This window comes from Streptococcus timonensis, from assembly GCF_047460355.1.
Classification (GTDB): Bacteria; Bacillota; Bacilli; order Lactobacillales; family Streptococcaceae; genus Streptococcus; species Streptococcus timonensis_A.
On record NZ_JASHGL010000001.1, the window covers coordinates 1 to 115,343 of the forward strand.

At 40.3% G+C, this 115,343-nt stretch carries 116 protein-coding genes, 1 pseudogene and 1 riboswitch (1 of these 118 running past the window's edge); of the genes and pseudogenes, 89 read left to right on the forward strand and 28 right to left on the reverse strand.

The annotated features are described in order from the left end of the window. From QM941_RS00005 to folK, 6 genes are all read left to right on the forward strand, one after another. A partial coding sequence (locus QM941_RS00005; RefSeq protein WP_414337431.1) for a G5 domain-containing protein occupies positions 1-702 on the forward strand: 702 nt, incomplete at its 5' end. A gap of 259 nt (positions 703-961) precedes the next feature. Next, positions 962-2,161: a phosphoglycerate kinase gene (locus tag QM941_RS00010; protein WP_414337434.1), complete on the forward strand. Its 1,200-nt coding sequence runs from the start codon at positions 962-964 to the stop codon at positions 2,159-2,161. 296 nt (positions 2,162-2,457) lie between these two features. After that, positions 2,458-3,402, forward strand: a complete 945-nt coding sequence (folP, locus tag QM941_RS00015; protein ID WP_414337437.1) for a dihydropteroate synthase — start codon at positions 2,458-2,460, stop codon at positions 3,400-3,402. Between the two features lies 1 nt (position 3,403). Next, entirely contained in the window at positions 3,404-4,702 is a 1,299-nt protein-coding gene (locus QM941_RS00020) for a bifunctional folylpolyglutamate synthase/dihydrofolate synthase (protein ID WP_414337439.1), read from the forward strand. Positions 4,703-4,705: 3 nt separating this feature from the next. Further along, on the forward strand, positions 4,706-5,260 hold the full coding sequence (folE, locus tag QM941_RS00025; protein WP_414337441.1) for a GTP cyclohydrolase I FolE: 555 nt from the start codon (positions 4,706-4,708) through the stop codon (positions 5,258-5,260). A 38-nt stretch (positions 5,261-5,298) separates the two neighbouring features. Continuing rightward, complete coding sequence (gene folK, locus QM941_RS00030; protein WP_414337442.1) at positions 5,299-6,111, forward strand: 2-amino-4-hydroxy-6-hydroxymethyldihydropteridine diphosphokinase; 813 nt, start codon at positions 5,299-5,301, stop codon at positions 6,109-6,111. A gap of 43 nt (positions 6,112-6,154) precedes the next feature. Here the strand turns inward: folK and QM941_RS00035 are convergent, their stop codons facing one another. Further along, entirely contained in the window at positions 6,155-6,472 is a 318-nt protein-coding gene (locus tag QM941_RS00035; protein ID WP_414337445.1) for a DUF960 domain-containing protein, read from the reverse strand. A gap of 196 nt (positions 6,473-6,668) precedes the next feature. On the opposite strand from QM941_RS00035, the gene ccpA reads away from it, so the two are divergent. Further along, positions 6,669-7,676, forward strand: coding sequence for a catabolite control protein A (gene ccpA, locus QM941_RS00040; protein WP_414338844.1), 1,008 nt, complete (start codon positions 6,669-6,671; stop codon positions 7,674-7,676). Between the two features lie 40 nt (positions 7,677-7,716). Here ccpA and QM941_RS00045 read toward each other — a convergent pair whose 3' ends face one another. After that, positions 7,717-8,679 carry an asparaginase gene (locus QM941_RS00045; protein ID WP_414337447.1) on the reverse strand — a complete coding sequence of 321 codons (963 nt, stop codon included), beginning with the start codon at positions 8,677-8,679 and terminating at the stop codon, positions 7,717-7,719. A 66-nt stretch (positions 8,680-8,745) separates the two neighbouring features. Here QM941_RS00045 and QM941_RS00050 point away from each other — a divergent pair, with 66 nt between their 5' ends. After that, positions 8,746-10,137, forward strand: a complete 1,392-nt coding sequence (locus tag QM941_RS00050; protein ID WP_414337449.1) for a Cof-type HAD-IIB family hydrolase — start codon at positions 8,746-8,748, stop codon at positions 10,135-10,137. 32 nt (positions 10,138-10,169) lie between these two features. On the opposite strand, the gene QM941_RS00055 is transcribed toward QM941_RS00050, so the two are convergent. Beyond that, entirely contained in the window at positions 10,170-10,622 is a 453-nt protein-coding gene (locus tag QM941_RS00055; RefSeq protein WP_414337451.1) for a universal stress protein, read from the reverse strand. Positions 10,623-10,767: 145 nt separating this feature from the next. On the opposite strand from QM941_RS00055, the gene QM941_RS00060 reads away from it, so the two are divergent. The 3 genes from QM941_RS00060 to QM941_RS00070 all read left to right on the forward strand — a co-directional run bounded on the left by QM941_RS00060 (position 10,768) and on the right by QM941_RS00070 (position 13,204). Further along, a complete protein-coding gene (locus QM941_RS00060) occupies positions 10,768-11,607 on the forward strand; it encodes a metallophosphoesterase family protein (protein WP_414338847.1) in 840 nt (279 codons plus the stop codon). Between the two features lie 73 nt (positions 11,608-11,680). Continuing rightward, the gene (locus QM941_RS00065; RefSeq protein ID WP_414337453.1) at positions 11,681-12,118 is read left to right on the forward strand and encodes an Rrf2 family transcriptional regulator; all 438 of its coding nucleotides are present in this window, start codon (positions 11,681-11,683) and stop codon (positions 12,116-12,118) included. A 66-nt stretch (positions 12,119-12,184) separates the two neighbouring features. Then, entirely contained in the window at positions 12,185-13,204 is a 1,020-nt protein-coding gene (locus tag QM941_RS00070; RefSeq protein WP_414337455.1) for a YdcF family protein, read from the forward strand. Positions 13,205-13,351: 147 nt separating this feature from the next. Here QM941_RS00070 and QM941_RS00075 read toward each other — a convergent pair whose 3' ends face one another. Beyond that, positions 13,352-17,206 carry a pullulanase gene (locus tag QM941_RS00075; RefSeq protein ID WP_414337458.1) on the reverse strand — a complete coding sequence of 1,285 codons (3,855 nt, stop codon included), beginning with the start codon at positions 17,204-17,206 and terminating at the stop codon, positions 13,352-13,354. 89 nt (positions 17,207-17,295) lie between these two features. Further along, complete coding sequence (locus QM941_RS00080) at positions 17,296-17,874, reverse strand: class I SAM-dependent methyltransferase (protein ID WP_414337461.1); 579 nt, start codon at positions 17,872-17,874, stop codon at positions 17,296-17,298. A 138-nt stretch (positions 17,875-18,012) separates the two neighbouring features. Between QM941_RS00080 and recJ the strand changes: the two genes are divergently transcribed. The 20 genes from recJ to dnaJ all read left to right on the forward strand — a co-directional run bounded on the left by recJ (position 18,013) and on the right by dnaJ (position 40,483). Beyond that, positions 18,013-20,232, forward strand: coding sequence for a single-stranded-DNA-specific exonuclease RecJ (gene recJ / locus QM941_RS00085; RefSeq protein ID WP_414337464.1), 2,220 nt, complete (start codon positions 18,013-18,015; stop codon positions 20,230-20,232). 141 nt (positions 20,233-20,373) lie between these two features. Beyond that, positions 20,374-20,658, forward strand: a complete 285-nt coding sequence (locus QM941_RS00090) for a DUF2695 domain-containing protein (protein WP_414337467.1) — start codon at positions 20,374-20,376, stop codon at positions 20,656-20,658. A gap of 227 nt (positions 20,659-20,885) precedes the next feature. Further along, entirely contained in the window at positions 20,886-22,547 is a 1,662-nt protein-coding gene (locus QM941_RS00095) for a ribonuclease J (protein ID WP_414337469.1), read from the forward strand. A 68-nt stretch (positions 22,548-22,615) separates the two neighbouring features. After that, on the forward strand, positions 22,616-23,395 hold the full coding sequence (locus tag QM941_RS00100; RefSeq protein ID WP_414337472.1) for an alpha/beta hydrolase: 780 nt from the start codon (positions 22,616-22,618) through the stop codon (positions 23,393-23,395). Between the two features lie 106 nt (positions 23,396-23,501). Continuing rightward, positions 23,502-24,215 carry a M57 family metalloprotease gene (locus QM941_RS00105; protein ID WP_414337474.1) on the forward strand — a complete coding sequence of 238 codons (714 nt, stop codon included), beginning with the start codon at positions 23,502-23,504 and terminating at the stop codon, positions 24,213-24,215. 73 nt (positions 24,216-24,288) lie between these two features. Next, positions 24,289-26,115 carry an excinuclease ABC subunit UvrC gene (uvrC, locus tag QM941_RS00110; RefSeq protein ID WP_414337477.1) on the forward strand — a complete coding sequence of 609 codons (1,827 nt, stop codon included), beginning with the start codon at positions 24,289-24,291 and terminating at the stop codon, positions 26,113-26,115. A gap of 68 nt (positions 26,116-26,183) precedes the next feature. After that, positions 26,184-27,134, forward strand: coding sequence for a 16S rRNA (cytosine(1402)-N(4))-methyltransferase RsmH (gene rsmH / locus QM941_RS00115; RefSeq protein WP_414337480.1), 951 nt, complete (start codon positions 26,184-26,186; stop codon positions 27,132-27,134). Between the two features lie 9 nt (positions 27,135-27,143). After that, the gene (gene ftsL, locus QM941_RS00120) at positions 27,144-27,461 is read left to right on the forward strand and encodes a cell division protein FtsL (RefSeq protein ID WP_414337483.1); all 318 of its coding nucleotides are present in this window, start codon (positions 27,144-27,146) and stop codon (positions 27,459-27,461) included. A 3-nt stretch (positions 27,462-27,464) separates the two neighbouring features. Then, on the forward strand, positions 27,465-29,720 hold the full coding sequence (pbp2X, locus tag QM941_RS00125; protein WP_414337486.1) for a penicillin-binding protein PBP2X: 2,256 nt from the start codon (positions 27,465-27,467) through the stop codon (positions 29,718-29,720). Between the two features lies 1 nt (position 29,721). After that, on the forward strand, positions 29,722-30,702 hold the full coding sequence (mraY, locus tag QM941_RS00130; RefSeq protein ID WP_414337489.1) for a phospho-N-acetylmuramoyl-pentapeptide-transferase: 981 nt from the start codon (positions 29,722-29,724) through the stop codon (positions 30,700-30,702). A 134-nt stretch (positions 30,703-30,836) separates the two neighbouring features. Further along, positions 30,837-31,364 (forward strand): FUSC family protein, encoded by a 528-nt coding sequence (locus tag QM941_RS00135; RefSeq protein ID WP_414337492.1) that lies wholly within the window; start codon positions 30,837-30,839, stop codon positions 31,362-31,364. A gap of 77 nt (positions 31,365-31,441) precedes the next feature. Next, positions 31,442-31,798: a MerR family transcriptional regulator gene (locus QM941_RS00140; RefSeq protein ID WP_414338850.1), complete on the forward strand. Its 357-nt coding sequence runs from the start codon at positions 31,442-31,444 to the stop codon at positions 31,796-31,798. A 35-nt stretch (positions 31,799-31,833) separates the two neighbouring features. Next, positions 31,834-33,180, forward strand: a complete 1,347-nt coding sequence (gene glnA, locus QM941_RS00145) for a type I glutamate--ammonia ligase (RefSeq protein ID WP_075230045.1) — start codon at positions 31,834-31,836, stop codon at positions 33,178-33,180. Between the two features lie 274 nt (positions 33,181-33,454). After that, the gene (locus QM941_RS00150; RefSeq protein ID WP_414320060.1) at positions 33,455-33,775 is read left to right on the forward strand and encodes a PadR family transcriptional regulator; all 321 of its coding nucleotides are present in this window, start codon (positions 33,455-33,457) and stop codon (positions 33,773-33,775) included. Continuing rightward, positions 33,775-34,350 (forward strand): DUF2812 domain-containing protein, encoded by a 576-nt coding sequence (locus QM941_RS00155; protein WP_414337496.1) that lies wholly within the window; start codon positions 33,775-33,777, stop codon positions 34,348-34,350. Before QM941_RS00150 ends, QM941_RS00155 begins: the two co-directional genes overlap by 1 nt. A 21-nt stretch (positions 34,351-34,371) precedes the next feature. Beyond that, positions 34,372-34,884: a DUF2812 domain-containing protein gene (locus tag QM941_RS00160; RefSeq protein WP_414337499.1), complete on the forward strand. Its 513-nt coding sequence runs from the start codon at positions 34,372-34,374 to the stop codon at positions 34,882-34,884. Between the two features lie 162 nt (positions 34,885-35,046). Continuing rightward, positions 35,047-36,081 carry a heat-inducible transcriptional repressor HrcA gene (gene hrcA, locus QM941_RS00165; protein WP_414337501.1) on the forward strand — a complete coding sequence of 345 codons (1,035 nt, stop codon included), beginning with the start codon at positions 35,047-35,049 and terminating at the stop codon, positions 36,079-36,081. 26 nt (positions 36,082-36,107) lie between these two features. Continuing rightward, entirely contained in the window at positions 36,108-36,623 is a 516-nt protein-coding gene (gene grpE, locus QM941_RS00170; RefSeq protein WP_414337504.1) for a nucleotide exchange factor GrpE, read from the forward strand. A gap of 255 nt (positions 36,624-36,878) precedes the next feature. Beyond that, positions 36,879-38,702, forward strand: a complete 1,824-nt coding sequence (gene dnaK, locus QM941_RS00175; protein WP_414337507.1) for a molecular chaperone DnaK — start codon at positions 36,879-36,881, stop codon at positions 38,700-38,702. 644 nt (positions 38,703-39,346) lie between these two features. After that, positions 39,347-40,483, forward strand: a complete 1,137-nt coding sequence (gene dnaJ, locus QM941_RS00180) for a molecular chaperone DnaJ (RefSeq protein WP_414337510.1) — start codon at positions 39,347-39,349, stop codon at positions 40,481-40,483. Between the two features lie 65 nt (positions 40,484-40,548). On the opposite strand, the gene QM941_RS00185 is transcribed toward dnaJ, so the two are convergent. From QM941_RS00185 to QM941_RS00195, 3 genes are all read right to left on the reverse strand, one after another. Next, positions 40,549-41,202, reverse strand: coding sequence for a hypothetical protein (locus tag QM941_RS00185; RefSeq protein WP_414337513.1), 654 nt, complete (start codon positions 41,200-41,202; stop codon positions 40,549-40,551). Between the two features lie 85 nt (positions 41,203-41,287). Beyond that, positions 41,288-41,572, reverse strand: a complete 285-nt coding sequence (locus QM941_RS00190; protein ID WP_414337515.1) for a hypothetical protein — start codon at positions 41,570-41,572, stop codon at positions 41,288-41,290. A 9-nt stretch (positions 41,573-41,581) separates the two neighbouring features. Then, positions 41,582-41,992: an HIT family protein gene (locus tag QM941_RS00195; RefSeq protein WP_414337518.1), complete on the reverse strand. Its 411-nt coding sequence runs from the start codon at positions 41,990-41,992 to the stop codon at positions 41,582-41,584. Between the two features lie 67 nt (positions 41,993-42,059). On the opposite strand from QM941_RS00195, the gene QM941_RS00200 reads away from it, so the two are divergent. From QM941_RS00200 to groL, 22 genes and pseudogenes are all read left to right on the forward strand, one after another. Continuing rightward, a complete protein-coding gene (locus QM941_RS00200; RefSeq protein ID WP_414337520.1) occupies positions 42,060-42,791 on the forward strand; it encodes an ABC transporter ATP-binding protein in 732 nt (243 codons plus the stop codon). Continuing rightward, positions 42,788-43,837 carry an ABC transporter permease gene (locus tag QM941_RS00205; RefSeq protein WP_414337522.1) on the forward strand — a complete coding sequence of 350 codons (1,050 nt, stop codon included), beginning with the start codon at positions 42,788-42,790 and terminating at the stop codon, positions 43,835-43,837. The genes QM941_RS00200 and QM941_RS00205 overlap by 4 nt, the downstream gene beginning before the upstream one ends. Positions 43,838-43,884: 47 nt before the next feature. Continuing rightward, complete coding sequence (gene ccrZ / locus QM941_RS00210) at positions 43,885-44,679, forward strand: cell cycle regulator CcrZ (protein WP_414337523.1); 795 nt, start codon at positions 43,885-43,887, stop codon at positions 44,677-44,679. Continuing rightward, complete coding sequence (gene trmB / locus QM941_RS00215; RefSeq protein WP_414337525.1) at positions 44,676-45,311, forward strand: tRNA (guanosine(46)-N7)-methyltransferase TrmB; 636 nt, start codon at positions 44,676-44,678, stop codon at positions 45,309-45,311. Before ccrZ ends, trmB begins: the two co-directional genes overlap by 4 nt. A gap of 131 nt (positions 45,312-45,442) precedes the next feature. Beyond that, a pseudogene (locus QM941_RS00220) lies at positions 45,443-45,805 on the forward strand (glycoside hydrolase family 3 N-terminal domain-containing protein); the annotation flags it as partial. 151 nt (positions 45,806-45,956) lie between these two features. Next, positions 45,957-46,445 (forward strand): ribosome maturation factor RimP, encoded by a 489-nt coding sequence (gene rimP / locus QM941_RS00225; RefSeq protein WP_414338853.1) that lies wholly within the window; start codon positions 45,957-45,959, stop codon positions 46,443-46,445. Positions 46,446-46,487: 42 nt separating this feature from the next. Further along, positions 46,488-47,624 carry a transcription termination factor NusA gene (nusA, locus tag QM941_RS00230; protein WP_414337527.1) on the forward strand — a complete coding sequence of 379 codons (1,137 nt, stop codon included), beginning with the start codon at positions 46,488-46,490 and terminating at the stop codon, positions 47,622-47,624. 21 nt (positions 47,625-47,645) lie between these two features. Then, positions 47,646-47,939: an RNase P modulator RnpM gene (rnpM, locus tag QM941_RS00235; protein WP_414337529.1), complete on the forward strand. Its 294-nt coding sequence runs from the start codon at positions 47,646-47,648 to the stop codon at positions 47,937-47,939. Next, positions 47,932-48,231, forward strand: coding sequence for a YlxQ-related RNA-binding protein (locus QM941_RS00240; protein WP_049549656.1), 300 nt, complete (start codon positions 47,932-47,934; stop codon positions 48,229-48,231). The genes rnpM and QM941_RS00240 overlap by 8 nt, the downstream gene beginning before the upstream one ends. 16 nt (positions 48,232-48,247) lie before the next feature. Next, positions 48,248-51,025: a translation initiation factor IF-2 gene (gene infB, locus QM941_RS00245; RefSeq protein ID WP_414337532.1), complete on the forward strand. Its 2,778-nt coding sequence runs from the start codon at positions 48,248-48,250 to the stop codon at positions 51,023-51,025. 253 nt (positions 51,026-51,278) lie between these two features. Next, positions 51,279-51,629 (forward strand): 30S ribosome-binding factor RbfA, encoded by a 351-nt coding sequence (gene rbfA / locus QM941_RS00250; protein WP_414337534.1) that lies wholly within the window; start codon positions 51,279-51,281, stop codon positions 51,627-51,629. A 148-nt stretch (positions 51,630-51,777) separates the two neighbouring features. Beyond that, a complete protein-coding gene (locus QM941_RS00255; protein WP_414254333.1) occupies positions 51,778-52,557 on the forward strand; it encodes a hypothetical protein in 780 nt (259 codons plus the stop codon). Positions 52,558-52,661: 104 nt separating this feature from the next. Then, positions 52,662-52,895: a DUF1858 domain-containing protein gene (locus tag QM941_RS00260; RefSeq protein ID WP_000368732.1), complete on the forward strand. Its 234-nt coding sequence runs from the start codon at positions 52,662-52,664 to the stop codon at positions 52,893-52,895. Beyond that, positions 52,895-54,235, forward strand: a complete 1,341-nt coding sequence (locus tag QM941_RS00265) for a DUF438 domain-containing protein (protein ID WP_414337538.1) — start codon at positions 52,895-52,897, stop codon at positions 54,233-54,235. Before QM941_RS00260 ends, QM941_RS00265 begins: the two co-directional genes overlap by 1 nt. A gap of 9 nt (positions 54,236-54,244) precedes the next feature. Next, on the forward strand, positions 54,245-54,499 hold the full coding sequence (locus QM941_RS00270; protein ID WP_414337540.1) for a DUF1912 family protein: 255 nt from the start codon (positions 54,245-54,247) through the stop codon (positions 54,497-54,499). Between the two features lie 235 nt (positions 54,500-54,734). After that, positions 54,735-55,025: a DUF4651 domain-containing protein gene (locus QM941_RS00275; protein ID WP_024053819.1), complete on the forward strand. Its 291-nt coding sequence runs from the start codon at positions 54,735-54,737 to the stop codon at positions 55,023-55,025. After that, positions 55,022-55,339: a thioredoxin family protein gene (locus tag QM941_RS00280; RefSeq protein ID WP_414266503.1), complete on the forward strand. Its 318-nt coding sequence runs from the start codon at positions 55,022-55,024 to the stop codon at positions 55,337-55,339. Before QM941_RS00275 ends, QM941_RS00280 begins: the two co-directional genes overlap by 4 nt. A 9-nt stretch (positions 55,340-55,348) precedes the next feature. Next, entirely contained in the window at positions 55,349-55,975 is a 627-nt protein-coding gene (ytpR, locus tag QM941_RS00285; protein WP_414266502.1) for a YtpR family tRNA-binding protein, read from the forward strand. A gap of 41 nt (positions 55,976-56,016) precedes the next feature. Continuing rightward, positions 56,017-56,778 (forward strand): SDR family NAD(P)-dependent oxidoreductase, encoded by a 762-nt coding sequence (locus QM941_RS00290; protein WP_414337545.1) that lies wholly within the window; start codon positions 56,017-56,019, stop codon positions 56,776-56,778. Positions 56,779-56,853: 75 nt separating this feature from the next. After that, positions 56,854-57,249 (forward strand): single-stranded DNA-binding protein, encoded by a 396-nt coding sequence (locus QM941_RS00295; RefSeq protein WP_006144984.1) that lies wholly within the window; start codon positions 56,854-56,856, stop codon positions 57,247-57,249. A 307-nt stretch (positions 57,250-57,556) separates the two neighbouring features. Then, entirely contained in the window at positions 57,557-57,841 is a 285-nt protein-coding gene (groES, locus tag QM941_RS00300) for a co-chaperone GroES (protein WP_414337548.1), read from the forward strand. A gap of 15 nt (positions 57,842-57,856) precedes the next feature. Further along, on the forward strand, positions 57,857-59,476 hold the full coding sequence (gene groL, locus QM941_RS00305) for a chaperonin GroEL (RefSeq protein WP_414337550.1): 1,620 nt from the start codon (positions 57,857-57,859) through the stop codon (positions 59,474-59,476). A gap of 95 nt (positions 59,477-59,571) precedes the next feature. On the opposite strand, the gene serS is transcribed toward groL, so the two are convergent. The 3 genes from serS to QM941_RS00320 all read right to left on the reverse strand — a co-directional run bounded on the left by serS (position 59,572) and on the right by QM941_RS00320 (position 62,797). Further along, on the reverse strand, positions 59,572-60,846 hold the full coding sequence (serS, locus tag QM941_RS00310; protein WP_036756896.1) for a serine--tRNA ligase: 1,275 nt from the start codon (positions 60,844-60,846) through the stop codon (positions 59,572-59,574). Positions 60,847-61,058: 212 nt separating this feature from the next. Continuing rightward, the gene (locus QM941_RS00315; RefSeq protein ID WP_414337553.1) at positions 61,059-61,430 is read right to left on the reverse strand and encodes a DUF956 family protein; all 372 of its coding nucleotides are present in this window, start codon (positions 61,428-61,430) and stop codon (positions 61,059-61,061) included. 2 nt (positions 61,431-61,432) lie between these two features. After that, the gene (locus QM941_RS00320) at positions 61,433-62,797 is read right to left on the reverse strand and encodes an aspartate kinase (protein ID WP_414337555.1); all 1,365 of its coding nucleotides are present in this window, start codon (positions 62,795-62,797) and stop codon (positions 61,433-61,435) included. A 212-nt stretch (positions 62,798-63,009) separates the two neighbouring features. On the opposite strand from QM941_RS00320, the gene QM941_RS00325 reads away from it, so the two are divergent. The 15 genes from QM941_RS00325 to QM941_RS00395 all read left to right on the forward strand — a co-directional run bounded on the left by QM941_RS00325 (position 63,010) and on the right by QM941_RS00395 (position 75,564). Then, positions 63,010-63,795 carry an enoyl-CoA hydratase gene (locus QM941_RS00325; protein ID WP_414337558.1) on the forward strand — a complete coding sequence of 262 codons (786 nt, stop codon included), beginning with the start codon at positions 63,010-63,012 and terminating at the stop codon, positions 63,793-63,795. Between the two features lie 86 nt (positions 63,796-63,881). Beyond that, entirely contained in the window at positions 63,882-64,316 is a 435-nt protein-coding gene (locus QM941_RS00330; protein WP_414337560.1) for a MarR family winged helix-turn-helix transcriptional regulator, read from the forward strand. Next, positions 64,316-65,290 (forward strand): beta-ketoacyl-ACP synthase III, encoded by a 975-nt coding sequence (locus tag QM941_RS00335; protein ID WP_414337562.1) that lies wholly within the window; start codon positions 64,316-64,318, stop codon positions 65,288-65,290. Before QM941_RS00330 ends, QM941_RS00335 begins: the two co-directional genes overlap by 1 nt. Before the next feature lie 56 nt (positions 65,291-65,346). After that, positions 65,347-65,571 (forward strand): acyl carrier protein, encoded by a 225-nt coding sequence (locus QM941_RS00340; protein WP_414337565.1) that lies wholly within the window; start codon positions 65,347-65,349, stop codon positions 65,569-65,571. Positions 65,572-65,687: 116 nt separating this feature from the next. Beyond that, complete coding sequence (gene fabK / locus QM941_RS00345) at positions 65,688-66,662, forward strand: enoyl-[acyl-carrier-protein] reductase FabK (RefSeq protein ID WP_414337567.1); 975 nt, start codon at positions 65,688-65,690, stop codon at positions 66,660-66,662. After that, on the forward strand, positions 66,655-67,575 hold the full coding sequence (gene fabD, locus QM941_RS00350; RefSeq protein WP_414337570.1) for an ACP S-malonyltransferase: 921 nt from the start codon (positions 66,655-66,657) through the stop codon (positions 67,573-67,575). The genes fabK and fabD overlap by 8 nt, the downstream gene beginning before the upstream one ends. 31 nt (positions 67,576-67,606) lie before the next feature. Further along, complete coding sequence (gene fabG, locus QM941_RS00355; protein ID WP_414337572.1) at positions 67,607-68,341, forward strand: 3-oxoacyl-[acyl-carrier-protein] reductase; 735 nt, start codon at positions 67,607-67,609, stop codon at positions 68,339-68,341. 22 nt (positions 68,342-68,363) lie between these two features. Further along, positions 68,364-69,599: a beta-ketoacyl-ACP synthase II gene (gene fabF / locus QM941_RS00360; RefSeq protein WP_414337574.1), complete on the forward strand. Its 1,236-nt coding sequence runs from the start codon at positions 68,364-68,366 to the stop codon at positions 69,597-69,599. Between the two features lie 29 nt (positions 69,600-69,628). Beyond that, positions 69,629-70,108 carry an acetyl-CoA carboxylase biotin carboxyl carrier protein gene (locus QM941_RS00365; RefSeq protein ID WP_414338855.1) on the forward strand — a complete coding sequence of 160 codons (480 nt, stop codon included), beginning with the start codon at positions 69,629-69,631 and terminating at the stop codon, positions 70,106-70,108. Then, positions 70,105-70,527: a 3-hydroxyacyl-ACP dehydratase FabZ gene (gene fabZ, locus QM941_RS00370; RefSeq protein WP_075566399.1), complete on the forward strand. Its 423-nt coding sequence runs from the start codon at positions 70,105-70,107 to the stop codon at positions 70,525-70,527. Before QM941_RS00365 ends, fabZ begins: the two co-directional genes overlap by 4 nt. 10 nt (positions 70,528-70,537) lie before the next feature. Further along, entirely contained in the window at positions 70,538-71,905 is a 1,368-nt protein-coding gene (gene accC, locus QM941_RS00375) for an acetyl-CoA carboxylase biotin carboxylase subunit (protein WP_414337577.1), read from the forward strand. Positions 71,906-71,940: 35 nt separating this feature from the next. Further along, positions 71,941-72,801 carry an acetyl-CoA carboxylase, carboxyltransferase subunit beta gene (accD, locus tag QM941_RS00380; protein WP_414337579.1) on the forward strand — a complete coding sequence of 287 codons (861 nt, stop codon included), beginning with the start codon at positions 71,941-71,943 and terminating at the stop codon, positions 72,799-72,801. Next, complete coding sequence (locus QM941_RS00385; RefSeq protein ID WP_414337581.1) at positions 72,798-73,565, forward strand: acetyl-CoA carboxylase carboxyl transferase subunit alpha; 768 nt, start codon at positions 72,798-72,800, stop codon at positions 73,563-73,565. The genes accD and QM941_RS00385 overlap by 4 nt, the downstream gene beginning before the upstream one ends. Positions 73,566-73,915: 350 nt before the next feature. Next, the gene (locus tag QM941_RS00390; protein ID WP_414337584.1) at positions 73,916-74,641 is read left to right on the forward strand and encodes a lysostaphin resistance A-like protein; all 726 of its coding nucleotides are present in this window, start codon (positions 73,916-73,918) and stop codon (positions 74,639-74,641) included. Between the two features lie 197 nt (positions 74,642-74,838). Then, complete coding sequence (locus QM941_RS00395) at positions 74,839-75,564, forward strand: lysostaphin resistance A-like protein (protein ID WP_414337587.1); 726 nt, start codon at positions 74,839-74,841, stop codon at positions 75,562-75,564. A gap of 51 nt (positions 75,565-75,615) precedes the next feature. Here QM941_RS00395 and nusB read toward each other — a convergent pair whose 3' ends face one another. From nusB to gatC, 9 genes are all read right to left on the reverse strand, one after another. After that, positions 75,616-76,038, reverse strand: a complete 423-nt coding sequence (gene nusB, locus QM941_RS00400) for a transcription antitermination factor NusB (protein WP_414337589.1) — start codon at positions 76,036-76,038, stop codon at positions 75,616-75,618. Next, complete coding sequence (locus QM941_RS00405) at positions 76,031-76,420, reverse strand: Asp23/Gls24 family envelope stress response protein (protein ID WP_414337591.1); 390 nt, start codon at positions 76,418-76,420, stop codon at positions 76,031-76,033. The genes nusB and QM941_RS00405 overlap by 8 nt, the downstream gene beginning before the upstream one ends. A 21-nt stretch (positions 76,421-76,441) precedes the next feature. Next, positions 76,442-77,002, reverse strand: coding sequence for an elongation factor P (efp, locus tag QM941_RS00410; RefSeq protein WP_075566413.1), 561 nt, complete (start codon positions 77,000-77,002; stop codon positions 76,442-76,444). Between the two features lie 79 nt (positions 77,003-77,081). Continuing rightward, positions 77,082-78,413, reverse strand: a complete 1,332-nt coding sequence (locus QM941_RS00415) for an SPFH domain-containing protein (protein ID WP_414337594.1) — start codon at positions 78,411-78,413, stop codon at positions 77,082-77,084. Between the two features lie 9 nt (positions 78,414-78,422). Continuing rightward, positions 78,423-79,391 carry a zinc-ribbon domain-containing transport protein gene (locus QM941_RS00420; protein ID WP_414277177.1) on the reverse strand — a complete coding sequence of 323 codons (969 nt, stop codon included), beginning with the start codon at positions 79,389-79,391 and terminating at the stop codon, positions 78,423-78,425. Positions 79,392-79,441: 50 nt separating this feature from the next. Then, positions 79,442-79,834 carry a hypothetical protein gene (locus QM941_RS00425; protein WP_006151606.1) on the reverse strand — a complete coding sequence of 131 codons (393 nt, stop codon included), beginning with the start codon at positions 79,832-79,834 and terminating at the stop codon, positions 79,442-79,444. A 53-nt stretch (positions 79,835-79,887) separates the two neighbouring features. Further along, positions 79,888-81,333, reverse strand: coding sequence for an Asp-tRNA(Asn)/Glu-tRNA(Gln) amidotransferase subunit GatB (gene gatB, locus QM941_RS00430; RefSeq protein WP_414337597.1), 1,446 nt, complete (start codon positions 81,331-81,333; stop codon positions 79,888-79,890). Further along, positions 81,333-82,799 carry an Asp-tRNA(Asn)/Glu-tRNA(Gln) amidotransferase subunit GatA gene (gatA, locus tag QM941_RS00435; protein ID WP_414337600.1) on the reverse strand — a complete coding sequence of 489 codons (1,467 nt, stop codon included), beginning with the start codon at positions 82,797-82,799 and terminating at the stop codon, positions 81,333-81,335. Before gatA ends, gatB begins: the two co-directional genes overlap by 1 nt. Continuing rightward, complete coding sequence (gene gatC / locus QM941_RS00440) at positions 82,799-83,101, reverse strand: Asp-tRNA(Asn)/Glu-tRNA(Gln) amidotransferase subunit GatC (RefSeq protein ID WP_414337603.1); 303 nt, start codon at positions 83,099-83,101, stop codon at positions 82,799-82,801. The genes gatA and gatC overlap by 1 nt, the downstream gene beginning before the upstream one ends. 212 nt (positions 83,102-83,313) lie before the next feature. On the opposite strand from gatC, the gene QM941_RS00445 reads away from it, so the two are divergent. The 3 genes from QM941_RS00445 to QM941_RS00455 all read left to right on the forward strand — a co-directional run bounded on the left by QM941_RS00445 (position 83,314) and on the right by QM941_RS00455 (position 86,467). Continuing rightward, positions 83,314-83,988, forward strand: coding sequence for a TIGR02206 family membrane protein (locus QM941_RS00445; protein ID WP_414337606.1), 675 nt, complete (start codon positions 83,314-83,316; stop codon positions 83,986-83,988). Positions 83,989-84,022: 34 nt separating this feature from the next. Beyond that, positions 84,023-84,715 carry a TIGR02206 family membrane protein gene (locus tag QM941_RS00450; RefSeq protein ID WP_414337609.1) on the forward strand — a complete coding sequence of 231 codons (693 nt, stop codon included), beginning with the start codon at positions 84,023-84,025 and terminating at the stop codon, positions 84,713-84,715. A 207-nt stretch (positions 84,716-84,922) separates the two neighbouring features. Continuing rightward, positions 84,923-86,467, forward strand: coding sequence for a peptide chain release factor 3 (locus tag QM941_RS00455; RefSeq protein ID WP_414337611.1), 1,545 nt, complete (start codon positions 84,923-84,925; stop codon positions 86,465-86,467). A gap of 534 nt (positions 86,468-87,001) precedes the next feature. Here the strand turns inward: QM941_RS00455 and QM941_RS00460 are convergent. The 4 genes from QM941_RS00460 to trkA all read right to left on the reverse strand — a co-directional run bounded on the left by QM941_RS00460 (position 87,002) and on the right by trkA (position 91,320). After that, the gene (locus QM941_RS00460) at positions 87,002-87,694 is read right to left on the reverse strand and encodes a lysostaphin resistance A-like protein (protein ID WP_414337612.1); all 693 of its coding nucleotides are present in this window, start codon (positions 87,692-87,694) and stop codon (positions 87,002-87,004) included. 59 nt (positions 87,695-87,753) lie between these two features. Beyond that, positions 87,754-88,377: a hypothetical protein gene (locus QM941_RS00465; RefSeq protein WP_414337615.1), complete on the reverse strand. Its 624-nt coding sequence runs from the start codon at positions 88,375-88,377 to the stop codon at positions 87,754-87,756. 150 nt (positions 88,378-88,527) lie between these two features. After that, positions 88,528-89,967, reverse strand: coding sequence for a TrkH family potassium uptake protein (locus QM941_RS00470; protein WP_414337618.1), 1,440 nt, complete (start codon positions 89,965-89,967; stop codon positions 88,528-88,530). A 3-nt stretch (positions 89,968-89,970) separates the two neighbouring features. Continuing rightward, positions 89,971-91,320 carry a Trk system potassium transporter TrkA gene (gene trkA / locus QM941_RS00475; protein WP_414337621.1) on the reverse strand — a complete coding sequence of 450 codons (1,350 nt, stop codon included), beginning with the start codon at positions 91,318-91,320 and terminating at the stop codon, positions 89,971-89,973. A 412-nt stretch (positions 91,321-91,732) separates the two neighbouring features. Between trkA and QM941_RS00480 the strand changes: the two genes are divergently transcribed. The 13 genes from QM941_RS00480 to QM941_RS00540 all read left to right on the forward strand — a co-directional run bounded on the left by QM941_RS00480 (position 91,733) and on the right by QM941_RS00540 (position 102,275). Continuing rightward, on the forward strand, positions 91,733-92,236 hold the full coding sequence (locus QM941_RS00480; RefSeq protein WP_414337624.1) for a tRNA (cytidine(34)-2'-O)-methyltransferase: 504 nt from the start codon (positions 91,733-91,735) through the stop codon (positions 92,234-92,236). 54 nt (positions 92,237-92,290) lie between these two features. After that, positions 92,291-92,508, forward strand: a riboswitch (FMN riboswitch). 146 nt (positions 92,509-92,654) lie between these two features. Continuing rightward, complete coding sequence (locus QM941_RS00485) at positions 92,655-93,218, forward strand: ECF transporter S component (RefSeq protein WP_414337627.1); 564 nt, start codon at positions 92,655-92,657, stop codon at positions 93,216-93,218. Beyond that, positions 93,208-93,858 (forward strand): phosphatase PAP2 family protein, encoded by a 651-nt coding sequence (locus QM941_RS00490; RefSeq protein WP_414337629.1) that lies wholly within the window; start codon positions 93,208-93,210, stop codon positions 93,856-93,858. Before QM941_RS00485 ends, QM941_RS00490 begins: the two co-directional genes overlap by 11 nt. 26 nt (positions 93,859-93,884) lie before the next feature. Further along, a complete protein-coding gene (locus QM941_RS00495) occupies positions 93,885-94,283 on the forward strand; it encodes a ParB N-terminal domain-containing protein (protein ID WP_414337631.1) in 399 nt (132 codons plus the stop codon). Further along, the gene (locus QM941_RS00500; RefSeq protein ID WP_414337633.1) at positions 94,280-94,771 is read left to right on the forward strand and encodes a GNAT family N-acetyltransferase; all 492 of its coding nucleotides are present in this window, start codon (positions 94,280-94,282) and stop codon (positions 94,769-94,771) included. The genes QM941_RS00495 and QM941_RS00500 overlap by 4 nt, the downstream gene beginning before the upstream one ends. A 224-nt stretch (positions 94,772-94,995) precedes the next feature. Next, positions 94,996-95,421 (forward strand): 50S ribosomal protein L11, encoded by a 426-nt coding sequence (rplK, locus tag QM941_RS00505; protein ID WP_001085804.1) that lies wholly within the window; start codon positions 94,996-94,998, stop codon positions 95,419-95,421. A gap of 96 nt (positions 95,422-95,517) precedes the next feature. Further along, entirely contained in the window at positions 95,518-96,207 is a 690-nt protein-coding gene (gene rplA, locus QM941_RS00510) for a 50S ribosomal protein L1 (protein WP_001085672.1), read from the forward strand. A 202-nt stretch (positions 96,208-96,409) separates the two neighbouring features. Then, on the forward strand, positions 96,410-98,110 hold the full coding sequence (locus QM941_RS00515) for an acetolactate synthase large subunit (protein WP_414337636.1): 1,701 nt from the start codon (positions 96,410-96,412) through the stop codon (positions 98,108-98,110). Continuing rightward, a complete protein-coding gene (ilvN, locus tag QM941_RS00520) occupies positions 98,103-98,579 on the forward strand; it encodes an acetolactate synthase small subunit (RefSeq protein WP_414337639.1) in 477 nt (158 codons plus the stop codon). The genes QM941_RS00515 and ilvN overlap by 8 nt, the downstream gene beginning before the upstream one ends. A gap of 66 nt (positions 98,580-98,645) precedes the next feature. Continuing rightward, on the forward strand, positions 98,646-99,668 hold the full coding sequence (gene ilvC, locus QM941_RS00525) for a ketol-acid reductoisomerase (protein WP_414337641.1): 1,023 nt from the start codon (positions 98,646-98,648) through the stop codon (positions 99,666-99,668). 75 nt (positions 99,669-99,743) lie between these two features. Next, positions 99,744-100,994 (forward strand): threonine ammonia-lyase IlvA, encoded by a 1,251-nt coding sequence (ilvA, locus tag QM941_RS00530; protein ID WP_414337643.1) that lies wholly within the window; start codon positions 99,744-99,746, stop codon positions 100,992-100,994. Between the two features lie 82 nt (positions 100,995-101,076). Continuing rightward, the gene (locus QM941_RS00535) at positions 101,077-101,973 is read left to right on the forward strand and encodes an SPFH domain-containing protein (RefSeq protein WP_414337645.1); all 897 of its coding nucleotides are present in this window, start codon (positions 101,077-101,079) and stop codon (positions 101,971-101,973) included. A gap of 86 nt (positions 101,974-102,059) precedes the next feature. Then, a complete protein-coding gene (locus tag QM941_RS00540; RefSeq protein WP_001130035.1) occupies positions 102,060-102,275 on the forward strand; it encodes a hypothetical protein in 216 nt (71 codons plus the stop codon). An 86-nt stretch (positions 102,276-102,361) separates the two neighbouring features. Here the strand turns inward: QM941_RS00540 and QM941_RS00545 are convergent, their stop codons facing one another. Both QM941_RS00545 and QM941_RS00550 read right to left on the reverse strand, forming a co-directional pair. Beyond that, the gene (locus tag QM941_RS00545; protein ID WP_414337648.1) at positions 102,362-103,102 is read right to left on the reverse strand and encodes an amino acid ABC transporter ATP-binding protein; all 741 of its coding nucleotides are present in this window, start codon (positions 103,100-103,102) and stop codon (positions 102,362-102,364) included. Then, positions 103,102-104,667 (reverse strand): ABC transporter substrate-binding protein/permease, encoded by a 1,566-nt coding sequence (locus QM941_RS00550; protein WP_414337651.1) that lies wholly within the window; start codon positions 104,665-104,667, stop codon positions 103,102-103,104. Before QM941_RS00550 ends, QM941_RS00545 begins: the two co-directional genes overlap by 1 nt. 131 nt (positions 104,668-104,798) lie before the next feature. Between QM941_RS00550 and QM941_RS00555 the strand changes: the two genes are divergently transcribed. Then, positions 104,799-106,688, forward strand: a complete 1,890-nt coding sequence (locus QM941_RS00555; RefSeq protein ID WP_414338858.1) for a DUF2207 family protein — start codon at positions 104,799-104,801, stop codon at positions 106,686-106,688. A 62-nt stretch (positions 106,689-106,750) separates the two neighbouring features. After that, complete coding sequence (locus tag QM941_RS00560) at positions 106,751-107,596, forward strand: undecaprenyl-diphosphate phosphatase (RefSeq protein ID WP_414337654.1); 846 nt, start codon at positions 106,751-106,753, stop codon at positions 107,594-107,596. A 33-nt stretch (positions 107,597-107,629) separates the two neighbouring features. On the opposite strand, the gene dinB is transcribed toward QM941_RS00560, so the two are convergent. Continuing rightward, on the reverse strand, positions 107,630-108,691 hold the full coding sequence (gene dinB, locus QM941_RS00565; protein WP_414337656.1) for a DNA polymerase IV: 1,062 nt from the start codon (positions 108,689-108,691) through the stop codon (positions 107,630-107,632). Positions 108,692-108,929: 238 nt separating this feature from the next. On the opposite strand from dinB, the gene pflB reads away from it, so the two are divergent. Next, the gene (gene pflB, locus QM941_RS00570; RefSeq protein WP_414337658.1) at positions 108,930-111,245 is read left to right on the forward strand and encodes a formate C-acetyltransferase; all 2,316 of its coding nucleotides are present in this window, start codon (positions 108,930-108,932) and stop codon (positions 111,243-111,245) included. A 405-nt stretch (positions 111,246-111,650) separates the two neighbouring features. After that, a complete protein-coding gene (locus tag QM941_RS00575) occupies positions 111,651-113,753 on the forward strand; it encodes an ATP-dependent Clp protease ATP-binding subunit (protein WP_414337660.1) in 2,103 nt (700 codons plus the stop codon). A gap of 59 nt (positions 113,754-113,812) precedes the next feature. Here the strand turns inward: QM941_RS00575 and QM941_RS00580 are convergent, their stop codons facing one another. Further along, positions 113,813-114,295: an S-ribosylhomocysteine lyase gene (locus QM941_RS00580; protein ID WP_414337662.1), complete on the reverse strand. Its 483-nt coding sequence runs from the start codon at positions 114,293-114,295 to the stop codon at positions 113,813-113,815. Between the two features lie 220 nt (positions 114,296-114,515). Between QM941_RS00580 and QM941_RS00585 the strand changes: the two genes are divergently transcribed. Continuing rightward, a protein-coding gene (locus QM941_RS00585) for a peptide ABC transporter substrate-binding protein (RefSeq protein WP_414337665.1) crosses the window boundary here: on the forward strand, positions 114,516-115,343 show its 5' end (the start). It continues 1,155 nt past the right edge of the window; the window shows 828 of its 1,983 coding nt (coding positions 1-828); the start codon lies at positions 114,516-114,518; the stop codon falls past the right edge of the window.

Below are 115,343 nucleotides of genomic sequence, written 5' to 3' on the forward strand. Positions count from 1 at the left end.
GACCGCCAAGAACGTCCAACCTCAGACCTCTTGTTAGGTGAACGTCGTCTAGTTCAAGCAGGTCAAGCAGGCCAGGTTCGTCGCTTCTTCGAAGTTGATGGTAAGGGTAACCGCATGCCTCTTCAAACAGAAGTAGTTAAGGAATCTGTGAATGAGATTGTTGAGGTTGGTACTAAGGTAGAAAGCCGTGTAGAGCCACTAGAAGGACCAAAAGTCTTGGAAGTTAAGGAACCAAGCCTGATAATTGAAGAAGAAACTATTGCCTTTGGACGCGAAGAACGTAAGAATCCGGACCTCTTAGCAGGAGAGCGTCACCTTGTTCAAGAGGGAGTAGCAGGACTCCGCAGAAATCTAGTTGAAGTGGATTCTGAAGGTAAACGTAGCCTTAAGGGAACAGAGGTTCTCAAGGAAGTCGTAACTGAGATTGTTGAAGTCGGTACAAAAGTAGTTCCAGTTGCACCAGAGAAACCAGAGTTACCTAATAAGGTAGTTCCAGTTGAAACTGAAAAACCAGAAGTACCTTATCAAGTGGTTCAACCAAACAAACAGGGACAAGCAAAAGCTGAGCCTAAACTTGAACAAGCAAGCAAACAAGAGTTGCCTAATACAGGTACAGTAGTAGATGAGAATCTAGTAGCTCTTGGACTAGCTGGAGTTTTAAGTGGTTTTGGCTTGCTAGCTCAAAAGAAAAAAGAAGAGTAAGTAGTCTCGTCTAACTTAATTTGAGAATAGTCAAAAAGAAAGCTTTGATTCTATTTAGAATCAAAGCTTTCTTTGTCTGGAACTTTGGGAAAATATTGGAGGGAAAAATTCTACCTAAATCAAAGATTAAGGATAAGTAGTAGTAAAATTTTTATTTGATAAACTACTGAATCTACGAAAGAAAGTATAAGGTTTTGCTATCACTTTTAATGAATTTGTGATATAATTAACACATAAAAAAATTAAGGAGTCTTTCCAAATGGCAAAATTGACTGTTAAAGACGTTGAATTGAAAGGGAAAAAAGTTCTCGTTCGTGTTGACTTCAACGTTCCTGTAAAAGATGGCGTGATTACTAACGACAACCGTATCACTGCTGCTCTTCCAACTATCAAGTATATCCTTGAGCAAGGTGGACGTGCAATCCTCTTCTCTCACCTTGGACGTGTAAAAGAAGAAGCGGACAAAGCTGGTAAATCACTTGCTCCTGTAGCTGCTGACTTGGCTGCTAAATTGGGTCAAGAAATTACGTTCCTTCCAGGTGTAACTCGTGGTGCTGAATTGGAAGCTGCAATTAACGCTCTTGAAGATGGACAAGTTCTTTTGGTTGAAAACACTCGTTTTGAAGATGTTGACGGTAAGAAAGAATCTAAAAACGATCCTGAACTTGGTAAATACTGGGCATCACTTGGAGATGGTATCTTCGTAAACGATGCATTCGGTACAGCTCACCGTGCACACGCATCTAACGTTGGTATCTCAGCAAACGTTGAAAAAGCTGTTGCTGGCTTCCTTCTTGAAAACGAAATTGCCTACATCCAAGAAGCAGTTGAAGCTCCAGAACGTCCATTCGTGGCTATCCTTGGTGGTTCAAAAGTTTCAGACAAGATCGGTGTTATCGAAAACTTGCTTGAAAAAGCTGATAAAGTCCTTATCGGTGGTGGGATGACTTACACATTCTACAAAGCGCAAGGGATCGAAATCGGTAACTCACTTGTAGAAGAAGACAAATTGGATGTGGCTAAAGCTCTTCTTGAAAAAGCAAACGGCAAATTGATCTTGCCAGTTGACTCAAAAGAAGCAAACGCATTTGCTGACTACACTGAAGTGAAAGACACTGAAGGTGAAGCAGTAGACCCAGGATTCCTTGGTTTGGATATCGGTCCAAAATCTATCGCTAAATTTGATGAAGCATTGACTGGTGCGAAAACCGTTGTATGGAACGGACCTATGGGAGTATTTGAAAACCCTGACTTCCAAGCTGGTACAATCGGTGTAATGGACGCTATCGTGAAACAACCAGGCGTTAAATCAATCATCGGTGGTGGTGACTCAGCTGCCGCAGCAATCAACCTTGGACGTGCAGACAAGTTCTCATGGATTAGTACGGGCGGAGGCGCTTCAATGGAGCTTCTCGAAGGTAAAGTTCTTCCAGGACTTGCAGCCTTGACTGAAAAATAAGAATATAGAAAAAGAGGCTGGTACAAAAGTTCTAGCCTCTCAATTGTCTTTGGTTTGTCGAGAAGGACGCAGTGGTTGAGTGGGCTCTACTACGCTGATTTCATCAGCTTTTACAACCCTACTCAACTGTGCGGAGGTGGGACGACGAAATCGAATTCTAACGAATTACCGATTTCTGTCCCACTCTTTTTTTGCGTTCTTTTAAAGTATGGGAGTACCGAGGGATAATTGGACAGAATCCAAAAAAAACAGTAAAATAGAGAAATACCAATCTAAATGAAATTTGAGTGATAATCGTGGAAAAAAGAGACAATCTTACAAAGACAGCTATTTGTGGTATTATCAATGTCACCCCAGATTCTTTTTCTGATGGGGGCCAGTTTTTTGCTGTTGAGGAAGCTTTGAAGCAGGCTAGAAAATTGATAGCTGAAGGAGCCACTATCTTAGATATCGGTGGAGAGTCTACTCGACCTGGAAGTAGCTATGTTGAGATTGAAGAGGAAATCCAACGTGTTGTTCCAGTCATTAAGGCTATTCGTCAAGAAAGTGATGTTCGGATTTCGGTAGACACTTGGAAAAGTCAAGTTGCAGAAGCAGCTCTAAAGGCTGGGGCCCATATAGTCAATGACATTACAGGTCTTATGGGGGATGAGAAGATGGCGGAAGTGGTTGCCAAAGCTGGAGCTCAGGTAGTCATCATGTTTAATCCAGTAATGGCACGCCCTCAGCACCCTAGTTCACTTATCTTCCCTCATTTTGGCTTTGGAGAGCCTTTTACACAGGAATACCTAGATGAGTTTGAGAAACTACCAGTAGAAGAATTGATGACAGCTTTCTTTGACCGTGCTCTAGTAAGAGCGGAAAAAGCAGGAATTTCGAAAGAAAAGATCATGCTAGATCCTGGGATTGGCTTTGGCTTGACCAAAAAGGAAAATCTCATACTTCTACGTGACCTTGATAAATTACACGAGATGGGCTATCCTATCTTTTTAGGAGTCTCTCGCAAGCGCTTTGTCATCAATATTCTGGAAGAAAATGGTTTTGAAGTAAACCCAGAAACTGAAGCTGGTTTCCGCAATCGTGATACGGCTTCAGCTCATGTGACCAGTATCGCCGCTAGACAGGGTGTAGAAGTTGTGCGTGTACACGATGTAGCCAGCCACAAGATGGCAGTTGAAATCGCATCAGCCATCCGTCTGGCAGATGATGCGGAAAATTTAAACTTGAAACAGTATAAATAAGATGAATAAAAACGAAACGAATCAGTGGATAGCTAACTATCGGACAGACCAACCGCATTTTGGTTTGGAGAGAATGGTGAAGCTATTAGCCCTACGTGGCAATCCTCATCTTAAGCTCAAGGTTATCCATATCGGAGGCACCAATGGTAAGGGTTCTACTATAGCTTTCTTGAAAAACCTGTTAGAAAAGATGAGTCTTAGAGTTGGTGTCTTTAGCTCACCCTATCTGATTCATTATACGGATCAGATTAGTATCAACGAGCAGTCCATCCCTGAAGCAAGATTGGAAGCACTGATAGCAGACTATCGTAGTTTGCTTGAGGATGAAGATAGAGCGAGTCTAGAGGGGACAACAGAGTTTGAGATTATCACTGCCATAGCTTATGACTATTTTGCTTCTGAGCAAGTCGACGTGGCTATCATGGAAGTTGGTATGGGTGGACTCCTGGACAGCACCAATGTTTGTCAGCCAATCTTGACTGGAATTACAACTATTGGACTAGATCATGTAGCCTTATTAGGTCATAGCTTGGAAGCCATAGCAGAGCAGAAGGCTGGGATTATCAAACAAGAAGTTCCTCTAGTGACTGGGAACATTGTCCCGGAAGCTTTGGCTGTGATTGACCGCATGGCTGATGAAAAGAAAGCTCCAAGACTAGCTTATGAGAAGGATTATCAAATCTACCACCTTGCGAGTGTGGCGACGGGTGAAGTTTTTACTTATAGCAGTTCTGTTAGACAGGGGCAATTTCAAACAAGCCTCATCGGTTTGCACCAGGCAGAAAATGCAGGAATGGCGATAGCCTTGTTAGACTCCTATTGTCAGGAGACTGGGAGAGAATTACCTGAAAATAATGTGCTAGTCCAAGCCATAGAGGCAACACGCTGGCCAGGGAGATTGGAAGTTGTTTGTAGAGAACCCTTAATGATTTTGGATGGGGCCCATAATCCCCATGCTATCAAGGCTTTGGTAGAAACTTTGCAAGAACGCTTTGAGGACTACCATAAGGAAATCCTTTTTACTTGCATTAAAACTAAGGCCTTAGATCAAATGCTAGATATGTTGGAAAACTTGCCAGATAGTGAGATTATCTTGACCCACTTTGAAGATAGTCGGGCGACTGATGAGAAAGTATTGCAGGAAGCAGCCGCTTCTCGAAACCTCAATTACAAAGCTTGGCAAGAATTTTTAGATCAAACATTAAATGTAGATGAAGAGAAAAAAACAGTTAGGATAGTCACGGGTTCCTTGTATTTCTTGAGCCAAGTGAGAGCCTATCTAATGGAGAGGAAAAACTAGAGAATGGATACACAAAAGATTGAGACAGCTGTAAAAATGATTATCGAAGCAGTCGGTGAAGATATGAACCGCGAAGGCTTGCAGGAAACCCCTGCTCGTGTAGCTCGCATGTACCAGGAGATTTTTTCAGGACTTGGTCAAACTGCAGAGGAGCACCTATCAAAATCCTTTGAAATTATCGATGACAATATGGTGGTAGAAAAGGATATCTTTTTCCATACCATGTGTGAGCACCATTTCTTGCCTTTTTATGGGAAAGCACACATTGCCTACGTACCAGATGGACGTGTTGCAGGTTTATCTAAACTTGCCCGTACGGTTGAAGTTTATGCTAAAAAGCCACAGATTCAAGAACGCTTGAATATTGAAATTGCAGATGCCTTGATGGAATATCTAGGCGCTAAGGGAGCTTTTGTTGTTATTGAAGCAGAGCATATGTGTATGAGCATGCGTGGTGTTCGAAAACCAGGAACTGCAACTTTGACAACAGTAGCTCGTGGTGTATTTGAGACTGATAAGGACCTTCGAGATCAAGCCTATCGTCTCATGGGACTGTAAACATCTGCTTAAAACCTATTTCCTAGAAAGGATTGCTTATGGATCAGCTAAAGATTAAAGACTTGGAAATTTTTGCCTACCATGGCCTATTTCCTAGTGAAAAAGAGTTAGGTCAAAAGTTTGTCATTTCTGCAACCCTATCCTACGATATGACCAAGGCTGCAACAGAGTTGGATTTGGAGTCTTCTATCCACTACGGAGAACTATGCCAAGAATGGACAGCTTGGTTTCAAGAAGAGTCAGAGGACTTGATTGAGACGGCAGCCTATAAATTAGTAGAACGTACCTTTAAGGTTTATCCAATTGTTCAGGAAATTAAACTTGAGCTGAAAAAACCTTGGGCGCCTGTCCATTTACCGCTGGATACCTGCTCTGTAACGATTAATCGTCGCAAGAGGAGAGCCTTTGTCGCCTTGGGTAGTAATCTGGGGGACAAGACTGGCAATCTTAAGCGAGCTCTTGAAAAAATGCGGGTTCGTGGCATTCATATTCTCAAAGAATCCAGTGTTTTGACAACTGAGCCTTGGGGGGGCGTGGAACAAGATAGTTTTGTCAATCAAGTGATTGAAGTAGAAACTTGGCTTCCAGTCCCAGTCTTGTTAGAGACCTTGTTAAGCATTGAATCAGAGATGGGTCGGGTCCGAGAAGTTCATTGGGGACCTCGTTTGATTGATCTGGATTTGCTTTTTGTAGAGAACCAAGTTATCTATACAGACAAGCTCATCTTGCCTCATCCTTATATAGCAGAGCGCCTCTTTGTTCTTGAGTCTCTGCAAGAAATCGCACCTCATTTTATCCACCCTGTACTGAAGCAACCCATTCGTTATTTGTATCAAGCATTGAAGCAATAAAAAAACTCTAGCTTCCTGCATATATGGCAGAGAGCTAGAGTTTTTAATATAGGTCGTTTTCTTCTGGTAGGAGAATGGTCTCCTTGCCGTCCATATCCAGTACAATGACCCTTGGTGGATAGAGTGGCTCGTAAGGGTGACTAAAGTCGAAGTCAATCATGGTGGGCAGGTGTTTGCTTGAAAAACGGAAGGTGATGGCCCCCTTGTTGTTGAGTAACTGAAAGTCCAACTCTTCTTCCAATTCAAACACATGTTTAAGGAAATGATCGATGATGAACCAAATAGAATCGATGATATCATCTGGTAGATTGGTTACGATACCAAAACTAGCTGATCGTCTATGAGAATCTGTAAAAGCCATCTATGTCTCCTATCTGGTTTTTTATTATGATACTGTAAAATATTGGAAAAATCAAGAAAAGATTATTGTAAAATAATGATGGGAAGAATATTTTTTAATAAAACTTTATTAAATGCTTGAAAATGCTTACAACAAGTGATAGAATGAAAGTGGTATAAACATGAAAACAAAATTTTCAGTAGAGAGAGGAAACGGTATGAACACAGATGATACAGTAACAATTTATGATGTTGCCCGTGAAGCGGGAGTGTCGATGGCAACTGTCAGCCGTGTTGTGAATGGGAATAAAAACGTTAAAGAAAATACTCGTAAGAAAGTATTAGAGGTTATTGATCGTTTAGATTATCGTCCTAACGCGGTAGCCCGTGGCTTGGCAAGTAAGAAGACAACAACAGTTGGGGTTGTTATCCCAGATATTACAAATACTTATTTTGCAACTCTAGCAAAAGGAATTGATGATATTGCTGAAATGTATAAATACAATATCGTCCTTGCTAATAGTGATGAAGACGATGAAAAAGAAGTATCAGTAGTTAATACACTCTTTTCCAAACAGGTTGATGGTGTTATCTTCATGGGTTATCACCTAACTGAAAAGATTCGTTCAGAATTTTCACGTTCAAGAACACCAGTTGTTCTAGCTGGAACAGTGGATGTAGAACATCAGTTGCCAAGTGTTAACATTGACTATAAAAATGCAACTGCAGATGCTGTTCGTCATCTTTTAAAACGCAACAAGAAAATTGCCTTTATCAGTGGTCCTTTAGTGGATGATATCAATGGAAAAGTTCGTCTTGTTGGTTACAAGGACGCTTTGAAAGAAGCTGGGGTTAACTACAGCGAAGGTCTTGTCTTTGAGTCTAAATACCGTTATGATGATGGTTATGCCTTGGCAGAACGTTTAATTTCTTCAAAAGCAACAGCAGCTATTGTTACAGGAGATGAATTGGCAGCAGGTGTCTTGAATGGTTTGGCAGATAAAGGTGTCTCAGTTCCTGAAGACTTTGAAATCATTACCAGTGACGATTCTCAAATTGCTCGCTACACACGACCAAATCTTACAACGATTGCTCAACCCTTGTATGATATTGGAGCAATTAGTATGCGTATGTTGACGAAGATTATGCATAAGGAAGAGCTAGAAGAAAGAGAAGTTCTTCTTCAGCATGGACTGACAGAACGTTGTTCAACTCGCAAAAAATAAAAAATAAACTCAGGAAATACTTGGATTTCCTGAGTTTTTCTTATCCTTCCATATATGTTCGAAGATCATCTCCCTTGAGACCAGCATTGATGGCGATAAGGAGTTTGAGTCTGGCTTTTTGAGCATTCAATTCTTTAACGAAGAAGACTCCAGATTTACGGAGACAAACACCACCGCCTTCGTAAGCATAAACAGGTTCTGCAATACCATTAAAACAGCGAGAAACTAGAGCGATTGGTAGTCCTTCTTGGATTAGAGTCTGCAATTTTTGAGCAGTTTCTTGAGGAACATTTCCTGCTCCAAAGGCCTGGATAATAAGGCCGTCTAACTGGTTAACAGGAAGTAGGTCAAGTAGCTCATCGGTCATACCTGCATATACAGGAATGATTGGAACCAAGCCCTTGATGGAATGGAGATCAAAACGAACACGGGGTTCAGCAGTCTTGAAATAGAGGATTTCCTGCTTCATAATGAGACCAAGTGGTCCATGTGTTGGTGTTTGAAAAGTTCCGACATTGGTCGTATGGGTCTTGGTAACGTATTTAGCAGCATGAATCTCATCGTTCATAACAACCAATACTCCCTTATCAGCAGCCTTATCATTACTTGCTACTCGCAAGGCACTGAGATAGTTGTAGACACCATCACTACCAAGTTCATTAGAACTTCGCATAGCTCCAGTCAGCACGATAGGAATTTGTGGAATTTCCATAGTATCCAGGAAATAGGCTGTTTCTTCTAGAGTATCAGTACCGTGGGTGATGACGATACCATCGAAGTTGTTGGCTTCATCTTTGATTTTTTGATAAAGGGCTAGCATGTGCTTAGGCTTGATATGGGGACTAGGTAAATTTAGAAAATCCAAAGAATGGACTTGAATTCCTTCCAGAGGATTAGAGACATGATTCATAGGATTGTCAGAGCTAGTTCTAACCACACCAGAATCATCTGCTTGCATCGAAATAGTACCGCCAGTGTGTAAAACGAGGATTTTCTTAGTCATGATTCACTCACTTTTTCTGAAATATGGTATAATCATTGTATCATAAAAGAAAGGAATGAGATAGTCATGGAAGTCAAAGCTGTATTTTTTGATATAGATGGAACGCTAGTGAATGATAGTAAGAGTGTTTTGAAATCCACTAAGGAAGCCATTAAGATTGTAAAAGACCAAGGGGTCCTTGTTGGGGTAGCGACAGGGCGAGGGCCTTTTTTTGTTAAGGAATTGATGGAAGATTTAGATTTGGACTTTGCAGTTACCTATAATGGCCAATATATCTTTAACAAAGACCGTGTTCTTTTTGCCAGTCCTATCGATAAGGGAAGTCTTAGACAAATCATCTCTTATGCAAAGGCAAATCAAAAAGAAATCGCTATGGGAACTAGACAGGATGTCGTTGGTTCTCGAATCATGTCCTTTGGTCTCAGTCCTTTATCACAATTGGTCAGTCGTTTTGTACCTAAATTTTTGACTCGGACTATCAGTAACTCTTTCAACCGTTTGGTAAGTAAAGCCGTTCCTCAAAAAGAAAAGGATTTACTGAACTTAATCAACCAACCTATATATCAAGTTCTCATGTTGATGACACCTGAAGAATCTGAACAAGCAGCCACAACACTAAACCACCTCAAGTTCACTAGAAGTAATCCCTTTGCAGCGGATATCATCAACCAAGGGAATTCTAAGTTAGAAGGAATTCGCCGAGTCGGCAAGGAGTATGGTTTTGACCTCAACCAAGTCATGGCTTTTGGCGATTCAGATAACGACCTAGAGATGTTGGCTGGTGTTGGGATGTCTGTTGCCATGGGAAATGGTAGCAGTAGTGTTAAGGAAGTGGCTAAGCATATTACAACCAGCAATCAAGAGGGGGGCATCCATAAGGCTCTTGAATACTTTGGGGTACTATCTTCTGAAAAAGTATTTGTCAGTCGTGACTACCATTTTAATAAGGTTAAGACCTTCCATCACATGATGGATGAGAGAACCCAGGAAGAACCTAAGGCCTGGGATGTTAAGGGAGCAACACATCGAGCAGCCTTTAAATTAGAAGAGCTAGTAGAGTTTGTCCGCGCCTCTAGTAATTCAGAAGATGACTTCCAGCAAGCTATTGGTGATTTGCATCAAGCTTTGGATAAGGCTTCTGAGAAAGTTTTGCAAAAAATTCCAGCTGAGACGACAATAATAGGGCAAGTAGATGCCTTGATTGATACTCTGTATTTTACTTATGGTAGTTTTGTATTGATGGGAGTGGACCCAGAGCGTATTTTCGAAATTGTCCACCAAGCCAATATGGCCAAGATTTTCCCAGATGGTAAGGCCCAGTTTGATCCAGTGACTCACAAGATTCTCAAACCTGAAGATTGGGAGGAGAAACATGCCCCAGAACCAGCTATTAAAAAGGAAATTGAAAGACAAAAGAAGGCTTATGAACGCCATAAAGAAAGAGAAAACAAGAAATAAAAAAGGAGCGAAGTCGCTCCTTTTTTTGATGTTTATAAAGTTTTGTCCTTATCTCTAACTACGAGTAAGTCTACACTGGTATGGCGGAGAATATACTCAGAAGATGAGCCAACAAGTAGCCGCTCAAAGGCATTTAGGCCTGTTGCCCCAACTAAAATCAAATCAACTTTCTCTTGATCAGGAATTGTTTTAGCTAGGAGAGTCTTTGGATTTCCCATTTCGATAACAATGGTAATATCAGTAAGTCCAGCATCTTTAGCCCGTTTTTCATACTCAGCCATCAAGTCTTGAGCTTCAAGTTGTAATTCTTCATAAACTTGAGCGTCATAAGTTGAAATACTTTGAAGAGCACGAGTGTCGATAACATGAGCAATGGTTAATTTAGCTTGGTTTCGAAGCGCGGTATGGACTCCTTTGAGAAAGGCCAAATCTGCTTCTTTAGAACCATCAATAGCGACCATGATGTTTTCATATCTTTGTGTCATAGCAAAAACCCCCTTGTTATTTTCATCTTTATTGTAACCCTTTTCACTAAAAAAGTAAAGTAAAAAACAAATGGGAAAGACGTGTTTTTTGATTTTAAAAAGGGGTCTGGTATAATGAAATTAGAGAAAATCAAGAGGAAATATGATGACAAAAATTGCTGTGCTTTCAGATATTCATGGGAATACGACGGCTTTAAACGCTGTATTAGAAGATGCCCTAAGTTTGCAGGTAGACGAGTATTGGTTGCTAGGAGATATTCTCATGCCAGGTACGGGTCGAAAAAATATTTTAGAGACCTTGGCGGATTTACCGATTACTGCTCAGGTGCTGGGAAACTGGGAATATAGTCTCTGGAGGGCTTGCCATCGAAAATTAGACGAAACCAAGCCTAGTCTACGCTATTTATTGCGCCAGTGCCAGTATATCATGGAGGAGGTTAGCCAAGAGGAAATTGATGCCTTGCAAAACTATCCTTTGCAGATTCATCGTCAGTTTGGAGACTTGACCATTGGGCTCAGCCATCATTTGCCGGACAAAAACTGGGGTAGGGAGTTAATCCATCTAGGAAAGCAGGAAGATTTTGACCGTCTGGTAACTGATCCTGCCTGTGATATTGCTGTTTATGGCCATATCCATCAGCAATTACTTCGTTATGGAAGCGGTGGGCAACTCATTCTCAATCCAGGATCCATCGGCCAGCCCTTCTTTTTATCAAGCAATCTCCGCAGGGATTTACGGGCCCAGTACATGATTTTGGAGTTTGATGAAAAAGGTTTGAAGGATGTCGATTTTCGACGAGTAGACTATGATGTCCAGGCAGAACTGCAACTAGCTAAAGACTTAAATTTACCTTATTATCAAGTTTATTATGAAAGTTTGGTCAAGGGGATCCACCATACCCATAATCAAGATTTGCTACATGAAATAGCTCAAGAACAAGGGCATGATGCCGAGTTAGATGATTGGCTTAGTAGTAACGTTTGACATTACAACTAGATAGGTTATAATAGTTAAAACAAGTAGATTGCTAAGATCTAGTTGGTATAAGGAGAAGAAGATGCAAATTTCAAGTCGATTTACCATTGCGACTCATATGTTGATCATTATTGCCCTAAAAGGGAAGGAAAGCAAGGTGACTAGCGATTTTCTAGCTAGTAGTGTTGGAGTCAATCCTGTTATTATCCGTAAAACCTTATCCCAACTGAAAAAGGCAGAGTTAATCTCAGTCGCGCGTGGAACTGGTGGAGCAGAGATTATCAAAGACCTAGAGGACATCAGCTTATTAGATGTTTACCAAGCAGTTGAATGCCTTGGAAAGACAGGTCAACTCTTTAGTTTTCATGACAATCCCAATCCAGCCTGTCCAGTAGGAGCTAACATCCATGGGGTTTTAGATGAAAAGTTAAATAAAATTCAAGAAGCTATGGAAGAAGAATTAAGCAAAACTAGTCTGGCTCGAGTAGTGGCAGATGCAGAGAGTAGGATAGAAGGATAAGAGGACCTGAGTTCCTCTTTTTTTGTGGATAATTATGATAAGATAGAATTATTAAAGGAGGAAGAAATGTATCTCGTTATAGGAATTGTATTAGCATTTATACTGTCATTTTGGAAGGATAATAGAAGTTTGTGGAATCCAGTATTATTTTTATTATCTCTCATTTCAAGTTATATTTATCTAGCCTACCTTTTTTATAAAAATGGGTATGAGAATGTTCATTTAGCTTTTTATGTATTTGCCTTTGTTTTACTCCCCTTGTTGCTTTTTCTAAGTGGTATCTCTTTACTCTATAATGGTGTTATCCTGCTGAAGCGAGAGGGACGTTCAAAGGCCAATTATCTCTCCATGCTCCTTGGAATAGTCATTTTGGTATTTTTTGCCTTGATTTCATTTCGATTGGGGAGTCAAAATGAATTATTTTACACCAATCACTTTCTAAACATTTTATTTGTATTCATTTTCTACTCTTATTTTATTTTTGGCTTTGCCTTTGTGGGTTTCATGTTGTACTCTATCTTGTATCTCTTTATTCCCAAGAGGAAGCATTATGATTTTATTATCATTCATGGTGCAGGTTTATTAGGTGGAGAAAATGTAACACCTTTGCTAAAGAGGAGAATTGATAAGGCAGTAGAAGCTTACCACAAGTCTAAGAATCCTCATATCAAAATCATAGCCAGCGGTGGACAAGGGGCGGACGAAAAGATTTCTGAGGCCCAAGCGATTACAAACTATCTGCATACGGAGACAGATGTTCCCCATGATGCGATTATTCTGGAGGACCAATCAAGAACAACCTATGAGAATCTTCTTTATTCTAAGAAGCTTGGCGAGAAACTGGTAGCAAGCCCCCAATTTCTTTTTGTGACAAATGATTATCATGTTTTTCGTACCAGTACCTATGCGCGTAAGTTAAATATGAAGGGAGATGGCTTAGGATGTCGGACAGCTGGCTACTACATTCCATCAGCCTTTATCCGTGAATTTGTAGCTTTGTGTGTAAAATTAAAGTGGCTCTTTATATTCTTCTACGGATTATTATTCCTAGCTCTTCTTTTATCCTATAAGGGAATTCTGTGGTGAGGAATTGTTAAAAACCAAGGATTTTCTAATGAGATTGTCCATGGATTTAAGCTAGGGCTACCTAGATAGTAAAAAGCAAGAACTTTTTTTGTTCTTGCTTTTTATGTGTCCTTCTACCAAGTTGCTAGATTTATAGAAACCTTAGTTTTATTTTTCCTTTCTTGATTTGAGGAAACTACCAAGTCCAAGGAGGGCTAGGAGGCTGATACCTACCAATGCAAGGAAGGAAACTTTTTCTGTTCCAGTGTTTGGTAGAACTTTTTGTGCTGGTGAGTCAGTTCTAGGTTGAGTTGCGTCAGTTTTGTTAGCTAGAGTTTGAGCGTTAGTTGAGTCAGTTTTGCTAGCTAGAGTTTGATCGTTAGTTGAGTCAGCCTGGTTAGCTAGAGTTTGAACATTAGTTGCATCAGTTTTGTTAACTAGAGTTTGACTGTTAGTTTCAGGCTTGTCTGTATTTGTTTCAGGTGTGCTTGGTTGTACTTCTGGTTTTTCTTGGCTTGAAGGGAGTACTGGAGACTCTTTAGTGATGCGCAAAACAGTAGCTGTAAGGGCATTTAACTTCAAACCATTTTCTGTCCATTTAAGACCTTGAGGGTTGGCGATTCCAACTGTTCCAGCTTGGTTTTCATCTGCCAAGACTTGAGCATTTCTCAAGTGAACAAAGTCTGTTCCTAGAGTGAATTCACGTTCTTTATCATCAGCATTGACAAAGACTGCGTAGACATCGCCGTTTGGAGCTGTAATTTGGTAGCCGATAACTACATCTTCATTTTCAACCCCATTTTGTCCTGGGACAGTAATGAGGCGAACACGCTCCTTGATATCTTGAAGACTCTTGAGTCGGAAGGCATCTGTAGATTGACGAAGAGCAATCAAGCCTTTCATGTAGTCGCGACTTTTAACATTTTCAGGATATGCTTTTTTATCTGTTGCCTTGGTCCAGTCAAACTTGTTGACAGCATCGCTAGAGTCATAAGAGTCATGGATGAAGTATGGATAGTCAAATGGATTGCCGTCCTTATCACGCAACAAGTGAGATTTGTTTGGAACCTTATCCTCTGCTACTGGAGTCTTGTAGGCTGGGTCACGGAATTGTTTAGTACGTCCATATTCCTGACCAGAGTGGATAAATGGAGTTCCTTGAGCTGTCAAGACCATGAGGTTTCCAAGTCGCAAGCGACGATGGATTTCAGCATAGTTTTCGGCCTTGCTTGGGTCTTTTTTGATAGATTGGGCAATGATGTCAAATAGAGTCAAGTTGTCATGAGCAGCGATATATTGGATAACATCTCCTGGGTTGTCCGCTTCAAAGTTGGTTGGTTGAGCAATGAGATTTTTAAAGATGGTATTGATATCGCGTTTTCCACCTGTGATAAAGGCAGGTTGGCCTTCATTTGGATAACCTGACTTGAGGTTGTTGCGGATGTCGTCTGAAAATACAGCAACAGTATCAGTGTGTTTCATCCAATCCTGGTCAGCAGGTCTAGTAGGCGTATTTTCATCACCAGCATAGGTTCTCCAACCTTCACCTAACATGATAAGGTTTGGATTGAGGGCGCGTGCAGCCTTGTAAGCTTCTTCGACAGAAGCTGCATCATGATCTCCCATCATATCGAAACGGAAACCATCTACTTTATAGGTTTCAACTAGATACTTGATAGAGTCTACCATGACGCGTTTAGACATGTAGTGGGTTGTTCCTAGACGACCACCACCAAAGCTAGTACGTGGCGAACCATCAGCATCCATGAAGTGATAGTAGTTTGGCTCAATATCCTCAAAAATGTCAACATTGGCAGTATGGTTGTATACTACGTCTAAGATAGCACCCATGCCACGTTTATGGATCTCGTTGACGAGGTTTTTAAATTCTGCGATACGTTTTTCTGGATCCTTAGGATCACTTGAGTACATACCAGTTAATGAGAAGTAGTTCTGAGGGTCATAACCCCAGTTGTAGTTACTGTTGCTTGAAGCATAATCAGATAAGCGTTCTTGGTTTTTCAATTCATTAACATAGTAGTAAGACAAGACTGGGAGGAGCTGGATATGAGTAACTCCTAGATCTTTGAGATAATCGAGCTTCTCGATAAAGGCTTCAAAGATACCAAATGGTTTAGTCAAATCTTTTGCGATGGCAGGATCTGAAGTGAAGTCGCGAACATGTGCCTCGTAGATAACAGCATCTTCGCGAGATTTGAAATTGCGAATCTTACCATAGGTCAAGTCTTGTGGACCTAGTTTTGCTGGATCTACAAAAGCAGCTTTAGCAACCTTGTGTGTTGCGTCAGTTTTTGCTAGATCGCTGTTCCAAGCTGCCAGAGATTTAGCATAAGGATCTAGTGCGAGAACAGTCTTACCTTGGCGCTCGATTTGGTAGTGGTAGTAGTAGCCGGTATAGTTGCTGATACCGAGTCCAGAGTTTGCATCCAGAGTTTGTTTCCAGGTGCCTTTTTCTCCTTTTTCAAGAGCGATGGTTCCGACTACTTTTTCAGGGTCCTTCTTGTCGTAAACAACAACTGAAACTTTATCAGCACTTGGAGACCAGAGGGTCAGATCAACACGTTTGCCATCTTCTTTAAGATTTGCACCAAGTGGACCATCGTAACTATAAGTCTCGTCTTTGAGACGCCAGCTAGAACGAGTTGTAAAGCGATCTGAATCGTAGGCAACTGTGTAAGGGTTTTGAGTGTCAGAGAAGTCACCGATGTAGGTCACTTTCTTACCTGCTTCATCAACTTCGATATCTGATATATCAACCTTGTTTCCTTGGTGGTCCGTAATACTTGAACGTTTGATGATATCCTCTTTCTTGGCTCCAACTAGTGTGGAGAAACTACTTTCGATACGAGATTTTGCCACATGTTGGGCACCAGTCATACGAATATCGTGCACGTAATAAGGGTTGGTGTAGATAGTTTCATCATCATCCTTGAGGAAGATTTGACTATGGTTCTTCAGGTCAGTGAATTTATAATCTTCTTTTCTGATTTTCACGTCATCGCCTTTCTTGCTTTCATCTAATAGTAAAAATCCAAATTCTCTAGCGGCTTCATTGAGCGGAATATCGATGTAGCGTCCGTGTTTTCCTGTTGCGGTAAAGTCTGTACCGTCAGGCCATTCTCCATTAATTGGCGTTTTAACATCTCCCCAATACCAGAGTGATTTTTGATCGTAATTTCCATCGGTGCGGAAATAGTTGACGCGGATTGTTCCAGCTGGCTGAGGTTGGTAGTTATGGACCTTGAAGTCCTCATCTAGCCAAGCTTCATTCATTTTTGGAGAGAGGCGCTCTACCGAACGGTCTCCAGTAAGGTTGTCACCTTTAGTGTTGTTAATGAGGAAGCTGATTTTCTTGGCTTGTTCATTTTTTAGTTTGATATCTAGGTAGTAGCCGTAGTCGTCTTTCTTGGCATCTTTGAAGGACTGGGCGCCATTTGGCCAATTTTCGGATGGTTTTTCAACATCGTCCCAAGTCCAAAGTCCTTGTGATTCTTGGTTTTCTTGAGGAAGTTTTTTGACATGGATACGGAAGTAGTTGTCTGCGATTGGGGTTTCAGATACAGCTTCTGCTTTTGTTTTTTCATCTAAAACTGGACGTGCAGCTACTTCAGTTTTTTTATCCTCTGAAGTTGGAGCTGGTTCGTCTTTCTTTTCTACTTGATTGCTAGAAGGGCTGGTTGTAGCAGCCTCTACTTTAGGACTTTCAGTAGTTAAAGTTACCTTAGATGCTTGAGACTTTTCTGTAGTTTTAAGGGAATCGTTTGCATTGTTTTTGCTAGAAGTTGGAGTTGGAGCTGACTTAGAATCAGTATCTGTAGGGCTTGCAACAATAGCGCTTACATTTTCTCTAGTGTTCGAGAGATTTTCATCTGCTGCAACATGAGGTGTTGCAAGAGCCAGTAGGATAAAGCTCGCTCCGATAAGGACTGAACCTGTTCCGTTTTTCAAAGAACGGATACTATAAACCATTTTTTTCTCGTGATGAGGTGATGTATTCTTCATAAAGAAACTCCTAGGATTTTATTTTAAATTTAGTATAGCATGGAGTAAAAAAATGTGCAAGCGTTTTCCTGGAAATTTATACTAAGGATTTATTTTTTGGCTGATGTTAAAAATAATTGAGAAGGGTTCCAAAGAAAGAGGTGATCTGAACTGTATAGGATTTGGCTCTTAATGTCAGAAAAACCTCCCTGTCTTAAATCCTCCTCTAGGTCAGCAATAATAAAGCCATGATGGGATTTGCTAGTCTTTGTGTAGTCAGCGATAAATAGTTGTCCCTGGTCCTTCAAGTGCCTGTGAAAGAGGGCTAGAGTCTTGTCTAGATCAGGCAGGTGATGGAGGACGCGGCTGACGATGATGAGATCAAAAGTATCTTCCAAAGGCTCTGCGAGTAAATCCCTACAAAGGAAGGTGAGATTTTGAAGCTCCTGTTTTTTAGCCTTTATCCTTGCCTGGTCCAGCATTTTATCGGCTATATCTACCAAGGTTACTGATTTGGCGTCTTTGGCGAGAGGAAGGGTAATTAGGCCAGTACCACCACCAAAGTCTAGAACAGTTTTTCCTGACAAGTCAGGGACCTGTCTTTTGATTTGCTGATAGACAAGTTGGGCGAGAAATGTATTTTTTGGAGAGTCAAATAACTCTGCTCGATGATTAAAATGTTCTTTCATGCTTTTAGTTTAACACAAAGTTAGTCATTTAAGATGAAAAGAGTTTTAGGCTTCTAGAAACTGATGAGAATATTGGGAGAAATGCTGGAAATCGTGTTATAATATTAGGATAGAATGGTAAGAAAGAGTGAATGAGTTTTGATAATTCCAACTTATAATTGGCAATTTCGTCCCCAAGTGGAGGATGAAGATTTTACCAAGATAGCCAAGAAAGCTGGTCTCGGACCTGAAGTGGCTCGTCTGTTGTATAGTCGAGGAGTTAAGGATCAAGAGGCCTTATCTCGTTTTTTGACGCCCACTTTAGATGATTTGCACGATCCCTACCTTTTGCATGATATGGACAAGGCGGTGGAGCGCATTCGTCGGGCTATTGAAGATGGAGAGTTTATCCTGATTTATGGTGACTACGATGCAGATGGAATGACCTCGGCTTCTATTGTCAAGGAAAGCTTGGAGCAGTTAGGGGCTGAAGTAGCGGTCTATTTGCCTAATCGCTTCACTGATGGCTACGGACCAAATGCCAGTGTTTACAAGTATTTCATTGAGCAGCAAGGTATTTCCTTAATTGTGACTGTGGACAATGGGGTGGCAGGACATGAAGCCATTGACTTGGCTCAGTCCATGGGAGTGGATGTCATTGTGACAGACCACCATTCCATGCCAGAAGTGTTGCCTGATGCCTATGCGATTGTCCATCCTGAGCATCCAGATGCTGATTATCCTTTCAAGCATTTGGCAGGTTGTGGGGTTGCTTTTAAGCTGGCCTGCGCTCTTTTAGAAGAAGTACAAGTTGAACTGTTGGATTTGGTTGCTATTGGGACTATAGCTGATATGGTCAGTCTGACAGATGAAAATCGCATCATGGTCCAGTATGGTTTAGAAGTTTTGCGCAATACCCAGAGAATGGGTCTGCAAGAAATGTTCAATATAGCCGGAATTGCTAGAAATGATGTAACAGAAGAGACAGTTGGTTTTCAACTAGCACCGCGATTAAACGCCTTGGGACGTCTAGACGACCCTAATCCAGCCATTGATTTATTAACTGGCTTTGATGATGAAGAAGCTCACGATATTGCTCTCATGATCCATGAGAAAAATGAAGAGCGCAAGGAAATTGTCCAAGCTATTTACCAAGAAGCCAAAGCCATGGTGGACCCGGCTAAGAAAGTGCAGATTTTAGCTAAAGAAGGCTGGAATCCAGGCGTGCTCGGCATTGTGGCTGGACGTTTACTGGAAGAATTAGGCCAGACGGTCATTGTGCTCAATCTAGAAGATGGACGGGCAAAGGGAAGTGCTCGCAGTATCGAAGCTCTTGATATTTTTGAGGCCTTGGATCCTCATCGCAATCTCTTTATCGCCTTTGGAGGTCATGCGGGTGCCGCAGGTATGACTTTGGAAGCTGATAAGCTAGATACTCTATCAGAGGTTTTGGAAAGCTATGTCTTGGATAAAGGTCTGGATGCAACTACTAAAAATAATTTATCCCTAGATGAAGAGTTGGATTTAGAGGCCTTGACTATTGATGTGGTCAAGAATTTTGAACGTTTGGCACCTTTTGGAATGGATAACCAAAAACCAGTCTTTTATATCCGAGATTTTCAGATTGAAAATGCTCGCGCTATGGGAGCAAGCAATGCTCATCTAAAATTAAAGATTTCTAGAGGTACAAGTAATTTTGAAGTGGTAGCTTTTGGCAAAGGTAGCTTAGCAGCAGAATTCTCCCAAGCCAAAGGATTAGAGTTGGCAGTAACCCTGTCAGTCAACCAATGGAATGGGCAAACTACCTTGCAGTTGATGATGGTCGATGCCCGTGTAGACGGGGTGCAACTCTTTAATATTCGTGGCAAGAGCGTACCTCTACCAGAGGGCATTCCTGTCTTGGACTTCACTAAGGATTTGCCAGATTTGACCACAAGCCCAGCAGTAGTTGTAAAAAATATCCCAGAAGACCTTAATCTGCTTAAGCAAATTATCCAGGAGCAAGATTTTTCAGCTATTTACTTTAAAAACGATATAGATAAGGTCTATTATCTGACGGGCTATGGAACTAGAGAGCAATTTGCCAAACTCTATAAGACTATTTATCAGTTTCCTGAGTTTGATATTCGTTATAAATTAAAAGATCTGTCAGCCTATCTCAAAATTGAACAAATCTTACTAGTTAAGATGATTCAGATTTTTGAAGAGCTTGGATTTGTCACGATTGAGAATGGTGTGATGAAAGTGAACAAAGAAGCTCCAAAGAGGGACATAGCAGAGAGTCATATTTATCAACAACTAAAACAAACCGTTAAAGACCAGGAGATGATGGCCCTAGCGACTGTGCAGGAAATTTATGATTTCTTGATGGAAAAATAAATAGAATCTAAAAGAGTTGGCTGGTTTGCTAACTCTTTTTATATTCATGAATAGGGTCCAAAAGGAGCCGGTTTAATGTTATAATGAAAAAGAGAACTAGTTGGCTAGATAAACTGGCCCAAGGAAAGCTAGGGGTGTCAAATGGATAAACTGAAGAAAAAGAGATTACGAGCGGACTATAAAAAGCAAGAAAGACAAAAATTCGAAGAAAGTTTGCCCTTGTCAAGGGAGCTCTTTTTTGACTTGTTTGACTTTTTGGATGTAGAGCTTGAATCTCAAGCTTGTCAGGACGATTTTTTATTAACACAAACATTTCTAGAAGAGCACAATGTGGATGTCGAAACAGTTAGAGACTTTTTAGAAGTAAATGGAGCCTACTGTGACTGCGAAGTGCTATTCAATGTCGCGGAAAGATTTGAAGAGTGACAGGAAGCTAGTCAGAAAACATTCTTTTGAGGAGCTTGTAGTTCTTTCTTGTTTGTGCTTTTGAGAAGAGTTATTTATAGTTCTTTAACTGGAAACCTTCATTTTGAAAATCAGTAAAAAAATGGTATAATGAGAGGAAAAGATTCGGCTGAAGGTGGATGATACCTTCAGATAAAGAGAGCCTTTCTAGCTCTACAAATAAGTAAAAGTAACTATTCGGAGGGAAAATGACCAATATTAAATTAACAACACTAGGCGGTGTCCGTGAAAATGGGAAAAACATGTACGTCGCAGAAGTAGATGACTCAATTTTTATTTTAGATGCAGGCTTGAAATATCCTGAAACTGAACAACTAGGTGTCGATGTCGTTATTCCAAATATGGAGTATCTTTTTGAAAACAGTGACCGTATTGCAGGTGTCTTCTTGACCCATGGGCATGCGGATGCTATCGGTGCTTTACCTTATCTATTGACAGAAGTCAAGGTTCCCGTTTTTGGTTCGGAATTGACCATCGAATTGGCTAAACTCTTTGTTAAGGGAAATGATAGCGTCAAGAAATTTGATGATTTCCATGTCATCGATGAGAATACAGAGATTGATTTTGGTGGTACAGAAGTGTCCTTCTTCCGTACGACCCACTCCATTCCAGAAAGCCTAGGTGTAGTTTTGAAAACTTCTGAGGGAAGCATCGTTTATACTGGGGACTTCAAATTTGACCAAACAGCAAGTGAATCTTATGCGACAGACTTTGGTCGTTTGGCTGAAATCGGTCGTGAGGGAGTTTTAGCTCTTCTAAGTGATTCGGCTAATGCAGATAGCAACATCCAAGTTGCAAGTGAAAGTGAAGTTGGGGATGAAATCACCCAAACTATCGCCGACTGGGAAGGTCGTATCATTGTAGCGGCCGTTGCAAGTAACCTTTCTCGAATCCAACAGGTTTTTGATGCCGCTTCAGAAACTGGTCGTCGCATTGTCTTGACAGGTTTTGATATTGAGAATATCGTTCGTACGGCTATTCGCCTCAAGAAATTGTCCCTAGCCAATGAAAGTCTCTTGATTAAACCAAAAGATATGTCTCGCTTCGAAGACCATGAGTTGATTATCCTTGAGACAGGTCGTATGGGTGAGCCTATTAACGGGCTTCGCAAGATGTCTATCGGTCGCCACCGTTATGTTGAAATCAAGGATGGAGATTTGGTTTATATCGTCACAACTCCATCAATTGCCAAAGAAGCTGTGATGGCGCGTGTAGAAAATATGATCTACCAAGCGGGTGGTATCGTTAAATCAATTACTCAAAGCTTGCGAGTGTCTGGACACGGGAATGCGCGTGATTTGCAGTTGATGATCAACCTCTTGCGTCCTAAATATCTCTTCCCTATCCAAGGGGAATACCGTGAGTTGGACGCCCACGCTAAGGCAGCCATGGCAGTTGGTATGCTACCGGAACATATCTTTATCCCTAAAAAAGGAAGCACCATGTCCTATGAACATGGGGACTTTGTTCCATCTGGAGCAGTGACGGCAGGAGATGTTTTGATTGACGGGAATGCCATGGGAGATGTCGGCAATGTTGTCCTTCGTGATCGTAAAGTCCTATCAGAAGATGGAATTTTTATCGTTGCCATCACGGTCAACCGTCATGATAAGAAAATCATCGCCAAGGCTCGAGTGCACACGCGTGGATTTATTTACCTCAAGAAGAGTCGTGATATCCTACGTGAAAGTTCTGAATTAATTAACCAAACAGTTGAAGACTATCTCCAAGGAGAAGACTTTGATTGGGCAGAACTCAAAGGAAAGGTTCGTGACAGTTTGTCTAAATTCCTCTTTGACCAGACTAAACGTCGTCCAGCTATCTTACCAGTAGTCATGGAAGCAAAATAAGGATTAGATAACAAGAGAGAAAGTCGAGTTTCGGCTTTTTCTTATCTCAAACGAATATGGAGCAAGTTATGGCAGTAATGAAGATTGAGTATTACTCAGAAGTTTTAGATATGGAGTGGGGAGTAAATGTTCTCTACCCCGATGCATCTCGGGTTGAGGCCCCGGATTGCACAGATATTCCTGTTCTCTATCTCTTACATGGGATGTCAGGGAACCACAACAGTTGGCTCAAACGGACAAATGTGGAGCGCTTGTTACGAGGGACTAATTTGATTGTTGTTATGCCTAATACAAGTAACGGCTGGTATACAGATACCCAATACGGTTTTAACTATTACACAGCCTTGGCAGATGAATTGCCAAAGGTTATGAAGCGTTTCTTTCCTAATATGACGCGGAAACGTGAAAAAACCTTTATTGCAGGTCTTTCTATGGGAGGCTATGGTTCCTTTAAAATAGCTCTTTCAACCAATTCTTTCTCCCATGCTGCTAGTTTTTCAGGAGCTCTCAGTTTTCAAGGGTTTTCACCAGAAAGTCAGGATTTAGGCAATTATGAATATTGGCGAGGAATTTTTGGTAAGATTGAGGACTGGGAGAAGAGTCCCTATTCATTAGAAACCCTAGCGAAAGAGTCGGATAAGAAAACCAAGCTTTGGGCTTGGTGTGGTGAGCAAGACTACCTCTACGCCGCTAACAATCTAGAAGTCAAAAACCTCAAGAAACTTGGCTTTGATATTCATTACAGTCATAGTCCAGGTACCCATGAGTGGTACTACTGGGAAAATCAACTAGAACGCTTTTTGGCAACTCTACCGATTGATTTTGTTTTGGAAGAGCGTTTATCCTAGTTTTAGATTTCTTTTAGTTTTTTTCAGTAAAATAGAGAATCTATCTTTGGAATGGGAGACTATTCTTATCAAGATAGGTTCTTATTTTTAGGAAAGGCGGGAAACTATGTTCAAGCTTATTCGAGTCTTTTTAAGACTCTTACTAGGTCTTTGGCGTTTCTTATGGCATTTAGTCTGGCGTCTGGTCTGGGCTTTTGTCCTCTTGCTGGTCCTAGCCTTTGGGCTTCTCTGGTATCTTACAGGAGACCTAAATACCACAATTGATCAGGTTGAAAAGATCAGTAAAATCAGTCAAGCAGGTTGGCAACAATGGCAAGAGACAGGGGACTTGCAAGGACTATCGCAGACAGATAATCACCAGCACTCAGGAGCTAAATGGGCGAAGCCTTCAGCTAATATTTACATTGATCCCCAGATGGATGAAACCTTTCAATCAGCCTATGTAAGAGCCATAGAAAACTGGAATCAGACGGGTGCCTTTCGTTTTGAACTTGTATCCGACTCTAATGAGGCAGATATTGTAGCGACTGAAATGAATGATGGCTTGACATCTGTAGCTGGCGAAGCGGAGAGTCAGACCAATCTGTTAACTGGTCAGTTTTTATCTGTTACAGTGCGCTTGAATCACTTTTATCTTTCAAACCCTCGCTATGGTTATTCTAATGAGCGTATCGTACATACAGCAGAGCATGAATTAGGCCATGCTATCGGTCTCGATCATACAAATGAAACTTCTGTTATGCAACCAGCCGGCTCCTACTATGGGATTCAGCCAGATGACATAGCAGCTGTTCAAGAGCTCTATGCTGGAGAAGCCTAGAAGAAGGTCAAAACAAGCAAATAAAAATCTCCTTAATCAAGCGATGGCGGGGGCTTTTTGCTATAATGGAACTATGAACAACTTGATCAAATCAAAACTAGAGCTGTTGCCGACTAGCCCTGGTTGTTATATTCATAAAGATAAAAACGGCACCATTATTTACGTAGGGAAGGCCAAAAATCTGCGCAATCGGGTGCGGTCCTATTTTCGTGGAAGTCACGATACCAAGACAGAAGCCCTGGTGTCTGAGATTGTGGATTTTGAGTTTATCGTCACAGAGTCCAACGTTGAGGCCCTTCTCCTTGAGATTAATCTCATCAAAGAAAACAAGCCCAAGTACAATATCATGCTTAAGGATGATAAGTCCTATCCCTTCATCAAAATTACCAATGAGCGTTATCCGCGCCTGATCATCACGCGTCAGGTTAAAAAGGATGGGGGACTTTACTTTGGTCCCTATCCGGATGTGGGTGCGGCCAATGAAATCAAACGACTATTGGATCGGATTTTCCCTTTCCGTAAGTGTACCAATCCACCATATAAGGTCTGTTTTTACTACCATATCGGCCAGTGCATGGCTCATACCATCTGTAAAAAAGATGAGGCCTTCTTTAAGGCCATGGCCCAGGAGGTCTCTGATTTCTTGAAAGGTCAGGATGATAAGATTATCGATGGACTCAAGGAAAAGATGACTACTGCAGCCCAGACGATGGAGTTTGAACGTGCTGCGGAATACCGCGATCTGATTCAGGCTATTGGTACTTTGCGAACTAAGCAACGGGTCATGGCTAAAGATCTCCAAAATCGTGATGTATTTGGTTACTACGTGGATAAGGGTTGGATGTGCGTTCAGGTTTTCTTTGTACGTCAAGGTAAACTGATTGAACGCGATGTCAATCTCTTCCCTTACTACAACGATCCAGACGAGGATTTCTTGACCTATGTGGGACAATTTTATCAGGAAAAATCTCACTTGGTTCCGAATGAGATTTTGATTCCTCGAGATATTGACGAAGAAGCTGTCAAGGCTTTGGTGGATACAAAGGTTCTCAAGCCCCAACGAGGGGAGAAGAAGCAACTGGTTAATTTGGCTATCAAAAACGCTCGTGTTAGTTTAGAGCAGAAGTTTAATCTGTTAGAGAAATCAGTTGAGAAGACTCAAGGAGCTATTGAAAATCTTGGGCGACTTCTACAAATTCCGACCCCAGTCCGCATTGAGTCTTTTGACAACTCCAATATCATGGGGACTAGTCCTGTCTCTGCCATGGTTGTTTTTGTCAACGGAAAACCGAGCAAGAAGGATTACCGCAAGTATAAAATCAAGACTGTGGTCGGACCAGATGACTATGCAAGTATGCGAGAGGTCATTCGTAGACGTTATGGACGGGTTCAACTCGATGGTCTGACACCGCCTGACTTAATTGTCATTGATGGTGGGCAAGGTCAAGTCAATATTGCTAAGCAGGTTATCCAAGAAGAGTTAGGTTTGGATATTCCTATTGCAGGTCTGCAAAAAAATGACAAGCACCAAACCCATGAATTACTCTTTGGAGACCCACTCGAGGTGGTAGAGTTGTCTCGCAATTCTCAAGAATTTTTCCTCTTGCAACGCATTCAGGATGAGGTACACCGCTTTGCCATAACCTTCCACCGTCAACTCCGTTCTAAAAATTCCTTCTCCTCTCGATTGGATGGAATTGAAGGCTTAGGCCCCAAACGCAAGCAGAATTTGATGAAATATTTCAAATCTCTGACAAAAATCAAGGAAGCTAGTGTGGAAGAAATTATAGAAGTTGGTGTGCCAAGGGCAGTAGCAGAAGCTGTCCACAAACAGTTGAATCCCTCAGAAACAATGGAACTAGCCCAAGTTGCTGAGAAACCTCTTGAATACAAGGAATAAAGTAGCAATGGAATGTTTTGGCTTTAGCGGGTGCAAGCTAGTCAGAATTATGGTAAAATAGATAAGATATGACTAAAGAATTTCATCATGTAACGGTCATGCTCCATGAAACGATTGATATGCTTGATGTGAAATCAGATGGTATCTACGTTGATGCAACTTTGGGCGGAGCAGGCCATAGCGAGTATTTATTAAGTAAATTAGGTGAAAAAGGGCATCTCTATGCCTTTGACCAGGACCAGAATGCCATTGATAATGCGCAAAAACGTCTGGCACCTTATATCGAAAAAGGAATGGTCACCTTCATCAAGGACAACTTCCGTCATTTACAGGCACGTTTGCAGGAAGCTGGTGTCCAGGAAATTGATGGAATTTGTTATGACTTGGGTGTATCTAGTCCTCAACTAGATCAGCGTGAACGCGGCTTTTCTTACAAGAAAGATGCGCCACTTGATATGCGGATGAACCAAGAGGCTAGTCTGACTGCTTATGAAGTTGTCAATCATTATGACTATCATGACTTGGTACGTATCTTTTTCAAGTATGGAGAGGATAAGTTTTCTAAACAGATTGCTCGTAAGATTGAACAGGCGCGTGAAATCAAGCCAATTGAGACAACAACTGAGTTGGCGGAGATTATCAAATCTGCCAAACCTGCTAAGGAACTCAAGAAAAAGGGACATCCAGCTAAACAGATTTTCCAAGCCATTCGAATTGAAGTTAATGATGAGCTGGGAGCTGCGGACGAATCCATCCAACAAGCTATGGACATGCTGGCTCTGGAAGGAAGAATCTCAGTGATTACCTTCCATTCGCTAGAAGATCGTCTGACCAAGCAACTCTTTAAGGAAGCTTCAACAGTGGAAGTTCCCAAAGGTTTGCCTTTCATCCCAGACGAGCTCAAGCCTAAGATGGAATTAGTATCCCGTAAACCGATTTTACCGAGTAAAGAAGAGTTGGAAGCCAATAACCGTTCCCACTCAGCCAAGCTACGAGTAGCTAGAAAAATTCACAAGTAAGAGGAAAAAATGCCAGAAAGAAAAGAAACGACCAGCCAATTACTACAAGCGCGGTTCAAAAGATTTTCGCGGGTTGAAAAGGCCTTTTACCTTTCAATTGCTATCACAGCCCTGATCTTAGCAGTAAGTGTTGTCTATATGCAAACAAAACTCCTGCAAGTTCAGAGTGAGTTAACAACAGTTAATAATCAAATCGAAGAAAAGAAGACCGAACTAGATGATGCCAAGCAAGAAGTTAATGAATTGATCCGATCAGAACGCTTGACAGGAATTGCCGACTCGCAAGAGTTGCAGTTAAATAATGAAAATATCCGATCGGCGGAGTAGTATATGAAAACCTGGAAAGAAAGAATAATACGCTTTGCCATTAAGAATCGTAAAAATCCAGAAGAAAATCGCAGACGAGTGGGAAAGAATTTGAGCCTCTTGGCCGTCTTTCTCTTTGCTGTTTTTTTGGTTAATTTTGCGGTGATTATTGGTACTGGTACAAAGTTTGGTGTTGACTTGGTCAAGGAAGCAGACAGGGTTCACCAAACAACCAAAACGGTTCCTGCTAAAAGAGGAACGATTTATGACCGTAACGGGACACCCATTGCGGAAGATGCAACATCTTATAATGTATACGCAGTCATTGATAAAGATTATAAATCTGCAAATGGTAACATTCTCTATGTAGAAGAATCACAGTACAATAAAGTTGCAGAGATTTTCCACAAGTATTTGGATATGGAAGAGTCTTATGTCAAGGAACAACTTTCCAAACCAAATCTCAAGCAAGTTTCCTTTGGTGTTAAAGGTAATGGAATCACTTACGCCAACATGATGGCCATTAAAAAGGACTTGGAAACTGCCAAGGTGGAGGGGATTGACTTTACAACAAGTCCCAACAGAAGCTATCCTAATGGACGCTTTGCTTCATCCTTCATCGGTTTAGCCCAACTTCATGAAAACGAAGATGGTTCTAAGAGTCTCGTTGGGACGTCCGGTATGGAAAGCTCCCTTAATAGTCTACTAGCGGGGACAGATGGTATTCTTACTTATGAAAAAGATCGCTTTGGAAATATCGTACCTGGAACTGAAAAAGCTACCCGTCAAATGGTAGATGGAAAGGATGTATATACCACCTTATCTAGTCCACTACAATCCTTTATGGAAAGTCAAATGAATATGTTTCAAGAGAAACTTAAAGGAAAGTATGTGAATGCTACCTTGGTTAGTGCTAAGACAGGGGAGATTTTGGCAACGACTCAGAGACCAACTTTTGATGCGGATACAAAAGAAGGTATTACTGAGGATTTTGTTTGGCGAGACCTTTTATATCAGAGCAATTACGAACCTGGTTCAACCATGAAGGTCATGACCTTGGCTGCAGCTATTGATAATAAAACCTTTAATGGAGGAGAATACTTTAATAGTAGTGAATTAAAGGTAGCAGATGCAACTATCAGGGACTGGGATGTTAATGATGGCTTATCAGCTGGAAGTATAATGACTTACTTACAAGGGTTTGCTCACTCAAGTAATGTGGGTATGACCTTGCTCCAACAAAAGATGGGGGATGCTACTTGGTTAGAATACCTTAATCGATTCAAGTTTGGAGTTCCAACTCGTTTTGGAATGCCCGATGAGTATGCGGGACAACTACCTGCAGATAACGTTGTTAATATTGCCATGAGTTCTTTTGGTCAAGGTATCTCGGTCACACATACTCAGATGCTTCGTGCTTTTACAGCCATTGCGAATGATGGGGTTATGCTGGAACCGAAGTTTATTAGTGCCCTCTATGATCCAAATGATCAAACTGCTCGTAAATCACAAAGGGAGGTTGTAGGGAATCCTGTTTCTAAAGAAGCGGCTAGTTTGACTAGGGAAAACATGATTTTGGTTGGTACAGACCCTATTTATGGGACCATGTATAATCGTAATGATAATAAACCAGTAATTACTGTTCCTGGTCAGAATGTTTCTGTCAAATCTGGAACAGCTCAAATTGCAGATGAGCAAAAAGGTGGATACTTAGTTGGGAAAACCAATTATATCTTTTCTGTAGTAACCATGCATCCTTCTGAAAATCCTGATTTTATTCTTTACGTAACAGTTCAACAGCCAGAACACTTTTCTACACCTTGGTTTGGAGAATTTGCTAATCCTATTCTTGAACGAGCTTCTGCCATGAAAGATATATTAAATCTCCAATCAACTGCTAAGAATTTAGACCAAATAACTACTACAACTAGTTATGCTATGCCAAAAACTGATGATTATAGTCCTGGTGATATGGCGGAGGAATTACGACGCAATCTTGTACAACCAATCGTTATTGGCTCAGGGACAAAAATTAAAGAGAGTTCAGTGGCAGAAGGGACTAACTTGGATGCTAATGAGCAAATATTACTTCTTTCTGACCAGGTTGAAGAAATGCCTGATTTATACGGGTGGACCAAGAAAAATGTGGAAACTTTAGCCAAATGGTTGGATCTGGAAGTCGAATTTGAAGGTAGCGGAGACACTGTTACCAAACAGAGCGTTCGTGCCAATACAGTCTTGAAAGATTTAAAGAAATTAAAAGTAACATTAGGAGATTAGTATGCTTATGTCTATCCTTGCTGGAATCTCTGCCTTTGTTCTAACAGTCATTGGCATTCCAGCCTTTATCCGTTTTTACAGAAAAGCGCAGATTACAGGTCAGCAAATGCATGAGGATGTCAAACAGCACCAAGCTAAAGCTGGGACACCTACAATGGGAGGGATTGTCTTTCTAATTACAGGAGTCTTGGTCAGTTTCGTTCTTGCCCTTTTGAGTAACCAATTAACCAACAATGTTGGGATGATTCTCTTTATCCTAGTCTTATATGGGTTGGTTGGTTTCTTGGATGACTTCCTCAAGGTCTTTCGTAAAATCAATGAAGGCCTAAATCCCAAGCAAAAACTCCTGCTTCAGTTAGTTGGAGGAGTAGTTTTCTACTTCTTTTACGAAAGAGGTGGAGACATGCTCAATGTCTTTGGTTTTCCTTTGCATCTAGGAGTCTTTTACATATTCTTTGCCCTCTTTTGGTTGGTTGGTTTCTCAAATGCGGTTAACTTGACAGATGGGATTGATGGCTTGGCAAGTATCTCAGTAGTGATTAGCCTATCTGCTTATGGTGTCATCGCCTATGTGCAAAATCAGTTGGATATCCTACTTGTGATTCTAGCCATGATTGGTGGCTTGCTTGGCTTCTTTGTCTTTAACCACAAACCAGCTAAAGTCTTTATGGGGGACGTAGGAAGTCTAGCCCTTGGGGGGATGTTAGCGGCTATTTCCATGGCTCTTCACCAGGAATGGACCCTGCTCTTGATTGGTCTCGTTTATGTTTTTGAAACAACATCTGTTATGATGCAAGTTACCTACTTTAAGTTGACTGGCGGAAAACGTATCTTCCGTATGACACCAGTTCATCACCATTTTGAGTTGGGTGGATTTTCTGGTAAAGGTCAATCTTGGAGCGAATGGAAAGTCGATTTCTTCTTCTGGGGAGTTGGCTTAGTCGCTAGTTTACTGGCCTTAGCTTTCTTGTACTTATTCTAGTCTGGAAGAAAACAATTGAAAAAACTGAGAAGGATTTAACTCCTTCTCTTTTTTGTGAGGAATTCATCTAATTTCTAACCAAGCTCTCTCAAATAAGTAAAATTATGATAAAATGGAGAGAGAAAGTTGAGACTATGAGTTATTTTAAAAAATATAAATTTGACAAATCTAAGTTTAAATTAGGGATGCGCACCTTTAAAACAGGAATCGCCGTCTTTCTAGTCCTCATGATTTTTGGTTTTTTTGGATGGAAAGGACTTCAGATTGGAGCTCTTACAGCCGTTTTTAGCTTGAGAGAAGACTTTGATAAGAGTGTCCACTTTGGGACATCACGTATTTTAGGGAATAGTATTGGTGGTTTTTTTGCCTTGGTTTTCTTTCTTTTGAATACCTATTTTCAAGAAGCTTTTTGGGTAACCTTAGTTGCCGTACCAATCTGTACCATGTTAACCATCATGACAAACGTTGCCATGAATAATAAGGCGGGTGTCATTGGCGGAGTTTCAGCTATGTTGATTATTACCTTATCAATTCCAAGTGGAGAAACAGTTTTGTACGTTTTTGCCCGTGTATTTGAAACCTTTATGGGAGTATTTGTGGCAATTCTCGTAAATTACGATCTTGAACGCTTGAAAAGTCTGCTAGTAAATAAGAGAAAATAATGTCACATCATATAACATTAACAATTGACGATTAATTTTTTTTAGACTATAATAGACAGAAAGAAGAGGAAGTGCACATGAAGGAAAAAGAATTTCGTCGCAATATGGCAGTTTTCCCCATTGGTAGTGTTATGAAGCTGACCGATCTTTCGGCGCGTCAAATTCGTTATTATGAAGATCAAGAGTTGATTAAACCTGATCGAAACGAAGGTAATCGCCGCATGTATTCTTTGAATGACATGGATCGATTGCTTGAGATTAAGGACTATATCACTGAAGGTCTCAACATTGCTGCTATCAAGAAAAAATATGCCGAACGTGAGGCGAAAGCCAAGAAACCAGTCAGTCAAACTGAGGTGCGTCGAGCCCTTCGGAATGAGGTTCTTCAACAAAGTCGCTTTGCTTCTCAACAATCACCTTTTGGTCGCGGTTAGGCAACCGCTAGTCGTCATATATAAGGAGAAAAACCATGCCAATCACAGCTGCAGATATTCGTCGTGAAGTTAAGGAAAAAAATGTAACCTTTATCCGTCTCATGTTTTCAGATATTTTGGGAACAATGAAAAACGTCGAAATTCCTGCTACAGATGAACAACTAGACAAGGTCTTGTCAAACAAGGCTATGTTTGATGGATCTTCTATTGAAGGATTTGTTCGTATCAATGAATCAGATATGTACTTGTACCCTGACCTAGACACATGGACTGTCTTCCCTTGGGGAGATGAGAACGGTAGTGTCGCAGGATTAATCTGTGATGTCTATACAACAGAAGGAGAGCCATTTGCTGGAGATCCTCGAAGCAACCTTAAACGAGCTCTTCATCACATGGAGAAAGTTGGATTCAAATCTTTCAACCTTGGTCCGGAACCAGAATTCTTCCTATTTAAGCTTGATGAAAATGGAGACCCAACTCTTGAGGTGAATGACAAGGGCGGTTACTTTGACTTGGCACCTACTGATCTTGCCGACAACACTCGTCGTGAGATTGTTAACGTCTTGACTAAGATGGGATTTGAAGTAGAGGCTAGTCACCACGAAGTTGCCGTAGGTCAACATGAGATTGACTTTAAGTATGATGAAGTTCTTCGTGCATGTGACAAGATTCAAATCTTTAAACTTGTTGTAAAAACAATTGCGCGTAAACATGGTTTGTATGCAACCTTTATGGCTAAACCAAAATTTGGTATCGCTGGTTCAGGAATGCACTGCAATATGTCCTTGTTTGATGCTGAAGGGAACAACGCCTTCTTTGATCCAAATGATCCAAAAGGAATGCAATTGTCAGAAACAGCCTATCATTTCCTTGGTGGTTTGATCAAGCACGCTTACAATTACACAGCTATTATGAACCCAACAGTAAATTCATACAAACGTTTGGTTCCAGGCTACGAAGCGCCGGTTTACATCGCTTGGGCTGGTCGTAACCGTTCCCCACTTGTCCGTGTACCGGCTACACGTGGTATGGGAACTCGACTTGAGTTGCGCTCAGTTGACCCAATGGCTAATCCATATATCGCAATGGCTGTTCTTTTGGAAGTTGGTTTGCACGGTATTGAAAACAAAATCGAAGCACCAGCGCCAATTGAAGAAAACATCTATATCATGACTGCAGAAGAGCGTAAAGAGGCTGGTATCACAGACCTTCCATCAACTCTTCACAACGCTTTGAAGGCTATGACAGAAGACGAAGTGGTTAAAGCAGCTCTAGGTGAACACATCTACACTAGCTTCCTTGAAGCCAAACGAATTGAGTGGGCAAGCTATGCAACCTTCGTTTCACAATGGGAAATTGATAACTACCTAGATCTATACTAATGATAAACAGAAGAGGCTGGGACAAAAGTCCTAGCCTCTCAATTGTCTTTGGATTGTCGAGCAAGACACGCAGTGGTTGAGTGGGCTCTACTACGCTGATTTCATCAGCTTTTATAGCCCTACTCAACTGTGCGGAGGTGGGACGACGAAATCGAATTCTAACGAATTACCGATTTCTGTCCCACTCTCTTTTTTTCTTGCAATCTATATCGAGCTGTGATATATTTTATATAACGAGGTGCGATATATCGAATTAAATAGGAGGTCTGATTAAATGGAATTAACAGATAAGATTAGGCGTGTCTACCTTCCCATGACTGAAACGGGTTTTTATATTCTATTCTGTCTGCAAAAGGAGAACCATGGTTATGGTATTACACAAAAGGTCAAAGAGATGACAGATTCGCAAGTATCGATTAGTCCTGGAACTATGTATGGAACCCTATCGAAGATGGAAAAGGATGGTTTGCTTTCCTTTGTCCGAGAAGAGGAAAAACGTAAAATCTATCAGATAACAGGCTTGGGTCGAAAAGTTTTAGAGATTGAGTTGAAACGTATTGAGCGGCTCTACAGAAACAGTCGGGAGGAGCTTTGATGGAAAAGAAAGTTGTTTATAGAATTGCTACCATTGCGGATTATGATAGAGAGGCTCTCTATCTCAGAGAAATGCATGCTCAGGGCTGGAAACTTAAGGAAGTAAGTTATTCTAACTTAGTAGTTGCGGTTAAGTATACTTTTGAAAAGTGCCAACCGGAGCAGGTGGTTTATCAGTTGGACTTTTATCCTATGAAAAAGTCAGAGAGAGCTTCCTATTTACAACTATTTAAAGATTGTGGGTGGGAGCATATTACAGACTTTAATGGTTTTTCCTACTTTAGAAAGCTTTATTCTGGAGTTGAGTCGGATGCCGAGTTTGAAATTTATAATGACGCGGCCGGGAAGTTAGCAATGGTCAAGAAGATTTTAACAATGCGGATGCTTCCTATTTTGCTTCTCTTTTCAGCGCTACTACCGGTTTTCTCAAAGTTTATCACTGGAGGTAGTTCTTTCAGTTGGGGAATGTTTTTGATTGTTATCATAGACTGTGCTTTATTGATAGTTTTCGCGATTCAGATTTCTTATATTTTTTGGAGATTGTTTCAAAAGTGGAAAGAATTATCTGATAAATAAAATCATTTTGGAGGTTAGACAATGAATAGGAAAGTACAATTTCGAATGTTTACCATTTTTGATTTGGATAAGGTAGAAGATTATTTGCATGAGATGCGTTTAAAAGGTTGGAAATTTAAATCGAATCGTTTTGGCTTTTTCTATTTTGAACAATGCCGACCAGATGATGTGGTTTACCGTGTGTGGAATACTAGCTACCTTAGAAAAAATGAGGTAGATTTACAAAGTATCAAGGATAAAGGGTGGGAATTTGTGGAAAATTGTTCTTATACTGTTTTTCGAAAAGCAACTTGTGATGTAGATTCAAATGATCAATCTTTCATGGACAATCGTCTTCAATGGGCTGATGTGAAATCTAGACTTCGTACATCTATAGTTTCTATTTCTGGCGGTCTAGTTATTTGTATGAGCTTGTTTCGCGAAAGTCTCTCTCGATCTTTCTTCCTTATTTTTGCCCTTTATGCCCTCATGGTTTCTTACCTAATCTATAGTTTTTATAGACTTAAAAAGAAATATCTTGAGAATGTAAGATGATTTTCTAGGTCCTCAGACTGATTTTTAGCACTCTTGGTAAAAGAGTGCTAATTTTTTGAGTTTTTGTCTTGACATTCTTTTCTAAGGGTGTATAATAGAATCATAAGTTAGCACTTGGATGTTCCGAGTGCTAAAAAAGATCTATCAGAGAGGAGTGACGAGATGGTTACGGAACGTCAGCAGAATATTTTAAATCTTATTATTGACATCTTTACCAAAACGCACGAACCTGTTGGATCTAAGGCCTTGCAAGAGTCTATCAACTCTAGTAGTGCTACCATTCGAAATGATATGGCAGCTCTAGAAAAGCAAGGTTTACTTGAAAAGGCACATACTTCCAGTGGTCGTATGCCGAGTGTGGCTGGTTTTCAATACTATGTCAAACACTCCCTATCCTTTGACCGTTTAGCTGAGAATCAAGTTTATGAGATTGTAAAAGCCTTTGATCAAGAATTCTTCAAGCTTGAGGATATTCTTCAAGAGGCAACGAAAATTTTGTCAGACTTGAGTGGTTGTACGGTTGTAGCGCTGGATGTAGAACCAAGTAGGCAGAGGCTAACAGCTTTTGATATTGTTGTCCTCGGGCAACATACAGCTCTTGCTGTTTTTACGCTTGATGAATCTAGAACAGTTACCAGTCAGTTTTTGATTCCGAGAAATTTCTTGCAGGAGGATTTAAACCGCCTCAAGACCATGATTCAAGAACGTTTCCTGGATCAGACTGTTTTGGATATTCACTACAAGATTCGGACAGAGATTCCACAAATTATCCAACGTTACTTCACAACAACGGATAACGTTATGGATCTCGTCGAGCATATCTTCAAAGAAATGTTCAATGAAAATATCGTGGTTTCTGGCAAAGTCAATCTTTTGAATTTCGCTAATTTAGCGGCCTATCAATTTTTTGATCAGCCACAAAAGGTAGCTTTGGAAATTCGAGAGAATCTGATAGGCGACCAGATGCAAAGTGTCCGAGTTGCTGATAGCCAAGAATCTTGTCTTGCTGACTTAGCAGTAATTAGCAGTAAGTTCCTGATTCCCTATCGTGGGTTTGGAATTCTGGCGATTATTGGTCCGGTCAATTTGGATTATCAACAATTGGTTAATCAACTCAACGTTGTCAATCGAGTTTTGACTATGAAGTTGACGGATTTTTACCGCTATCTCAGTAGCAATCACTATGAAGTGAATTAAGATTGAAATCATTAAAGGAGGCGAAAATGGCCCAAGATATAAAAAATGAAGAAGTAAAAGAAGAGGAAGTTGTTGAACCAGTAGAAGAAACAACTCTCGAGAAGTCGGAATTGGACTTGGCTAATGAACGTGCCGAGGAGTTTGAAAACAAATATCTTCGTGCCCACGCAGAAATGCAAAACATTCAGCGTCGTGCCAATGAAGAGCGTCAACTCTTGCAACGCTATCGTAGCCAAGATTTGGCAAAAGCAATCTTACCATCACTTGATAACCTTGAACGCGCCCTTGCAGTTGAAGGTTTGACAGATGATGTGAAGAAGGGCTTGGAAATGGTCCAAGAAAGTTTGATTCACGCTCTGAAAGAAGAAGGAATCGAAGAAATTCCAGCTGACGGAGAATTTGACCATAACTACCATATGGCTATTCAAACAGTCCCAGCTGATGATGAGCATCCAGCAGACACCATCGCACAAGTCTTTCAAAAAGGCTACAAACTACATGACCGTATCCTACGCCCAGCCATGGTGGTTGTATATAACTAGGCTAGAGAACTTAAAAACCTTGTCCGAAACGACACTAAACTATGAAAGAAAGATAAACAATGGTTCAGCTTCACCAATAGTGAGCGAAGCGAACCAAAGGCGATACTCTTTGCCGTGGCGCTATTTGCGCAAACTTTGAGACCTTAGGCTCAAAGTTTAGTCAAAGAGATTAACGAAGTTAAGCTCTGACGGCGCCGCCACCTAAGAAGAGTATCAAAAAGAAAAATAGAAAATAAAATTTAAGGAGAAAAACACATGTCTAAAATTATCGGTATTGACTTAGGTACAACAAACTCAGCAGTTGCAGTTCTTGAAGGAACTGAATCAAAAATCATCGCAAACCCAGAAGGAAACCGTACAACTCCATCTGTAGTTTCTTTCAAAAACGGTGAAATCATCGTTGGTGACGCTGCAAAACGTCAAGCAGTAACAAACCCAGATACAGTGATCTCTATCAAATCTAAGATGGGTACTTCTGAAAAAGTTTCCGCTAACGGTAAAGAATACACTCCACAAGAAATCTCAGCTATGATTCTTCAATACTTGAAAGGTTACGCTGAAGAATATCTTGGTGAAAAAGTAACTAAGGCTGTTATCACAGTTCCAGCTTACTTTAACGATGCTCAACGTCAAGCAACTAAAGACGCTGGTAAAATCGCTGGCCTTGAAGTAGAACGTATCGTCAACGAACCAACTGCAGCAGCTCTTGCTTACGGTTTGGATAAGACTGACAAAGAAGAAAAAATCTTGGTATTCGACCTTGGTGGTGGTACATTCGACGTATCTATCCTTGAACTCGGTGATGGTGTCTTTGATGTATTGGCAACTGCAGGGGATAACAAACTCGGTGGTGACGACTTTGACCAAAAAATCATCGACTACTTAGTAGCAGAATTCAAGAAAGAAAATGGTATCGACTTGTCAAACGACAAGATGGCTCTTCAACGTTTGAAAGATGCAGCAGAAAAAGCGAAGAAAGACCTTTCTGGTGTGACTTCAACTCAAATCAGCTTGCCGTTCATCACTGCTGGTGAAGCTGGGCCTCTTCACTTGGAAATGACATTGACTCGTGCCAAATTTGATGATTTGACTCGTGACCTTGTAGAACGTACAAAAGTTCCAGTTCGTCAAGCCCTTTCAGATGCAGGTTTGAGCTTGTCAGAAATCGACGAAGTTATCCTTGTTGGTGGTTCAACTCGTATCCCTGCCGTAGTAGAAGCTGTTAAAGCTGAAACAGGTAAAGAACCAAACAAATCAGTAAACCCTGATGAAGTTGTTGCTATGGGAGCGGCTATCCAAGGTGGTGTCATCACTGGTGATGTTAAAGACGTTGTTCTTCTTGACGTAACACCATTGTCACTTGGTATCGAAACAATGGGTGGTGTCTTCACAAAACTCATCGACCGCAACACAACAATTCCAACATCTAAATCACAAGTCTTCTCAACTGCAGCAGACAACCAACCAGCCGTTGATATCCACGTTCTTCAAGGGGAACGCCCAATGGCAGCAGATAACAAGACTCTTGGACGCTTCCAATTGACAGATATCCCAGCTGCACCTCGTGGTATCCCACAAATCGAAGTAACATTCGACATCGACAAGAACGGTATCGTATCTGTTAAAGCCAAAGATCTTGGAACTCAAAAAGAACAAACAATCGTTATCCAATCTAACTCAGGTTTGACAGACGAAGAAATCGATCGCATGATGAAAGATGCAGAAGCAAACGCTGAAGCAGATAAGAAACGTAAAGAAGAAGTAGACCTTCGTAACGAAGTAGACCAAGCTATCTTTGCGACTGAAAAGACAATCAAAGAAACTGAAGGCAAAGGCTTCGATGCAGAACGTGATGCTGCACAAGCTGCCCTTGATGATCTTAAGAAAGCCCAAGAAAACAACAACTTGGACGAAATGAAAGCAAAACTTGAAGCATTGAACGAAAAAGCTCAAGGACTTGCGGTTAAACTCTACGAACAAGCCGCAGCAGCACAACAAGCTCAAGCAGGAGCAGAAGGCGCACAAGCAACAGGAAACGCAGGCGATGACGTCGTAGACGGAGAGTTTACGGAAAAATAAGATGCAAAGCCCGTTAAAACCTCACAGTGAAAATAGGAAATCTAACGCAGAAACTTGAGTTTCTAGGAAGATTTATCTTTTTCACCAAGAGGTTAGGGCGTGCTCGATTCGTAAGATGTTGAGGCGTTAAGAAAACGAAAGAAAAATAGGAAGCCATCGCCTTGTGCGATGCACAAAAGATGGCTTATCTTTTTTCCGAAGTTTTTAGCCGAAACTCAGTTAAGCCTAACTCGTTAAGAATGACTAATCACTAAAGTGACTGTCATTCTATGGCAATTGCTATGGCGACTTGCCTAAACGCCTTACTAGTTCTAAAAACAAAGTATAATCGACTTTGTTTTAGAACGTCGTAATGTATAAGAAGAAATCCAGAGGTTGCAAACCAGCCTCTGTTTTTCGGTAAAAAGGAACGACACTAATATTTTGATTCGTTTCGTAACATTAAAAGAAAGGAACAAAGAGTGTTCGGGGAATTGAACACGGGTTCCAGAATTTCTTACTAAATTTGAAAGAAAGGACAAAGAGCGTTCGAGAAATTGAACTCGAGCGGAAAGCTTGGAAATTAGATAAACCGCCTAAGAAATCAGGATTTCTTGTCGGTTTCCTAAATTTCAGTCGCTTTCTGTTCGCTCTTAGTATCTTGTATGAACAATACTGAATTTTATGACCGTTTGGGCGTTTCAAAGAATGCATCTCAAGATGAGATCAAGAAAGCCTATCGGAAATTATCTAAAAAATATCACCCAGATATCAACAAGGATCCTGGTGCTGAGGACAAGTACAAGGAAGTTCAAGAAGCTTATGAAACTTTGAGCGATGAACAGAAACGTGCTGCCTATGACCAATATGGTGCTGCTGGTGCCAATGGTGGTTTTGGTGGTGCTGGCGGTTTCGGAGGCTTCGACGGAGCAGGTGGCTTTGGCGGATTTGAAGATATTTTCTCAAGCTTCTTTGGTGGTGGCGGTGCATCACGTAATCCAAACGCCCCTCGTCAAGGTGACGACCTCCAGTATCGCGTTCATTTGACTTTTGAAGAAGCTATTTTTGGTACAGAAAAGGAAGTCAAATACAATCGTGAAGCAAGCTGTCGTACTTGTAATGGGTCTGGCGCTAAACCTGGAACAAGTCCAGTTACTTGTGGACGCTGTCATGGTTCAGGTGTGATCAATGTTGATACCCAAACACCTCTCGGTATGATGCGTCGCCAAGTAACCTGTGATGTCTGTCATGGCCGTGGTCAAGAAATCAAAGATCCATGTACAACCTGTCATGGAACTGGTCATGAAAAACAAGCCCATAGCGTACACGTAAAAATCCCTGCTGGTGTGGAAACAGGTCAACAGATCCGCCTAGCTGGTCAAGGTGAAGCAGGATTTAACGGTGGACCATATGGTGACTTGTACGTGGTGGTTTCAGTTGAAGCTAGTGATAAGTTTGAGCGTGATGGAACGACAATCTTCTATAAGTTGAACTTAAACTTTGTTCAAGCAGCCCTAGGAGATACAGTAGACATTCCAACAGTTCATGGAGATGTTGAGTTAGTCATCCCAGAAGGAACGCAGACTGGTAAAAAATTCCGTCTACGTGGCAAGGGAGCTCCTAGCCTCCGTGGTGGTGTTGTCGGTGACCAGTATGTGACTGTCAATGTCGTGACTCCAACAGGTTTGAACGACCGTCAAAAAGCAGCCTTGAAAGAATTCGCAGCTGCAGGTGATCTGAAAGTACATCCTAAGAAGAAAGGCTTCTTTGACCACATTAAAGATGCCTTTGAGGGTGAATAAAGAAAAAGAGCCAAAGGGCTCTTTTTTGTGTTTATTATCGGAGGAATCATTCCCTAAATGGTCTGCTATTCAGACCGTTGAGTGAGTAAGCCAGCTGCATCCATTTCCTGGATTAGTTGCTTGAATTCCGCTTCTTTGCCAGGCTTAAGTGTGACGGTATCGATATGCTTAATCGCTGAATTATCCTGAATATCTACCAAAGTTAAAGCTTTTTCATAGAATGCAATTCCCTTTTTTAGACTTTCCGGATTTTTCCAAGAGAGAATAAAGTAAGAAGGATTTGATTTCTTTCCGATTTCTTGGAAGTACTTCCTACTTTCCTCCTCTAAAAATTGGAATAAACCATGATTGAACAAGTTGTCTTCTACCTTATGGTAGGAAATGTCTTCTGCACGTAGGACATAGACTTTGAGTCGATTTTTAGTGAGGTTTGGACTTTCTTTTAGGACTGGGTGGCTATTGATAACCTCATCTGAGAAAGTGACATAAAAATCTAAGCCTCCTCCCTCATATTGATAACTTCCATTTGATTCTACTTTCTCAGGAGGCATGTCAAGGGAGATGAAGATTTGTTTTAAGGCTTCATTTCCTTCTCGGATGTCACTCGGTGAGGCCTTGAAAAGATTGGACAGTATTAAAAATGCTAGGGCAACAAGAAGACAGAGGCCACCAGAAATAATCAGGACCACACGAGTCAGAACTTTTAAGATCTGTTTCATTTTCATTCCCTCTCTTTTCTGTTAGGAACTGATAACCCAAAATGGATTTAAGGGGATACAAGGAAAGTTGGAGGCTTTCTTTTCCTTATTTCTTTTCTTCCTGCATTTCTTTTAGTACAGCGAGTCTTGTTTGGACGTCTTTTTCCAATACTTTAAACTTGTAGGTCAAATCCTTTTGGTATTCCTGGATGAGTTTCTTTTGTTGGTTGATAACCTCAAAACTGTTTTGAATGATATCTAGGTCCTCTTTGACGGCTTGAATTCGCTCACTTGTATCTGTCACTTCCTCTGTGATTGCTTGACGGTTCTTTGTAAGAAGGTAGCTGCCTAGAGCAGAACCGGCAAAAAGTAGTAAATTAGATAGTTTCATAGTAACTCCTTAAGCGTTTTTGATCGTTTCAGCGACTTGGGCAAGTTTGTCAAAGTCAGGTTCATGAGTGATAAAGTCAAGTTTGAGATCGTCGTCTGCCCCATAACGTGGCACGAGGTGCACATGTGTATGAAAGACCGTTTGACCAGCGACTTCTTCGCAGTTAGAAATGATGTTCATACCGGACGCTTTGGTAGCAACCATAATTTTTTTTGCTACGACCGGAGCTTGAGCGAAGAGGCAACTAGCACTATTTGGATCCATTTCTAGGAGATTACGGTAGTGCTCTTTCGGAACAAGTAAGGTATGTCCGGGCGTTACTTGGGATATATCAAGAAAAGCAAGAACTTGATCATCTTCATAAACCTTAGATGCAGGGATTTCTCCAGCAATGATTTTACAAAAAATGCAATCTGACATAAAAAGCACCTCTACTGACTTAAATTTTGATATAATATAGCTACATTATACCAAATTCGGAGAAAATATGTTAGAAATAAAAAACCTGACAGGAGGCTATGTTCACGTCCCTGTCTTAAAGGATGTATCTTTTACAGTTGAAAGCGGGAAATTGGTTGGTTTGATTGGGCTAAATGGTGCTGGTAAATCAACTACAATTAACGAAATTATTGGACTTTTGACACCTTATAGTGGGGAAATCAATATCGATGGCTTGACCTTACGAGCTAATCCTCGTGAATACCGTCAGCAGATTGGTTATATCCCTGAAACACCTAGTTTATATGAAGAATTGACCCTCAGAGAGCATATCGAGACGGTAGCTATGGCCTATGGTATCGAGCAAGAACAAGCTTTTGAACGAGTAGAACCTCTTTTGAAGATGTTTCGTTTGGATCAGAAATTAGATTGGCTCCCAGTTCATTTTTCTAAGGGAATGAAACAGAAGGTCATGATTATCTGTGCCTTTGTTGTAGATCCTAGTCTTTTTATAGTAGACGAGCCATTCCTAGGTCTAGATCCTTTGGCAATTTCGGATTTGATTCAGCTTTTGGAAGTGGAAAAGCAAAAGGGGAAATCGATTCTCATGAGTACCCACGTTCTTGACTCTGCGGAAAAAATGTGTGATTCCTTTGTCATCCTTCATAAGGGACAAGTGCGTGCCAAGGGGAAACTTGAAGAGTTAAGGGAAGCTTTTTCTATGCCTCAAGCGAGTCTAAACGATATTTACCTGGCTCTGACCAAAGAGGAGGACCGATGAGAGACTTGTTTTTAAAGCGAAAGCAGGCCTTTCGTAAAGAGTGTGTAGGCTATTTGCGATATGTTCTAAATGACCACTTTATCTTATTTTTGTTGGTCTTATTAGGTTTTCTAGCTTATCAATATAGTCAACTACTCCAGCATTTTCCAGAAAATCATTTACCGATTCTATTTTTAATTGGGATTGTCTCTGTCTTACTCTTGATTTGGGGAGGGATAGCTACGTATGTAGAAGCGCCCGATAAGCTCTTTCTCTTAGTGGCTGAAGAAGAGGTGAGGGAATATATCCAGAAGCAAAAGCTAGTATCCTTCATCTTTTGGGTTAGCGTACAGACGCTCTTCTTACTCCTTTTTGCCCCTTTATTTTTAGCAATGGGTTTTGGCTTAGTAGTTTTTGGAGCCTATGTCCTTCTTTTGGGAGTTGGAAAATATTTTCTTTTTCAGAAAAAGGCTAACAAGTTTTTCGGTTCAAATAATCTTGACTGGGACTATGTCATCGTCCAAGAAAGTAAGCGAAAACAGTTCTTGCTTCGTTTCTTTGCCCTGTTTACACAGGTCAAAGGGATTTCAAATAGTATTAAGCGCCGCGCTTATCTAGACTTTATCTTAAATGCTGTTCAGAAGGTGCCTGGCAAGATTTGGCAAAATCTCTATCTTCGTTCTTATCTGAGAAATGGAGATTTACTAGCTCTCAGCTTGCGACTTCTCTTGTTGTCTCTACTAGCCCAAATTTTTATCGATCAGTCTTGGATTGCGACGGCAGTGGTTGTTTTGTTTAACTACCTCTTGCTCTTCCAGTTGCTAGCCCTCTATCATGCCTTTGATTACCAATATTTAATCCAACTCTTCCCTTTAGAAAAAGGCCAAAAAGAGAAGGGATTAAAGCAGCTTGTGACAGCTATCGGACTCATTGTTTTACTTTTAGAATCTGTCCTAGGCTTGCTCATCTTTAAGGAAAAAATGGCTCTTGTTGCTCTTTTAGGAGCTAGCTTTATCTTGCAATACTTTTATATACCTTACCAATTGAATAGATTGGTTGACGAATAGGATAAAAACTAGTAGAATAGATAGGAAACTTTATATGGAGGGAAGAAATGGATTTGGGTGATAAGGAGTTAAAGCTGACTCCAATATCTGGTAACAGTGGTAAAGCTTTTATGGGAAGCTACCCTGACGGAAAACGCGTTTTTATAAAAATGAATACCTCTCCAATCCTACCTGGTTTAGCAAAGGAACAAATCGCTCCACAATTACTTTGGATTCGTCGCTTATCAGATGGTCGCGACATGTGTGCGCAGGAATGGTTGACGGGAAAAATATTGACACCAAATGATATGAATCGTAAGCAAATTATTGATATTTTGACTCGTTTGCATCGTTCACGACCCTTAATGACCCAGTTGACACGCTTGGGCTACACTATGGAAAGACCTGCTGATTTGCTCAGGGCATGGTTGAATGATACTCCAGATGTTTTAAAAAATAATCAATTCATTAGTTTTGTAATAAATGATATGCGTGAGAATCTTCCGACTTTCAGAGAAGACTACGCTACTATCGTTCATGGAGATGTGCGTCACAGTAATTGGATTGAGACGAATAGCGGTTTGATTTATCTTGTAGATTGGGATTCGGTTCGTTTAACGGATCGTATGTTTGATGTAGCTCACTTGTTATGTCACTATATTCCAGAATACCGGTGGGTAGAATGGTTAACCAATTACGGTTACAAGAATAATCAAACGGTTATGAATAAGCTATTTTGGTATGCTCAGTTATCCTACTTGAGCCAAATTACCAAGTATTATGAAAACCAAGATTTGGATAATGTCAATCGGGAGATTTATGCCTTGCGTACATTCCGAGACAAGTATGGAAAGAAAAAATGAGAGTAAGAAATCGTAAAGGGGCGACAGAATTACTAGAGGCTAATCCTCAGTATGTTGTCTTGAATCCTGAAGAGGCTAAAGGGAAATGGCAAGCCTTGTTTGGTAATAACAATCCCATTCATGTTGAGGTCGGGAGTGGTAAGGGAGCCTTTGTATCAGGCATGGCTAAACAGAACCCTGACATCAACTACATCGGAATTGATATCCAAAAGTCTGTCTTAAGCTACGCCTTGGATAAGGTCTTGGAAGTTGGAGTTCCTAATATCAAATTGCTTTGGGTAGATGGGTCTGATTTGACCAACTACTTTGCAGACGGCGAAATTGACCGCTTGTATTTGAACTTTTCGGACCCATGGCCTAAAAAACGCCATGAAAAACGCCGTTTAACTTATAAGAGTTTTTTAGATACTTTTAAACGTATCTTGCCAGAAAATGGAGAAATTCATTTTAAGACGGATAACCGTGGTCTATTTGAGTACAGTCTAGTGAGTTTTTCACAGTACGGAATGAAGCTAAATGGAGTTTGGTTAGACCTACATGCTAGTGATTTCGAAGATAATGTCCTGACAGAATACGAACAGAAATTCTCAAATAAAGGCCAGGTTATTTATCGAGTAGAAGCTCAGTTTTAATGCGCAAACACCTCTGATTGATGGGGTGTTTTTTCTTTTACAAGTAAAAGGAGGCTGGCTAAGCCTATCAAGAGAAATTAAGTCTGCCAGTGATTTTGTTAAAGGTGTACTTACGGTTAGATAAGTGGTATAATGCAGGAGCGGACAGTGTTTTAGTTTCTCACAATATCCTTTCTCAGCTGGATACGGTCCCTTCCTCTATTTCACCAAAAATAAATGATATCCTACGAAATGAGCTTAATTTCAAGGGAGTCATTATGACGGATGATTTGGAAATTGCTGGCTTGGCTGACTTTGTCGACCAGGACCAAGCGGCACTACAGGTGATTTTAGCTGGAAATGATTTGATTTTAGGTTCTTCTTACCAGACTCAGATCCCTTATCTTTTACAAAAAGTTGCTACAGGGGAGCTGACTGAAGAGCGGATTGATGAGTCAGTCAAACGCGTTTTGTCATGGAAATATGACCTGGGTTTGTTACCAAGTTCTCAATAAAATTAAGAGAACTCTAAAGAACCCGTTTCCCTAGAAAAAGGATGCAACTAGCTACAAAAAGGCGAAATTCTTGCAGTTGTGATTGTTTTGTGCTATACTATTAGTAGGAATAAGAGTAGGTGAGGCGGAGATGTATCTCCGCCTCTTGCTTATGAGGAGGTGTTGTCCTATCGCAACAATTGTTGAATTAGTAACAAAACTTATTGAACCGTCTATCCAAGCTCCATTTGAATTGGTGGATGTTGAATATGAAAAGATTGTAGGAGATTATGTTCTAAGTATCTTTGTTGATAAGCCAGGTGGTATTACCCTGAATGATACAGCAGACTTGACAGAAGTGATTAGTCCTCTGTTGGATCAGATTCAACCAGATCCATTCCCAGAACAGTACTTCCTAGAAGTGACTAGCCCTGGCTTGGAGCGTCCTTTGAAAACCAAGGAAGCTGTAGCTGGAGCGGTTGGGAAATACATTCACGTTGGTCTTTATAAGGCCATCGACAAGCAGAAAGTCTTTGAGGGAACCTTGTTGGCCTTTGAAGAGGATGAGTTGACCATGGAGTATATGGACAAGACACGTAAGAAAACAGTCCAAATTCCATACAGTTTGGTATCGAAAGCACGTTTGGCAGTAAAATTTTAGTAAAAGAAAGGAAGCTTTTGAAGATTCAAAAGTGAATAGAAGATGAGTAAAGAAATGCTAGAGGCCTTCCGCATTTTGGAAGAAGACAAGGGAATCAAAAAAGAAGACATCATTGAAGCAGTGGTGGAGTCACTTCGTTCAGCCTACCGTAGACGCTATGGTCAATCAGACAGCGTAGCTATTGACTTTAACGAAAAGACAGGCGATTTCACAGTTTATACCGTTCGTGAAGTTGTGGATGAAGTATTTGATAGCCGTCTGGAAATCAGTTTGAAAGATGCTCTTGCCATTAACTCAGCCTACGAACTTGGCGACAAGATCAAGTTCGAAGAAGCACCTGCTGAGTTTGGTCGTGTAGCAGCCCAATCTGCTAAACAAACCATTATGGAAAAAATGCGCAAGCAAACGCGTGCCATTACCTACAATACTTACAAAGAACATGAGCAAGAAATCATGTCTGGTACAGTAGAACGCTTTGACAACCGCTTCATCTATGTCAATCTTGGCAGCATCGAAGCCCAATTGTCAAAACAAGACCAAATCTCTGGTGAAGTCTTTGCTTCCCACGACCGCATCGAAGTTTACGTCTACAAGGTTGAGGACAATCCTCGCGGTGTGAATGTTTTTGTAAGTCGTAGCCATCCAGAGATGATTAAACGATTGATGGAACAAGAAATTCCAGAAGTATATGATGGAACTGTTGAAATCATGAGCGTAGCTCGTGAAGCAGGTGACCGTACTAAAGTTGCTGTTCGTAGCCACAATCCAAACGTGGATGCTATCGGGACAATCGTTGGTCGTGGTGGTGCTAACATCAAGAAAATTACTAGCAAGTTCCACCCAGCTCGCTATGATGCTAAGAGCGACCGCATGGTGCCAATTGAAGAAAATATCGACGTTATCGAGTGGGTAGCAGATCCAGCTGAGTTTATTTACAATGCTATTGCTCCTGCAGAAGTTGATCAAGTTATCTTTGATGAGAACGACAGCAAGCGTGCCTTGGTTGTTGTGCCAGATAACAAACTATCACTTGCTATCGGTCGTCGTGGACAAAACGTTCGTTTGGCAGCTCATTTGACAGGTTACCGTATCGATATCAAGTCTGCTAGCGAGTTTGAAGCGATGGAAGAAGCAGGTCAAGTGGATTACGCTGAAACAGACGAATTGACTGAAGAATAAAAGCTGCAAGAGGAGGGAAAGATGAGAACAAAGAAAATCCCTTTGCGCAAGTCTGTTGTGTCTAACGAAGTAATTGATAAGCGAGATTTACTTCGTATTGTCAAGAACAAAGAAGGACAGGTTTCTATCGACCCGACAGGCAAGGCTAATGGCCGTGGCGCTTATATCAAGCTAGACAATGCAGAAGCCCTTGAGGCTAAAAAGAAAAAAGTCTTTAACCGTAGCTTTAATATGGAAGTTGAAGAGAACTTTTATGATGAGTTAATCGCTTATGTCGAACATAAAGTGAAAAGAAGAGAGTTAGGACTTGAATAAGCAAAAAATTACCAATCTCTTGGGTCTTGCTCAACGAGCAGGGAAAATCATCTCGGGTGAAGAAATGGTTGTCAAGGCCATTCAAGACCAGAAAGTAAAGCTGGTTTTTCTAGCCCATGATGCTGGTCCAAATCTGACCAAGAAGATTCAAGATAAAAGTCACTATTATCAAGTAGAAGTTATTACCGTGTTTTCAACACTGGAATTAAGCATAGCAGTCGGAAAATCAAGAAAAGTTTTGGCTGTGACAGATGCTGGATTTACAAAGAAAATGAGGTCTCTTATGGAATAGAAGAGGAGGACATAATTTGTCTAAGAAAAGATTGTACGAAATCGCCAAAGAACTTGGAAAAGAAAGTAAAGAAGTTGTAGAACGTGCAAAAGAGCTAGGATTAGAAGTGAAAAGCCATGCTTCAAGTGTGGAAGAAGTGCTAGCTGAGAAAATCGTAGCCAGTTTCAAACCTGTAGTTAAAGCCAAGCCAGCAGTAAAACCTGCGGCACCTAAAACTCCAGAAGCCAAAGAGGAAAGCAAACCAGCAACACCCCAAGCTCCTCTGGTTAATGAAGAAAATAAGCCAGCAACACCTAAAGAAGAAAAAGTAGTTGCTGCTAGACCCCAGAGCCGTAACTTTAAGGCGGAACGTGAAGCACGTGCCAAAGAGCAGGCAGAGCGACGTAAACAACAAAAAGGAAACAAGCGAGATCATCATCAAGGTGATCATCGTCAAAAAGCAGATGAACGTAGATCTGGTAAGCCAGAGCAAGGAAATCGAGACAATCGTCGCTTCAATGACCAAGGCAAAAAACAGCAAGGTCAGGGACAACGTGGCAATGACCGTCGACAGCAAGAGGACAAACGTCCAAATCAGGCAGGTCCACGTATCGACTTCAAGGCTCGTGCAGCTGCTCTGAAAGCAGAACAAAATGCAGAGTATGCACGTTCAAGCGAGGAACGTTTCAAACAGTCTCAAGCAGAAAAAGAAGCTTTAGCCCAAGCGAATAAGCGCAAGGAGCCAGAAGAAATCTTTGAAGAAGCTGCTAAAGTTGTTGAACAAGCTCCAACAGTTGTTGAAGTAGTTCCTGTAGCTAAGGAAGCTGTAGTAGATAATCGTCGTAAAAAACAAGCTCGACCAGATAAAGAACGTGATGATTTCGATCACGAAGAAGATGGTCCAAGAAAACAACAAAAGAATCGAAGTAGTCAAAATCAAGTGAGAAATCAAAGAAACAGTAACTGGAACAATAATAAGAAAAATAAAAAGGGCAATAAACAAAATAACCGTAATCAGGTTCAAAAACCTGTTACGGAGCGTAAGTTCCATGAATTGCCTACAGAATTTGAATATACAGATGGTATGACCGTTGCGGAAATCGCAAAACGTATCAAACGTGAGCCAGCTGAAATTGTTAAGAAACTCTTCATGATGGGCGTGATGGCGACACAAAACCAATCTTTGGATGGTGACACAATCGAACTCCTCATGGTAGATTATGGTATTGATGCCAAACAAAAAGTTGAAGTGGACAATGCCGATATTGAGCGTTTCTTTGCTGAAGATGGATATCTGAACGAAGACCAACTAGTGGAACGTCCACCAGTTGTTACCATCATGGGACACGTTGACCATGGTAAAACAACACTTTTGGATACCCTTCGTAATTCTCGTGTAGCAACAGGAGAAGCAGGTGGTATCACTCAGCATATCGGTGCCTACCAAATCGTAGAGGGCGGGAAGAAGATTACCTTCTTGGATACCCCAGGTCACGCGGCCTTTACATCTATGCGTGCACGTGGTGCCTCAGTTACCGATATTACAATCTTGGTCGTAGCAGCTGATGACGGGGTTATGCCTCAAACTATCGAAGCCATCAACCACTCAAAAGCTGCGAATGTTCCAATCATCGTAGCTATCAATAAGATCGATAAACCAGGTGCCAACCCAGAGCGTGTAATCGGTGAATTGGCAGAGCATGGTATCATGTCAACAGCTTGGGGTGGAGATTCTGAATTTGTAGAAATCTCAGCTAAGTTTAACCAAAACATTGATGAGTTGTTGGAAACAGTCCTCCTTGTGGCTGAGCTCCAAGAACTCAAGGCTGACCCAACTGTCCGTGCTATCGGTACTGTTATTGAAGCTCGTTTGGATAAAGGTAAAGGTGCGGTTGCAACCCTTCTTGTTCAACAAGGTACTTTGAACGTACAAGACCCTATCGTTGTAGGAAATACTTTCGGACGTGTCCGTGCTATGACCAATGACCTTGGACGTCGTGTTAAGGTTGCAGGGCCATCAACACCGGTTTCCATCACTGGTTTGAACGAAGCGCCAATGGCTGGTGATCACTTTGCCGTTTACGAAGATGAAAAATCTGCTCGTGCAGCAGGTGAAGAACGTGCTAAACGTGCCCTTCTCAAACAGCGTCAAACAACCCAACGCGTTAGTCTTGAAAACCTCTTTGATACTCTTAAGGCTGGGGAACTCAAGTCAGTTAACGTTATCATCAAGGCCGACGTGCAAGGTTCTGTTGAAGCTCTCTCTGCTTCACTTCAAAAGATTGATGTTGAAGGTGTGAAAGTTACCATTGTTCACTCAGCCGTTGGTGCCATCAACGAGTCAGACGTAACCCTTGCAGAAGCATCCAATGCCTTTATCATTGGTTTCAACGTCCGTCCTACTCCACAAGCTCGTCAACAAGCTGATGCTGACGATGTGGAAATTCGTCTCCATAGTATCATCTACAAGGTTATCGAAGAGATGGAAGAAGCTATGAAGGGTATGCTTGACCCAGAATTTGAAGAAAAAATCATCGGTGAAGCTCTTATCCGTGAAACCTTTAAAGTCTCTAAAGTGGGAACCATTGGTGGATTCATGGTTATCAATGGTAAAGTTACCCGTGACTCTAAAGTCCGTGTTATTCGTGACGGTGTAGTTACTTACGACGGTGAACTAGCAAGTTTGAAACACTATAAAGATGACGTTAAAGAAGTTACAAATGGCCGTGAAGGTGGTCTCATGATTGAAGGCTACAATGATCTTAAGGTGGATGATGTGATTGAAGCCTATGTCATGGAAGAAATTAAGAGATAATTTTTTGCCCCTTTCTTAGATGGTGAGGGACGCAAGAAAACCTATGGTTTCATTGCTTATTTTTGAGCCGCATGTCTCAAAAATCCCCTGCTATGAAACTGCTAATGCAGTTCCATAACTTTCACCACGGCGAAAGAAGCAGATGATTTCAAATTGAACTTCGTTTCAATTTGAATTGAAAATCAATAATTTTAAAAATAGCTAGGTCTGCTGGCCTAGCTTTTGGTTCATTATTTAAGAGAAAGGAAAAATTATGGCAAATCATTTCCGTACGGACCGTGTGGGCATGGAAATCAAGCGAGAAGTCAATGAGATCTTGCAAAAGAAAGTCCGTGATCCCCGTGTCCAAGGTGTGACCATTACAGATGTTCAGATGTTGAGTGATTTATCAATGGCTAAGGTTTACTACACTATTTTGAGTAATCTTGCATCAGATAATCAGAAAGCTCAAATTGGGCTTGAAAAAGCAACTGGAACTATCAAACGTGAACTTGGTCGCAATTTGACCTTATACAAAATTCCAGACTTAACTTTTGTCAAAGACGAATCCATCGAATATGGTAATAAGATTGACGAAATGTTACGCAACCTGGATAAAAACTAAGAAAAAGAGGGATTCCCCTCTTTTTTGTTACTTTAAACATGACGATAGTTTGATTATTTGCCTTTCTTAAAAGTCGGTTAAAAAAATGTATAAATCTCTAATAGTATGATATGATAAAGCTTAACTTGAATATAAAATGGAGATATAGATGGCTAAACAAGATATAGCTATAAAAGTTTTACAACAAGTTGTAAAGCTTCCTGTCGTAAAAGTAAATAGAGAAAAATTTTTAGTGGAGAAGTTCTCTAAAGAATTAGATAAGAAGGATATTGCCAAATTGTTAGAACAAGGTCCTCCTTCATTATTACCCCAGGAAACCTTAGATAGAGTAGCCAGGTCCTGCATAAAGGATAATGTTTTACGAGCTAGTGGAACATCTGTTCTAGCAGGTTTACCCGGAGGTATTCTAATGGCGCTTACTATTCCAACGGATGTAGCTCAGTTTTATGCTTTTTCCTTAAAATTAGCCCAAGAATTGGGATATATTTATGGATTTAATGATCTTTGGGCATCAAGAAATGACTTAAGTGAAGAAGCTAAAAACACACTATTACTTTATCTAGGGGTTATGCTTGGGGTAAACGGAGCGGGTGCCTTGCTTCGTTCTGGCGGTGTTACAGTCGCTAAACATGTAATGACTACAGTACCTCAGAAAGCCGTAGCCAAAGCTGGCTGGTATCCGATTTTAAAAAAGGTTATGAAAATTTTTGGGGTTACTCTTACAAGGAGAGGCTTGGCAAAGGGGATGGGAAAAGCGATTCCTATTCTAGGTGGGGTTATTTCAGGGGGATTAACCTATGCGACTATGAAACCCATGGGCGAAAGATTGCAAAAAGAATTATCCAAATTAGTTAACTATTCTGAAGTGCAATATCAAAATGATATGGCAATTATTCGAAAAGAGGCTGAGGTAATCGAAGCTGACTGATATGATGAAACTAGCAAGTCTTGTGTTGCTAGTTTTTTTAATCCCATTCCTTATGGTATAATAAAAACAGTTAAATGATTAGAAATAGACTCATGGAGGTTCTCATGGACAATATAATCGATGTATCAATTCCAGTTGCTGAAGTGGTAGACAAGCATCCAGAAGTTTTAGATATTCTAGTTGAGCTTGGTTTCAAACCTCTTGCCAACCCCTTGATGCGCAACACAGTCGGGCGAAAAGTATCGCTCAAGCAAGGCTCAAAACTTGAGGGAACTCCTATGGATAAGATTGTGCGAACACTTGAAGCGAATGGTTACGAAGTGATTGGATTAGACTAATGGCAGATGAACGTATTCATATCCTGCGGGATATTTTATTAGAATTGCATAATGGTGCCTCTCCGGAGTCTGTTCAGGATCGTTTTGATGCGACCTTTACAGGTGTATCGGCTATTGAGATTTCCCTCATGGAGCACGAGTTGATGAACTCTGACTCAGGCGTTACCTTTGAAGATGTCATGGAACTCTGTGATGTCCATGCCAATCTTTTTAAAAATGCAGTTAAGGGCGTAGAAGTTGAGGATACCGAGCATCCTGGTCATCCTGTACGAGTCTTTAAGGATGAAAATCTAGCTCTCCGTGCGGCCTTGATTCGGGTCCGTAGATTGTTAGACACTTATGAGTCTATGTCTATGGAAGACGAGGAAATGCTTGAGGAGATGCGCAAGGGTTTGGTTCGTCAGATGGGACTTGTAGGCCAGTTTGACCGTCACTATCAGCGTAAGGAAGAACTCTTTTTTCCTATCATGGAACGTTATGGACACGATTCACCTCCAAAAGTTATGTGGGGAGTGGATGACCAGATTAGGGAACTCTTTCAAACAGCTTTGGAGGCAACCAAGTCACTTCCGGAAGTACCGATTTCCACTGTCAAGGAATCTTTTGAGACTTTTGCGACAGAGTTTGAAAGTATGATTTTTAAGGAAGAATCTATTTTGCTCATGATTCTTCTGGAGTCTTTTTCTCAAGATGACTGGATTCAGATTGCTGAGGAAAGTGATGCCTATGGATATGCTATTATCCGTCCGTCTGAGAAATGGGTTCCTGAACGTCAAAGTTTTGTTGAGGAAAAAAGTGTAGAAGAACCAACTCAGCCAGAAACTGTAGATGGACAAGTTCAGCAGGTGATCGATACACCAGAAGGTCAGTTTACTATCACCTTTACACCAAAGGAAAAGGAAACGGTGCTAGATCGCAATAGCCAGCAAGCTTTTGGCAATGGCTATCTCTCAGTTGAACAGGCGAATCTTATCCTTAATCATTTGCCTATGGAGATTACCTTTGTCAATAAGGATGATATTTTCCAGTATTATAATGACAATACTCCAGCAGATGAAATGATTTTCAAACGAACACCGTCCCAAGTTGGACGAAATGTCGAACTATGCCATCCACCAAAATATTTGGAGAAGGTCAAAACGATTATGCAAGGACTTCGTGAAGGGGTCAAGGACAAGTATGAGATGTGGTTTAAGTCCGAATCACGTGGAAAGTTTGTTCACATCACCTACGTTGCAGTACATGATGAAAACGGGGAATTTCAAGGTGTGTTGGAGTATGTTCAGGATATTCAACCCTATCGTGAGATTGATAGCGACTTTTTCCGTGGATTAGAATAAGGAGAAAAAATGAGTTACGAGCAAGAATTTATGAAGGAATTTGAAGCCTGGGTTAATACCCAGATCATGATTAATGATATGGCGCTCAAGGAAAGCCAAAAGGTCTATGAAGAAGATCAAGATGAGCGTGCTAAAGATGCCATGATTCGCTATGAGAGCCGTTTGGATGCCTACCAGTTCTTGCTAGGCAAGTTTGAAAATTTCAAGGCAGGCAAGGGATTCCATGATTTACCAGAAGGTTTGTTTGACGAGAGAAATTATTAATGTTTAGAAATTAGAAAGGGGAGTGGGACAAAAGTCCTAGCCTCTCAATTGTCTTTGGATTGTCGAGCAAGACGCAGTGGTTGAGTGGGCTCTACTACGCTGATTTCATCAGCTTTTACAGCCCTACTCAACTGTGCGGAGGTGGGACGACGAAATCGAATTCTAACGAATTACCGATTTCTGTCCCACTCTCTTTTTCATTGTTCCTTGAGCCTTTTTGTGTTACAATGTTAGCATGAAAACGAAAAATATTATTAAAACAGGTTTAGTCGTGGCAGGTCTTGGAGCCCTTGCCTTTGGTGCTAAGAAAGTAGCTGATGATCACAAACTCATGAAGACACAGGAAGAGTTAACTGCTATTGTGCGTGACTATTTCTCAGAAATGGGTGAGATTGGGACTCTCTATGTCCAAGTATACGAAAGTAGCCTTGAACGCCTTGTTGGTGGTGTCATTTTTGAAGATGGTCGTCACTATACCTTTGTCTATGAAGATGAAGATCTCATCTACGAGGAGGAAGTCTTATGATTTCTCCTAAAAATATAGAAGAATTAGCAAATTTAGTAGAGCAAGATGGCAAGAAGGTCTTCCTTTTTGTTGCGGATTGGTGTGGCGATTGCCGTTATATCTATCCTGCCTTGCCAGAGATTGAAGAGGCAAATCCAGAGTTCACTTTTATACGGGTAGACCGAGATGAATATATGGAACTTGCTAAACTTTGGGATGTATACGGGATTCCAAGTCTTGTTGTTTTAGACAAGGGCAAGGAGATTGGACGTTTTGTCAATCGTGACCGAAAAACCAAGGGGCAAATCAATGACTTTTTAGCAAGTCTGAAATAGGAGAAAAGAATGATTTTTACATATAATAAAGAACATGTCGGCGATGTCCTTATGGTCATCGTGAAAAACAGTGGAGATGCCAAACTTGATGTTGAGCGTAAAGGTAATGTAGCGCGTGTTTTCCTTAAAGAAACTGGTGAGACTGTCGCATGGAACATTTTTGAAGTTTCTAGTATGTTTGAAATCGCTGAGCGCGGTCAAGTCTTTTTAACTGACGACCAAGTAGCACGTTTGAACCAAGAATTGCAAGAAGAAGGATTTGCTGAAGAAATTATCAATGACAAGGAACCCAAATTTGTGGTTGGAGAAATTGTAGAAATGGTTGCGCATCCAGATAGTGACCACCTCAATATCTGTCAAGTGGAAGTTGCAAGTGATAAGACAGTACAAATCGTTGCTGGTGCTCCCAATGCACGTGTTGGTTTGAAAACCATTGTTGCTCTTCCTGGAGCCATGATGCCAAAAGGCAATCTCATTTTCCCAGGGGAACTTCGTGGGGAAAAGAGTTTTGGTATGATGTGTAGTCCTCGTGAACTTGCCTTGCCAAATGCTCCCCAAAAACGTGGTGTCATTGAATTGTCAGACGACCAGGTAGTTGGAACACCCTTTGACCCAGCTAAGCACTGGACTGCTTAATCAATGAAAGTTACCTATAATCTTTGACAGAGGGAAATAAGATGGCAAAAAATGTAGTCATTACAGGTGCAACATCAGGTATTGGTGAAGCAATTGCGCGTGCCTATCTAGAGAAAGGTGAGAATGTTGTACTCACAGGACGTCGAACAGAAAGACTTGAAGCTCTAAAAGCAGAGTTTGCAGAAGCCTTTCCGAATCAAAATGTTTGGACCTTTCCGCTAGATGTAACCGATATGACAATGGTTAAAACGGTTTGTTCAGATATTCTTGAAGCAGTAGGTTCGATTGATGTTTTAGTTAATAACGCTGGACTTGCTTTAGGCTTAGCTCCATATCAGGACTATGAGGAGTTGGATATGTTGACCATGCTAGATACCAATGTCAAGGGATTGATGGCGGTTACGCGGTGTTTCTTGCCTTCCATGGTAGCTGCCAATCAAGGTCATATCATTAACATGGGTTCAACCGCAGGTATTTATGCCTATGCGGGTGCAGCAGTCTATTCAGCAACCAAGGCTGCAGTTAAAACCTTTTCGGATGGCTTAAGGATTGATAACATTGCTACAGATATCAAGGTGACCACTATTCAACCTGGTATTGTAGAAACTGATTTTTCAAAAGTCCGTTTCCATGGAGATGAGGCACGGGCTGCGACTGTTTACCAGGGGCTTGAAGCCTTACAGGCACAAGATATCGCTGATGCAGTGGTTTATGTGACCAGTCAACCTCGTCGTGTGCAAATCACAGATATGACCATCATGGCCAATCAACAAGCTACTGGATTTACGATTCACAGAGATTAATATTATTATTAAAAAAGTTACAAATGTTGTAACTTTTTTTGATTTCCTTCGAATAGATAAGTAGGAGGATGAAAAATGTATAATAAAGTGATTATGATTGGACGCTTGACGTCTACACCCGAATTGCACAAAACCAACAATGATAAGTCTGTAGCTCGTGCGACGATTGCTATTAACCGTCGTTTTAAGGACCAAAATGGGGAACGTGAAGCGGACTTCATCAATATTGTTGTCTGGGGGAAATTGGCTGAAACCTTGGCTAGCTACGCGACTAAAGGCAGTCTCATTTCTGTCGATGGGGAGCTTCGTACTCGTAAGTTTGAGAAGAATGGTCAGACCAACTATGTGACCGAAGTTCTCGCTACAGGATTTCAACTTTTGGAAAGTCGCGCCCAACGTGCTATGCGTGAAAATAATGCTGGTCAAGACTTAGCAGATCTGGTTTTGGAAGAGGAGGAACTTCCCTTTTAAAATGATAGGAGGCTGGGACAAAAGTCCTAGCCTCTCAATTGTCTTTGGGTTGTCGAGCAAGACGCAGTGGTTGAATGGGCTCTACTACGCTGATTTCATCAGCTTTTACAGCCCTACTCAACTGTGCGGAGGTGGGACGACGAAATCGAATTCTAACGAATTACCGATTTCTGTCCCACTCTCTTTTTTATGCTATAAATCAGACTTTTTTCTTGACTATTTTTGACCAAGTGATACAATAGAACTATGGTTTAGCACTCATATACAAAGAGTGCTAACAATATGATTGTATTATGGAGGAAGACAAATGTTGAAACCATTAGGCGACCGTGTGGTCTTGAAAATTGAAGAAAAAGAAGCAACTGTTGGAGGCTTTGTCCTCGCAAAATCAGCTCAAGAAGAAACTAAAACAGCTACAGTAGTGGCTACTGGACAAGGTGTTCGTACCTTGAACGGTGATTTGGTTGCTCCTAGTGTAAAGGTTGGAGATCAAGTTTTAGTGGAAGCTCATGCAGGTATTGATGTCAAAGATGGGGATGAAAAATACCTCATCGTGGGTGAAGCTAGTATCTTGGCAATCGTTGAAGAATAGAAGGAGAAAGTAAGTATGGCAAAAGACATTAAATTTTCATCAGACGCTCGTTCAGCTATGGTTCGCGGTGTTGATATCTTAGCAGACACTGTTAAAGTAACTTTGGGACCTAAAGGTCGTAACGTTGTGCTTGAAAAATCATTTGGTTCTCCATTGATTACCAACGACGGGGTTACAATCGCTAAAGAAATCGAATTGGAAGACCATTTTGAAAATATGGGTGCCAAATTGGTATCAGAAGTAGCTTCTAAAACCAATGATATTGCAGGTGACGGGACAACTACTGCAACAGTATTGACTCAGGCTATCGTTCGTGAAGGAATTAAAAACGTTACTGCTGGCGCAAATCCAATTGGTATTCGTCGTGGGATTGAAGCTGCGGTCGCTGCAGCCGTAGAAGCTTTGAAGAATACGGCTATCCCTGTTGCTAATAAAGAAGCCATCGCTCAAGTCGCTGCTGTATCATCTCGCTCTGAAAAAGTTGGTGAATACATCTCTGAAGCTATGGAAAAAGTTGGTAAAGATGGAGTTATCACTATTGAAGAATCACGTGGTATGGAAACCGAGCTTGAAGTCGTAGAAGGAATGCAATTTGACCGTGGGTATCTATCACAATACATGGTGACAGATAATGAAAAAATGGTTGCAGACCTTGAAAATCCATACATTTTAATCACTGACAAGAAGATTTCAAATATCCAAGAAATCTTGCCACTTCTAGAAAGTATTCTTCAAAGTAGTCGTCCGCTCTTGATTATTGCAGATGATGTTGATGGTGAAGCTCTGCCAACCCTTGTTTTGAACAAGATTCGTGGTACTTTCAACGTAGTTGCTGTTAAGGCACCAGGATTTGGTGACCGACGTAAAGCTATGCTTGAAGATATCGCCATCTTGACAGGTGGTACCGTTATTACTGAAGATCTTGGGCTTGAGTTGAAAGATGCTACCATCGAAGCTTTAGGTCAAGCAGCTAAAGTGTCTGTAGATAAAGATAGCACAGTCATTGTTGAAGGTGCAGGAAATCCTGAAGCGATTGCTAACCGTGTAGCTGTCATCAAGTCTCAAATCGAAACAACAACTTCAGAATTCGACCGTGAAAAACTCCAAGAACGCTTGGCTAAATTATCAGGTGGAGTAGCAGTTATCAAGGTCGGTGCTGCAACTGAAACTGAATTGAAAGAAATGAAACTCCGCATCGAAGATGCCCTTAACGCTACCCGTGCAGCAGTGGAAGAAGGTATTGTTGCAGGTGGTGGTACTGCCTTAGTGAATGTCATTCCAGCTGTTGAAGCTTTAGAATTGACAGGTGATGAAGCAACAGGACGTAGCATTGTGCTTCGTGCCTTGGAAGAACCAGTTCGCCAAATTGCCTACAATGCAGGCTATGAAGGTTCAATCGTTATCGATCGTTTGAAAAATGCAGAAGCTGGTACAGGCTTTAACGCTGCAACAGGTGAATGGGTGAACATGATTGAAGCAGGTATTATCGATCCTGTTAAGGTTAGCCGTTCAGCCCTTCAAAACGCAGCTTCAGTAGCAAGTCTTATCTTGACAACAGAAGCAGTTGTGGCTAACAAACCAGAACCGGTAGCACCAGCTCCAGCTATGGATCCTTCAATGATGGGTGGTTACTAATAAATAAAAACAGGTAGAAATCATGATTTCTACCTGTTTCTTTTGAATCACTTAAAAAGAGGGAGCACAGCTTCCTCTTTTTTTATCTGAAATTGTTATGGTTTGATAACTTCAGCTCCACCCATGTATGGACGAAGGACTTCAGGAATAGTGACAGAACCATCTTCGTTTTGATAGTTTTCAAGAATAGCAGCAACGGTACGTCCAACAGCAAGTCCAGAACCGTTCAAGGTGTGGAGAAGTTTAACCTTACCATCGGCTTCGTCACGGTAGCGGATTTGGGCACGACGTGCTTGGAAATCTTCTGTATTTGAACAGCTTGAGATTTCACGGTAGGTATTTTGTGCTGGGATCCAAACTTCCAAGTCGTAAGTCTTGGCAGCTGAGAAGCCCATATCTCCTGTAGAAAGAGCCACGACACGGTATGGCAAGTTGAGTTTTTGAAGGATGTTTTCAGCGTTGGCTGTCATCTTTTCTAGTTCTTCGTATGATTCTTCAGGTTTAGCAAATTTCACCATTTCTACCTTGTGGAATTGGTGCAAACGAATCAAGCCGCGAGTATCGCGACCAGCAGAACCAGCTTCAGAACGGAATGATGGACTCATAGCAGTAAAGTAGATTGGCAAGTCTTTTCCGTCAAGAATTTCATCACGGTAGTAGTTAGTCAAAGGTACTTCAGCTGTAGGAATGAGGACATAGTTGGTATCGCTGATCTCAAAAGTATCTTCCTTGAATTTTGGATATTGGCCAGTACCAAACATAGAATCATGGTTAACCATGTAAGGCGTGATGACTTCAGTATAACCTTCCTTACCATGCTCATCTAGCATAAAGTTGTAGATGGCACGTTCCAAACGAGCTCCGAGGCCTTTATAGAAGAGGAAACGAGCTCCAGTGACTTTTCCACCACGTTCCCAGTCAAGAATACCAAGGTCTTCTCCGAGATCCCAGTGGGCTTTTGGTTCAAAGTCAAACTCGCGAGGAGTTCCCCAACGGCGAACTTCTACATTATCATCTTCATCAGCACCAATTGGAACACTGTCAGCTGGGATGTTTGGAAGAGTAGTGGTAAATTCTGTCAATTTAGCATCGATTTCAGCTAATTCTGCATCGAGTGCTTTGACTTCGGCAGATAGGGTTTGCATGGCAGCAATCTTATCATCGGCATTTTCCTTGTTGCGCTTAGCTTGAGCAATTTCAGCAGAAACCGTGTTACGCTCTGCCTTGAGGGTTTCAACCTTGACTAAGATGTCACGACGTTTAGCATCGATTTCTTTCATCTCGTTCAAGATAGCAGCGTCTACACCACGTGTAGCCAATTTTTCTGCGACAGCATCAAAGTCTGTACGAATACGTTTGATATCTAGCATATAAACTCCTTTATGAAAAAGCACACCTGACAAAGCGTTGGAGCGGCAGAGCCGCGGTTCCATCCAACTTCACAGGTGTGCACTTGATTCTGTATTTGATTTAAAACAACGGTAGAATTTCACCTATCTCTTCTATCTGCTCGCAGCATCCGCAGACTTTCTGGAAGAAGAGGATAACCTACTTATCCGTTTCTATGATTATACTAAACTTTCTATTTTTTTGCAAATAGATTTTTGATTTTACATCCAATGATTTGGACTAAGGTTGGAAGCTTCACAACCTTTTCATTTCCGATTTTTTCCCGAGCAATTTTAAGAATTTTTCCGGAGTCTTTTGAGGCAAAGAGGAATTTTCCTTGGTCTGTAAAAACTTCAAAATGACGACTAACCTTACGGCCTGAAACATTGGCTCCGATTTGATTAACGCTAGACCATGGGATTTGAATATAATCCTCAATATTGCGATCCGAGTAAAACTCCAAGGCTTGGTCTCCTACCAGGAATTTTCCAACTTTTCCTTGTATAGAGAGGTAAGAAGTTCCAGTGGTTTGTAAGTCAACGACTTTATTGAGAGATTGTACCATAATTAGTCTTCCTTACTTTCACCGAAAAAGGCTTGGTAGAGAGCCTTAAGAGCCGCTTTTTCTTGGTCTTTGTGGACAACGAACATGATAGAAACTTCACTAGAACCTTGAGACATCATTTGAATGTTGATATTATTTTCAGACAAGGCACGTGTAGCTGTCGCTGTAACTCCGATATGGCTCTTCATTTTTTCTCCTACAATCATGATGATAGAGAGGCCATGTTCAATTTCAGCGTGGTCAACTTCAGCTTTTTGAACAAGTTGACGAAGGATTTCTTCTTCCTTGATTGGTGTAAGCTCGCGCTCACGTAGGATGATAGAAAGGTCATCGATCCCTGTTGGCATATGTTCCCAACCAATATTTAGGTCTTCAAGGATTTGGAGAGCCTTACGACCAAAACCAACCTCACGGTTCATAAGGTATTTGGACATATTGATGCTGACAAAACCAGCGTCACTAGCAATACCAACAACAGGGAATTTATCATCGCTGTGTTGAAGGACGATGCGAGTACCTGGATGGTCAGGGTTGTTGGTATTTTTGATAACTAAAGGAATTTTTCCGCGATAGGCAGGGAGAAGGGCTTCATCGTGAAGGACAGAAAAACCTGCATAGGCTAACTCACGCATCTCACGGTAGGTTAATTCTGGAATCGAGTGCGGTTGGTGGATGATACCAGGATGGGCAGCAAAGATTCCATCGACATCTGTGAAGTTCTCATAGAGGTCAGCTTTGACACCTGCAGCGATGATAGAACCAGTAATATCTGAACCACCACGAGAGAAGGTACAGATTTGGTCTTCCTTAGTGACTCCAAAGAAACCTGGAATAACGAGGACTTCTGAGCAGTTATTAAGCTCTTCAATTTTGTCATAGCTTGATGGAATGATACGAGCATTTCCTGGCTCACTAGTAACGACAATTCCAGCTTCTCTTGGATGTACATAGCGAGCTTCCAAACCGTTTTGGTTGAAGTAAGCCGCAATTAACTTAGCATTATTATTTTCCCCAGCAGCAAGGAAGGTATCGTAAAGAAATTCATTATCTTCTATAGGAAGAGTTGCGAGGGCACGGATACTTTTTGAGATTTTTTCTAGAACTGTTGGTTTGAGTTTTAATTCACTGACCATGGCAGCATAGCGTTCGATAATCCAGTTTTGACTTTTACTAATATCATTTCCAGCAACATAGTCACGGTAGTATTTAATTAAGGCATCTGTTACCTTTGTATCTTCAGAATCGCGTTTTCCTGGAGCAGAAACAACTACAAAACGTCGTTCAGGATCGCTCTTTACAATATTTAAAACTTTTTCTAACTGACTAGCAGAGGCAAGTGAACTTCCACCAAATTTTACAACCTTCATAAGAACTCCTAAAGTAAGTATTTTATACGATTATAGCAGAAAGAGGGGCTTTTTTCAATCTGGAAAATAAAGAGTGCTAGTAAGGAAAAATATAATATTTAAAATCGGCTGATACAATTTCAGTCGATTTTTCTCTTGTAGAAAAAGTCATAAAAAGATATAATTTTAAAATCAAACAATTTAATTGACTTAGTAATCAAAAAGGAGTGGCTATGGAACATATTCTCTATCAAGTTCAAGACGATTTAGCAATCATAACTCTCAATCGTCCAGAAGTCGCAAATGGTTTTCACATTCCTATGTGCGAGGAAATTCTAGAAGCTTTGGAATTGGCTGACAAGGACGCAGCTGTTTCGTATATCTTAATCAATGCGGCAGGCAAAGTTTTCTCTGTTGGCGGTGATTTGGTAGAAATGAAGCGTGCTGTCGATGAGGATGATATTGCTTCTTTGGGCAAAATTGCTGAGTTGGTTAATACTATTTCATTTAAGATAAAGCAAGTTCTAAAGCCAGTCCTAATGGAAGTGGACGGGGCAGTTGCAGGAGCAGCAGCCAACATGGCCTTAGCTGTTGATTTCTGTATTGCAACTGATAAAGCAAAATTTATTCAAGCCTTTGTTGGTGTTGGATTAGCACCGGATGCAGGCGGTTTGTTCTTACTAACAAGGTCTTTAGGTGTAACTCGTGCAACCCAGCTGGCTATGACTGGTGAGGCTTTTACAGCTGAGAAGGCTTTTGAAGCTGGTGCGATTTATCGTTTGTGCCCTAGTGATCAATTAGAAAAAACTAGAAATCAATTGTTGAAGAAGTTAAGACGAGGTTCTAGCAATTCCTATACAGCCATTAAAAAATTGGTCTGGGAAAGTGAATTTAAGGAGTGGTCTAATTATGCTAAATTAGAACTTGAATTGCAAAAATCTTTGGCCTATACGGAAGACTTTAAAGAAGGAGTTCTGGCCCACTCGGAAAGAAGGCGCCCCCAATTTATCGGAAAATAAAACTTGCATAATTCAATAAAATTTGTTATACTTTCCTTATCAAATGTTTTGATTATAAAACTTTTTATAGTTAAGGAGGGGAAGAATTGGATTATCAAAAAATAAATGAATATTTAACATCTATCTTCAATAACGTTCTAGTAATTGAAGAAGTGAGCCTCAGAGGTAGTCAATTTAAAGATATTTCTATAAAGGAAATGCATACGATTGACGTGATTGGGAAGTATCCGGGTGTAACACCTAGTCATGTGTCTAAAGAGTTGATGGTGACACTTGGGACAGTGACTACGAGTCTAAATAACTTGGAGCGAAAAGGTTATATCGAAAGAGTTCGTTCAGACCAGGATCGTCGAGTTGTACATCTGAATTTGACCAAGAAAGGTCGTCTCGTGCATCGTTTACATAAACGTTTCCACAAGGCTATGATTGAAAGAATTATCGAAGGCATGAGTCCGGAAGAGATAGATGTCATGGGCAAGGGATTGACTAATCTGTATCAATTTTTGGAGGATTTGAAATAATGGCTTTTGCAAAAATAAGCCAAGTTGCTCATTATGTTCCAGAGCAAGTAATTACTAATAACGATTTGGCTCTGGTAATGGATACGAGTGATGAATGGATATCAAGTCGTACAGGTATAAAAGAGCGACACATTTCAAAAACAGAGTTCACGAGTGATTTCGCAACAGAAGTTGCTAAGAGTCTCCTCAATAGAGCTGGTTTAACGGCAGATCAAATAGATTTTATCATAGTTGCAACAGTAACACCCGACTCACTTATGCCGTCTACAGCAGCTCGGGTTCAAGCCAATATTGGAGCATTTAAGGCATTTGCTTTTGACTTAACAGCTGCCTGTAGTGGCTTTATCTTTGCCTTATCTGTCGCAGAAAAGTTCATTTCTTCAGGTAGTTATCAAAGAGGAATTGTAATTGGTGCTGAAACCTTATCAAAATCAGTAGATTGGACAGACCGTTCCACAGCAGTTCTTTTTGGAGATGGTGCAGGTGGTGTTTTGCTAGAAAGATCTGAAAGTCAGCATTTTCTAGCAGAGAGCCTACACAGTGATGGTTCCCGTGGTGACTGTTTGGCCTTTGGGAAAACTCCCTTGACCTCTCCTTTTTCTATTGAGGAAAAGACCGAGAGCATCTTGAAAATGGACGGTAGGGCAGTCTTTGATTTTGCAACTCGAGATGTTGCCAAATCTATCCAAAATACCATTGAGTCTAGCCCTTTATCAGTAGATGAGTTAGACTATCTATTACTTCATCAGGCTAACATACGAATCTTAGACAAGATGGCTAAAAAGCTTGGTGTTAATCGCGATAAAATCCCCGCTAATATTATGAGTTATGGCAATACTAGCGCGGCTAGTATCCCGATTTTACTTTCTGATTGTGTTGAAAAAGGCTTTATTCATTTGGATGGAAGCCAAAAGATTCTCATGACAGGCTTCGGCGGAGGCTTGACCTGGGGCACAGTCATTGTTAAACTTTAGGTAATCATGTGGTCATCACATTTTTATAAAAACTATATATTTTAAAGGAGTCTATCATGGCAGTATTTGAAAAAGTACAAGAAATTATCGTTGAAGAACTTGGGAAAGATGCATCAGAAGTAACACTTGAATCTACTTTTGATGATTTGGATGCAGATTCATTGGACTTGTTCCAAGTTATCTCAGAAATCGAAGATGCTTTTGACATCCAAATCGAAGCAGAAGATAGCTTAAAAACAGTTGGCGACTTGGTTGCTTACGTTGAAGCTAAAACAAAATAATTAGAATAAATGGAGAAGGAGTAGGGGAGACCCGCTCCCTCTTGTTTAGCTAATAGTTTGATATTCAAAATATAGATACATCAAACTATTAGCTGAGCAATATAATTGGAGGCACTATGAAAACTCGTATTACAGAATTATTAAATATTGATTATCCTATTTTCCAAGGAGGAATGGCCTGGGTTGCTGATGGTGACTTGGCTGGAGCTGTTTCCAAGGCTGGTGGTCTAGGGATTATCGGAGGAGGAAATGCTCCCAAGGAAGTCGTTAAGGCTAATATCGATAAGATTAAATCATTGACTGATAAACCTTTTGGGGTCAATATCATGCTCTTGTCTCCATTTGTAGATGACATTGTGGACTTAGTCATTGAAGAAGGTGTAAAAGTAGTCACTACTGGTGCTGGAAATCCAAGTAAGTACATGTCTCGTTTCCACGAAGCAGGAATTACAGTGATTCCAGTCGTCCCAAGTGTTGCCTTGGCAAAACGCATGGAGAAAATTGGTGCGGATGCTGTCATTGCTGAAGGAATGGAAGCTGGAGGGCATATAGGTAAGTTGACCACCATGACCTTGGGTCGTCAGGTTGCAGCTGCGGTTTCAATTCCAGTTATTATCGCTGGGGGAATTGCAGATGGTGAAGGTGTTGCGGCAGCATTCATGCTGGGGGCAGAAGCTGTCCAAGTAGGAACTCGTTTTGTAGTTGCTAAAGAATCCAATGCCCATCCAAACTATAAAGAAAAAATCCTCAAGGCTCGTGATATTGACACAACTGTTTCTGCCCAACATTTTGGGCATGCGGTCCGTGCCATTAAAAACCAATTAACAAGGGATTTTGAACAGGCTGAAAAAGATGCCTTCAAACAAGAAAATCCAGATTTAGAAGTTTTTGAACAAATGGGAGCAGGTGCTCTAGCTAGAGCAGTTGTTCATGGAGATGTGAACAGTGGTTCAGTAATGGCTGGACAGATCGCTGGACTTGTTTCTAAGGAAGAAACGGTCGAAGAAATCCTAAAAGACCTTTACTACGGTGCCGCTAAGAAAATTCAAGAAGAAGCCTCTCGTTGGGCAGGAGTTACCAAAAATGACTAAAACAGCCTTTCTATTTGCAGGTCAAGGAGCCCAGTATCTAGGAATGGGACGAGACCTCTATGACAAATATCCCATCGTCAAAGCAACCATTGACCAAGCCAGTCAGCTATTGGGCTATGATCTTCGTGAAATCATTGATCATGAAGAAAGTAAGTTAAACCAAACACGCTACACACAACCTGCTATCCTTGCGACGTCGGTAGCTATCTATCGCCTCTTACAAGAAAAAGGCTATGAGGCTGATATGGTGGCAGGCTTATCCCTAGGGGAATATTCTGCCCTAGTAGCAAGTGGAGCCTTAGATTTTGAAGGGGCTATTGCCTTAGTTGCCAAGCGGGGAGCTTATATGGAAGAAGCTGCACCTGCAGGTTCAGGCAAAATGGTTGCAGTTCTCAATACTCCAGTCGATGTAATTGAAGAAGCTTGTCAAAAAGCATCAGAATTTGGAGTAGTAACTCCAGCCAACTACAATACACCAAGCCAAATTGTTATCGGTGGTGAAGTTGCTGCGGTAGACCGCGCTGTAGAACTTTTAAAAGAAGCAGGTGCCAAACGCATCCTCCCACTTAATGTATCTGGACCTTTCCATACCGCCCTGCTTGAATCTGCTAGTCAAAAATTAGCTGAGGTATTAACAGAGGTTCAGTTTAATGATTTTAATTGTCCTTTAGTTGGTAATACAGAAGCTAAGATTATGGAAAAAGATAGAATAGCTGAACTTTTGACACGTCAGGTGAAGGAACCGGTTCGTTTTTATGAGAGTATTGCTCTTATGAAAGAAGCTGGAGTGACGCGATTTATCGAAATTGGCCCAGGAAAAGTCTTGTCAGGCTTTGTTAAAAAAATTGATCGAACGGCTGATTTAGCTAATGTGGAAGATCAAGCAAGTTTAGAAACACTTATTAATAACTAACTGAGATAGTTGAAGTTCTGAAAGGAGAAAAATGAAACTAGAAAATAAAAATGTCTTTATTACAGGCTCAAGCCGTGGAATCGGACTAGCAATTGCTCATAAATTTGCCAGCTTGGGTGCCAATATAGTCTTGAATAGCCGTGGTCAAATCTCCGAGGAGCTCTTAGCTAGTTTTAAATCATACTGTGTTAAGGTTCTTGCTATCTCTGGAGACGTATCAGACTATACCGATGCTAAGAGAATGGTTGACCAAGCAATTGAAGAATTAGGATCAGTCGATATTTTGGTCAATAATGCAGGTATCACCCAAGATACAATCATGCTAAAGATGACAGAAGAGGACTTTGAACGAGTGTTAAAAGTTAACCTGACGGGAGCCTTCAATATGACCCAATCTGTTTTGAAACAGATGATTAAAGCTCGAGAAGGTGCCATCATCAACATGTCCAGTGTTGTTGGACTGATGGGGAATGTTGGTCAAGCAAACTATGCCGCTTCTAAGGCAGGATTAATTGGATTTACCAAGTCTGTAGCGCGTGAAGTTGCTGGACGTAATGTTCGGGTAAACGCCATTGCACCAGGTATGATTGAGTCAGATATGACAGCTGTTTTAAGCGATAAGGTCAAGGATGCAATGTTGGCACAAATTCCAATGAAACAGTTTGGTCAAGCAGAACAAGTTGCAGATGTGGCAGTCTTTCTTGCAAGTCAAGATTATCTAACAGGACAAGTCATTGCTATTGATGGTGGACTAACCATGCAATAATCGTTAAAGTAGAGGTGAAATAATGAAATTAAATAGAGTAGTGGTAACTGGTTACGGATTAACATCTCCGATTGGCAATACACCAGAAGAATTTTGGAATAGTCTAAAAATTGGTAAGATCGGGATTGATAAGATTACCAAGTTTGATCACAGTGCTTTTGACGTCCATAATGCAGCAGAGATTAATGATTTTCCTTTTGACAAATATTTTGTAAAAAAAGATACCAATCGTTTCGATGATTATTCTTTGTATGCCTTGTATGCTGCTCAAGAAGCAGTTGACCATGCTAACCTTGACGTAGAAGCACTTGATAAAGACCGCTTTGGTGTCATCGTTGCATCAGGTATCGGTGGAATCAGAGAAATCGAAGACCAAGTCCTTCGACTTCACGAAAAAGGGCCAAAACGTGTTAAACCATTAACACTTCCCAAAGCCTTGCCAAATATGGCTGCAGGAAATGTAGCTATGCGCTTTGGTGCCAATGGAATTTGTAAATCAATCAATACAGCCTGTGCTTCATCAAACGATGCAATCGGCGATGCCTTTCGTTCTATTAAATTTGGTTTCCAAGACATCATGTTGGTTGGAGGATCAGAAGCCTCTATTACTCCTTTTGCGATCGCTGGATTCCAAGTATTGACAGCTTTATCAACTACTGAAGATCCAACTCGTGCTTCTATCCCATTTGATAAGGATCGTAATGGATTTGTCATGGGTGAAGGTTCAGGTATGCTAGTATTAGAAAGTTTAGAACATGCTGAGAAGCGTGGAGCAACTATCTTGGCAGAAGTTGTTGGTTACGGGAATACCTGTGATGCTTATCATATGACAGCACCTCATCCAGAAGGTAAGGGAGCTATCAAGGCTATCAAACTTGCCTTAGAAGAAGCAGGAATCAGTCCTGACCAGGTTGGTTATGTCAACGCTCATGGTACCTCAACTCCAGCTAATGAAAAAGGCGAAAGCGGCGCTATTGTAGCTGTTTTAGGAAAAGAAGTTCCAGTGTCTTCAACCAAATCATTTACAGGTCACTTGCTAGGAGCAGCTGGTGCTGTCGAAGCTATTGCTACGATTGAAGCGATGCGTAATAGTTATGTACCAATGACTGCAGGAACAACAGAATTATCTGACTATATTGAAGCAAATGTTATCTTTGGGCAAGGTTTGGAACGTGAGATTCCATATGCTATTTCAAATACTTTTGGATTTGGTGGACACAATGCAGTCCTTGCATTCAAACGTTGGGAGAATAAGTAAAGATGAATTTAAACGAAATCAAAGATTTGATGGCGCAGTTTAATCAATCAAGTCTGAGAGAATTATCTTATAAAAATGGGGCTGAGGAATTGCAGTTTAGCAAGAATGAAACAAGAATCGTTTCAGAATTTGCGCAGCCAGTTCAAACAGTTCATTCCCATCAGTCGATTGAAGCGATTGCCAAAGAACAATCAATAGAATCTGTTGCTACTAGTTCAACACCAATAGCAGAAGAAACTCAAATAGAATCAACAGTTGAGTATCAAGAAGCTGAAGGTGATCTTGTAGAGAGTCCCCTTGTCGGAGTTGTTTACTTGGCTGCTGGACCAGATAAACCATACTTTGTGAGTGTTGGAGATACTGTTAAAAAAGGCCAAACCTTGGTCATCATCGAAGCCATGAAGGTCATGAATGAAATTCCAGCACCTAAGGATGGAATTGTAACTGAGATTCTTGTTACAAATGAAGAAATGGTAGAATTCGGGAAAGGCTTGGTACGTATCAAATGATTGATATTCAAGGAATTAAAGAAGCTTTGCCACACCGATATCCCATGCTCTTAGTGGATCGTGTTTTAGAAGTCAGTGAAGACACCATTGTTGCTATCAAGAATGTGAGCATCAATGAGCCTTTCTTCAACGGACACTTCCCAGCTTACCCTGTGATGCCAGGTGTACTGATCATGGAAGCCTTGGCACAAACAGCAGGCGTTTTAGAATTATCAAAACCTGAGAACAAAGGGAAACTCGTCTTCTATGCGGGTATGGATAAGGTCAAATTTAAGAAGCAAGTTGTACCTGGTGATCAATTAGTCATGACCGCTACATTTGTCAAACGTCGTGGTACAATCGCCGTAGTAGAAGCGAAGGCAGAAGTAGATGGTAAGCTAGCAGCAAGTGGAACCCTAACCTTTGCAATTGGAAACTAGGAGGTTATCCATGTTTCGAAAGATTTTAATTGCTAATCGTGGAGAAATCGCAGTTCGAATTATTCGAGCGGCAAGAGAATTAGGTATTGCTACAGTTGCTGTTTATTCGACTGCTGATAAAGAAGCTCTGCACACACTTTTGGCTGATGAGGCAATCTGTATCGGCCCTGGTAAGGCAACAGAGTCTTATCTAAATATTAATGCTATTTTATCTGCTGCAGTTTTAACTGAGGCAGAAGCTATTCACCCTGGATTTGGTTTTTTAAGTGAAAATTCCAAATTTGCAACTATGTGTGAAGAAGTCGGTATCAAATTTATTGGTCCTTCGGCTCGTGTAATGGATGTCATGGGGGATAAAATTAACGCCCGTGCTCAAATGATTAAGGCCAAGGTACCCGTCATTCCTGGTTCAGATGGTGAAGTCCATACTGCAGAAGAAACACTAGAAATTGCTGAGAAGATTGGCTATCCAGTTATGCTCAAGGCATCAGCAGGTGGAGGCGGAAAAGGGATACGTAAGGTAGAAAAGGCAGATGATCTAGTTGCGGCCTTTGAGACAGCTTCTAGCGAAGCTAAGGCTAACTTTGGTAATGGTGCCATGTACCTAGAACGTGTCATATATCCCGCTCGCCATATTGAAGTTCAGATTTTAGCTGACCAAGAGGGTCATGTTATCCACTTAGGTGAGCGTGATTGTTCGCTACAACGTAATAACCAAAAGGTTTTAGAAGAAAGCCCTTCTATTGCGATTGGTAAGACACTTCGTAATGAAATTGGTGCTGCAGCGATCCGTGCTGCAGAGTCTGTTGGCTATGAAAATGCTGGAACCATTGAATTTCTCTTGGATGAAGCGAGTGGGAAATTCTACTTTATGGAGATGAATACTCGTGTCCAAGTAGAACATCCTGTCACAGAATTCGTTTCAGGCGTCGATATAGTTAAGGAACAAATCCGTATCGCGGCAGGTCAGCCTCTGGCTGTCAAACAAGAAGACATCGTCCTACGTGGGCATGCTATTGAATGTCGAATCAATGCAGAAAATCCAGCTTTTAATTTTGCACCTAGTCCAGGTAAGATAAAAAATCTTTATCTTCCTAGTGGTGGTGTAGGCTTGAGAGTAGATTCGGCAGTTTATCCAGGCTATACTATTCCACCTTACTATGATAGTATGATTGCTAAAATCATTGTTCATGGTGAAAATCGTTTTGATGCACTGATGAAGATGCAGCGCGCACTCTATGAACTGGAAATTGAAGGTGTGGAGACTAATGCTAATTTTCAATTGGATTTGATTTCAGATAGTCGCGTAATTGCTGGAGATTATGACACTTCCTTCTTGATGGAAACTTTCTTACCAGCTTATCAAGCTAAAAAATAAATTTTAAAAGAGTATGAGACCGAAAAGGGGGATCTATGGCTCTATTTAGTAAAAAAGATAAATACATTCGAATCAAACCTAAAAGTTTGCAAAAAAATCAAGTGAAACCAGTAGTTCCAGATGAACTCTTTTCCAAGTGTCCAGCTTGTAAACACACTATCTATCAAAAAGATTTGGGAAGTGAGCGTATCTGTCCCCACTGCAGCTATACTTTCCGTATTTCTGCTCAAGAACGATTGAATTTAACAGTTGAACCCAATAGTTTTGAAGAGATGTTTACTGGAATTGAAACTAAAGACCCTTTGAAATTCCCTGGTTATCGTGAAAAATTAGCCCAAATTCGTCAGGAAACAGGGCTAGATGAGGCTGTTGTTACAGGAACTGCTTTGATTAAGGGTGAAAAAGTTGCTCTTGGAATCATGGATTCTAACTTTATCATGGCGTCAATGGGGACAGTTGTTGGTGAAAAAATCACTCGTTTGTTTGAATTTGCAACTCTTGAGGGGTTACCTGTCGTTCTTTTTACAGCATCTGGTGGAGCTCGTATGCAAGAAGGTATTATGAGCTTAATGCAGATGGCCAAGGTATCTGCTGCTGTGAAACGTCATTCTATGGCAGGTCTCTTTTATCTGACCATTCTTACAGATCCTACAACAGGAGGTGTAACGGCTTCTTTTGCCATGGAGGGAGATATCATCTTAGCAGAACCTCAAAGTTTAGTTGGTTTTGCCGGTCGCCGAGTTATTGAAAACACGGTGAGAGAAGATTTGCCAGAGGATTTCCAGAAGGCAGAATTTCTCCTAGAACATGGTTTTGTGGATGCGATTGTTAGACGAAGAGAACTACCAGATATGATCTCTCGATTAGTGAGACTACATGGGAGGAATCACAGATGAAGATTGCAAAAATTGTCAGAAAAGCACGTGAACAAAGTAGATTAACTGCTCTGGATTTTGCAGTGGAAATCTTCGATGACTTTATTGAATTACATGGGGATCGCTCTTTTAGAGACGATGGTGCTGTTATCGGTGGCATTGGTTGGTTAGGTCATCAAGCAGTGACAGTAGTGGGTATCCAAAAAGGAAAGAGTCTACAAGACAATCTCAATCGTAATTTTGGACAACCTCATCCTGAAGGCTATCGTAAGGCCTTGCGGTTGATGAAGCAAGCGGAAAAATTCGGTCGTCCTATTGTCACCTTTATCAATACTGCAGGTGCCTATCCTGGAGTTGGAGCTGAGGAACGTGGTCAAGGTGAGGCTATTGCCCGTAATCTCATGGAAATGAGTGATCTTAAGGTCCCTATCATCGCAATTATAATCGGTGAAGGTGGATCTGGTGGAGCTCTTGCACTTGCAGTAGCTGACCGGGTTTGGATGCTAGAAAACTCTATCTATGCAGTTCTTAGTCCCGAAGGCTTTGCCTCTATCCTTTGGAAGGATGGGAGTCGTGCCATGGAGGCAGCAGAACTGATGAAGATAACCTCTCACGAACTTCTAGACATGGAGGTAGTAGATCAGGTCATCTCAGAGGCAGGGCTATCAAGTAAAGAGCTACTAGCCCAAGTGAAATATGAACTGAGCACAGAATTAGAAAGGTTGAAAGGCCTAGAACTAGATCAGCTCCTCGAAGAACGTTACCAACGCTTTAGAAAATACTAAGAATGACTAAATGAGGCTAGAAAGGTCTCATTTTTTTATAGAAACTGTCATTTAGGTTGAAAAAATGACAGTTGAGGAAATAACTGCTAAGATAATCAAAAAAATAGGTATAATGAACATGTAGGCTTAGAAACATATCATTTAAGAAGCTACTTGACATGAGATGTACAGATACATTTACAGTTCTTTCAATGGAGGACTTAGAGCAAGCCTCAGGCGGTGGTATGATTTGGATGTTTGATGAAAGAATTTGGACTTGACCTAGTATAGCAACAGATCAGAAAACTATACTTACTGATGTGACTAGACGTGGTTCTGGTGTTGGCTATTGATAAGTTAAAGGAGTGAGTATGAAAAAACTAGGGCATTTGGGAGTCTTTATCTTACTGGTATTTTTATCGGTTTATCTACCAGAGTTAGGGATTATGCATCTAACTAAGTTTTTAGGATGGGGGATAGATGGCTATTCTATCTTTTCAACAGTTGAAGTAATAGCTCTTTTGCTATTATTTATCTACTGGCTCAAGAAGAAAGAGATGTTCTATATTTTTGAAGAAAATGCTTGGAGTTGGTCAACTCTCTTTTCCCTTGTAGTTTGCCTAGTGGCTACTTATTTTGATCGTCAATTGGTGGATACTTTTCAATTACAGTTTCATCACTTAATTGATAACAAGTATATCTTTCAAGACCTTCTTTCGATTCTATACTCCAATGGGCAACCAACTTTTCTATCAACTGTTCTCAGTTTTAGTTTAACAGTAGTCGTCGGACCTATTTTGGAGGAACTGATTCATAGAGGGTATTTTATGAATACCTTCTTTCCAAACTCCAAGTATTATCTGGATGTCATCTTATCAGCCCTCATCTTTGGACTTTGTCATTTGATCCTAACTCACCGAGATCCTATCAGTTTGATCATTTATAGTTTAGGCGGTCTCTTCTATGCCCTTGTCTACCGTTGGACAAAGAACTTAAAAATTACCATCCTATGCCATAGTTTTTTCAACTTTCTCATTTATGCAAAGCCCATCTGGATTTTTATTTATAATTTTATCTATTATCGTTTTTTTAGATAGAGTTCAGTAAAGAAAAAGTGTTTGATAGCTGTCAAACACTTTTTCTGATTTGATAGTAAGATTGAGATATATATTTTTATGTTAGTGATAGTCGTACCATTCAGGATGAAAAATTGACTTTTATAGAGGTATCTGTTAATATAACAAAAGGTATATATGTAATAAAAATAAGTTAACAAAGATTTTTTGGAGTGAGTATGAAAAAGCTAGGTCATTTGGGAATCTATACATTACTGGTATTCCTATCAATTTATCTACTAGATTTCAGTAGTCTTTATCTGGCTAAGATGTTTGTCTGGGGTATGGATGGCTACTCTATTATTGTAGCAGTAGAGCAACTAGCCCTTTTAGGACTATTTATCTATTGGCTTAAAAAGAAAAAAATGCTCTATATTTTTGAGAAAAAGGGCTCGAAGAAATCCAGATTCTTTTACCTTCTAGTTAGTCTAGTGGCTGCTTATTTTGTCCGTCAGTTGTTAAGTGTTTTTTACTTACAGTTTAGTCACTTCATTAATAATCACTATATCTTTGAAGACCTTCTTTCGGTCCTATCTTTCAGTGAGCAATCTACTATTTTAACGACTTGCTTCTCTTTTATCTCAGTTGTCATTTTGGGGCCTATATTGGAGGAGATTGTTCATAGAGGCTATTTTATGAATACCTTCTTCCCTAAGTCAAAATACTACTTGGATGTCATCCTATCAGCTCTGATATTTGGGCTCAGTCATTTGGTATTGTCCCATCGTGACCCTATCAGTTTGATGGTTTATAGTTTTTCCGGTCTTTTCTTTGCCCTAGTCTACCGTTGGACAAAGAATCTAAAAATCACAATTCTGTGTCATAGTTTTATAAATTTTCTCATCCATGCAGATTTCATCTGGTTGTTTCTTTCTAATTTAATCTACGATCGTTTTTTTAGATAGAGTGAAGCAAAGAAAAAGTGTTTGACAACCGTCAAGCACTTTTTCTTGTATTTAATTTTCCTCGGTTACAAATTGGCTGAGGAGTCCGTTGATAAAACGGGCAGATTTTTGATCTGAGAAGTCTTTTGCAAGCTCGATAGCTTCGTTAACAGCAACCAGCTGAGGAGTGTCAAAGGAAGTAATTTCAAAAACTCCTAAACGTAGGATACTTTTTTCAACTAAGGTTAAGCGATCAATTGTCCAACCTGTTTTCAAATGCTGAGTAATTTGTTTATCTAAATCCTCTTTTTGAGCTTGAACACCTGATACTAGATCTGTAAGAAAGCTAGGGAGTTTTACCTCTTCGTCTTCACGATCATGTGTGTAAGCAAATCGACAAGCTGTTTCTACGTCCGTCCCATACTCAAGGCTCATGAGAGCTTGAAAGGCGCATTTACGGAGCTGGCGTCTAGATTCTAATAGGGGACTAGTCATTGAGGAAGTCCTCATTAAACAAATCTGTCAATGCCGGTTTTGGTGTTTTATCTGGTGCAATACCAGCAACGTGAATGTTGACAGCAGAGATTTTGATATCAGCCATATTACGAACAGCATCCTTAACAGTTTTTTGAATCGCCATAGCAACTTTCGGTACTTTAACACCGTACTCAAGGTAGAGATAGATATCGGCTGTTAATTCTTCATCAACTTCTTTTAGATAGACACCACGACCAAGTGAAAGTTTTGAAAGGGTATCAGATACTGATTTATTTGAAAAAGAGTGGACACCTTCAACTTTTGCAGTAGCGATGGCGATAATTTTTTCAAGTACACGTGGAGCGATAACGATTTCGCCTAATTGTTCTTCAATTGCCATAGATTGACCTCTTTCTAGAGATTAAGCGCGAGAAACGTAAGTTCCTTCAGCAGTGTTAATCACAAGTTTTTGTCCTGCTTCGATAAAGTCTGGAACGTTTACGACAAGACCAGTTTCCATAGTTGCTGGTTTACCAGAACCTGTAACAGTAGCACCTTTGATAGATGGTTGTGTTTCAGCAACTGTCAATTCAACAGTCGTTGGTACAGTCACACCGATCACTTCAGTTCCGTAAAATTGAATCTTCACATCTGAGTTTTCAAGGATGTAAAGCAGTTCGTTTTCAACATTTGCAACAGGGATTTCATACTGATCGTAAGTTTCTGTGTTCATGAAGTATGCTGTTTCATCCATTTTATACAAGTATTGAGCTGGAACAGTTTCGATGATTGCTTGTTCAAACTTTTCTTCTGGACGGTAGCTTGTTTCAAATGTAGAACCAGTACGAACATCACGCAATTTCATACGCATGATAGTGTTACCTTTACCTGGTTTGTGGTGGCTAGCTTCCAAAACGCGAATCAATTTTCCATCTGCTGTTTCAAAGGTCATTCCAGCCTTTAGTTTACTTGCTTCAATCATGTTAATACCTCTTTTATAAATAGTTTATTCTTTATTGTATCATAATAGCCCAGAATTCTCAAATATCAGAGAAGGGAAACTAGTTGACGGGTACAATATCCCCATTTTCATTTCTGGTTACTAATACGTACTTGCCATCGACTTCGATGTAGAAGTTTTTATTAGTTGGTTTTTCTTGACTAATAGTTTCTACTGAAGGAGTTGTTACTTCTTGAGTTGTAGATTCTTGAACAGGAGTTGTCATTTCTGGATTAGTAGTTTCTGCTGAGTTAGCGGGTTGTTCAGGGATAACAGTTTCTACTGGGCTAGCAACTTGCTCAGGACTTGCAGTTTGGGCCGGAGTAAATGCTTGGTTTGGATCAGCAGGTTGTACTGGGGGAACAGTTTGATTTGGGCTAACAGGCTGAGCTTGTTGGGTGAGTTGGCCACCGAGAGTTTGACCGAGATTCATACCCATAAACATGTTCATACCATTGCCATTACCTTCGTTATTGGCTGCCGCAATGAGAGCTTCGTTACGAGCACGACGTTCTTCAATTTCGATGGTATTGTATTTCATAGCAACGAGTTCGCTATCAAGTTTACGAACAAGTTCCAAGCTTTCTTGGTCGTAGCTCAAATCCTCAAGAAGGATATTGGTTGCTTCAATACCGTAAAGTCCTGTCCATACCTTGTTGACTTCTTGCTTAGCGATTTCATTGAAAGTATCCTGATTAGCATTTAGGCTATAGATATCAACTCGGTACTCATTAGTGAATTTGGCAATTGCAATCGCAATTTTAGGAGAGATATTTTGTCGAAGTGTTCCTTGAGCAATATCTTGGAGTGTAAATGGTTTGTGATCTTCAATTTGTTGACTGATGGAGCTGACATAGAAAAGTACAGGATCAGCAACCTTGATATCAAACAATCCGTAAAAACGAATGTTGAGTAATTGTTGGTAACGTTCACTGAAATACTCTACAGCATTTTGGGTACCAAATTTATTCCCTGCGATTGGTTGCATACGGATAAAGATGATTTCTTGTCGAGTAATAACTTGTCCACCAAAAGAGAAGCGGTTTTTGAAGTTTTCCCAAGTACCCTTGATTCCACCTTTTTCAAGGAGCCAAGCGTTATCACCTGCACGCCATTCATGGCTTCCAGCATCAAGTACATCCCCTAGAAAGGTACCGTTATTGACAAGGACAGCAACATATCCTTGAGGGACAATAACAACAGAACCGTCTGTTAAAAGACCAGTATTTTGGTTGCTTTGTCTTGAACCACCGTCAGGATCTTTTGTAAGTAATTGTCCCTTGATGGCCATGACGTCTGAAGAGACGTGGTCTGGAAGTACAACGGCTTCCTTGAATTTGCTATCATTAAAACTATTTAGCCCAGCTGAAAGGGCAGCACGAATAAATCCCATAATTTCCTCCTAATTATAAAGTTCGTCTTCATCCACAACTTCATAGGTATCAAGAACCCATTGATTTGGACTACGTGTGAGTTCAGCTCCGCAATAATCACATTGACTTATAGCTGAGATTCTAAGTGGAGCACCACAGTTTGGACAGTGGTCGCTAACAGCTTCATCTTGAACATTGTTTTCAGTTTGGCTACCATGTTTGCGGATGAAGTTCATTTGATAAACTGTAAATAGATCTTGTTGAGGATCTCCTTCGATAACCTTACGAGTCTTATCTTCGATGACATAGTCTCTCAAAGTAGATGAAAGGATAACCACTAAAGTATCATTTCCATCTGGATTTTCGTAGAAATCTTTGATTCGAACATTTTCAACGTAAACACGTTCCAAAACATTCGTTGTTTGAGATTGGATATAGTCTTCCAGTTGAGCACTGTGTTGAGAATAGAGGCTAGCACTTTCAAGTGAGCGCACCAAATTCCAATCTTTTTTAGTCCAGGCTGCCTGTAATTGGATGTAAACTTCTCTAACCCATGAAGTGAAAGCATCCGCATCAAAGTTTGGATCACCATAGTGTACACGATTAATAGCCAAGGTGTTATTTTCAACTCGACGGTGAAGTGTTGGTTCAACATTGTATCCAGTTGAGTTTCCATATGATTTACCAGATGACGAATTTTGGTCACTCAAATATTTGATGAGCATGAAGAGTAGGAAAGCCCCAACACCAAACATGATAAGAATGTTTATTCCGGTCCCTAGAGAACCTCCTGAACTTGAGTATCTATTGTTAGAATGATAACTGCTTCGTGAAGAAGAACTACTACTAGAACGACTTCGGCTACTGCTACTACTTCGAGAGCTGCTGCGGCTAGAGCTACCACTTCGAGAATGTCCGACACCCGCATCTATTGATTGAAGAGGTGTCACAAAGATAAGAAGCAAGAAGGTAGCGATAAGAGTATATAACTTTTTCATATGTCTCCTAACTATGTGAGTACAAAAATAGTTTTTGGTAAATTTTATGTCTATAAAGAGTTTTTGAGTTTTATAGTTTTATTTTCAATAAACCATCCTATAATCCAACCAAATACGAGTAAATAATTCTCGATAGCACCAATCGCATTAACAGGAGAATGATATTCAATAAAATTTAACAAATGATTTGTTCCTATTCCTATACCACCAATGATGAGGGCAAGAAGGGCAATTCTCAGGTAAAACCAATCGTATTTAATATTAACAGCAAGAATAATAATTAAAACAGCTAGATTCCAAATTCCAATTTCTCTTTGCCATCCTGCAGAAATACCGTAACCAGAATGCTCTCCCATATATGATGGGAGAAAGATTTGTAGAACAGAAGCACCCAACATGGCGACAATAACTAAAATAAATAGTACCCGTAAAAATTTGTTCATTTATTCTCCGTATTCTATTTTTTAGTAGAAAGGGTTATTAACGAAAGTATATTTCACTCACTATCTTTCAACTTAGCCAATTCTTGGGCAAGCAGTTTGAGGGCTACTTGTGGGTTGGCTTGGCCTTTGGTTGCTTTCATGAGGAATCCTGTGAAGGCCTTGTCAGCGTTTCGTTTTCCTGACTTGAAGTCGGCAACAGCAGCTTCATTATCCGCAAAGACTTGATGGATGATTGGAATCAAAACATCAGGATCTGAAATTTGAACTAAACCAGCTTTTTCAACGTACTCACGAGCACCTCCACCATTTTTAGCTAGGTGGACAAAGACTTTCTTAGCAATCTTAGATGAGATCGTTCCATCTTCGATGATAGCAATCATTTCTACCAAGTTTTCTGGAGTCAATTTGATTTGTTCAAGCGTCTTACCTTCAGCATTCAAGAACTGGGCGACTTCACCTTGGAGCCAGTTAGAGACTTGTTTAGCATCACCACCTAGGGCAACAGCTTTCTCAAAGAAGTCAGAAGTGACTTTATTGGCAGTCAACTGGCTAGCATCGTAGTCTGATAAACCAAGGTCAGAAATATAGCGAGCACGGCGCTCTTTTGGAAATTCTGGCAACTCAGTGCGCATTTCCTCAATCCACTCGTCTGAAATTTCAAAGAGTGGTAGGTCTGGTTCTGGGAAGTAGCGGTAGTCTGCAGCACCTTCCTTAACACGCATGAGAATAGTTGCTTTATTAGCTTCATCATAACGGCGAGTTTCTTGGCGGATTTGACCACCTGAACGAAGGATTTCAGCCTGACGTTGCACTTCGTATTCAAGACCTTTACGAACGTTTGAGAAGGAGTTGAGGTTTTTCAACTCAGTTTTGGTACCGAATTTCTCTTGACCATAAGGACGAAGGGAGATGTTGGCATCCACACGCATGGATCCTTCTTCCATCTTAACGTCAGAAATACCAGCGTATTGGATAACTTCCTTAAGGGCTGTTAGATAAGCGTAGGCTTCTTCTGGTGAACGCATGTCTGCTTCAGATACGATTTCAATCAAAGGCACCCCTTGACGGTTGAGGTCAACATAAGAGTAACCATCTGTTCCATGCGTGTTTTTACCTGCATCTTCTTCTAGGTGAGCACGTTCGATACCGATTTTCTTAGTTGTACCGTCTTCTAGCTCCACTTCAATCCAGCCGTTGTAACCGATTGGTTCATCAAACTGAGAAATTTGGTAGGCTTTAGGATTATCAGGGTAGAAGTAGTTCTTGCGGTCAAAGTGCATCTTCTTATGGATGTCCATGTTAAGAGCGAGTGCAGCCTTGATACCAGCATCGACAACACCTTTATTGAGAACTGGTAGTACGCCTGGGAAAGACCAGTCAATCACGTTAGTATTGGCATTTTGGTCGTTTCCAAAGTGGGCAGAAGTAGGTGAGAAGATTTTTGAATTGGTGTTAAGCTCTACGTGGACTTCAAGTCCAATGACTGTTTCAAAGTTCATTAGTTATCACCTCCAAAAATCACGGGTTGTTGTTTGTGGTAGTCTGTTGTTGCTTCAAAAGCAGCAGCAGCTTGGTAGATAGTTTCTTCTGAATACTTAGGACCAATCAATTGGAGTCCTACTGGTAGACCTTGAACAAATCCAGCAGGAATAGAAATCCCTGGTAGACCAGCCAAGTTGACAGGAATTGTTAAAAGGTCAGCCAAGTACATAGCAACTGGATCATGGTTGAGTGAATCCAAGTCGTAGGCAACGCTAGGAGCAGTTGGTCCCAAAATCAAGTCATAATCCGCAAAGACGTTTTCGAAATCTTGGATAATAAGGGTACGAACTTGTCCAGCCTTCTTGTAGTAGGCATCATAGTAACCTGATGAAAGACTGAAAGTACCTAGCATGATACGACGTTTAACTTCTTCACCGAAACCTTGACTGCGGCTGTTTACATAGATTTCATCAAGGTTAGTCGCATCTTCTGCACGGTAGCCGTAACGAATACCATCAAAACGTTGCAAGTTTGATGAAGCTTCTGAAGAAGCGATGATGTAGTAAACGGCAACTCCGTATTTAGAGTGAGGAAGGCTCACTTCTTCAACGATAGCACCAAGTTTTTCAAAGTGCTTAGCGGCTTTGAGGATGGTTTCCTTAACCTCTGGATCAATCCCTTCACCGAGATATTCTTTAGGTAAAGCAATTTTCATGCCCTTGATGTCTTGACCGATTTTTGAAGTAAAGTCGGCAATTCGAACTGGGGCAGAAGTAGAGTCTTTGGCATCTTCGTTGGCAATAGCATTGAGCAAGAGGGCATTTTCCTTAACAGTTGGTGCAAAAGGTCCGATTTGGTCTAGCGAGCTACCAAAGGCAATAAGACCGAAACGTGATACCGTTCCATAGGTTGGTTTGAGACCAACAATCCCGTTAAAGGTAGCAGGTTGGCGAATTGATCCACCGGTATCAGAACCAAGTGACAAGCGAACTTGTCCCGAAGCTACGGCTGCGGCAGAACCACTTGATGATCCACCAGGAACCTTGCTGTGGTCCCAAGCATTTTTGGTAGCACCGTAGTAAGAAGTCTCGCCTGATCCCCCCATGGCAAACTCGTCCATGTTGGTTTTCCCAACAACGATCATGCCCTTAGATTTTGCATTGGCAACAGCAGTGGCATCAAAGATAGGCTCGTAGTTATAGAGCATTTTTGAAGCTGCTGTTGTTAAGAGACCATCTGTAGAAATGTTGTCCTTAACGGCCAGGGGAATTCCAGAAAGAACATTGTCAGCATCGATTCCAGCTTCATCAATAGCTTTAGCCTGAGCAAGAGCTTGATCTTCAGCGATAGTGACGAAAGCATTGATAGCTGTCTCACGAGATTTGATATCTTCAAGCGTTGCTTGCGTTAGTTCAGTTGCTGAAATTTCCTTAGAAACAAGGAGATTATGCAACTCTTCAATGGTTTTATTGTTAAAAGTCATTAGGCATCTCCTCCATCATCTAGGATAGCTGGCACCTTGATATAGTAGTTATCTTTTTCAGGTACATTTTTAAACAAGCGGTCACGGTCTGTTCCTTCTTCGACCACATCAGGTCGGAGAACAGTTTTACGGTCAGCCATCGTTGTAGTAGGTGCAACACCAGTAGTGTCGACTTCACTGAGCAATTCGACCATATCAACAATTTTAGATAAGGTTGTTGCAAACTCAGCAGTTTCTTCTTCTGAGAATTTTAATTTTGAAAGATTGGCAACGTGAGTTACCTCTTCTTGCGTAATTTTCATCGGATATCCTTTCGTGAAATGATGATTCTTTATCTGTTCTATTTTACCATATTTTCCTATAAATAAGGCAAGCCAAGCTAAAAAGAAACAGAAATTGAAAAATACCTTTTATTTCGATATAATGGTTGAAATTAGAAGAAAGAATAACAGTCGTTTCTAGTTGGTAAAAAGGATGTAGAATTGACTCAACTAGAACACGTTAAGGATGACATATGACGCTTTGGGAGTTACTTTTTACCAGTAAAAAGACAGTTCCTCCTCATTTGGGAGCCTGGTACTTTTTATTACCTACTTCTTTGGTAATTATAGCTGTTTTATCGATTCGTTTCGCATCATCTAAAGGTTACAGAAACTTTTGGTTTTGGGGACAATTGATTCAGTTGCTCATTATCAACGCTTGGTATATTGCTGCACGCCTGCCCCTATCTGAGGCTCTCCCTTTTTACCATAGTCGCATGGCTATGTGGATGATTCTTTTTGCCCCTAATAAGACCTTTTTCAAGCAATATTTTTCCTTAGTGGGAGTTTTTGGTTCCATCATGGCTCTGATTCATCCGGTTTTCTATCCCTATCCTTTTCCTCATGTTTCCTCGGTTAACAATGTTTTCGGCCACTGGGCCCTCTTGGCTAACTGCTTGATTTATCTTGTTAGATATTATAAAGTTGAAAAAGGGGATACTTGGAAAATATGCCAGATGACTCTTGGAGTTAATGCCATTATCTTTCTTGCCAACCTCTTGACAGGAGGAAATTATGGCTTTATGAGCAAGCCACCTGTGATTGGGGATCATGGTAGTTTGCTTAACTATCTGATAGTAACCAGTTTGATGACAGGTATTCTCATCTTTATCAATCAACTCGTTAAATATAAACATAAGAATAGTTAATATACAACTGAATTCGTTACCTTAAGGAGACTTTATGCATCATTTTATTACAAGAACTCAAACGACGCCACCGCCTATTCCGATTTTTTGGTACGGTGTCATGATAGGCCTTCTTGCCTTGTCTATTTATGCTTCTCTTACTTACTACAAAAATCCCAAATTTGTTCGAATATTTAAGTGGATTCAAATAGCGCAACTGCTAGCGCTCTATACTTGGTATATTGGGTTCGGCATTCCGTTTTCGAACAGCCTGCCACTTTACCATTGTCGTTTGGCTATGTTCGCTGTTGTTTTCTTACCTGACAAATGGAAGACCAAGCAGTATTTTGCCCTTTTGGGATCCAGTGGAGCAGTATTTGCTTTGGGTTATCCTGTTTTTGACCCCTATGATTTTCCGCATATTACTAGCTTTTCTTTCTTGATTGGGCATTACGCTCTCTTGGTCAATTCCCTGGTTTATCTCATGAATCACTACGATAAAACCCTACTTAAAAAGTATCGAATTATCGCCTACACTTTTATTCTCAACCTTTTCCTAGTTGGGGTCAATCAAGTAACAGGTGGGAATTACGGACTCTTAAATACGACGCCGTTTATTCCAAATGCCCCTATATGGATAAAGTATCTTCTAGTTTCAATCATTCTATCTGCAACCCTAGTACTCTTTGATATCTTGTTTAAGAAACGTTGGCAAAAGAAAATTGCTCTAGAAACGATTCATTTGTGAAGCGATATTACGAGTGATAGATATAAATAATCAACAAAAGAATCTTAAGAGCAGGTCTAGTATCTTGACCTGCTTTTTCTTGTGTAAGCAATTGAAAAACTCTATAAAATCCGATATAATGGAGTGTTGAAAGGAATGTTAGAGTCCGATGTAACAAAGAACGATTATAAATTGAAATTATTAAAAAAGTAGAAAGAAAGAGAACTTATGACTATTCAAGAAGAAATTAAGAAACGCCGTACCTTTGCCATCATCTCTCACCCGGACGCGGGGAAGACAACCATTACTGAGCAATTGCTCTACTTTGGGGGCGAGATTCGTGAGGCTGGTACTGTGAAAGGGAAGAAAACAGGAAACTTTGCTAAGTCAGACTGGATGGATATCGAGAAACAACGTGGGATTTCGGTAACCTCATCTGTCATGCAGTTTGACTACGATGGGAAACGGGTAAATATCCTAGACACTCCAGGACACGAGGATTTTTCAGAAGATACCTATCGGACCTTGATGGCGGTGGATGCTGCGGTCATGGTCGTGGACTCTGCCAAGGGTATTGAGGCCCAAACCAAGAAATTGTTTGAGGTTGTCAAACACCGCGGTATTCCGGTCTTTACCTTTATGAACAAGCTGGACCGTGATGGTCGTGAACCACTAGATCTCTTGCAAGAATTGGAAGAAGTCTTGGGTATTGCAAGTTATCCAATGAACTGGCCAATCGGGATGGGGAAAGCCTTTGAGGGGCTCTATGACCTCTATAACCAACGCTTGGAACTCTATAAAGGGGATGAACGTTTTGCTAGCCTAGAAGATGGAGATAAGCTTTTTGCAAGCAATCCTTTCTATGAGCAAGTGAAAGAAGATATCGAACTATTAAATGAAGCAGGAAATGAGTTTTCGGAAGAAGCCATTCTTGCAGGTGATTTGACTCCGGTATTCTTTGGATCAGCCCTAACTAATTTTGGTGTGCAGACCTTCCTTGAAACCTTCCTCAAGTTTGCTCCAGAACCTCATGGTCACAAGAAAACAGACGGAGAAATTGTTGATCCTTATGATAAGGACTTCTCAGGATTTGTCTTTAAAATCCAAGCCAATATGGACCCTCGTCACCGTGACCGTATCGCCTTTGTCCGTATCGTATCTGGTGAATTTGAGCGTGGGATGAGTGTCAATCTCCCTCGTACTGGTAAGGGGGCTAAACTGTCTAATGTCACTCAGTTTATGGCTGAAAGTCGTGAAAATGTAACCAATGCCGTAGCTGGAGATATTATCGGGGTTTATGATACAGGTACTTACCAGGTTGGAGATACGCTAACTGTTGGCAAAAACAAGTTTGAGTTTGAACCACTGCCAACCTTTACACCTGAAATTTTTATGAAGGTTTCGCCTAAGAACGTTATGAAACAGAAATCATTCCACAAGGGAATGGAACAGTTGGTACAAGAAGGAGCTGTCCAGCTTTATAAGAATTACCAAACAGGCGAGTACATGTTGGGTGCTGTTGGACAACTCCAGTTCGAAGTGTTTAAGCACCGTATGGAAGGCGAGTATAACGCTGAAGTTGTCATGACTCCAATGGGTAAAAAGACAGTTCGTTGGATTAAACCAGAAGATTTAGATGAACGTATGTCTTCAAGTCGAAACATCTTGGCCAAAGACCGCTTTGATCAACCTGTCTTCCTCTTCGAAAATGACTTTGCCCTCCGCTGGTTTGCGGACAAGTATCCAGATGTGGAGTTGGAAGAAAAGATGTGATTCAGTAAGTCTACTTGATTGCAAAGCAATCTAAGTAGACTACGGCAAGTCCTATAAGACTTGCCTAACTGCTTCACTAACTCATCGGCGAAAAATAATCGTTTTCGCCTCTTCGTGTCGTAATAGTTAGAAAGTAGTCTAGCTGACTGCCTCACTAACTACGTCTTGCAAATGAAATCGATTTGTAAAACTAAGTGTCGTAATCTAATAAACGGTAACCGTTATGGCGGTTTACCTAAACGCTTCACTAGGAAAAGTCCACGAATGGTATCGATTCGTGGGTTTTGCCGTCGTAACAGAAAGGAAGCGAACTAGCTAACTGCCTTACTAACTACGTTTGGTAAATATAATCGATTTCCCAAACTCCGTGTTGTAGTTCAGTAAATTTATGTAGTTGTGTAACAATCTAAGTAACTAACGCCAAGTTTCTATGGAACTTGGCTAGGCACTTTACGTCGTAAGAGATAGAAAACCCATGAATAGTAATATTCATGGGTTTTAAAATAGTTATTTTTTGTTTTTATTTGTCCTAGCTTACATGCCGATATATCTCGATAATAATACTACTAGAGTAAGCAAGATAAAGCTGACACTATTTAGGACCATATGAATGGCGATGGACATTTCTAAACGACGCGTTGAGTAGGCGGTCCAAGTTAGGACAGTAGACATCCACCCATAGATTATAAAAGAAGGGATATTTGAAGGAACGTGAGCTAGGAGAAAGAGTAGCCATCCTAGTACATAGCCCACTTTTTCATAGCCTTGGAAGAGTTTGGTTGGGATAATGCCACGACAGATAATCTCTTCACAAATCGGCGCAATTAAAACGACTAGAAAGAACATAGCAATAAGTGAGCTTTCAGAGAAGAGATTATTGAGAATTTGTTGGTTGGAAGTTGTTGTTTGATTAAGTAATTGTAACATGATACCACCAATGAGATTTCCAACAAAGATAGCTAGATAACTCAAGGCAATTCTAGGCAAATCATTGATACTAAAGAGTTTCTTCTTAATCACTAAAAGCTTACTTTTATGAGCGCCATACAAAAAGATAGCTAAAACAAGTATAGAAACAAGGCTGACAATGAGTCCAGACCAGATGGAAGGAATCTCAGTTTGGGCTAGCAATCCTAGAAGAGCCATTGGAGTCTGTGAAAGAACGATGGCTACCAGTAAAATACCAAACCATACAAGTCGTTTACGAAAATCATTAAAAAAATTCATTATTAAATCTCCTAAAATTTTATTTTATTATAGCATATTTAAAACAAGGATTCTAGAGGTTACCAAATAAACAGTATAGACACAACAAATAAGATATTGCGGATTATATGGCTGTAAAAAGAAATACCTTGTCTGAGTTTTTTGGGGAATAGAAGTCTTAGGGAAAGGCCTCCTAGAGCAATGTAAAAACCAATCGATAAAATGGTGATGGGATTGAGAAAAATAAGTGAACTGCTACTAACAATAAGGGCGAGGCTAATTGTCTTCTGATGACCAAGTCTTTTCATTTTATTGAAAGTGAGAAAGGTGAAAAGGTCCATTCCAAAAAGAAAGAAGAAGGAAGGAACCAGCAATTCTAAGGTCACCTGTTGATGGGAATTAGTGGTGAGGATAGTCTCAGATAAGAGGAGTCCGAGGCCGACGATGTTGAAAACAATCATAGAACCATAGAGTAAAAAAAGATGAGGACTCTGGTGGAGAAGTTGCTTGGGCTTGTGATCCTTACTTAAAAGATATTGGATGAAGGTGCAAGAACCTGCCAGGATTAATAAGAAAAGTAGAAATATGAGACAAGATTGTTTAAGGGCAAGCGACTGTCCAGACCAAAAGATAGAACTAGAGACTCCAAGCTGCAACACAGAAAAGAATAAGAAGATTTGAATTGACTTTGTTATTTTTTCCATAAAGAACATCCTTTTATTGTTCTTCATTATAGCTAAAAGGAAATTGAAAAGGTTTTGATTTCCCTCAAGTGTCAAATTTGGACGCTGAAATAACTTGTTTAAATATATAAAACCTTCAAGTTTGACTTGAAGGTTTTATAAATAGATTGGTTATCGTTTGGACCAAGTGCGTTTCATAAAGAGAAGCAAAATCGGATAAATTTCAAGCCTTCCAGCAATCATTGCAAAAGCTAGTATGATTTTTGAAAAAGGACTAAAAATTGAAAAGTTTGCAGATGTTCCTAGGATAGGACCGATGTTATTAAAACAACTGAAAACAGCACTAGTAACAATCATCAGATTGTTGTTATCCAAACTGATGACAAAGATTAAACCAAGAAGAATCATTACATAAATCACAAAATACTTGAGAATCTTATGCTGGGTATCCTTGTCTATCACAGCTCCATTAACATGGAGAGTCAAGACACGATGAGGAGATAGGATAGATAGGACTTGGTTTTTAGCAATCTTTGCCAAAATAAGCCCACGGATGATTTTAAGACCTCCAGCCGTAGAGCCTGCAGAACCTCCAATAGCCATGAGGAAGAGCAGGATATATTGGGAGAATAAAGGCCAATTTGTGATACTTCCATATCCAAACCCAGTAGTGGTGATAATATTGGATACTTGGAAGAGAGCCATTTCAAAACTTTCAGCAACTCCATGGTAGAGATGGAGGGTATTTAGAGTAATAAGGGCGGTAGAAGTAGCTACAATTAAAAGGTAGGCTCTAAGTTCCTCGTCGGAAAAAAATTCCTTAACTCGACGGAGCAGTAGATAGTAATATAGATTGAGATTGACTCCAAAGACTAAGACACCAAAACTAGTAAGATAGGTAATTAAGGAACTTTGATAGTGGGCAATCCCGTCGTTGTATACCGTAAATCCTCCAGTTCCTGCAGTTCCCATAGCGATCACCACACTGTCATATAATGGCATACCAGCCATGTAATAAATGATGATAAAGAGAACAAAGAGAGCAAGGTATAGTACATAAAGGATTTGAGCTGTATTCTTGAGTTTTGAAACAACCTTACCAAAAATAGGTCCAGGAACTTCTGCTTTCATCACTTCTAAGTGACTGTTTTGAGCATTTTCCATAATAGCCAAGGCGAAAACCAGCACACCCATTCCACCGATGAGGTGGGTGAAACTGCGCCAGAAAAGAAGGGAGCGACTCAAGACAGAAACATCGTTGAGGATAGTTGCCCCTGTTGTAGAAAAGCCAGAGCTAATTTCAAAAAAGGCGTCAATCAAATTAGGAATTTGCCCTGAAAATACAAAGGGGAGAGCCCCAAAGAAAGACCAAAGGATCCAACAAAGAGCAACAATCAAGACTCCTTCTTTAGCATAGATACGCTGTTTTTTTGGTTTGCGAATAATCCCAAGGAGGCCTAAGACAACAAGAATCCCAATGGTAGAAAAGAGAGCTACAAAGACCTGGCTAGACTCCTTGTAATAAAGGGCCACAAAGACAGGAACCAAGAGTAAAACACCCTCGATGAGGAGGAGCTTTGCAAGGAGAAAGCGAATCATACTTCTATTCATAGCTTACCTCTCCAACAGATCATAAATCTTAGTGATATTGGATAAGAGTGTGATGACAACTAACTTATCACCAACTTGTAGTGTATCCTCGCCCGTTGGGAAGATAGATTTCCCATTGCGGATAATAGCGGCAATCAAGATATCTTTTTTAAAGTTAAGTTGAGATAGAGGTTTACCTGTCATTTTATTTTCTTCTTTAATAAGAAGTTGTAGAGTCTCAACCTGACCATTTGCTAGATGGTGAATGGCTTGAAGGTCAGAATATTGAGCATTAGCTCGGCCGTGAATAAAGTGCATGATTGTGTCTACAGCAATTGTTTTTGGTGTAATGATACTTGAAAAATCAGGCGCGTGGATAATCTCTAAAAGACTAGTTCGATTGACCTTGGTAATATTTTTTTGCACACCAACACTATCCAAGAACATAGATGTGATAATGTTCTCTTCATCAACACCAGTTAGAGTTGCGACAGCATCATAGTTTTGTGCGCTTTCTTCTAAGAGAACATCCTTGGTAGTTCCGTCTCCTTGAACGATGTATAGTTTAGGAAAATTTTCACTAAAAAAGGCTGCTCTTTCAGGATTGACTTCGATAACTTTTGTTTCGATACGACTGTCTTTCAAGATTTTCAAGAGATAATAAGCAATTTTTCCAGCTCCAACAATCAGCAAGCTTTTAACAACTCGAGACTTGATGTAGTTATGAAAAAGCATCATGTCAACACGATCTCCAGTAACAAAGATACGGTCCTTGTCTTCTAAAATCATATCTCCACTAGGAATCATGAGTTTATGATCACGTTCGATAACACAGACAATGACGTTACCAAACTTTTTACGGAAATCAGCAATAGACATCTGGCAAATATTGCTGTTTTTTCGTACAACGAATTCCATCAAGCTAACCAAGCCACCCGCAAAGCGCTCAAGAGAAAGAGCGTTTGGGAAATCAATGATGTTTGCAATTGCCCTAGCTGCAAGCAGTTCAGGATTGACAATCAGAGAAAATCCCAGAATATTTTTTTCTTTAAAATAGGGATTGGAATATTCAGGATTACGCACACGAACAATTGTTTCTTTTGCTCCCATTTTTTTAGCAAGAACAGCTGCAACCATATTGACTTCATCGTGCTGAGTCATGGCGATAAAGATATCACAGTCTTGAACGTTTGCTGCTTCAAGCATGGCAAAGTCAGCTCCGTTTCCAGCGATACCAATAATATCAAAACGGCTTGTCATGAAATTGAGGACGGATTCATTCTGCTCAATAAGGACAACATCATGATTGTCAGCGACAAGTGAACGGCAGAGGGCAGAACCAACTTTTCCCCCTCCGACAAGAATAATTTTCATAGTTAAATAACCTACTTTTTCAATATGTTTCTATCATACTCTTTTTTAGAAAAAAATGCATCCAGTAACTGCCTATTTCTCTTATCAAAGCAAAGTAGAAGCTATTATAAAGTTTAATTTTGAAAAATAGGAAGTTTCTGAAAAGTTGCTTTCCAGTCTCAGATTTAAAAAGTCCAACAATTCCTTAGATGTGCATGCTTTTCAGTATATGTAAATATCCCTGCAAAAAAATGAAAAAGCCAAGTCATTTCTATTGACATTGATTCTGAAAGTGATATACTAAGAAAGTAGTTTCGCTGATTTACTTCAAACCTGTTGTGAGGTAAGTTAACGATGCCTTAACCACGCTGTTTGCTGAGCTTGACTCCGAGCAGTGTGGCTATTTTTTTGCAATGATAAAAGGAAGCAAATTATGACAAACCACATTGTATTATTTGAACCACAGATTCCACAAAATACAGGAAATATTGCGCGTACCTGTGCAGCAACCAGTAGTCCCCTTCATATTATTAAGCCCATGGGGTTTCCTATCGATGATCGCAAAATGAAGCGTGCAGGCCTGGATTATTGGGACAAGCTTGAAATCTATTTTTACGAAAATCTAGCTGACTTTATGGACAAGATGGATGGTCAACTTTACCTGATTTCTAAGTTTGCAGAAAAGGTTTATTCGGATGCCGATTTTACAATGGAAGGGAATCACTATTTCCTCTTTGGTCGAGAAGACAAGGGGTTGCCTGAGGAATTTATGCGAGAACATCCAGAAAAGGCCCTTCGAATACCTATGAATGATGAACATGTCCGCAGTCTCAATGTTTCGAATACTGTTTGTATGATCGTGTACGAAGCTCTACGTCAACAGAATTTTGCTGGTTTGGACTTGGTTCATATCTATGAGACTGACAAGTTGAAATAATCATGAAAACGAATACTTAATGCTTGCACTTGCAAGCGTTTTTTGTTATGATAAAAGGGTCTTCAGGGCTGGGTGTAATTCCCGACCGGCGGTGACTTTAACTAGCTATTTCGGCTTACTCGTCGTTGTCTTGTCTCGATATACTTTAGTATTATCTTCGACTGCAACGCCTAGATTAATCTCAAATATCTTAGTTAAAGAAGTCCGCGAGCGCAAGCTGATGTGGTGTGATTCCACAACCGACAGTATAGTCTGGATGGGAGAAGACGAAAGAATAATTTTATCTATTCCACTTAAATATATAGGAAGTTCTTTTGGTGTTTTTGACCAATAGATTGTTTTTGATATAGTTGAGTTGATAGATAGAGTGGGACTTTCCAACTTCTTCTGATTTTATAGAAAATTGGAGGAACCTGTTATGACAAACACACGTCGACTTTCGACCATTGCAATTTTATCAGCACTTTCATTTGTGTTGATGTACTTTGACTTTCCACTCTTGCCTGCGGCGTCCTTTTTGAGGATTGAGTTCAGCATCTTACCGGTTTTGGTAGGGGTAATAGTACTCGATTTACCTGCAGCTTTTGTGATAATTTTACTCCGTTCCTTGCTTAAGTTAATTTTAAACAATCAAGGAGTCAGCACCTATATCGGTTTGCCGATGAATATTGTGGCTTTAGGAGTTTTTGTTCTTGCATTTGGTTTGATTTGGAAAAAAGATCGGACGCCAATTCGTTTTGCTCTAGCTTCTCTTGCTGGTACGATTGGTTTGACCTTGGCTATGCTAGTTCTCAACTATGTTTACGCCGTTCCTTTGTACGCTAAGTTTGCCAACTTTGATATTGAAAAAATACTCGGACTAAGCAACTATCTGCTAACCATGGTCTTACCTTTTAACTTAATTGAAGGTATTATCTTTGCACTAGCATTTTGGTTGATTTATGTCTTCCTAAAGGTAACTTTAAAACGTTATGAAAGATAAACAAACATATTTAACAAAGGGCTCTTTTGCCCTTTTACTATTTGTAATTCTGGGTTATGTCGTTAAGTTTTATCCAGAACAATTGATACCATTTGATTCGTCTATCCAGACAGCAATCCGTGGAGATTTACCAGCTATATTGACAACTATCTTTCGTGGGATTACTCGCCTGATTGACTTGCCAATCGTTATTTCTTGGGCAATTCTATTGACTGCAATCTTTTATCTAAAAAAGTGGAAGAGTGAAAGCCTCTTGGTCGCTGGCAATCTTAGCTTGGCTGGAATTTTAATTGTGTCCTTAAAACACCTCTATCAACGTCCCCGACCAGATATTTTACATTTAGTAGAGGAAAAGGGTTTTTCTTTCCCAAGTGGTCACTCATTAGCAGTCACTCTTTTAATCGGTTCTCTAATTATCATTGTGGGTCAAAGAGTGAAAGATAGGACTGTAAGGCTCATTCTCCAGATTTTACTGGGAATTTATCTAGTAAGTGTAATCATTTCCAGAGTCTATCTGGGCGTCCACTACCCGTCTGATGTTCTTGCCAGTCTCTGTCTGGGTCTTGGAATTCTATTCATTGAATTTCCTTTTTATGACAAACTTCGCTTTCAATGGCGCTTTACAGGCAAGCAGAAGTAGGCATTAATTCTTCTTGAGGAGAAAAAATGGAAGTCAACATAAAAGATCTTCATCCGACCCAACTATACTTATCAGAAAAGAAGTTGCAAGATATCCAGATGCTTTATCAGTCGGTAGAAAAGCCAAGTATTAATCCAATCAGTGTTCTTGCATTTGGAGATCGCTTGCTAATTACAGATGGGCATCACAGAGCTTACCAAGCTTTGTTAGCAGGTCAAAAAACGATTTCTGCTGAGTGGGATAAAGATGGTGGTGATGAACTGTATCATCTCTATGCGCAAGTTTGCGAGGAAAGAAAGATATACTCTGTTCTGGATTTAAAAAATCGTACCATACCTCAAGATGAGTATGAAGCAAAATGGTACAACTGGTGTGATGGTTTTAATCAAGCAGCGGCTCTCTTATTGAAAAGGAAGTTAAAATGAAACAAATCATTCAAATTGATAGTTCTTTACGCTTGGTTCCTTATTTTTTAGCAGATCATCGTGATGCAGCTTTATCCTGGTATCAAGATGTGGATTTGGTGGAACTGGTAGATGGTATTAGAATTCCCTATAGTTTGGAAAAATTAAATGCCATGTATTCCTATTTAGAGGAACACGGGGATTTGTTCTGGATTGAGTTTCGGGAAAAGGGAGAGTGGATTCCAATTGGTGATGTAGCCTTATCTCAGGAGAATCTTCCTATTGTGATTGGCAATACAGCTTATCAGCATCAAGGTATTGGACGCAAGGTTTTAAGGGCTTTAATTGATCTAGCCCAGCAAAAGGGGTGGAAACAGTTGAAAGTTCAGGAAATCTATGATTTCAATTATGCCTCCAGACGATGTTTTGAGTCCCTTGGATTTGTAGAAAGTGGAAGTGCTGAAAAAGGGACAAGCCTGCTCTTAAAACTGGACTCCTACAAAATTTAGTATCCCTTATAATCGCTCAAAACAGGGCGGTTTTTTAATTTGTAGCTTACGACTCTTTTACGATCGAAATGACAGGCAAATTCCGTTATAAAATTTCTCTAAAAATAGAAATTTTCTCTTGCATTTGAGATAGATTAGTGTATAATAGTAGGGTATGTGTAAAACATACTTGTGGGAGGTAAAAATCTTACATTACCGCCAAAACCACAAAGGAGGATTTAAAAATGGCTAAAAAAGTCGAAAAACTTGTAAAATTGCAAATCCCTGCTGGTAAAGCTACGCCAGCTCCACCAGTTGGACCTGCTCTTGGTCAAGCTGGTATCAACATCATGGGATTCACAAAAGAGTTCAACGCTCGTACAGCTGACCAAGCTGGTATGATCATTCCAGTTGTTATCTCAGTTTACGAAGATAAATCATTTACTTTCATCACTAAGACACCACCAGCTGCTGTTCTTTTGAAAAAAGCTGCAGGTGTTGAAAAAGGATCAGGTACACCTAACAAAACTAAAGTTGCTTCAGTTACTCGTGCGCAAGTACAAGAAATTGCAGAAACTAAGATGCCAGATTTGAACGCTGCAAACCTTGAGTCTGCAATGCGTATGATCGAAGGTACTGCTCGTTCTATGGGATTCAACGTTGTTGACTAATCAATAACTTCCCTATATAACCCGCAAGACTTCATCATTTCGAGAAGTGACGTGGGAGATGAAAATCGATTGAACCACTTACAAGGAGAATAGAAAATGGCTAAAAAAAGCAAACAACTTCGTGCTGCTCTTGAGAAAATCGACAGCACAAAAGCATACAGCGTAGAAGAAGCTGTAGCTCTTGCAAAAGAAACTAACTTTGCAAAATTTGACGCAACTGTAGAAGTTGCTTACAACTTGAACATTGACGTTAAAAAAGCTGACCAACAAATCCGTGGAGCAATGGTATTGCCAAACGGTACTGGTAAAACAGCTCGCGTTCTTGTATTTGCACGTGGTGCAAAAGCTGAAGAAGCAAAAGCTGCTGGTGCAGACTTCGTTGGTGAAGACGACCTTGTTGCTAAAATCAACGACGGTTGGTTGGACTTCGACGTAGTTATCGCTACACCTGACATGATGGCTCTTGTTGGACGTCTTGGACGTGTCCTTGGACCACGTAACTTGATGCCAAACCCTAAAACTGGTACTGTAACAATGGACGTTGCTAAAGCAGTTGAAGAGTCTAAAGGTGGTAAAATCACTTACCGTGCAGACCGTGCAGGTATCGTACAAGCTATTATCGGTAAAGTTTCATTTGAAGCTGACAAGTTGGTCGAAAACTTCAAAGCATTCAACGAAACAATCCAAAAAGCTAAACCAGCTACTGCTAAAGGAACTTACGTAACAAGCTTGACAATCACAACTACACAAGGTGTTGGTATCAAGGTTGACGTTAACTCACTTTAATAAGTATAAAATTTAAAACAAAAAGGTTGAAGGTAGATTTACCTCAACCTTTTTTGTCGTCATAATAAAATTTTACTAATTTAATTTGATATTGAAAACCATCTAGATAGAAAATTCAGAAAATTGTTTCTTTTCTATTGAAAATTTTTGAAAAAATGGTATCATAGAAACAAGTCATTTTAAGAGAAGAGAAAGGGGAAGAATGGAGAAAATCACTTTAGAGACTCCTAAGACAGGATCGGATTTAGTTTTAGAAACGCTTCGTGACTCAGGGGTTGATACAATTTTTGGTTATCCAGGTGGGGCAGTTTTACCTCTATATGATGCTATCTATAATTTCAAAGGAATTCGCCACATTTTAGGTCGCCACGAACAAGGCTGTCTACATGAGGCTGAAGGTTATGCTAAGTCAACAGGAAAACTTGGTGTTGCAGTCGTCACAAGTGGGCCGGGAGCAACCAATGCCATTACAGGAATAGCAGATGCCATGAGCGATAGCGTTCCTTTGTTAGTCTTTACAGGTCAGGTAGCACGTCCTGGTATTGGTAAGGATGCCTTCCAAGAAGCAGATATCGTTGGTATTACTATGCCAATCACTAAGTACAACTATCAAGTGCGAGAAACTGCTGATATTCCAAGAATTATAGCAGAAGCTATTCATATTGCGACTACAGGTCGTCCAGGACCAGTTGTTATTGACCTTCCAAAAGATGTCTCAGCTTTGGAGACAGATTTTATCTTTTCGCCTGAAGTTGTTCTTCCTAGTTACCAACCAACTCTTGAACCGAATGAGATGCAGATTAAAAAAATATTGAAGCACTTATCAAGAGCTAAAAAACCAGTTCTACTTGCTGGCGGTGGTATTAGTTATGCTGAAGCTTCTAAAGAATTAAATGAATTTGCAGAACGCTATCAAATTCCTGTTGTAACAACACTTTTGGGACAAGGAACTATTGCCACTAGTCACCCGCTTTTCTTAGGCATGGGTGGAATGCATGGTTCATTTGCAGCCAATATAGCAATGACTGAAGCTGATTTCATGATTAGCATTGGATGCCGTTTTGATGACCGTTTAACTGGGAATCCAAAAACTTTTGCCAAAAATGCTAAGGTTGCCCATATTGATATTGATGCAGCAGAGATTGGTAAGATAATTAGTGCGGATATACCAGTGGTTGGAGATGCAAAGATAGCTTTAGAAATGCTCCTTGCAGAGCCTATTGTTCACAATGACACAACAAAATGGATCGATAAAGTAACCAAAGATAAAAACCGTGTTCGTTCTTATGATAAAAAAGAACGTGTCGTTCAACCGCAAGCAGTTATTGAACGAGTTGGTGAATTGACCAAAGGTGATGCCATTGTCGTAACGGACGTTGGGCAACACCAAATGTGGACAGCTCAGTATTATCCTTATCAAAATGAGCGTCAATTGGTAACCTCTGGTGGACTTGGAACCATGGGATTTGGAGTGCCTGCAGCTATTGGAGCAAAGATTGCAAATCCAGATAAGGAAGTTGTCCTCTTTGTGGGAGATGGTGGTTTCCAGATGACCAACCAAGAGTTAGCTATTTTGAATATCTATAAAGTGCCGATTAAGGTGATTATGCTTAATAACCACTCATTAGGTATGGTTCGTCAGTGGCAAGAATCTTTCTATGAAGGAAGAACTTCGGAGTCTGTATTTGATACACTTCCTGATTTCCAATTAATGGCTCAAGCATACGGTATAAAAAACTATAAATTTAATAATCCAGAAACTCTTGAAAAGGATTTAGAGGTTATTCTAGAAGATGTACCGATGTTTATCGAGGTAGATATTTCCCGTAAGGAACACGTTCTTCCGATGGTTCCTGCTGGTAAGAGTAATCATGAGATGTTGGGGGTGAAGTTTAATGCGTAGAATGTTAACAGCTAGACTCCAAAACCGCTCAGGAGTACTCAACCGTTTCACAGGAGTCCTCTCACGTCGCCAAGTAAATATTGAAAGCATTTCGGTCGGTGCGACTGAAGATCCAAATGTTTCAAGGATTACCATTATTATTGATGTAACTTCTCATGATGAGGTAGAGCAAATCATCAAGCAACTCAACCGTCAAATTGATGTGATTCGTGTTCGCGACATTACAGACCATCCTCATTTAGAGCGTGAAGTTATCTTAGTAAAGGTTTCAGCACCAGCAGAAAAACGGGCAGAGATTTTGGCAATTATTCAACCTTTCCGTGCAACAGTAGTTGATGTTGCACCAAGCTCCATTACCATTCAAATGACTGGGAATGCTGAAAAGAGTGAAGCCTTGTTGCGAGTGATTCGACCATACGGTATTAGAAATATAGCAAGAACGGGTGCAACTGGATTTACCCGAGATTAAGCAAAATTTATGTAAGTAAAGACCCAAGTGGCAACAAATAAAATTATAGAAAAGAGATAAAAAATTATGGCAGTTCAAATGGAATATGAAAAAGATGTTAAAGTAGCAGCGCTTGATGGCAAGAAAATCGCCGTTATCGGATATGGCTCACAAGGTCATGCTCACGCTCAAAACTTGCGTGATACAGGCTATGATGTGATCATCGGTGTGCGCCCAGGTAAATCTTTTGACAAAGCAAAAGAAGATGGATTTGACACTTACACAGTAGCAGAAGCTACTAAATTGGCTGATGTTATCATGATTTTGGCACCAGATGAAATCCAAGCTGACCTTTATGCGGAAGAAGTAGCTCCAAACTTGGAAGCTGGGAATGCACTTGGTTTCGCACATGGATTTAACATCCACTTTGAATTTATCAAAGCTCCAGAAAGTGTTGACGTCTTCATGTGCGCACCTAAAGGACCTGGTCACTTGGTACGTCGTACTTTTGAAGAAGGTTTTGGAGTTCCAGCCCTTTATGCAGTTTACCAAGATGCTACTGGACATGCCAAAGATATTGCTATGGACTGGGCTAAGGGTGTTGGTTCAGCACGTGTTGGTCTTCTTGAAACAACCTTCAAGGAAGAAACAGAAGAAGATCTTTTTGGTGAACAAGCAGTTCTTTGTGGTGGTTTAACTGCCTTGATGGAAGCTGGTTTTGAAGTCTTGACTGAAGCTGGTTATGCCCCAGAATTGGCTTACTTCGAAGTTCTTCACGAAATGAAACTAATCGTTGACTTGATCTACGAAGGTGGATTCAAGAAAATGCGTCAATCAATCTCAAATACTGCGGAGTTTGGTGATTACGTATCAGGCCCACGTGTAATTACAGACCAAGTCAAGGAAAACATGAAAGCTGTCCTTGCTGACATTCAAAGTGGAAAATTCGCTAACGACTTCGTCAACGACTATAAGGCTGGTCGTCCCCAAATGGCAGCTTACCGTGAACAAGCAGCTAACCTTGAGATTGAAAAAGTTGGTGTTGAATTGCGTAAAGCAATGCCATTTGTCGGTAAAAACGACGATGATGCCTTTAGAATCTATAACTAATTTGTAAGCAAGAAGGCGAGTTGGGGAGAACCAAGCTCGCTTTCACATTTAAATTATTCATTAGAAAGAAACTATATGATCAGTGCAAAAGATGTGGTGAAAGCCCATAAAGTCTTGAACGGTGTAGTTGCTGAGACACCACTAGACTATGACCATTATCTATCAGAAAAATACGGTGCCAAGATTTATCTAAAAAAAGAAAATGCCCAGCGAGTCCGTTCTTTCAAGATCCGTGGGGCCTACTATGCTATTTCTCAACTCAGTAATGATGAGCGAGAGCGTGGGGTAGTCTGTGCATCAGCGGGAAATCATGCCCAAGGAGTTGCCTATACTTGTAATGAGATGAAAATCCCAGCAACGATTTTTATGCCCATCACAACTCCCCAACAAAAAATCGGGCAAGTTCGATTCTTTGGTGGAGATTATGTGACTATTAAGTTAGTAGGGGACACCTTTGACGCTTCAGCCAAAGCAGCCCAAGAATTCACTCTAGCAGAAAATCGTACCTTTATTGATCCTTTTGATGATACTAATGTTCAAGCCGGTCAAGGTACCGTTGCTTATGAAATACTAGAAGTCGCTCGTAAAGAATCTATCCATTTTGATACAATCCTAGTTCCTGTGGGTGGAGGAGGCCTCATTGCAGGAGTTTCTACCTATATAAAGGAAACAAATCCAGAGATAGATGTCATCGGTGTTGAAGCAAATGGCGCTCGTTCTATGAAAGCTGCTTTTGAAGCAGGTGGTCCTGTCAAGTTAAAAGATATCGATAAGTTCGCTGATGGGATTGCAGTCCAAAAAGTAGGGGAATTGACTTATGAAGTGACACATAAACACGTTGAAACACTTATTGGTGTAGATGAAGGATTGATTTCTGAAACCTTAATTGACCTCTACTCAAAACAAGGAATTGTAGCTGAGCCGGCAGGTGCTGCTAGTGTGGCGGCCTTGGAAGTACTGTCAGATTATATAAAAGGTAAGACTATTTGTTGTATCATCTCTGGAGGAAATAACGATATCAACCGTATGCCTGAAATGGAAGAGCGGGCCTTGATTTATGATGGAATTAAACATTATTTTGTCGTTAACTTCCCTCAGCGTCCAGGTGCCCTTCGGGAGTTTGTAAATAATATCTTGGGGCCAAACGACGACATTACTCGTTTTGAATACATTAAACGTGCCAGCAAGGGAACTGGTCCAGTCCTGATTGGGATTGCCTTGTCTGATAAACATGACTATGCTAGTTTGATTCGACGGATGGAGACTTTTGATCCAGCCTATATTAATTTAAATGGCAATGAAACCCTATATAATATGCTTGTATAAATTCCTATTAAATTTTTATCATATTATTTGCCTAACCTATATACGAGTGCTATAATGTAAGTGAAGAAAGGGGGAGATTCCCATGGTTTTAAAAGTTTTACTTGTTCTATTAATTCTAATGCTGATTGTAGGAGCTATTTTGGTAAGCTCTGTTTATGTCGTTCGTCAACAGTCTGTTGCCATTATCGAACGATTTGGTAAGTATCAAAAGTTAAGTAATAGTGGTATTCATCTACGGGCACCATTTGGCATTGATAAAATTGCAGCTCGAGTACAGTTGCGCCTATTACAAAGTGAGATCGTGGTTGAAACCAAAACCCAAGATAACGTTTTTGTGACTATGAATGTCGCAACTCAGTATCGTGTAAATGAGTTAAACGTTACAGACGCTTACTATAAATTGATGAGACCTGAAGCTCAAATTAAATCTTATATTGAAGATGCATTGCGCTCATCTGTTCCTAAGTTAACTTTGGATGAATTGTTTGAGAAAAAAGATGAAATTGCATTAGAAGTTCAAAAACAAGTAGCGGAAGAAATGTCAACTTATGGGTACATTATCGTTAAGACGCTCATTACCAAAGTAGAGCCGGACGCAGAAGTCAAGCAATCAATGAACGAAATTAATGCCGCCCAACGTAAGAGAGTGGCTGCACAGGAATTGGCTGAAGCAGATAAAATTAAGATCGTTACAGCGGCAGAAGCAGAGGCAGAAAAAGATCGCCTACATGGGGTAGGGATTGCAGAGCAGCGTAAAGCAATTGTTGATGGACTTGCTGATTCTATTATTGAATTAAAAGGAGCTAATGTCGAACTAACTGAAGAGCAAATTATGTCAATCTTGTTAACAAACCAATATTTGGACACATTGAATAATTTTGCTGAAAAAGATGGAAATAATACAATATTCTTGCCAGCAAATCCTAATGGAGTTGAAGATATACGAACCCATATACTTTCGGCTTTGAAAGCCAAATAATTGTAATCTTAATGTGTTTATTTTTTGACAAATGTTCTAAAAACGTTTACAATTAAAGAACGCAAAGAAAAAAATAGGAGAACAACATGGCTAAGTCTAACTTTGAAAAAGTAGAATCAGTTGTTGGCTGGGTTCGTGATAAGAAAATCACAGGCTATCGTATTTCTAAGGAAACCAATGCACGTGAGATGTCTATCATTGCTTTAGCTCAAGGACGTGCAAAAGTTAAAAATATTTCCTTCGAGACAGCCCTTGGCTTAATTGATTTCTATGATAAAAATCATGAAAAATTTGAAGATTAGTCTTTGGATACAGGCGGATTCTTAAAAGGAGTCTGCCTTTTCATTTTTATGGATAATAAAAAAAGCTGCTTTCTTGCAGCTTTTTCTTATCCAAGATAGCGTTGTAGAAACTCTCTTGTACGCTCTTCTTTAGGATTCGTAAAGAGATCTTCAGGATTTCCTTCTTCAGCAATAACACCCTTGTCCATAAAGATGACACGATTTGAAACGTCGCGGGCGAACTCCATTTCGTGAGTTACGACAATCATGGTCAAACCTTCTTGAGCCAAATCTTGCATGATTTTAAGAACTTCTCCAACCATTTCAGGGTCAAGAGCAGATGTCGGTTCATCAAAAAGGATGGCATCGGGATTCATAGAAAGGGCACGAGCAATGGCAACTCGTTGTTTTTGACCGCCAGACAGTTGTTTTGGCTTAGCTTGCCAGTAGCGTTCTCCCATTCCTACTTTTTCAAGATTTTCTTTGGCAATTTTTTCAGCTTCTGCACGTTCACGCTTGAGAACAGTTGTTTGCGCTACAATGGTGTTTTCAAGAACATTGAGGTTTTCAAAGAGGTTGAAGGACTGGAAGACCATTCCTAGTTTTTCTCGATAGTGAGTGAGGTTATAGCCTTTTTCGAGGACATTTTCACCGTGATATAGGATTTCGCCTTCAGTTGGTGTTTCAAGTAAGTTGATCGAACGTAGGAAGGTTGATTTACCACTACCGGAACTTCCAATGATAGAAATAACTTCTCCTTTATGGATAGTAAGGGAAATATCTTTTAGGACCTCGTTTTGTCCATAGGATTTTTTGAGGTGTTTGATTTCAAGAATGGGTTGATTCATTATTTCAAATCCTCCGTTTGCATTTGGTTAGCACCTGTAGTGTAAGTATCCATATCCATCCGTTTTTCGATATAGCGTAGGATACGTGTTACTGTAAAGGTGAGGACAAAGTAGATAACTGCGATAATAGTAAAGGTTTGGAAGTACTGGTAAGTCTGTGTTGCTACTGTATTTCCTGAGAAGTAAAGTTCTACAACAGAGATAACATTCAATACAGAAGTATCCTTGATGTTGATGACAAATTCATTACCAGTTGCAGGTAAAATGTTTCGAACCACTTGAGGTAGAACGATCTTACGCATGGTTTGATTATGAGTCATACCAAGTGCAGTAGCTGCTTCAAATTGTCCTTTGTCAACAGCTAGGATACCACCACGAACGATTTCGGTCATGTAGGCACCGGTATTGATAGAAACGATAAAGATAGCAGCGAGAGTACGGTCTAGGTTAATTCCGAAAGCCTGGGCAGTTCCATAGTAGATAACCATAGATTGTACAATCATAGGAGTTCCACGGAAAATTTCAATATAGATATTGAGAATCCAACCAACTATATTTTGAATGACGTAGATAAATTGATTTTCAGATTGAGGCGCAGTACGGAAAACACCGATAGCAAGACCAATAACGAGACCAACGATGGTACCGATAATTGAAATTAAAAGTGTGATTCCAGCACCACGCAAGAGTTGTTGCCAGTTTTCAGTTAGAATTTTAGCAACTTGGCTAAAGAAATTACTGCTGTTTTCTTCAGTAGTTGTAGCTTGAACAGGTTGTTCCTTGATCATACGATCCATTAGGGCAACTTGTTCATCTTTAGAGATGGTTTCAATGCTAGCATTGATTTGGCTGATACGTTCGTCATCCTTACGAAGACCGATAGCGATAGAGGTATCTTCTTCCCCAGTTTTAAAACCTTTTTCAAGTTGGACCATCTTGAATTTAGAGTTAGCTGCTTCAGCGGTTAGAGCTTCTGGACGTTCAGAAACGTAAGCATCGATCACACCTGCTTCTAGAGCTTGACGCATCTGCGCGAAATCTCCCATAGCAGTTTCTTTCTTAGCTCCTGGGATTTGTTCAATCAAATCATAAAGATAGACCCCTTGCTGAGAAGTGATTTTAGCTCCGTCAAAATCATTTAGACTTGTAGCATTTGCATAGGCGGAATCTTTCTTAACCAAAAGGACAGGTTCACTGGTGTAGTAACTGCTTGAAAAGGCAATTTCTTGCTTTCGTTCAGCAGTTGGACTCATCCCAGCGATAATCATATCAATCTTGCCAGAAGTAAGGGCAGGAACTAGACCTTCCCATTTAGTCTTAACGATAAGGGGTTCTTTGCCTAAATCTTTAGCAATCTTTCTGGCGATTTGAACATCATAACCATTTGCATACTGGTTAGTACCATCAATCTTGACAGCTCCATTACTGTCGTCATCCTGGGTCCAGTTGAAAGGAGCATAGGCCGCTTCCATCCCGATGCGTAAATATTCATCAGCTTGGGCCACATTTGTTAAGCCCAGCATCAGGGCAAGCCCCGTAATGATGGATAAGATTAATTTCTTCATATTATCTCCTAATTCTTGTTTAAAAATAACGTCTCTCTATTTTATCGAAAAAATCTCGGTTTTTCAATACGAGTAAGCCTTTACTTATAAAAAATGATATAATATTGAAAATGATAGAGAGGGTTTTGATGATGAGGAAAAAATGGCTACTGAGTCTAATATTTGTTTGTTTATTATTCTTTCCAAGCCTAGTCTTAGCGGTTGATTTTGATATTCTATCCTACAAGGGAGATTTGAATATTCAGGCTGATAACACTGCGGTTTTTAAAGAAACCATTACCTATCGCTTTAAGGATGATTATAATGGACAGCTAGTGGGTCTTGGAAAAGCTGGGAAAATGCCAGAAGGGTTTGATATTGATGCTAATCCGACTATCGTAGTTTCAAAAAATGGTGAAATAGTAAGGGATGTTCTCTCATATACAGAAGATCAAGGGGATGGCTACCAGGTTAAAATCTACAATCCGGGTAAGGCAGGTGATCTAGTCCGAGTAACGGTAACCTGGAAATTATCGAATCTTCTATTTCTATATGGTGATATAGCAGAGTTGAATTGGCAGCCTTTGACAGATAGCTCTGGAAATATCAAAGAGCTAGAATTTAAGGTAAGTTCTGAAGTTTCAGCAGAAGAACTATATTTCCATACTGGTAATCTTTTTAATGAAGTAAGCTTAGAAAAGGTCAATGAATACTATCGAGTAAAAATGAAGGACCTTCCCAAAAATCATCAGATTGAACTACATGCCTACTGGTCAAGAACTGCTTTTTCGCAAGCTCCAGATCAAGGACTAGTCGATAACAGATTGCCAGCATTTAAACAGATCGAAGCCAATCTAGCCAATGATAAGGCTATGAGTAAGGCTTTAGTTATTTGGGTTGCTCCTATTATTATCTTACTTCTATTGATAGTAGGTACTGTTCTTTTTATTGTTTTTAAGAAAAAGATAGCTCCTCGTCAAAAAATTGAAAAAAATCATCGATTGTATGAACCGCCTAAGGATTTAGCTCCACTGATTTTGGCAGAAGTGGTTTACTCGACATCACTAAAAGAAGTAAGTCCTACTATTAAAGGATTTGGGAAATTTACTTTTGAAGAATTGATACAAGCAACCTTGCTGGATTTGATGGATCGTGGTAATCTTTCCATATTCTCAGCTCAGAAAAAACTCATCTTGAAAATTGTACACGAAAAAGGACTGGCCAACTTTGAAAAAGAATGTTTACAGATGATCTTTTCAACTAAAACAGAAATTCCGATTTCTGATATGTTTTCGGACTATGAGATCTCTGACAGTCTCTACAAAGGGGCCAAAAAGTCGGATGAAACATCCATTCAAAGAACAGGGAGCCGTATCAAATATGCTTTTGAAAGTCAACTTCAGAAAATTCAAGATGGTATTCGAGATAAGGTTAGAGACTTAGGTCTGCCAAATTACTATCGTCCTCTAAGCACATCCGAAAGAAGGCTAGCTACTTGTATGTGGTTTTGTTCTATTATTGCTGGATTCATGGGCTTCCTATTCTTTATCTATAGCTTGATGACTCATGACTATCTTTCGATCAGGTTACTAGTTTTAGGACTAGTCGGCGGACTTATGACAGGTCTGTTTTATTTTGAAACTCGTAGCCCATATCGAGATGGTGTTTTGACTGATGAAGGAGCAGAAATATATTACCTTTGGACAAGCTTTGAAAATATGTTACGAGATATTGCGCATTTGGACAAGGCTGAGCTTGACAGTATTATCATTTGGAATCGTCTCTTAGTATATGCAACTCTCTTTGGCTATGCAAAAACTATCAATAAGGTGATGAAGCTGAATCAAATCAAACTTGACAATTCCGACCTCAATTTGTATGTTGCTTCAGGCTGGTATCATCAACTTCATCTTTCAACAACTCAGATGAGTCATTATGCCTCAGTTGCAAATACTGCCCAACATTATTCGGTATCATCGGGTGGTGGTGCAGGAGGAGGCTTCTCTGGCGGAGGTGGAGGCGGAAGTGTCGGTGCCTTTTAGAAAATTTTTATCATAGATGGCGAAAATATGCTATAATAGAGAACAGTAAAAAGGAGTAAAGTATGTATTTTTTTGAAATTTTGAAATCTATCTTTTATGGGATTGTTGAAGGAATTACAGAGTGGTTACCAATCTCTAGTACCGGCCACCTAATTTTGGTTGAGGAGTTTATCCAGTACAAGGACCAAAATGAAGCCTTCATGTCCATGTTCAATGTTGTAATTCAATTGGGGGCTATTTTGGCCGTTATGGTAATCTACTTTAATAAGCTCAATCCCTTCAAACCGGGTAAGGATAAAGTTCAAGTTCGTAGAACTTGGCAGTTGTGGTCTAAAGTCTTTGTTGCAACCCTCCCTCTTCTCTTAGTATTTAAATTTGATGATTGGTTTGATACCCATTTCCATAATATGGTTTCAGTAGCTATCATGTTGATTGTTTATGGAGTTGCCTTTATCTATCTTGAAAAACGTAACAAAGCGCAAGCAATTGAGCCAACAGTGACTGAGTTAGACAAACTACCTTATAAAACAGCCCTTTATATTGGTCTTTTCCAGGTGTTAGCCCTCTTTCCAGGTACAAGTCGTTCTGGTGCAACCATTGTCGGTGGTTTGTTAAATGGAACAAGTCGTTCAGTGGTGACTGAGTTCACTTTCTATCTTGGTATTCCAGTTATGTTTGGGGCTAGTGCTTTGAAGATATTTAAATTTATTAAAGCAGGAGAAGTATTAACTTTTGGTCAATTGTTCCTCCTCTTGGTTGCCATGGGTGTAGCCTTCGGTGTCAGTATGGTTGCTATACGTTTCTTGACTAGCTATGTGAAAAAACATGATTTTACTATCTTTGGTAAGTACCGTATTGTACTTGGGAGCATCTTGCTTCTCTATAGCTTCATTCGATTGTTTGTATAAGAAAAAACCTTGGAGGAAGAGCCCTTCAAGGTTTTATAATCCGGATACGGTAACACCCAACAAGCGGATGCCTTGATTATTACTGGGAAGACTATCATATAGTTGGCTTGCGATTTTGGTGATTTCATCAGCATCCTGTGTTGGTCCTTCGAGACTTTTACGTTTGGTGAGGGTTGAAAAGTCAGCGTAGCGAATTTTTAGAATAATAATCCTGCCGGATTTTTCATATTTTTGTAGACTGAGGGCGACTTTTCCAGCTAGGAGAGTCAGCTCTTTTTTAATATCTTCTTCTTGTGTGAGAAGTTTGCTATAGGTTTTTTCTTTGCCAATAGATTTTCGAATACGATTGGTTTTGACAGGTGAGTTATGGATACCTCTAACTTTTCGATAAAGGTCAAAACCCAAGCGACCAAAACGATCAATCAGGGTTATTTCAGGAATTTCTAAGAGGTCGCCTCCCGTATAAATTCCCATTTCATGAAGTTTTTCTACTGTTTTCTTACCAACCCCATGAAACTTTGCAATATCCATGTCTTTTAGAAAATCTTGTGCTTCTTCTGGTAGTATGACTGTCAATCCATGTGGTTTTTGGAAATCACTAGCCATTTTGGCAAGGAATTTATTATAGGAGACACCAGCAGAAGCGGTTAGCTGTAATTCACGCCAAATATCTTCTTGAATTAAACGAGCAATCTTAATGGCAGATGAGATTCCTAGCTTATTTTCCGTTACATCCAGATAGGCTTCATCGATGCTCATAGGTTCAATGATATCAGTATAACGCTTAAAGATAGCCCGAACTTCTTGCCCAACTGCCAGATATTTTTCATAGTTACCAGAAATGAAGACTGCCTGAGGACACCTCTGATATGCCTCCTTGGAACTCATAGCAGAGTGAACTCCAAAAGCCCGGGCCTCATAGCTACAAGTTGAGACGACACCGCGACCGCCGGTTTGTCTAGGATCCCTTCCAATGATAACTGGTTTTCCTTTTAGTTTGGGATTGTCTCTGATTTCCACAGCAGCAAAAAAGGCATCCATATCGATGTGGATGATTTTTCTAGATGTATCATTCATTAATGGAAAAATCAGCATGGAATCCCCCTAAAATTTGACGTTATTTTCCCCTTATTATACTCTTTTTCTGAAAAAATGGAAAACGAGGAGTTTGTTTTCAACTATATAATACAGTTCGCTCGATATTTTACTCTGTATTAGTAAAGAAAGTTAAAAAAAGAGTACATTTATCTTGTTGAAAACGATTACCGTATGGTATACTTAGCATATAAATGTAACAGATGACTGTTACTAGAAAGAAAAAAGAGGATTTAACATGGTTGTTAAGACAGTTGTTGAAGCACAAGACATTTTTGAAAAAGCTTGGGAAGGCTTCAAAGGTGTTGATTGGAAAGAAAAAGTAAGTGTGTCTCGTTTTGTTCAAGCAAACTACACACCATATGATGGAGACGAAAGCTTCCTTGCTGGACCAACAGAGCGTTCACTTCACATCAAAAAAATCGTAGAAGAAACTAAAGCACACTATGAAGAAACTCGTTTCCCAATGGATACTCGTCCAACTTCTATTGCTGATATTCCAGCTGGATTTATCGACAAAGAAAACGAATTGATCTTCGGTATCCAAAATGATGAACTCTTCAAATTGAACTTCATGCCAAAAGGTGGTATCCGTATGGCTGAAACTACTTTGAAGGAAAATGGATATGAGCCAGACCCTGCTGTTCACGAAATTTTCACTAAATACGTAACAACAGTTAATGATGGTATCTTCCGCGCCTACACTTCTAACATTCTTCGTGCTCGCCACGCTCACACTGTAACTGGTCTTCCAGACTCTTACTCTCGTGGACGTATCATCGGTGTATACGCACGTCTTGCACTTTACGGAGCTGACTTCTTGATGCAAGAAAAATTGAATGATTGGAATTCAGTTAAAGAAATCGATGAAGAAACTATCCGTCTTCGTGAAGAAATTAACCTTCAATACAAAGCATTACAAGAAGTTGTTCGTTTAGGTGATCTTTACGGAGTTGACGTTCGTAAACCAGCGATGAACGTTAAAGAAGCTATCCAATGGGTAAACATTGCCTTCATGGCTGTCTGCCGTGTTATCAACGGTGCAGCTACATCTCTAGGTCGTGTGCCAATCGTCTTGGATATCTTTGCTGAACGTGACCTTGCTCGTGGTACATTTACTGAATCAGAAATCCAAGAATTTGTTGACGATTTCGTTATGAAACTTCGTACAGTTAAATTCGGTCGTACAAAAGCTTATGACCAATTGTACTCAGGTGACCCAACCTTCATCACAACTTCTATGGCTGGTATGGGTAACGACGGTCGTCACCGTGTTACTAAGATGGACTACCGTTTCTTGAACACTTTGGACAATATCGGTAACTCTCCAGAGCCAAACTTGACAGTTCTTTGGACTGACCAATTGCCATATAGCTTCCGTCGCTACTGTATGCACATGAGCCACAAACACTCTTCTATCCAATACGAAGGGGTTACAACAATGGCTAAAGACGGATACGGTGAAATGAGCTGTATCTCATGCTGTGTATCTCCACTTGACCCAGAAAACGAAGAACAACGTCACAACATCCAGTACTTCGGTGCTCGCGTTAACGTTCTTAAAGCTCTTCTTACTGGTTTGAACGGTGGTTACGACGATGTTCATAAAGACTACAAAGTATTTGACATCGATCCTATTCTTGACGATGTTCTTGAATTCGAATCAGTTAAAGCTAACTTTGAAAAATCTCTTGACTGGTTGACTGACACTTACGTAGATGCTTTGAACATCATCCACTACATGACTGACAAGTACAACTACGAAGCTGTTCAAATGGCATTTTTGCCAACTAAACAACGTGCTAACATGGGATTCGGTATCTGTGGATTCGCAAACACTGTTGATACATTGTCAGCTATCAAGTATGCTACAGTTAAACCAATCCGTGATGAAAATGGCTACATCTACGATTACGAAACAATCGGTGAATACCCACGTTGGGGTGAAGATGATCCACGTTCAAACGAATTGGCAGAATGGTTGATCGAAGCTTACACAACTCGTCTACGTAGCCACAAACTTTACAAAGACGCAGAAGCTACAGTTTCACTTCTTACAATCACATCTAACGTTGCTTACTCTAAACAAACTGGTAACTCACCAGTTCACAAAGGTGTATACCTCAACGAAGATGGTTCTGTGAACTTGTCTAAACTTGAATTCTTCTCACCAGGTGCTAACCCATCTAACAAAGCTAAAGGTGGATGGTTGCAAAACTTGAACTCACTTGCTAGCCTTGACTTTGGTTACGCAGCTGATGGTATCTCATTGACTACACAAGTATCACCACGTGCTCTTGGTAAGACTCATGACGAGCAAGTAGAAAACTTGGTAACAATCCTTGATGGTTACTTCGAAAACGGTGGACAACACGTTAACTTGAACGTTATGGACTTGAATGATGTTTATGAAAAGATCATGTCAGGTGAAGACGTAATCGTACGTATCTCAGGATACTGTGTAAATACTAAGTACCTTACTCCAGAACAAAAAACTGAATTGACACAACGTGTCTTCCACGAAGTTCTTTCTATGGATGATGCATTGAGCTAAGATTTATAAATAGTAAATCAAAAACCAGTCACTCTGACTGGTTTTTTTGTTATAAAAATTTTTTTAAAAAAATTAGTCAAATTTGGTCAAATATGTTGACTAAAACTGACTAAAGTGATATACTAAGAACATAAGGATAAGGAAAGTCCTTAGAAAACCTTGATTTTAAGATGATTGTATATACTATCTTAAGATCAAAGTATGGGTAAAACCTAGAAAAGAGGTACAACCTATGGTTAACATTAGTATTTTTAGAAGTCCAATCGAAAAACCTGTATTGGATAAAGAAAAACCTGAAATTATACGTAGAGTAGCAAATAGCTAGTCTAAATTTTTTGAAACAAAGGTCAGAGAAAGTCAAATTATTTTGACTAAGTAAATTTGAAAACAAACGAGGTATGAAATATGAATAACAACTTTAATAACTTTAACAACATGGATGATTTATTTAACCAATTGATGGGCGGTATGCGTGGATACAGTTCAGAAAACCGTCGTTACCTGATAAACGGTCGTGAAGTAACGCCTGAAGAATTCGCTATTTACCGTCAAACCGGCCAACTTCCAAGCGAAAGAAGTGAACAAACTCAGTACGTTCAAGGTAAAGCTATGAAACAAGATGGGATTCTTGCAAAACTTGGACGTAACTTAACAGCAGAAGCTCGTGAAGGGAAGTTAGATCCTGTAATCGGGCGTAATAAGGAAATCCAAGAAACTTCTGAAATTCTTTCTCGTCGCACAAAGAATAATCCAGTTCTCGTCGGTGATGCTGGTGTCGGTAAAACAGCTGTAGTTGAAGGGCTTGCACAAGCAATTGTAAATGGTGATGTTCCAGCAGCAATCAAGAACAAAGAGATTATTTCTATTGATATTTCTGGACTTGAAGCTGGTACTCAATACCGTGGTAGCTTTGAAGAAAACATTCAAAACTTGGTAAACGAAGTCAAAGAAGCTGGAAATATTATCCTTTTCTTCGACGAAATTCACCAAATCCTAGGTGCTGGCAGCACAGGTGATGGTCAAGGGTCCAAAGGTCTTGCTGATATCTTGAAACCAGCTCTTTCGCGTGGAGAATTGACAGTGATTGGGGCAACAACTCAAGATGAATACCGTAATACCATCTTGAAAAACGCAGCCCTTGCTCGTCGTTTTAATGAAGTAAAAGTTAATGCTCCATCTGCTGAAGATACTTTCAAGATTCTTCAAGGTATTCGAGATCTTTATCAACAACACCACAATGTTATTTTGCCAGATGAAGTCTTGAAAGCTGCCGTTGATTACTCTGTTCAATATATTCCACAACGTAGCTTGCCGGATAAGGCTATTGACCTTGTGGATGTGACAGCTGCTCACTTGGCAGCTCAACATCCCGTGACAGATGTACATGCAGTTGAGCACGAAATTCAAGTGGAAAAAACTAAACAAGAAGAAGCTGCGGCTAAAGAAGATTACGAAGCAGCTCTAAATGCAAAAGTCCGTATCGAAGAGCTTGAAAAGCAAATTGCTAATCATACAGAAGATCACAAGGTTACAGCTACTGTAAATGATGTAGCTGAGTCTGTCGAACGGATGACTGGAATCCCAGTATCACAAATGGGTGCAACCGATATCGAACGATTGAAAGATATGGGTCACCGTTTGCAAACTAAGGTTATCGGTCAAGACAAGGCTGTTGAAGCAGTAGCAAAAGCTATCCGTCGTAACCGTGCTGGTTTTGATGAAGGTAACCGTCCAATCGGTAGCTTCCTTTTTGTAGGTCCTACTGGTGTTGGTAAGACTGAGTTGGCCAAACAATTGGCTCTTGATATGTTCGGAACGAAAGATGCCATCATCCGTTTGGACATGTCAGAATATAGCGACCGTACAGCCGTATCTAAATTGATTGGTACAACTGCAGGTTATGTTGGTTACGATGACAACAATAATACCTTGACAGAACGCGTTCGTCGCAATCCATACTCAATCGTACTTTTGGATGAGATTGAAAAGGCTGACCCTCAAGTCATCACCCTTCTCCTTCAAGTTTTGGACGATGGTCGTTTGACAGATGGTCAAGGTAACACTGTCAACTTCAAGAATACAGTGATTATCGCAACTTCAAACGCAGGCTTTGGTTACGAAGCTAACTTGACAGAAGATGCTGATAAACCAGAACTTATGGATCGTTTGAAACCTTACTTCCGTCCAGAATTCTTGAATCGCTTTAACGCAGTGATTGAGTTCTCACACTTGAGCAAGGAAGACCTTTCTAAGATTGTTGATTTGATGTTAGCTGATGTTAATAAGACGCTTGCTAAGAAAGACATCGACTTGGCAGTGAGCGATGCAGCCAAAGAATATATGACTGAAGAAGGCTACGATGAAGTCATGGGTGTTCGTCCACTCCGTCGTGTGGTTGAACAACAAATTCGTGATAAAGTGACAGATTTCCACTTGGATAATCTTGATGCTAAACACCTAGAAGCTGACATGGAAGATGGTGTTTTGGTCATTCGTGAAAAAGCCTAAATCAAGATTTAGAAAATAAAAAAAGGAACCAGTTCAAAAGCTGGTTCCTTTTTTTATTATTAGATGACATGACGTTCAAAGGCATCGTCTGAGATTCCTTGTTGGAGAATCAATTTTGCCCATTCTTTAGCAGAAAAGAGGCTGTGATCCTTGTAGTTACCACAAGATTCAATGGTTGTTCCTGGGACATCTTCCCAAGTTGTTGTTTCAGCGATTTCCTTCAGTGAATCCTTGATGACAGCTGCGATTTCAGCGCTAGAATGACGTCCCCACATAATCATATGGAACCCTGTACGACAACCAAATGGTGAACAATCTATCATACCATCGATGCGAGTACGAATCAGTTTAGCTAGAAGATGCTCAATAGTATGAAGTCCACTAGTTGGAATTGAATCCTTATTTGGTTGAACCAAGCGAATATCAAAATTAGAGATAATATCTCCTTTAGGACCTGTTTCTTCTCCAATTAAGCGGACATAAGGGGCTTTAACAATGGTGTGATCGAGTTCAAAACTTTCAACAATAACTTCTTTTGACATGGTATTTCCTTTCAAATTTCTTCTTTCATTATATCATAAAGCTTTACTTTGACAACTGCTAATAATATATTTTGAGTTTAGAATTATTAATGATTTTTGAATTAAAAAGTAAATTTTAAAAAAAGTTTTATTTTTAAAAAAATTCAGACAATTTTATTGACAGGGACCATAAAATTGTCTATAATAATAAGCTATAAAATAGAAAAATTAAGGAGATTTTATGAAGATTTCTAAAGTTGTTGCTTTAGCAGGTGTTACTTTGTTAGCATCAGGTGTATTAGCTGCTTGCTCTAGTTCAGGTTCTAGTGCTAAAGGAGAAAAAGTATTCTCTTACATGTACGAAACAGATCCTGACAGCCTTAATTATTTGACTACTGGTAAGGCAGCAGTTACCAATATCACTAACAATGTGGTTGATGGTTTGTTAGAAAATGACCGTTATGGTAACCTAGTTCCATCTATGGCAGAAGATTGGTCTGTCTCTCAGGATGGATTGACTTATACATATACAATCCGTAAGGATGCAAAATGGTATACAGCTGAAGGTGAAGAGTATGCAGATGTTAAAGCTAAAGATTTTGTAACAGGCCTTAAATATGCGGCTGATCAAAAATCAGATGGCCTTTATCTTGTACAAGAATCTATCAAGGGGCTAGATGCCTATGTTAAAGGTGAAATAAAAGACTTTGCTGAAGTTGGTATCAAGGCAATCGACGACTACACAATTCAATATACCTTGAACAAACCAGAAAGCTTCTGGAATTCTAAGACAACTATGGGAGTCCTTGCACCAGTTAATGAAGAATTTCTTAATTCTAAGGGTGAGGATTTTGGTAAGGCAACAGATCCAAGTAGTATCCTTTATAATGGTCCATACCTACTTAAATCTCTTGTAACGAAGTCTTCTGTAGAATTTGAAAAGAATCCAAACTACTGGGATAAGGAAAATGTTCATATTGATAAGGTTAAATTAGCTTTTTGGGATGGACAAGACACTAATAAACCAGCGGAGAACTTCAAAGATGGTAGCTTTACAATGGCTCGTCTC

What these genes read in the sequence shown, in the direction of transcription:
- QM941_RS00550 (WP_414337651.1), bottom strand. Translation starts at nt 104,667, where the DNA reads ATGAAGAAATTAATCTTATCCATCATTACGGGGCTTGCCCTGATGCTG.
- QM941_RS00280 (WP_414266503.1), top strand. Translation starts at nt 55,022, where the DNA reads ATGATTTCTCCTAAAAATATAGAAGAATTAGCAAATTTAGTAGAGCAA.
- trkA (WP_414337621.1), bottom strand. Translation starts at nt 91,320, where the DNA reads ATGAAAATTATTCTTGTCGGAGGGGGAAAAGTTGGTTCTGCCCTCTGC.
- QM941_RS00155 (WP_414337496.1), top strand. Translation starts at nt 33,775, where the DNA reads ATGGAAAAGAAAGTTGTTTATAGAATTGCTACCATTGCGGATTATGAT.
- mraY (WP_414337489.1), top strand. Translation starts at nt 29,722, where the DNA reads ATGCTTATGTCTATCCTTGCTGGAATCTCTGCCTTTGTTCTAACAGTC.
- QM941_RS00050 (WP_414337449.1), top strand. Translation starts at nt 8,746, where the DNA reads ATGGAAGTCAAAGCTGTATTTTTTGATATAGATGGAACGCTAGTGAAT.
- QM941_RS00260 (WP_000368732.1), top strand. Translation starts at nt 52,662, where the DNA reads ATGGACAATATAATCGATGTATCAATTCCAGTTGCTGAAGTGGTAGAC.
- accD (WP_414337579.1), top strand. Translation starts at nt 71,941, where the DNA reads ATGGCTCTATTTAGTAAAAAAGATAAATACATTCGAATCAAACCTAAA.
- QM941_RS00275 (WP_024053819.1), top strand. Translation starts at nt 54,735, where the DNA reads ATGAAAACGAAAAATATTATTAAAACAGGTTTAGTCGTGGCAGGTCTT.
- QM941_RS00160 (WP_414337499.1), top strand. Translation starts at nt 34,372, where the DNA reads ATGAATAGGAAAGTACAATTTCGAATGTTTACCATTTTTGATTTGGAT.
- QM941_RS00140 (WP_414338850.1), top strand. Translation starts at nt 31,442, where the DNA reads ATGAAGGAAAAAGAATTTCGTCGCAATATGGCAGTTTTCCCCATTGGT.
- ccpA (WP_414338844.1), top strand. Translation starts at nt 6,669, where the DNA reads ATGAACACAGATGATACAGTAACAATTTATGATGTTGCCCGTGAAGCG.
- folK (WP_414337442.1), top strand. Translation starts at nt 5,299, where the DNA reads ATGGATCAGCTAAAGATTAAAGACTTGGAAATTTTTGCCTACCATGGC.
- QM941_RS00545 (WP_414337648.1), bottom strand. Translation starts at nt 103,102, where the DNA reads ATGAATCAACCCATTCTTGAAATCAAACACCTCAAAAAATCCTATGGA.
- QM941_RS00555 (WP_414338858.1), top strand. Translation starts at nt 104,799, where the DNA reads ATGAGGAAAAAATGGCTACTGAGTCTAATATTTGTTTGTTTATTATTC.
- QM941_RS00460 (WP_414337612.1), bottom strand. Translation starts at nt 87,694, where the DNA reads ATGAATTTTTTTAATGATTTTCGTAAACGACTTGTATGGTTTGGTATT.
- QM941_RS00455 (WP_414337611.1), top strand. Translation starts at nt 84,923, where the DNA reads ATGACTATTCAAGAAGAAATTAAGAAACGCCGTACCTTTGCCATCATC.
- ilvA (WP_414337643.1), top strand. Translation starts at nt 99,744, where the DNA reads ATGATCAGTGCAAAAGATGTGGTGAAAGCCCATAAAGTCTTGAACGGT.
- QM941_RS00445 (WP_414337606.1), top strand. Translation starts at nt 83,314, where the DNA reads ATGACGCTTTGGGAGTTACTTTTTACCAGTAAAAAGACAGTTCCTCCT.
- QM941_RS00480 (WP_414337624.1), top strand. Translation starts at nt 91,733, where the DNA reads ATGACAAACCACATTGTATTATTTGAACCACAGATTCCACAAAATACA.
- fabG (WP_414337572.1), top strand. Translation starts at nt 67,607, where the DNA reads ATGAAACTAGAAAATAAAAATGTCTTTATTACAGGCTCAAGCCGTGGA.
- gatA (WP_414337600.1), bottom strand. Translation starts at nt 82,799, where the DNA reads ATGACTTTTAACAATAAAACCATTGAAGAGTTGCATAATCTCCTTGTT.
- trmB (WP_414337525.1), top strand. Translation starts at nt 44,676, where the DNA reads ATGAGAGTAAGAAATCGTAAAGGGGCGACAGAATTACTAGAGGCTAAT.
- QM941_RS00575 (WP_414337660.1), top strand. Translation starts at nt 111,651, where the DNA reads ATGAATAACAACTTTAATAACTTTAACAACATGGATGATTTATTTAAC.
- QM941_RS00035 (WP_414337445.1), bottom strand. Translation starts at nt 6,472, where the DNA reads ATGGCTTTTACAGATTCTCATAGACGATCAGCTAGTTTTGGTATCGTA.
- QM941_RS00290 (WP_414337545.1), top strand. Translation starts at nt 56,017, where the DNA reads ATGGCAAAAAATGTAGTCATTACAGGTGCAACATCAGGTATTGGTGAA.
- QM941_RS00320 (WP_414337555.1), bottom strand. Translation starts at nt 62,797, where the DNA reads ATGAAGGTTGTAAAATTTGGTGGAAGTTCACTTGCCTCTGCTAGTCAG.
- dnaK (WP_414337507.1), top strand. Translation starts at nt 36,879, where the DNA reads ATGTCTAAAATTATCGGTATTGACTTAGGTACAACAAACTCAGCAGTT.
- QM941_RS00060 (WP_414338847.1), top strand. Translation starts at nt 10,768, where the DNA reads ATGACAAAAATTGCTGTGCTTTCAGATATTCATGGGAATACGACGGCT.
- fabD (WP_414337570.1), top strand. Translation starts at nt 66,655, where the DNA reads ATGACTAAAACAGCCTTTCTATTTGCAGGTCAAGGAGCCCAGTATCTA.
- QM941_RS00365 (WP_414338855.1), top strand. Translation starts at nt 69,629, where the DNA reads ATGGCGCAGTTTAATCAATCAAGTCTGAGAGAATTATCTTATAAAAAT.
- QM941_RS00065 (WP_414337453.1), top strand. Translation starts at nt 11,681, where the DNA reads ATGCAAATTTCAAGTCGATTTACCATTGCGACTCATATGTTGATCATT.
- QM941_RS00010 (WP_414337434.1), top strand. Translation starts at nt 962, where the DNA reads ATGGCAAAATTGACTGTTAAAGACGTTGAATTGAAAGGGAAAAAAGTT.
- QM941_RS00560 (WP_414337654.1), top strand. Translation starts at nt 106,751, where the DNA reads ATGTATTTTTTTGAAATTTTGAAATCTATCTTTTATGGGATTGTTGAA.
- QM941_RS00485 (WP_414337627.1), top strand. Translation starts at nt 92,655, where the DNA reads ATGACAAACACACGTCGACTTTCGACCATTGCAATTTTATCAGCACTT.
- rbfA (WP_414337534.1), top strand. Translation starts at nt 51,279, where the DNA reads ATGGCAAATCATTTCCGTACGGACCGTGTGGGCATGGAAATCAAGCGA.
- QM941_RS00335 (WP_414337562.1), top strand. Translation starts at nt 64,316, where the DNA reads ATGGCTTTTGCAAAAATAAGCCAAGTTGCTCATTATGTTCCAGAGCAA.
- groES (WP_414337548.1), top strand. Translation starts at nt 57,557, where the DNA reads ATGTTGAAACCATTAGGCGACCGTGTGGTCTTGAAAATTGAAGAAAAA.
- QM941_RS00500 (WP_414337633.1), top strand. Translation starts at nt 94,280, where the DNA reads ATGAAACAAATCATTCAAATTGATAGTTCTTTACGCTTGGTTCCTTAT.
- QM941_RS00340 (WP_414337565.1), top strand. Translation starts at nt 65,347, where the DNA reads ATGGCAGTATTTGAAAAAGTACAAGAAATTATCGTTGAAGAACTTGGG.
- QM941_RS00045 (WP_414337447.1), bottom strand. Translation starts at nt 8,679, where the DNA reads ATGACTAAGAAAATCCTCGTTTTACACACTGGCGGTACTATTTCGATG.
- QM941_RS00270 (WP_414337540.1), top strand. Translation starts at nt 54,245, where the DNA reads ATGAGTTACGAGCAAGAATTTATGAAGGAATTTGAAGCCTGGGTTAAT.
- ccrZ (WP_414337523.1), top strand. Translation starts at nt 43,885, where the DNA reads ATGGATTTGGGTGATAAGGAGTTAAAGCTGACTCCAATATCTGGTAAC.
- QM941_RS00020 (WP_414337439.1), top strand. Translation starts at nt 3,404, where the DNA reads ATGAATAAAAACGAAACGAATCAGTGGATAGCTAACTATCGGACAGAC.
- glnA (WP_075230045.1), top strand. Translation starts at nt 31,834, where the DNA reads ATGCCAATCACAGCTGCAGATATTCGTCGTGAAGTTAAGGAAAAAAAT.
- QM941_RS00325 (WP_414337558.1), top strand. Translation starts at nt 63,010, where the DNA reads ATGGAACATATTCTCTATCAAGTTCAAGACGATTTAGCAATCATAACT.
- QM941_RS00070 (WP_414337455.1), top strand. Translation starts at nt 12,185, where the DNA reads ATGTATCTCGTTATAGGAATTGTATTAGCATTTATACTGTCATTTTGG.
- QM941_RS00515 (WP_414337636.1), top strand. Translation starts at nt 96,410, where the DNA reads ATGGAGAAAATCACTTTAGAGACTCCTAAGACAGGATCGGATTTAGTT.
- rplA (WP_001085672.1), top strand. Translation starts at nt 95,518, where the DNA reads ATGGCTAAAAAAAGCAAACAACTTCGTGCTGCTCTTGAGAAAATCGAC.
- rnpM (WP_414337529.1), top strand. Translation starts at nt 47,646, where the DNA reads ATGAGAACAAAGAAAATCCCTTTGCGCAAGTCTGTTGTGTCTAACGAA.
- dinB (WP_414337656.1), bottom strand. Translation starts at nt 108,691, where the DNA reads ATGCTGATTTTTCCATTAATGAATGATACATCTAGAAAAATCATCCAC.
- QM941_RS00135 (WP_414337492.1), top strand. Translation starts at nt 30,837, where the DNA reads ATGAGTTATTTTAAAAAATATAAATTTGACAAATCTAAGTTTAAATTA.
- ftsL (WP_414337483.1), top strand. Translation starts at nt 27,144, where the DNA reads ATGCCAGAAAGAAAAGAAACGACCAGCCAATTACTACAAGCGCGGTTC.
- fabZ (WP_075566399.1), top strand. Translation starts at nt 70,105, where the DNA reads ATGATTGATATTCAAGGAATTAAAGAAGCTTTGCCACACCGATATCCC.
- QM941_RS00465 (WP_414337615.1), bottom strand. Translation starts at nt 88,377, where the DNA reads ATGGAAAAAATAACAAAGTCAATTCAAATCTTCTTATTCTTTTCTGTG.
- QM941_RS00255 (WP_414254333.1), top strand. Translation starts at nt 51,778, where the DNA reads ATGGCTAAACAAGATATAGCTATAAAAGTTTTACAACAAGTTGTAAAG.
- QM941_RS00535 (WP_414337645.1), top strand. Translation starts at nt 101,077, where the DNA reads ATGGTTTTAAAAGTTTTACTTGTTCTATTAATTCTAATGCTGATTGTA.
- QM941_RS00385 (WP_414337581.1), top strand. Translation starts at nt 72,798, where the DNA reads ATGAAGATTGCAAAAATTGTCAGAAAAGCACGTGAACAAAGTAGATTA.
- QM941_RS00105 (WP_414337474.1), top strand. Translation starts at nt 23,502, where the DNA reads ATGTTCAAGCTTATTCGAGTCTTTTTAAGACTCTTACTAGGTCTTTGG.
- grpE (WP_414337504.1), top strand. Translation starts at nt 36,108, where the DNA reads ATGGCCCAAGATATAAAAAATGAAGAAGTAAAAGAAGAGGAAGTTGTT.
- gatB (WP_414337597.1), bottom strand. Translation starts at nt 81,333, where the DNA reads ATGAACTTTGAAACAGTCATTGGACTTGAAGTCCACGTAGAGCTTAAC.
- ilvN (WP_414337639.1), top strand. Translation starts at nt 98,103, where the DNA reads ATGCGTAGAATGTTAACAGCTAGACTCCAAAACCGCTCAGGAGTACTC.
- folE (WP_414337441.1), top strand. Translation starts at nt 4,706, where the DNA reads ATGGATACACAAAAGATTGAGACAGCTGTAAAAATGATTATCGAAGCA.
- QM941_RS00415 (WP_414337594.1), bottom strand. Translation starts at nt 78,413, where the DNA reads ATGGGATTTATTCGTGCTGCCCTTTCAGCTGGGCTAAATAGTTTTAAT.
- fabF (WP_414337574.1), top strand. Translation starts at nt 68,364, where the DNA reads ATGAAATTAAATAGAGTAGTGGTAACTGGTTACGGATTAACATCTCCG.
- hrcA (WP_414337501.1), top strand. Translation starts at nt 35,047, where the DNA reads ATGGTTACGGAACGTCAGCAGAATATTTTAAATCTTATTATTGACATC.
- QM941_RS00425 (WP_006151606.1), bottom strand. Translation starts at nt 79,834, where the DNA reads ATGAACAAATTTTTACGGGTACTATTTATTTTAGTTATTGTCGCCATG.
- ytpR (WP_414266502.1), top strand. Translation starts at nt 55,349, where the DNA reads ATGATTTTTACATATAATAAAGAACATGTCGGCGATGTCCTTATGGTC.
- rimP (WP_414338853.1), top strand. Translation starts at nt 45,957, where the DNA reads ATGAGGAGGTGTTGTCCTATCGCAACAATTGTTGAATTAGTAACAAAA.
- QM941_RS00405 (WP_414337591.1), bottom strand. Translation starts at nt 76,420, where the DNA reads ATGGCAATTGAAGAACAATTAGGCGAAATCGTTATCGCTCCACGTGTA.
- pflB (WP_414337658.1), top strand. Translation starts at nt 108,930, where the DNA reads ATGGTTGTTAAGACAGTTGTTGAAGCACAAGACATTTTTGAAAAAGCT.
- QM941_RS00100 (WP_414337472.1), top strand. Translation starts at nt 22,616, where the DNA reads ATGGCAGTAATGAAGATTGAGTATTACTCAGAAGTTTTAGATATGGAG.
- efp (WP_075566413.1), bottom strand. Translation starts at nt 77,002, where the DNA reads ATGATTGAAGCAAGTAAACTAAAGGCTGGAATGACCTTTGAAACAGCA.
- accC (WP_414337577.1), top strand. Translation starts at nt 70,538, where the DNA reads ATGTTTCGAAAGATTTTAATTGCTAATCGTGGAGAAATCGCAGTTCGA.
- QM941_RS00540 (WP_001130035.1), top strand. Translation starts at nt 102,060, where the DNA reads ATGGCTAAGTCTAACTTTGAAAAAGTAGAATCAGTTGTTGGCTGGGTT.
- serS (WP_036756896.1), bottom strand. Translation starts at nt 60,846, where the DNA reads ATGCTAGATATCAAACGTATTCGTACAGACTTTGATGCTGTCGCAGAA.
- QM941_RS00580 (WP_414337662.1), bottom strand. Translation starts at nt 114,295, where the DNA reads ATGTCAAAAGAAGTTATTGTTGAAAGTTTTGAACTCGATCACACCATT.
- QM941_RS00185 (WP_414337513.1), bottom strand. Translation starts at nt 41,202, where the DNA reads ATGAAACAGATCTTAAAAGTTCTGACTCGTGTGGTCCTGATTATTTCT.
- gatC (WP_414337603.1), bottom strand. Translation starts at nt 83,101, where the DNA reads ATGAAAATTACGCAAGAAGAGGTAACTCACGTTGCCAATCTTTCAAAA.
- QM941_RS00055 (WP_414337451.1), bottom strand. Translation starts at nt 10,622, where the DNA reads ATGACACAAAGATATGAAAACATCATGGTCGCTATTGATGGTTCTAAA.
- nusA (WP_414337527.1), top strand. Translation starts at nt 46,488, where the DNA reads ATGAGTAAAGAAATGCTAGAGGCCTTCCGCATTTTGGAAGAAGACAAG.
- QM941_RS00095 (WP_414337469.1), top strand. Translation starts at nt 20,886, where the DNA reads ATGACCAATATTAAATTAACAACACTAGGCGGTGTCCGTGAAAATGGG.
- dnaJ (WP_414337510.1), top strand. Translation starts at nt 39,347, where the DNA reads ATGAACAATACTGAATTTTATGACCGTTTGGGCGTTTCAAAGAATGCA.
- QM941_RS00265 (WP_414337538.1), top strand. Translation starts at nt 52,895, where the DNA reads ATGGCAGATGAACGTATTCATATCCTGCGGGATATTTTATTAGAATTG.
- uvrC (WP_414337477.1), top strand. Translation starts at nt 24,289, where the DNA reads ATGAACAACTTGATCAAATCAAAACTAGAGCTGTTGCCGACTAGCCCT.
- fabK (WP_414337567.1), top strand. Translation starts at nt 65,688, where the DNA reads ATGAAAACTCGTATTACAGAATTATTAAATATTGATTATCCTATTTTC.
- QM941_RS00200 (WP_414337520.1), top strand. Translation starts at nt 42,060, where the DNA reads ATGTTAGAAATAAAAAACCTGACAGGAGGCTATGTTCACGTCCCTGTC.
- QM941_RS00420 (WP_414277177.1), bottom strand. Translation starts at nt 79,391, where the DNA reads ATGAAAAAGTTATATACTCTTATCGCTACCTTCTTGCTTCTTATCTTT.
- QM941_RS00090 (WP_414337467.1), top strand. Translation starts at nt 20,374, where the DNA reads ATGGATAAACTGAAGAAAAAGAGATTACGAGCGGACTATAAAAAGCAA.
- QM941_RS00195 (WP_414337518.1), bottom strand. Translation starts at nt 41,992, where the DNA reads ATGTCAGATTGCATTTTTTGTAAAATCATTGCTGGAGAAATCCCTGCA.
- pbp2X (WP_414337486.1), top strand. Translation starts at nt 27,465, where the DNA reads ATGAAAACCTGGAAAGAAAGAATAATACGCTTTGCCATTAAGAATCGT.
- QM941_RS00295 (WP_006144984.1), top strand. Translation starts at nt 56,854, where the DNA reads ATGTATAATAAAGTGATTATGATTGGACGCTTGACGTCTACACCCGAA.
- QM941_RS00395 (WP_414337587.1), top strand. Translation starts at nt 74,839, where the DNA reads ATGAAAAAGCTAGGTCATTTGGGAATCTATACATTACTGGTATTCCTA.
- QM941_RS00080 (WP_414337461.1), bottom strand. Translation starts at nt 17,874, where the DNA reads ATGAAAGAACATTTTAATCATCGAGCAGAGTTATTTGACTCTCCAAAA.
- QM941_RS00450 (WP_414337609.1), top strand. Translation starts at nt 84,023, where the DNA reads ATGCATCATTTTATTACAAGAACTCAAACGACGCCACCGCCTATTCCG.
- QM941_RS00075 (WP_414337458.1), bottom strand. Translation starts at nt 17,206, where the DNA reads ATGAAGAATACATCACCTCATCACGAGAAAAAAATGGTTTATAGTATC.
- QM941_RS00390 (WP_414337584.1), top strand. Translation starts at nt 73,916, where the DNA reads ATGAAAAAACTAGGGCATTTGGGAGTCTTTATCTTACTGGTATTTTTA.
- nusB (WP_414337589.1), bottom strand. Translation starts at nt 76,038, where the DNA reads ATGACTAGTCCCCTATTAGAATCTAGACGCCAGCTCCGTAAATGCGCC.
- rplK (WP_001085804.1), top strand. Translation starts at nt 94,996, where the DNA reads ATGGCTAAAAAAGTCGAAAAACTTGTAAAATTGCAAATCCCTGCTGGT.
- QM941_RS00470 (WP_414337618.1), bottom strand. Translation starts at nt 89,967, where the DNA reads ATGAATAGAAGTATGATTCGCTTTCTCCTTGCAAAGCTCCTCCTCATC.
- QM941_RS00495 (WP_414337631.1), top strand. Translation starts at nt 93,885, where the DNA reads ATGGAAGTCAACATAAAAGATCTTCATCCGACCCAACTATACTTATCA.
- QM941_RS00205 (WP_414337522.1), top strand. Translation starts at nt 42,788, where the DNA reads ATGAGAGACTTGTTTTTAAAGCGAAAGCAGGCCTTTCGTAAAGAGTGT.
- groL (WP_414337550.1), top strand. Translation starts at nt 57,857, where the DNA reads ATGGCAAAAGACATTAAATTTTCATCAGACGCTCGTTCAGCTATGGTT.
- QM941_RS00190 (WP_414337515.1), bottom strand. Translation starts at nt 41,572, where the DNA reads ATGAAACTATCTAATTTACTACTTTTTGCCGGTTCTGCTCTAGGCAGC.
- QM941_RS00490 (WP_414337629.1), top strand. Translation starts at nt 93,208, where the DNA reads ATGAAAGATAAACAAACATATTTAACAAAGGGCTCTTTTGCCCTTTTA.
- QM941_RS00150 (WP_414320060.1), top strand. Translation starts at nt 33,455, where the DNA reads ATGGAATTAACAGATAAGATTAGGCGTGTCTACCTTCCCATGACTGAA.
- ilvC (WP_414337641.1), top strand. Translation starts at nt 98,646, where the DNA reads ATGGCAGTTCAAATGGAATATGAAAAAGATGTTAAAGTAGCAGCGCTT.
- rsmH (WP_414337480.1), top strand. Translation starts at nt 26,184, where the DNA reads ATGACTAAAGAATTTCATCATGTAACGGTCATGCTCCATGAAACGATT.
- QM941_RS00315 (WP_414337553.1), bottom strand. Translation starts at nt 61,430, where the DNA reads ATGGTACAATCTCTCAATAAAGTCGTTGACTTACAAACCACTGGAACT.